At 46.1% G+C, this 115,343-nt stretch carries 92 protein-coding genes, 1 tRNA gene and 1 riboswitch (1 of these 94 only partly in view); of the genes, 73 read left to right on the forward strand and 20 right to left on the reverse strand.

Annotated elements, in window-relative coordinates; translation table 11 throughout:
- The 3 genes in view from NSQ20_RS10595 to NSQ20_RS10605 are tightly spaced (at most 38 nt apart) and all read left to right on the forward strand, a layout consistent with a single transcriptional unit that may run on beyond the window.
- On the forward strand, positions 1-513 hold the final stretch of the coding sequence (locus tag NSQ20_RS10595; protein WP_036609643.1) for an ammonium transporter. Its footprint begins 888 nt before the window's first position; the window shows 513 of its 1,401 coding nt (coding positions 889-1,401); its start codon lies beyond the left edge, outside the window; the stop codon is at positions 511-513.
- 38 nt (positions 514-551) lie between these two features.
- Positions 552-1,640, forward strand: a complete 1,089-nt coding sequence (locus tag NSQ20_RS10600; protein ID WP_340032408.1) for a DUF294 nucleotidyltransferase-like domain-containing protein — start codon at positions 552-554, stop codon at positions 1,638-1,640.
- Entirely contained in the window at positions 1,637-2,374 is a 738-nt protein-coding gene (locus NSQ20_RS10605) for an exonuclease domain-containing protein (RefSeq protein WP_017689374.1), read from the forward strand. The genes NSQ20_RS10600 and NSQ20_RS10605 overlap by 4 nt, the downstream gene beginning before the upstream one ends.
- Here the strand turns inward: NSQ20_RS10605 and NSQ20_RS10610 are convergent.
- Positions 2,360-2,851 (reverse strand): M67 family metallopeptidase, encoded by a 492-nt coding sequence (locus NSQ20_RS10610; protein ID WP_047842383.1) that lies wholly within the window; start codon positions 2,849-2,851, stop codon positions 2,360-2,362. The genes NSQ20_RS10605 and NSQ20_RS10610 overlap by 15 nt on opposite strands.
- Positions 2,852-3,077: 226 nt before the next feature.
- Between NSQ20_RS10610 and NSQ20_RS10615 the strand changes: the two genes are divergently transcribed.
- Entirely contained in the window at positions 3,078-3,629 is a 552-nt protein-coding gene (locus NSQ20_RS10615) for a TlpA disulfide reductase family protein (protein ID WP_100529308.1), read from the forward strand.
- Positions 3,630-3,749: 120 nt separating this feature from the next.
- Here the strand turns inward: NSQ20_RS10615 and cimA are convergent, their stop codons facing one another.
- On the reverse strand, positions 3,750-5,369 hold the full coding sequence (gene cimA / locus NSQ20_RS10620) for a citramalate synthase (RefSeq protein ID WP_047842385.1): 1,620 nt from the start codon (positions 5,367-5,369) through the stop codon (positions 3,750-3,752).
- 531 nt (positions 5,370-5,900) lie between these two features.
- On the opposite strand from cimA, the gene NSQ20_RS10625 reads away from it, so the two are divergent.
- The 3 genes from NSQ20_RS10625 (at position 5,901) to NSQ20_RS10635 (ending at position 9,222) form a co-directional block, all read left to right on the forward strand.
- On the forward strand, positions 5,901-7,202 hold the full coding sequence (locus NSQ20_RS10625) for a DNA polymerase IV (protein WP_100529310.1): 1,302 nt from the start codon (positions 5,901-5,903) through the stop codon (positions 7,200-7,202).
- Between the two features lie 116 nt (positions 7,203-7,318).
- The gene (locus tag NSQ20_RS10630) at positions 7,319-7,561 is read left to right on the forward strand and encodes a ferredoxin (RefSeq protein WP_017689369.1); all 243 of its coding nucleotides are present in this window, start codon (positions 7,319-7,321) and stop codon (positions 7,559-7,561) included.
- A 218-nt stretch (positions 7,562-7,779) separates the two neighbouring features.
- Positions 7,780-9,222: a L,D-transpeptidase family protein gene (locus NSQ20_RS10635; protein WP_340032409.1), complete on the forward strand. Its 1,443-nt coding sequence runs from the start codon at positions 7,780-7,782 to the stop codon at positions 9,220-9,222.
- Positions 9,223-9,264: 42 nt separating this feature from the next.
- Here NSQ20_RS10635 and NSQ20_RS10640 read toward each other — a convergent pair whose 3' ends face one another.
- On the reverse strand, positions 9,265-9,402 hold the full coding sequence (locus NSQ20_RS10640; protein ID WP_017689367.1) for a hypothetical protein: 138 nt from the start codon (positions 9,400-9,402) through the stop codon (positions 9,265-9,267).
- 255 nt (positions 9,403-9,657) lie between these two features.
- Here NSQ20_RS10640 and NSQ20_RS10645 point away from each other — a divergent pair, with 255 nt between their 5' ends.
- The 3 genes from NSQ20_RS10645 (at position 9,658) to NSQ20_RS10655 (ending at position 12,175) form a co-directional block, all read left to right on the forward strand.
- Positions 9,658-10,755 (forward strand): quinone-dependent dihydroorotate dehydrogenase, encoded by a 1,098-nt coding sequence (locus NSQ20_RS10645; RefSeq protein WP_017689366.1) that lies wholly within the window; start codon positions 9,658-9,660, stop codon positions 10,753-10,755.
- A 135-nt stretch (positions 10,756-10,890) separates the two neighbouring features.
- Entirely contained in the window at positions 10,891-11,706 is an 816-nt protein-coding gene (locus NSQ20_RS10650; RefSeq protein WP_036609636.1) for a GTP pyrophosphokinase family protein, read from the forward strand.
- On the forward strand, positions 11,693-12,175 hold the full coding sequence (locus tag NSQ20_RS10655; protein WP_036609634.1) for a DUF309 domain-containing protein: 483 nt from the start codon (positions 11,693-11,695) through the stop codon (positions 12,173-12,175). The genes NSQ20_RS10650 and NSQ20_RS10655 overlap by 14 nt, the downstream gene beginning before the upstream one ends.
- Before the next feature lie 218 nt (positions 12,176-12,393).
- Here the strand turns inward: NSQ20_RS10655 and NSQ20_RS10660 are convergent, their stop codons facing one another.
- Positions 12,394-12,942, reverse strand: a complete 549-nt coding sequence (locus tag NSQ20_RS10660; protein WP_074094461.1) for a thioredoxin family protein — start codon at positions 12,940-12,942, stop codon at positions 12,394-12,396.
- A 221-nt stretch (positions 12,943-13,163) separates the two neighbouring features.
- Here NSQ20_RS10660 and NSQ20_RS10665 point away from each other — a divergent pair, with 221 nt between their 5' ends.
- The 6 genes from NSQ20_RS10665 (at position 13,164) to NSQ20_RS10690 (ending at position 19,749) form a co-directional block, all read left to right on the forward strand.
- A complete protein-coding gene (locus tag NSQ20_RS10665; RefSeq protein WP_340032410.1) occupies positions 13,164-14,861 on the forward strand; it encodes an RsmB/NOP family class I SAM-dependent RNA methyltransferase in 1,698 nt (565 codons plus the stop codon).
- A complete protein-coding gene (locus tag NSQ20_RS10670) occupies positions 14,858-15,604 on the forward strand; it encodes a pseudouridine synthase (RefSeq protein ID WP_036609628.1) in 747 nt (248 codons plus the stop codon). Before NSQ20_RS10665 ends, NSQ20_RS10670 begins: the two co-directional genes overlap by 4 nt.
- A 224-nt stretch (positions 15,605-15,828) precedes the next feature.
- Positions 15,829-16,632, forward strand: a complete 804-nt coding sequence (locus NSQ20_RS10675) for a Cof-type HAD-IIB family hydrolase (RefSeq protein WP_340032411.1) — start codon at positions 15,829-15,831, stop codon at positions 16,630-16,632.
- 97 nt (positions 16,633-16,729) lie between these two features.
- Entirely contained in the window at positions 16,730-17,770 is a 1,041-nt protein-coding gene (locus NSQ20_RS10680; protein ID WP_340032412.1) for a hypothetical protein, read from the forward strand.
- 106 nt (positions 17,771-17,876) lie between these two features.
- On the forward strand, positions 17,877-18,425 hold the full coding sequence (locus NSQ20_RS10685) for a GNAT family N-acetyltransferase (protein WP_340033016.1): 549 nt from the start codon (positions 17,877-17,879) through the stop codon (positions 18,423-18,425).
- Between the two features lie 193 nt (positions 18,426-18,618).
- Positions 18,619-19,749 carry a glycosyltransferase family 4 protein gene (locus NSQ20_RS10690; protein WP_036609621.1) on the forward strand — a complete coding sequence of 377 codons (1,131 nt, stop codon included), beginning with the start codon at positions 18,619-18,621 and terminating at the stop codon, positions 19,747-19,749.
- Between the two features lie 135 nt (positions 19,750-19,884).
- Here NSQ20_RS10690 and NSQ20_RS10695 read toward each other — a convergent pair whose 3' ends face one another.
- A complete protein-coding gene (locus tag NSQ20_RS10695; protein WP_036609619.1) occupies positions 19,885-20,940 on the reverse strand; it encodes a membrane protein in 1,056 nt (351 codons plus the stop codon).
- A gap of 204 nt (positions 20,941-21,144) precedes the next feature.
- Between NSQ20_RS10695 and NSQ20_RS10700 the strand changes: the two genes are divergently transcribed.
- From NSQ20_RS10700 to NSQ20_RS10715, 4 genes are all read left to right on the forward strand, one after another.
- Positions 21,145-21,726, forward strand: coding sequence for a xanthine phosphoribosyltransferase (locus NSQ20_RS10700; protein ID WP_339286395.1), 582 nt, complete (start codon positions 21,145-21,147; stop codon positions 21,724-21,726).
- Between the two features lie 97 nt (positions 21,727-21,823).
- On the forward strand, positions 21,824-22,153 hold the full coding sequence (locus NSQ20_RS10705; protein ID WP_036609615.1) for a hypothetical protein: 330 nt from the start codon (positions 21,824-21,826) through the stop codon (positions 22,151-22,153).
- 119 nt (positions 22,154-22,272) lie between these two features.
- A complete protein-coding gene (locus NSQ20_RS10710; protein ID WP_036609613.1) occupies positions 22,273-22,491 on the forward strand; it encodes a hypothetical protein in 219 nt (72 codons plus the stop codon).
- A gap of 141 nt (positions 22,492-22,632) precedes the next feature.
- A complete protein-coding gene (locus NSQ20_RS10715; RefSeq protein WP_017689352.1) occupies positions 22,633-22,962 on the forward strand; it encodes a carboxymuconolactone decarboxylase family protein in 330 nt (109 codons plus the stop codon).
- A 73-nt stretch (positions 22,963-23,035) separates the two neighbouring features.
- Here the strand turns inward: NSQ20_RS10715 and NSQ20_RS10720 are convergent, their stop codons facing one another.
- Positions 23,036-23,500, reverse strand: a complete 465-nt coding sequence (locus NSQ20_RS10720; protein WP_036609611.1) for a C40 family peptidase — start codon at positions 23,498-23,500, stop codon at positions 23,036-23,038.
- Between the two features lie 5 nt (positions 23,501-23,505).
- Positions 23,506-23,637: riboswitch (cyclic di-AMP (ydaO/yuaA leader) on the reverse strand.
- A 418-nt stretch (positions 23,638-24,055) separates the two neighbouring features.
- Between NSQ20_RS10720 and pelA the strand changes: the two genes are divergently transcribed.
- Positions 24,056-25,018: a pectate lyase gene (gene pelA / locus NSQ20_RS10725; RefSeq protein ID WP_036670167.1), complete on the forward strand. Its 963-nt coding sequence runs from the start codon at positions 24,056-24,058 to the stop codon at positions 25,016-25,018.
- A 176-nt stretch (positions 25,019-25,194) separates the two neighbouring features.
- Positions 25,195-25,278, forward strand: a tRNA-Leu gene (locus tag NSQ20_RS10730).
- A 145-nt stretch (positions 25,279-25,423) separates the two neighbouring features.
- On the opposite strand, the gene NSQ20_RS10735 is transcribed toward NSQ20_RS10730, so the two are convergent.
- Entirely contained in the window at positions 25,424-27,109 is a 1,686-nt protein-coding gene (locus tag NSQ20_RS10735; RefSeq protein WP_155985056.1) for a carbohydrate-binding protein, read from the reverse strand.
- Positions 27,110-27,524: 415 nt separating this feature from the next.
- On the opposite strand from NSQ20_RS10735, the gene NSQ20_RS10740 reads away from it, so the two are divergent.
- A complete protein-coding gene (locus NSQ20_RS10740; protein ID WP_081745918.1) occupies positions 27,525-28,364 on the forward strand; it encodes a divergent polysaccharide deacetylase family protein in 840 nt (279 codons plus the stop codon).
- Here the strand turns inward: NSQ20_RS10740 and NSQ20_RS10745 are convergent.
- Complete coding sequence (locus NSQ20_RS10745) at positions 28,339-29,085, reverse strand: N-acetylmuramoyl-L-alanine amidase (RefSeq protein ID WP_036609607.1); 747 nt, start codon at positions 29,083-29,085, stop codon at positions 28,339-28,341. The two genes, NSQ20_RS10740 and NSQ20_RS10745, sit on opposite strands and share 26 nt — an antisense overlap.
- 195 nt (positions 29,086-29,280) lie before the next feature.
- On the opposite strand from NSQ20_RS10745, the gene NSQ20_RS10750 reads away from it, so the two are divergent.
- Complete coding sequence (locus NSQ20_RS10750) at positions 29,281-29,499, forward strand: YqzE family protein (RefSeq protein ID WP_036609606.1); 219 nt, start codon at positions 29,281-29,283, stop codon at positions 29,497-29,499.
- 120 nt (positions 29,500-29,619) lie between these two features.
- Here NSQ20_RS10750 and NSQ20_RS10755 read toward each other — a convergent pair whose 3' ends face one another.
- The 3 genes from NSQ20_RS10755 to NSQ20_RS10765 all read right to left on the reverse strand — a co-directional run bounded on the left by NSQ20_RS10755 (position 29,620) and on the right by NSQ20_RS10765 (position 33,748).
- Positions 29,620-30,504, reverse strand: a complete 885-nt coding sequence (locus NSQ20_RS10755; RefSeq protein ID WP_036609605.1) for a hypothetical protein — start codon at positions 30,502-30,504, stop codon at positions 29,620-29,622.
- Between the two features lie 277 nt (positions 30,505-30,781).
- Complete coding sequence (locus NSQ20_RS10760; protein ID WP_036609604.1) at positions 30,782-31,981, reverse strand: YqhG family protein; 1,200 nt, start codon at positions 31,979-31,981, stop codon at positions 30,782-30,784.
- Between the two features lie 3 nt (positions 31,982-31,984).
- A complete protein-coding gene (locus tag NSQ20_RS10765) occupies positions 31,985-33,748 on the reverse strand; it encodes an SNF2-related protein (RefSeq protein WP_340032413.1) in 1,764 nt (587 codons plus the stop codon).
- Between the two features lie 566 nt (positions 33,749-34,314).
- Here NSQ20_RS10765 and NSQ20_RS10770 point away from each other — a divergent pair.
- Positions 34,315-36,954: an adenosylcobalamin-dependent ribonucleoside-diphosphate reductase gene (locus NSQ20_RS10770; RefSeq protein ID WP_076318441.1), complete on the forward strand. Its 2,640-nt coding sequence runs from the start codon at positions 34,315-34,317 to the stop codon at positions 36,952-36,954.
- 82 nt (positions 36,955-37,036) lie between these two features.
- Here NSQ20_RS10770 and catA read toward each other — a convergent pair whose 3' ends face one another.
- On the reverse strand, positions 37,037-37,684 hold the full coding sequence (gene catA / locus NSQ20_RS10775) for a type A chloramphenicol O-acetyltransferase (RefSeq protein ID WP_036670176.1): 648 nt from the start codon (positions 37,682-37,684) through the stop codon (positions 37,037-37,039).
- A 233-nt stretch (positions 37,685-37,917) separates the two neighbouring features.
- Between catA and NSQ20_RS10780 the strand changes: the two genes are divergently transcribed.
- The 9 genes from NSQ20_RS10780 to NSQ20_RS10820 all read left to right on the forward strand — a co-directional run bounded on the left by NSQ20_RS10780 (position 37,918) and on the right by NSQ20_RS10820 (position 51,096).
- The gene (locus NSQ20_RS10780) at positions 37,918-38,478 is read left to right on the forward strand and encodes a flavin reductase family protein (RefSeq protein ID WP_076318443.1); all 561 of its coding nucleotides are present in this window, start codon (positions 37,918-37,920) and stop codon (positions 38,476-38,478) included.
- A 574-nt stretch (positions 38,479-39,052) separates the two neighbouring features.
- Entirely contained in the window at positions 39,053-41,146 is a 2,094-nt protein-coding gene (locus NSQ20_RS10785; RefSeq protein ID WP_340032414.1) for an acyltransferase family protein, read from the forward strand.
- Between the two features lie 257 nt (positions 41,147-41,403).
- Positions 41,404-42,717: an extracellular solute-binding protein gene (locus tag NSQ20_RS10790; RefSeq protein WP_340032415.1), complete on the forward strand. Its 1,314-nt coding sequence runs from the start codon at positions 41,404-41,406 to the stop codon at positions 42,715-42,717.
- 101 nt (positions 42,718-42,818) lie between these two features.
- Entirely contained in the window at positions 42,819-43,700 is an 882-nt protein-coding gene (locus tag NSQ20_RS10795; RefSeq protein WP_036609591.1) for a sugar ABC transporter permease, read from the forward strand.
- A 36-nt stretch (positions 43,701-43,736) separates the two neighbouring features.
- The gene (locus NSQ20_RS10800) at positions 43,737-44,591 is read left to right on the forward strand and encodes a carbohydrate ABC transporter permease (RefSeq protein ID WP_235193817.1); all 855 of its coding nucleotides are present in this window, start codon (positions 43,737-43,739) and stop codon (positions 44,589-44,591) included.
- Positions 44,592-44,621: 30 nt separating this feature from the next.
- On the forward strand, positions 44,622-46,403 hold the full coding sequence (locus NSQ20_RS10805) for a sensor histidine kinase (RefSeq protein ID WP_076318447.1): 1,782 nt from the start codon (positions 44,622-44,624) through the stop codon (positions 46,401-46,403).
- Positions 46,400-47,986 carry a helix-turn-helix domain-containing protein gene (locus tag NSQ20_RS10810; protein WP_076318448.1) on the forward strand — a complete coding sequence of 529 codons (1,587 nt, stop codon included), beginning with the start codon at positions 46,400-46,402 and terminating at the stop codon, positions 47,984-47,986. Before NSQ20_RS10805 ends, NSQ20_RS10810 begins: the two co-directional genes overlap by 4 nt.
- A 90-nt stretch (positions 47,987-48,076) precedes the next feature.
- Positions 48,077-50,653, forward strand: a complete 2,577-nt coding sequence (locus NSQ20_RS10815) for a glycoside hydrolase family 2 protein (RefSeq protein WP_340032416.1) — start codon at positions 48,077-48,079, stop codon at positions 50,651-50,653.
- 215 nt (positions 50,654-50,868) lie between these two features.
- Positions 50,869-51,096: a hypothetical protein gene (locus tag NSQ20_RS10820; protein ID WP_074094486.1), complete on the forward strand. Its 228-nt coding sequence runs from the start codon at positions 50,869-50,871 to the stop codon at positions 51,094-51,096.
- A gap of 117 nt (positions 51,097-51,213) precedes the next feature.
- Here NSQ20_RS10820 and NSQ20_RS10825 read toward each other — a convergent pair whose 3' ends face one another.
- Complete coding sequence (locus tag NSQ20_RS10825) at positions 51,214-52,329, reverse strand: FAD-dependent monooxygenase (RefSeq protein ID WP_076318450.1); 1,116 nt, start codon at positions 52,327-52,329, stop codon at positions 51,214-51,216.
- A 270-nt stretch (positions 52,330-52,599) separates the two neighbouring features.
- Between NSQ20_RS10825 and NSQ20_RS10830 the strand changes: the two genes are divergently transcribed.
- Positions 52,600-53,082, forward strand: coding sequence for a MarR family transcriptional regulator (locus NSQ20_RS10830; protein WP_036609579.1), 483 nt, complete (start codon positions 52,600-52,602; stop codon positions 53,080-53,082).
- Positions 53,083-53,180: 98 nt separating this feature from the next.
- On the opposite strand, the gene NSQ20_RS10835 is transcribed toward NSQ20_RS10830, so the two are convergent.
- Positions 53,181-53,480, reverse strand: a complete 300-nt coding sequence (locus NSQ20_RS10835; protein WP_076318451.1) for a hypothetical protein — start codon at positions 53,478-53,480, stop codon at positions 53,181-53,183.
- Positions 53,481-53,694: 214 nt separating this feature from the next.
- Between NSQ20_RS10835 and NSQ20_RS10840 the strand changes: the two genes are divergently transcribed.
- The 5 genes from NSQ20_RS10840 to NSQ20_RS10860 all read left to right on the forward strand — a co-directional run bounded on the left by NSQ20_RS10840 (position 53,695) and on the right by NSQ20_RS10860 (position 58,645).
- Positions 53,695-55,719 carry a Na+/H+ antiporter gene (locus NSQ20_RS10840; protein ID WP_036670202.1) on the forward strand — a complete coding sequence of 675 codons (2,025 nt, stop codon included), beginning with the start codon at positions 53,695-53,697 and terminating at the stop codon, positions 55,717-55,719.
- Positions 55,720-55,828: 109 nt separating this feature from the next.
- Entirely contained in the window at positions 55,829-56,767 is a 939-nt protein-coding gene (locus NSQ20_RS10845; RefSeq protein ID WP_340032417.1) for an aldo/keto reductase, read from the forward strand.
- 66 nt (positions 56,768-56,833) lie between these two features.
- Entirely contained in the window at positions 56,834-57,622 is a 789-nt protein-coding gene (locus tag NSQ20_RS10850; RefSeq protein WP_340032418.1) for a polysaccharide deacetylase family protein, read from the forward strand.
- Between the two features lie 214 nt (positions 57,623-57,836).
- Positions 57,837-58,043: a YwbE family protein gene (locus NSQ20_RS10855; protein WP_076249872.1), complete on the forward strand. Its 207-nt coding sequence runs from the start codon at positions 57,837-57,839 to the stop codon at positions 58,041-58,043.
- Positions 58,044-58,045: 2 nt separating this feature from the next.
- On the forward strand, positions 58,046-58,645 hold the full coding sequence (locus NSQ20_RS10860; RefSeq protein ID WP_083684245.1) for a DUF4269 domain-containing protein: 600 nt from the start codon (positions 58,046-58,048) through the stop codon (positions 58,643-58,645).
- A 222-nt stretch (positions 58,646-58,867) separates the two neighbouring features.
- Here NSQ20_RS10860 and NSQ20_RS10865 read toward each other — a convergent pair whose 3' ends face one another.
- Positions 58,868-60,310 (reverse strand): hypothetical protein, encoded by a 1,443-nt coding sequence (locus NSQ20_RS10865; protein ID WP_340032419.1) that lies wholly within the window; start codon positions 60,308-60,310, stop codon positions 58,868-58,870.
- Between the two features lie 397 nt (positions 60,311-60,707).
- On the opposite strand from NSQ20_RS10865, the gene NSQ20_RS10870 reads away from it, so the two are divergent.
- The 20 genes from NSQ20_RS10870 (at position 60,708) to NSQ20_RS10965 (ending at position 90,177) form a co-directional block, all read left to right on the forward strand.
- Positions 60,708-62,507: a sensor histidine kinase gene (locus NSQ20_RS10870; protein ID WP_340032420.1), complete on the forward strand. Its 1,800-nt coding sequence runs from the start codon at positions 60,708-60,710 to the stop codon at positions 62,505-62,507.
- On the forward strand, positions 62,482-64,095 hold the full coding sequence (locus NSQ20_RS10875) for a helix-turn-helix domain-containing protein (RefSeq protein WP_340032421.1): 1,614 nt from the start codon (positions 62,482-62,484) through the stop codon (positions 64,093-64,095). Before NSQ20_RS10870 ends, NSQ20_RS10875 begins: the two co-directional genes overlap by 26 nt.
- 180 nt (positions 64,096-64,275) lie before the next feature.
- Positions 64,276-65,262, forward strand: a complete 987-nt coding sequence (locus tag NSQ20_RS10880) for an ABC transporter permease subunit (protein WP_036670214.1) — start codon at positions 64,276-64,278, stop codon at positions 65,260-65,262.
- A gap of 17 nt (positions 65,263-65,279) precedes the next feature.
- Complete coding sequence (locus NSQ20_RS10885; RefSeq protein ID WP_017689303.1) at positions 65,280-66,188, forward strand: carbohydrate ABC transporter permease; 909 nt, start codon at positions 65,280-65,282, stop codon at positions 66,186-66,188.
- Positions 66,189-66,321: 133 nt separating this feature from the next.
- Positions 66,322-67,851, forward strand: a complete 1,530-nt coding sequence (locus tag NSQ20_RS10890; RefSeq protein WP_036670216.1) for an ABC transporter substrate-binding protein — start codon at positions 66,322-66,324, stop codon at positions 67,849-67,851.
- A 182-nt stretch (positions 67,852-68,033) separates the two neighbouring features.
- Complete coding sequence (locus NSQ20_RS10895; RefSeq protein WP_339198798.1) at positions 68,034-68,732, forward strand: hypothetical protein; 699 nt, start codon at positions 68,034-68,036, stop codon at positions 68,730-68,732.
- Between the two features lie 299 nt (positions 68,733-69,031).
- Positions 69,032-70,786 (forward strand): sensor histidine kinase, encoded by a 1,755-nt coding sequence (locus NSQ20_RS10900; protein ID WP_036609555.1) that lies wholly within the window; start codon positions 69,032-69,034, stop codon positions 70,784-70,786.
- A 73-nt stretch (positions 70,787-70,859) separates the two neighbouring features.
- Entirely contained in the window at positions 70,860-72,488 is a 1,629-nt protein-coding gene (locus NSQ20_RS10905; RefSeq protein WP_340032422.1) for a response regulator, read from the forward strand.
- A 123-nt stretch (positions 72,489-72,611) separates the two neighbouring features.
- The gene (locus NSQ20_RS10910) at positions 72,612-74,297 is read left to right on the forward strand and encodes an extracellular solute-binding protein (RefSeq protein ID WP_253507358.1); all 1,686 of its coding nucleotides are present in this window, start codon (positions 72,612-72,614) and stop codon (positions 74,295-74,297) included.
- A gap of 189 nt (positions 74,298-74,486) precedes the next feature.
- Positions 74,487-75,377: an ABC transporter permease subunit gene (locus tag NSQ20_RS10915; protein ID WP_017689297.1), complete on the forward strand. Its 891-nt coding sequence runs from the start codon at positions 74,487-74,489 to the stop codon at positions 75,375-75,377.
- A gap of 29 nt (positions 75,378-75,406) precedes the next feature.
- A complete protein-coding gene (locus NSQ20_RS10920; RefSeq protein ID WP_036670224.1) occupies positions 75,407-76,285 on the forward strand; it encodes a carbohydrate ABC transporter permease in 879 nt (292 codons plus the stop codon).
- A 32-nt stretch (positions 76,286-76,317) separates the two neighbouring features.
- A complete protein-coding gene (locus tag NSQ20_RS10925) occupies positions 76,318-77,403 on the forward strand; it encodes an arabinogalactan endo-1,4-beta-galactosidase (RefSeq protein ID WP_340032423.1) in 1,086 nt (361 codons plus the stop codon).
- Between the two features lie 84 nt (positions 77,404-77,487).
- Positions 77,488-79,560 (forward strand): beta-galactosidase, encoded by a 2,073-nt coding sequence (locus tag NSQ20_RS10930; protein ID WP_340032424.1) that lies wholly within the window; start codon positions 77,488-77,490, stop codon positions 79,558-79,560.
- 211 nt (positions 79,561-79,771) lie between these two features.
- Positions 79,772-81,211, forward strand: a complete 1,440-nt coding sequence (locus tag NSQ20_RS10935) for an NAD-dependent malic enzyme (RefSeq protein ID WP_340032425.1) — start codon at positions 79,772-79,774, stop codon at positions 81,209-81,211.
- Between the two features lies 1 nt (position 81,212).
- Positions 81,213-81,935 (forward strand): HD domain-containing protein, encoded by a 723-nt coding sequence (locus tag NSQ20_RS10940; RefSeq protein ID WP_340032426.1) that lies wholly within the window; start codon positions 81,213-81,215, stop codon positions 81,933-81,935.
- 300 nt (positions 81,936-82,235) lie between these two features.
- Positions 82,236-83,303 (forward strand): aromatic acid exporter family protein, encoded by a 1,068-nt coding sequence (locus tag NSQ20_RS10945; protein WP_017689291.1) that lies wholly within the window; start codon positions 82,236-82,238, stop codon positions 83,301-83,303.
- A gap of 316 nt (positions 83,304-83,619) precedes the next feature.
- Positions 83,620-84,081 carry a pyridoxamine 5'-phosphate oxidase family protein gene (locus NSQ20_RS10950; protein WP_340032427.1) on the forward strand — a complete coding sequence of 154 codons (462 nt, stop codon included), beginning with the start codon at positions 83,620-83,622 and terminating at the stop codon, positions 84,079-84,081.
- A 244-nt stretch (positions 84,082-84,325) separates the two neighbouring features.
- Positions 84,326-86,701 carry an RNA polymerase recycling motor HelD gene (gene helD / locus NSQ20_RS10955; RefSeq protein ID WP_340032428.1) on the forward strand — a complete coding sequence of 792 codons (2,376 nt, stop codon included), beginning with the start codon at positions 84,326-84,328 and terminating at the stop codon, positions 86,699-86,701.
- 310 nt (positions 86,702-87,011) lie between these two features.
- Positions 87,012-88,871: an adenine deaminase C-terminal domain-containing protein gene (locus NSQ20_RS10960; RefSeq protein ID WP_340032429.1), complete on the forward strand. Its 1,860-nt coding sequence runs from the start codon at positions 87,012-87,014 to the stop codon at positions 88,869-88,871.
- 385 nt (positions 88,872-89,256) lie between these two features.
- Positions 89,257-90,177: a hypothetical protein gene (locus NSQ20_RS10965; protein ID WP_340032430.1), complete on the forward strand. Its 921-nt coding sequence runs from the start codon at positions 89,257-89,259 to the stop codon at positions 90,175-90,177.
- Positions 90,178-90,353: 176 nt separating this feature from the next.
- On the opposite strand, the gene NSQ20_RS10970 is transcribed toward NSQ20_RS10965, so the two are convergent.
- Positions 90,354-91,274 carry an AraC family transcriptional regulator gene (locus NSQ20_RS10970; RefSeq protein ID WP_340032431.1) on the reverse strand — a complete coding sequence of 307 codons (921 nt, stop codon included), beginning with the start codon at positions 91,272-91,274 and terminating at the stop codon, positions 90,354-90,356.
- A gap of 172 nt (positions 91,275-91,446) precedes the next feature.
- Here NSQ20_RS10970 and yicI point away from each other — a divergent pair, with 172 nt between their 5' ends.
- The 4 genes from yicI to NSQ20_RS10990 all read left to right on the forward strand — a co-directional run bounded on the left by yicI (position 91,447) and on the right by NSQ20_RS10990 (position 99,206).
- A complete protein-coding gene (yicI, locus tag NSQ20_RS10975; RefSeq protein WP_340032432.1) occupies positions 91,447-93,765 on the forward strand; it encodes an alpha-xylosidase in 2,319 nt (772 codons plus the stop codon).
- Between the two features lie 75 nt (positions 93,766-93,840).
- Positions 93,841-94,851, forward strand: a complete 1,011-nt coding sequence (locus NSQ20_RS10980; protein ID WP_340032433.1) for an aminoglycoside phosphotransferase family protein — start codon at positions 93,841-93,843, stop codon at positions 94,849-94,851.
- Between the two features lie 19 nt (positions 94,852-94,870).
- Positions 94,871-97,822 carry a glycoside hydrolase family 3 C-terminal domain-containing protein gene (locus tag NSQ20_RS10985; protein WP_340032434.1) on the forward strand — a complete coding sequence of 984 codons (2,952 nt, stop codon included), beginning with the start codon at positions 94,871-94,873 and terminating at the stop codon, positions 97,820-97,822.
- Positions 97,823-97,904: 82 nt separating this feature from the next.
- Positions 97,905-99,206: an MFS transporter gene (locus tag NSQ20_RS10990; RefSeq protein WP_074094512.1), complete on the forward strand. Its 1,302-nt coding sequence runs from the start codon at positions 97,905-97,907 to the stop codon at positions 99,204-99,206.
- Between the two features lie 159 nt (positions 99,207-99,365).
- On the opposite strand, the gene NSQ20_RS10995 is transcribed toward NSQ20_RS10990, so the two are convergent.
- Together NSQ20_RS10995 and NSQ20_RS11000 are read right to left on the reverse strand one after the other, a co-directional pair.
- Positions 99,366-100,709, reverse strand: a complete 1,344-nt coding sequence (locus NSQ20_RS10995; protein WP_340032435.1) for an MFS transporter — start codon at positions 100,707-100,709, stop codon at positions 99,366-99,368.
- 30 nt (positions 100,710-100,739) lie between these two features.
- Positions 100,740-101,186: a MarR family transcriptional regulator gene (locus NSQ20_RS11000; RefSeq protein WP_340032436.1), complete on the reverse strand. Its 447-nt coding sequence runs from the start codon at positions 101,184-101,186 to the stop codon at positions 100,740-100,742.
- A gap of 231 nt (positions 101,187-101,417) precedes the next feature.
- Here NSQ20_RS11000 and NSQ20_RS11005 point away from each other — a divergent pair, with 231 nt between their 5' ends.
- The 3 genes from NSQ20_RS11005 to NSQ20_RS11015 all read left to right on the forward strand — a co-directional run bounded on the left by NSQ20_RS11005 (position 101,418) and on the right by NSQ20_RS11015 (position 103,316).
- A complete protein-coding gene (locus NSQ20_RS11005) occupies positions 101,418-101,891 on the forward strand; it encodes an RbsD/FucU domain-containing protein (protein ID WP_036609525.1) in 474 nt (157 codons plus the stop codon).
- 238 nt (positions 101,892-102,129) lie between these two features.
- Positions 102,130-102,618: a GNAT family N-acetyltransferase gene (locus NSQ20_RS11010; protein ID WP_340032437.1), complete on the forward strand. Its 489-nt coding sequence runs from the start codon at positions 102,130-102,132 to the stop codon at positions 102,616-102,618.
- Positions 102,619-102,695: 77 nt separating this feature from the next.
- A complete protein-coding gene (locus NSQ20_RS11015; protein ID WP_237176010.1) occupies positions 102,696-103,316 on the forward strand; it encodes a TraX family protein in 621 nt (206 codons plus the stop codon).
- Between the two features lie 113 nt (positions 103,317-103,429).
- Here the strand turns inward: NSQ20_RS11015 and NSQ20_RS11020 are convergent, their stop codons facing one another.
- Positions 103,430-107,137, reverse strand: coding sequence for an amino acid adenylation domain-containing protein (locus NSQ20_RS11020; RefSeq protein ID WP_340032438.1), 3,708 nt, complete (start codon positions 107,135-107,137; stop codon positions 103,430-103,432).
- Positions 107,138-107,183: 46 nt separating this feature from the next.
- Positions 107,184-108,926, reverse strand: a complete 1,743-nt coding sequence (locus tag NSQ20_RS11025) for a methyl-accepting chemotaxis protein (RefSeq protein WP_076249981.1) — start codon at positions 108,924-108,926, stop codon at positions 107,184-107,186.
- Positions 108,927-109,435: 509 nt separating this feature from the next.
- On the opposite strand from NSQ20_RS11025, the gene rpiA reads away from it, so the two are divergent.
- The 6 genes from rpiA to NSQ20_RS11055 all read left to right on the forward strand — a co-directional run bounded on the left by rpiA (position 109,436) and on the right by NSQ20_RS11055 (position 115,299).
- Positions 109,436-110,107 (forward strand): ribose-5-phosphate isomerase RpiA, encoded by a 672-nt coding sequence (rpiA, locus tag NSQ20_RS11030; protein ID WP_047842431.1) that lies wholly within the window; start codon positions 109,436-109,438, stop codon positions 110,105-110,107.
- A gap of 25 nt (positions 110,108-110,132) precedes the next feature.
- A complete protein-coding gene (locus NSQ20_RS11035) occupies positions 110,133-110,732 on the forward strand; it encodes a GNAT family protein (protein ID WP_340032439.1) in 600 nt (199 codons plus the stop codon).
- A 15-nt stretch (positions 110,733-110,747) separates the two neighbouring features.
- On the forward strand, positions 110,748-111,209 hold the full coding sequence (locus NSQ20_RS11040; RefSeq protein ID WP_036670259.1) for a MarR family transcriptional regulator: 462 nt from the start codon (positions 110,748-110,750) through the stop codon (positions 111,207-111,209).
- Between the two features lie 286 nt (positions 111,210-111,495).
- On the forward strand, positions 111,496-112,584 hold the full coding sequence (locus NSQ20_RS11045; RefSeq protein WP_340032440.1) for a cobalamin-dependent protein: 1,089 nt from the start codon (positions 111,496-111,498) through the stop codon (positions 112,582-112,584).
- Between the two features lie 15 nt (positions 112,585-112,599).
- The gene (locus NSQ20_RS11050; protein ID WP_340032441.1) at positions 112,600-114,309 is read left to right on the forward strand and encodes an ATP-binding protein; all 1,710 of its coding nucleotides are present in this window, start codon (positions 112,600-112,602) and stop codon (positions 114,307-114,309) included.
- 36 nt (positions 114,310-114,345) lie between these two features.
- The gene (locus tag NSQ20_RS11055; protein ID WP_340032442.1) at positions 114,346-115,299 is read left to right on the forward strand and encodes an alpha/beta hydrolase; all 954 of its coding nucleotides are present in this window, start codon (positions 114,346-114,348) and stop codon (positions 115,297-115,299) included.
- Positions 115,300-115,343 lie beyond the last annotated feature (44 nt).

Below are 115,343 nucleotides of genomic sequence, written 5' to 3' on the forward strand. Positions count from 1 at the left end.
GATATTCCTAGCATGTTAAACGGTGTGCTTGCGGCACTCGTTGCGATTACAGGAGCATGTGCATTCGTTGAACCTTGGGCAGCCCTGGTTATCGGTGCTCTGGCGGGTATCATCACATTCTTCACAGCACAGTACTTCGATCGTAAAGGAATTGACGATCCAATCTACGCTTTCTCCGTACATGGTATTGCTGGTATGTGGGGTGCGATCTCCACAGGTTTGTTCGCTACTCCTGAACTTGCTGAGAATGCTGGTGTAGGTCAAGCGGGTCTGTTCTATGGCGGTGGATTCCACCAATTGGGCGTACAGCTTCTCGGTCTGGCAGGTGCTTTTGCCTTCGTACTGGTAATGTCCTTCATTATTCTGGGCGGAATGAAAGCGATCATGGGCATCCGTGTTACTGAAGAAGAAGAAACAATGGGTCTGGATATCAGTGAGCACGGTACTTACGGATACCCTGAACAAATGAAAAATGTAGATTCTAAATCCAATGGTGGTACGTTCAGCTCCTGAGGTGAATGATGCTGAATCATGCTTCAAGGAGGCTGGACATGATGGAACCCATCTCGTATACAAACTATTCCTGGTCTTATCAGGGAATCGATGGTGCGGTGTCTTCTCAAGAACTGCGCCAGGCACGTGTAATATTACAGAACGAGCTCCAGGAATTGTTGTCCGCTTCCTTGTCGCCGATCGAGTGGTACCAAACGGTAAATGAACTGCATGACCGGATTGCACGGAAAGCAGTAGAGTTATGCATTCAGGGGATGGTTGAGGAAGGCTTCGGCCAACCTCCCGTCCCCTATGCCTTTATCGTATTTGGCAGTTCCGGCAGGGAAGAAGCAACGTTATGGAGTGATCAGGATAATGGCATGATCATTAGCGATACTCCACAAGAAGGTAAAGAGGAATATTTTGCTCAGCTCGGACAGCGAATGACGGATATGTTAGAAGAGCTTGGTTACGCCAAGTGCGAAGGCAAAGTCATGTGCTCTGAGCCACTCTGGAGAAAAACGCTGGCGTCATGGAAGCAACAATTAGCAGATTGGAGCTCGGATCTGAATTGGGAGCCCGTTCGTAATCTGATAATTGCTTCAGACATGCGTTTTGTTGCAGGTGAACAAAGTCTGGCGGAGGAATGGATCACGAGTTTTTATGAACAGTTCAGACTGGTTCCTGAACTTTCGGATGCAGTTCTTCGCAATACGGTTAAACATAAAGCTACATTAAATGTACTCGGACGTGTGGTCACAGAAAGATTTGGTGAACATGCAGGCGGATTTGATGTCAAGTATGGCTTGTACATTCCGCTGGTGAACAGTGCACGTTATTTGGCTTTGCAACATGGGATCAAGGAGTCATCTACGTTAAAAAGAATGGAGAGACTGACTTCACTTGAAGCTGTTCCATTTACATTACTGGATGCATGCCAGCGGGCCTTCTTTGCCGCTTTGAAATTTCGCAGAAGTACACCGATTGTCATCCAAGGGGATTTGCAACATAGCAGTGGGTTCCTGGATGAGAAACAGATGAAACAAAAACAGATTCATTATGAGCTCAGGGATACGCTCGGGTTGGTACGACGAGTGCATCGTGCTTTGCAAAGACAGTTGCGTTTTGCAGAAAGGAGACGTCCATGAGAGAGCCGGCAAGGGGCAATACAGGATTCTGGAATTCGCTGCGTCAGGGAGGGGTTCCTTCCGCCATCGCTTCCATTATGGGAGCCCCTACGGCGCAACACATGGCGTTTATCCGCTCTATGATGAGAGAACAGCGCAGACCTGAGGTTCTGCATACACCTCTAAATGAGCTGGACGCAGTTGTATTTGATCTGGAAACGACGGGATTTTCGCCCCAGCACGGGGATGAGATTATCTCATTTGGTGCGGTCCGTATACATGGAGGTGTGGTACTGGAAGGAGAACAGTTTTATACGGTGGTGCAGTCCAAGACCGCAGTTCCGGAACATATTACTGAACTTACAGGTATTACACAGGAGATGACGTTGGACGCACCAACTTTGCTGGAAGGGTTGCATGATTTCATGTCTTTTGTAGGTGGAAATGTTCTGATTGCACACGCAAGTGCGCATGACCGAGCTTTTCTGAATGCAGCTCTGTGGCGGACTTCAAAGGTAAGGCTGACACATCGTTTAATCGATACGATGATGTTGGCCCGCTGGCTTGAACCAAGCAGGCCGGGGTATGGTTTGGATGAATTGCTGGAATCCAGAGGGATTCCGATCTATGGACGTCACCATGCTCTGGAAGATTCAAAAATGACTGCACAGTTATGGTCCTGCTACTTGGAGGACATGACTCGTAAAAATGTGGAGACCTTGGGTGATCTGTATACCCAGCTAAGTCACGCATAACGGAACGGGAAGCAGATTGTATGAAGGCACAACGTGTTGTGCCGGATCCTGCGATTCCTTCGAAGATTCAATCAGATAACCGTTCAGATGCATATGAGATACTAATCCGGCTGTAAGGTCAGGTGAGCCGATGAGGTACATCTGAAGCAAACCGGCGAAGGCCGGAAGAGCTTGTAAGTCCTCTAAGGAAGGAACAGGCCTGGTCTGGGGATGAGAATGGAAGATACCGATGAGCTTGGGCTCGGAGAATACGCACCGAATCCATTCGGCATCGTCCAGAGTAAAATGGTGCAGCGGGTCAGGTGCTACGTTACGAATGGGCTGAAACCGACTGATTCGTATACCGCCCGCTGCGGTTTCACCCAGCATAACCCCGCAGGCTTCTTGTGGCAGCGAAAGGAACATGTGCTTTGACATCTCTTGTTCTACGGAAGAAGGGATGTAGAAGGCGTTTTGCTGCCCGTGAAGTGCTGCCATTTGTATTCACCCCTCTCTCTTTGGCTCCTGCTACGGCAGGAGTCCTTTTTCATTTTATTTTCTGTGATGCGGATTGTAAAATTTTAAAGGAAAAGGGTACAATAATAAAGAGAACATTTGGGAATCATGTTCTGGTGAACTATGATAGAGCGTGATAAACACTTAGCATGTGCAGAAATTACGGTTTCAGTTTCAATATGCTAATTATATAAAAGGGTGGCGGGTTATGAAACGAAACATATACATACTCCTTGGTGTTGTCTTGCTGGTTGGTATTGCACTGGCCCAGAATGCGGGTGACGGCATTGCAGCCGTCTTTAAGCAGGAAGAACCGATGCCTACAGAGACGGGACCACGTGCGGGTCTTCTGGCACCTGCTTTTTCTCTGACAGCAATGGATGGAAAGACGTACAGTGTGGGCGGTGCCAAAGATAAGGCCACGTTCGTCAGTTTCTGGGCATCCTGGTGTGAGCCGTGTAAGCAGGAAGCTCCAGAGCTGAACAGAATGGCTGCGAAATACAAGGATAAGCTTGACATGTATGGGGTTAATGTAACGTCATACGATAAACTCAAGGATGCCAAAGCTTTTGTGGATGAGTACCAACTGACATTCCCCATTCCTTTGGATGAGAAGGGGACTGTGTATGCTCAATACAATGGGGTGGCTTTTCCAACGAATGTTCTGATTGACTCCAGAGGAGTTATACAGGAGATTGTTCTGGGCATATTACCTGAGAAAGAGTTGGAACGTAAGATTAAAAAGTTAATTGCGAATTAATTTTCATGTAAACAAAGAAGCCTTTGCATCCATGAATCATGGGTACAGAGGCTTCTTTATATTTTCCGGGAAATAAGCGTTAAGAGGTTGTTCAAAAAAACGCTTTTTTGAACATGCACTTTAGTGGTTGCTTATCCCATGAGCAGGAATAGGGAGTGTGCCCGGCTCATCCTGCAATTTTTCTTGAAGCAAAGCATAGCGGAAACTGTGAACGAGTGCTTCCCAACTTGCTTCAATTACGTTCTCGGATACACCAACAGTGTTCCATGTGTTCTCCGTATTTTTGGATTCGATCAATACACGAACTTTAGCAGCTGTGGCATCCTTCTCATCCAGAACACGCACTTTGTAGTCCGACAGATGCATGTTGGCAAGTGAAGGGAAATATTGCACCAGCGCTTTCCGAAGGGCGTTATCGAGTGCGTTAACCGGACCATTGCCCTCAGCAGCGGTATAAGCGCTTGTTCCAGCGATATTCACTTTGACAAAAGCTTCAGAAACAACGGATTTACCCGCCGTTTTCTCCACAAGCATTTTGAATGATTCAAACGTGAACAATTCTTTCATGTCACCGTTCGCTTCACGAATTAACAATTCAAGCGAAGCATCTGCACCTTCGAACTGGTAACCCTGATGTTCCAGGTCTTTAATCTTCTCAATAATCTGACGTGAATTGGCACTGCTTGGATCGAACTCAAGCCCCAGTTCCTGTGCTTTGGATACAATGTTACTTTGTCCGGCAAGTTCAGAGACGAGCACACGTTGTTTGTTACCAACCAGTTCAGGCACGATGTGTTCATAGGTACGTGAATCCCGCAGGATGGCAGAGACGTGAATTCCACCTTTGTGAGCAAAAGCAGCATTGCCGACATAAGGCTGATTAATCGGCATATTCACATTGGCAATTTCGCTAACATAACGAGCCACGTTTGTAAGTTGTCTCATGGAATCATCAGTAACACATTCATAGCCAAGTTTCAGTTGCAGGTTCGGGATAATGGATGCGAGATTGGCGTTACCGCAACGCTCTCCATAACCGTTCATCGTTCCTTGCACCTGACGGGCTCCAGCTTGTACAGCGCTGAGTGTGTTGGCCACAGCCAGTTCACAATCATTATGTGTATGGATCCCGAGATGTGCATGAGGCAGGCTTCTATGCAATGTGGATACGATCTCGTGCACCTCGTTTGGCATCGTCCCGCCGTTGGTATCACACATAACGAGCCAGTCCGCTCCAGCTTCATGGGCCTTGGTCAAGACCGCTTGAGCATACTCCGGGTTATGTTTGAATCCGTCAAAGAAGTGTTCTGCATCAAAGATCACTTCCATTCCATTCTGTTTCAGATAGGCGATGGAATCATAGATCATGGACAAGTTTTCTTCCAATGTAGTCTGCAAAGCGGTATGCACATGGAAGTCCCATGATTTACCGACCAGGGTTGCAGCCTGAGCACCAGATTCGATCATGCGCTTCAGGTTGGCGTCTTCACTAGCAACACTGCCTTTTCGGCGGGTACTGCCAAAAGCAACAACCTTTGCGTTCAGGTTTAATTCCTTGACTCTTTTGAAAAACTCAATGTCCTTGGTATTGCTGCCGGGAATTCCGCCTTCAATATAATGGACACCCAGGTCATCAAGCTTCTTGGCAATTTTGAGTTTGTCGTCTGCCGATAAGCTGACACCCTCCCCTTGTGTGCCGTCACGTAAAGTCGTATCGAAGATGGAAATGGCCTTTGACATGAAGATCCTCCTTTGAGATAAAGCGCTCTTTTAAAAGTTTGGATTTTAAGTTAGGAAAAGCTGTTAAGTACGTTAGTGGACGAATCCTTCGATTCGGCAACGCTACACTGTGTTAAACTCAATGCGCTGATTTGTCCTAAAGTCGTCAATTTGTATAATTAATTATTATAGCACCATTATAGCCAAATGCTACATAGAAATCGCAGTTTCATGTAACAATTAACGTATTTTAGAGAAAAAAGAAGGATGTTAATCATAATCCGGATGTATGTTATAATCTATTATTGAGTTTTAATTGGAATATATGGAAGAAAAGGAGGGGTGATTTTGACTTTTTTATGGGGAAATACGATTATTGCTCTGATCACTTTGATACTTTTTGTGAGTGTAGGCTGGTTAATTATTCGGTCTCTGATCAGATATCGCAGAAAATAAATGCTCGTGACTGAATTAACATAACGGGTTTGATATACTATAGAAGAAAGAAATTCGTTTCATTAATTAGTGTGCAAGAAAGGGCGGGGGTTCATGATGTCTTCAGACGGCAATCCTCCAGCAAATGTGGATCAATATTACCCTGCAGCCGGACGGGTGATTTTGCATGTCGATATGAATGCTTTCTACTGCTCTGTACATGAAGCCGAGGAACCAGATTTATATAGAGGAAAAGCAACGGCCGTTGCGGGCAGCAGTGAACTGCGAAAGGGTGTAATTGTGACCTGCTCATATGCCGCTCGTAATCGAGGCATCTCAACAGGTATGGTTGTGCACCAAGCCATGAAAAAGTGCCCTGATCTCATTGTGATTCGTCCTGATTTCCATTTATATCGTCAATATTCAAGAGCCTTCATGCAGATTGCGTATAGTTATACGCCTCAACTTGAGGCGACATCCATTGATGAATGTTATCTTGATATTACAGGTTCAAGGCAATTCGGGAATCCAATGGAGATTGCGGAGAGCATTCAGCGTAGAATCAAGGATGAATTGGGGCTGCCATGTTCCATTGGCATTGCACCCAACAAATTACTGGCGAAAATGGCTTCGGATCTGAAAAAACCGAACGGTATCTCCATTTTACGCATGAGGGATGTACCCCGGATTCTTTGGCACAGACCATGCAACGAGATGTTTGGCATTGGCAAAAAAACGGCTGAAAAGTTGAAAAAATTGGGCATTGAAACGATTGGTCAATTGGCCAAGTCGGATGAGAACATGTTGACCGAACTATTTGGAGTTAATGGAGCATGGCTCAAAAATTCCGCGAATGGCATTAACCATTCCGCAGTTCACGCGGAACGTGAGGCCAATAAATCCATTGGGCATACAACCACTTTACCGGCGGATGTATCGGATATGAATGAGATTCATCGGGTGTTCCTCAATATAAGTGACCAGGTAGCCAGAAGGTTGCGCAAGCACGAAATGTTCAGCCAGGGTATTCAGATTACAATCCGGACACCGGATATGAAGACAATCACCCGATCACGTCTAATGGAAGTTCCTACGGAGGATGCAACGGTCATATACCGTGAGGCCTGTAAACTATTTGAGAAGCATTGGGGTAGTGGCAAGCCTGTACGCATGCTGGGTGTGACACTTCAGAACCTGATTCCAAGAGAAGAATCAGCTGTACAGATGGACTTGTTCGAATATGAGCAGAAGCCCAAGAAGGACAATCTGATTCGGATTATGGATCAGTTACGTGATAAATTTGGTGAGAATGCTGTTGTGACCGCAGGCATGCTTGGAGACGATCCTTCCGTGCTGCTTCGTAATCATAAAGTGCGCGGTACTTCCCTGCAAAAAGATAACTTGCAAAGTCTTGATTAAATAAGGGATAATAGAGACTTGTGGTTGCAAAATGTTTGTAATTATCCTTACTTTGTATTAATATGTTTCTAGATAAAAACACTGTACGTTTTGAATTTTAGGAGGAGAGAATGTAAATGAGTAAATATACTTGGGTTGAAAAAGACACATGTATCGCATGTGGCGCTTGTGGAGCAACAGCTCCAGACATCTACGATTATGATGATGAAGGTTTGGCTGAAGTTATCTTTGACGGCGATGCTAACCATGGTGTCAAAGCTATTCCAGACGACTTGTTTGACGATATGCAGGATGCATGCGATGGCTGCCCTACAGATTCAATCAAAGTAGCGGACGAGCCTTTCAATAAAGAAGGCTAAGTATTTCTCACATGAACATAGAGCACTTTCTTTTGTCTTAACGACAAAGGAAGGTGCTTTTTTTGCATTCATTTAACTGTGATTATCTGACTATGGATCAAGGACGAACATTGTCGAACCCTCTTTTTTCCACCGGGTACTCAAGTCCTATGGATTCAACGCCTGGTTATGCCGATATATAATGATATACGGAAAAAGGCGAAATAGTGGAGGATCGGATGCAAAATACTCATCTAAGAACATATGTCAAGAAACATCCCGACAATAAAATGGCTTGGTACTTGCTCGGAAAGGAGTATTTGGGCGAAGGACAGGAGGCCAAAGCCAATTATTGTTTTCAGCAAGCGGGCGAGGTTTATGAGGCATTTGAACGCAGTAAAGCTCCTGCTGACATCTGGGTAGACTATCAGGAGAAACTGGTGGAGATGTCTGAGCAAAAGGAGAAAAAACAACGTAGACGCAAAATGTGGCTCACGTTGCTCATGCTGCTTGTGCTGGCAGGTCTGCCACCTGCGGACGCTCCGGGTTTCAGTCGGGAAGCGGCCGACGCACTGTCAGCAGCACTGGAATCCACAGATGACATCGAAGCGCCTGTAGAAGCGGATAAACAGGTTGGAACTGCATCCATTGCGCCAAGCAATGTGTTCACTGCTGCGGCATTTGGTGGAGGTAATCATGGCGAGGCTGCGCTCGCAGCTGCCTGGTCCGGGTCTGGCCCAAAAGTAGAGACCTCTGCTGTACTGGGCATGCAAACCTCGGATGACTGGTCTTTATGGAAACGAAATATGCCTGTGAAATACATAGTACAAACCAATACAAGCGGGAAATTGACTGCACAGAGTTATGATGCCAAGCAATGTAACTGTGAACCTCCTGAAATTACACCGAAAATCAAAAAGATGGCCTTGGCGTGGACCGCCAAGCAGGAAGCAGCTGCATCATTATCAAGTGCAATCGTTGCCTATCGCAAAAAAAATGATGCTTGGCCCAAGAGTGTAACGCAAATGGCTCAGCCATTTCCGAACAATATTCTGGGAGAGACTGCGTCAGGGATGACCGAGATGTTTCCGAAGCTGTTAGCTTTGCATCAAGGAAAGGCACAGGAAGGAAAGAACGATTCGAGTGGTAAAGAGAATGGTTCAACAACTTTGAATTTGTCTCAAGGCAACAATGCCGCTTTTGCAGATACGCTGGGAGGTCAGCCTTTTTTGCAGGAACCGCTGGAGATTGTCATTGATAAGGATAAACATAAACTTGCATTAATCAGTGGGGATACCATTGTTCGTATGTATGATGTGGGACTTGGCGGTGATCGAACACCGGAGGGTTCATTTGTCATTACAGATAAAGTGGTCAATCCGAATGGACGCTCGAACGGGGAGTTCGGAAGCAGAGGTATGCAACTCTCGAATACGAATTATGCCATCCACGGGACCAACGAGCCAGACAGTATCGGACTGGATGAGTCCCTTGGATGTGTGAGAATGCGTACAGGAGATGTAGAAGAGTTATTCGCTCTTGCTCCGCAAGGCACTCCGGTACGCATTGGAGAAGATGTACTGCCAGATCTGACGCTTGTTCCAGAAGCAAAGCAGCGTTATCAGCATACGCTTGTTCCAAAGCAGAATAATCCGAACAAAACGTATCACTGGCTGAATTGATCTGTTTGATATGTAGAATCAGATGGATTCAGCCTGAATCATCTACATGTTGGCAATAATGATAAGAGCACCAATGATGATGATCAGGCCGCCTACACTGGCTGCTGTCCATGCAATGGCTTTGCGATTCACTTCTTCTTTCTTTTGCTGTAATGCAGGTGGTTTACGTTTGGGAGCCATGAGTTATTCCTCCTTATTTGGAATAGAACTGGTGTAGAGTAACCATGCTCTCATTGTAAAGAATTCAACTCGTCATTTCCAGTGGGCGGGTGGATTTCTTGTGAGCATTTTGTATTATTCGATTTGTGCTGTCTATGCGCAAACTACTTTCCTTTTTAATAAGAAACAGATAAACTTGTGAGTAGAGTGTTTTTTTACATATGAAAAGACGGACAACGGCTTTTTGGCGTACCGGACCAGAACGGAGTGAGTGATTTGTTATACAGAAGTCTTGCTAAACCTTTGTTGTTCAAAATGGACCCTGAACAGGCCCATCATCTGATTATTGGCGGCCTTAGTGGCGTGGGTAGCATCCGTCCGGTTCCTTCCGGACTGCGTGTGATGTACGGCGTTCGTGAAACGTCTGATCTGGCTGTTGACATGTTTGGGTGTCATTTCCCTACACCTGTTGGTCTGGCTGCGGGTCTGGACAAAAACGGGCAGGCCGTAACGGGCTTTTCTTCCATCGGATTTGGATTCATGGAAGTGGGAACCGTGACACCACTTGCACAACCTGGTAACGATCAACCACGGCTGTTCCGTTTGCCTCCAGATGAGGCGTTGGTGAACCGAATGGGCTTCAACAATCTTGGTGCGGAAGCCATGGCAGGTGAATTGGCACGTCTACAGGATCGGCGTATTCCAGTGGCTGTTAACATCGGCAAGAATAAGGCAACGTCTAATGAGGAAGCTCACCTGGACTATTCGAAGTGCATTCAGGCACTATACGATTATGCTGATCTATTCGTGGTTAATATCAGTTCACCAAATACACCGGATTTGCGTAATCTGCAACATGGGAATGAATTGAAGGAACTGCTCGCTGCGGTTATGAACGAGATGAACGTGCAGCATGCACGAGCGGGCGGAGCGACCAAATCCGTTCTGGTGAAGATTGCACCGGATGTGAATGATCAGGAACTTGAATATATGGTTCGCACAATTGCAGACAGCGGTGTTGCTGGCATTATTGCTACGAACACAACCATCAGTCGTACAGGACTTTCCCACCAACATGCAAAAGAGACTGGCGGTCTGAGCGGTAAACCTCTACGTGACCGTTCAACGGAGATTATTCGCCAGATCTATCGCCAGACCGAAGGCAAACTTCCGATTATCGGTTCAGGTGGCATTTTCACAAGTGAGGATGCATACGAGAAAATTAAAGCCGGAGCAAGCTTGGTCGAAATATATACAGCATTGATCTATGAAGGACCTGAGGTGAATCGGCGCATTCATGCCGGACTGCGTGAGTTGCTGCGCAAGGACGGTTATCGTCATATCTCTGAAGCGGTTGGTGCGGAGCATCGTTAAGAAGGAATGTGAATCCCCGGAATGAAAATATAGAAGCATGGGAAGAGCGTAAAATGGTTCGGGACTCTTCCCCCCACCAAACATCATGTATAATGGAATAGAACAGGGGACGCTATAGAGACAGGAGGCATAAGCATGGACGGTAGAGACTGGGGTACATTTTTACTTCCTTATGAACAAGCGGTAGAGGAATTGAAAGTCAAGTTTAAGACAATGCGAGCGGAACTGAAGAAACGGGAAGAGTATGCCCCGATTGAATTCGTTACCGGTCGTGTCAAAAAAATATCCAGTATTCTGGAGAAATCCAGACGACTGAATGTGTCGCTTGATGACGTGGAAACAGGCATTGAGGATATTGCAGGTATCCGCATTATGTGCCAGTTCGTGGATGATATCCGTCGGGTTGCCGAGTATATTCGAGGCCGTAAGGATCTCACGGTACTCATTGAGAAAGATTACATTACGAATTTCAAAGAGAGCGGCTACCGAAGCTTCCATATGATTATTGAGTATCCCGTTCAAACGGCTCTGGGACAAAAGAAAGTTTTGGCCGAGATACAGATCCGGACGCTTGCCATGAACTTCTGGGCTACCATTGAACATTCGCTGAGTTACAAGTTTCGGGAAGGGTTACCTGATGAGATGAGAACCAGGCTGAAAAAAACGGCTGAGGCCGCGTTTATACTGGACAACGAGATGTCTGCAATTCGTCTACAGATTTTGGAGGCGCAGAAGGCATTTGAGGATGATTCCAATATCGTGTCAAGAACATTGAATATCATTCATCAATTATACTTCTACCACCTTGTTAGTGAAGCAATTGAAGCACAGAAGCGATTTAACGATTACTGGGAACGGCATGATATGGAAGGGCTCAAAGACTTGCTGGATGACGTGAAGAAACTTCTGAACAACGCCAGAAAGGGCGAAAACCCGGATGAGCATCTATGAGCCACTGTACGTTGACTATTTAATCTACTTCAATCGGGATCAGGATTATTTCGAGTGTCATGAGGTGTTGGAAGAATTGTGGCTTGAACGGAACCGGGATTCTCTCTATAAAGGGTTGTTGCAAATTGCAGTTGGTTTATACCACTTCAGGAATGGCAATCTCCGCGGAGGAACGATGATGTTACAGAGCTCACTTGATCTTCTGGAACCTTATCCTGCTACGACTCTGGGCATTGAGCTTGGGATTTTGGTACAGGAAGTAAAGGCAATCGTGAAGCAACTGTCTGAGCCTGACGCTCAGTCTGTGACTTATAGGGATTTGTCCATACGAATTGTTGATGAGGTCTTAGAACAAGAGATATCTAGAAGATCGCTTGAGCTAAAACCTAATATTCCGCAGCGCCGGAGTCCTACCAGAGGGCGAATATACGAAGAGAAGATGAAGGCGATGGATCAGAGTAAAAGTTGAACCGTAATCAGCGTTAACATTCAAATGAGCATCCCATGGATATGAAGTTCCATGTATATGAAACACCCCGACGATTCCTGTAAAGGGAACGATCGGGGTGTTTTTGAATGTTGCGTCATATTCAGATGATTGCAGGTGGCACAGCCTGTCCTTCAACAGAACAGTGTCTGGTGATACAAGTGCCTGATTGTAGATACTTGTGGAAACGGATCTATCAGTTAGCTTGCCGAAGGAGTAGCGCTGCCTTTATATTTTTGGAAAAATTGTTTGTAATCATCCAGTGTGTAGCCTTGGTCACTGCCATTCTCTTTCAGTCCGCCAACCATACGGTCTTTCTCGACACCAGCCTCATAATAGACGAGTGTAGGCGTGAACTCGATATTGTAATCGGTCCATCCTGCTTCGAATTCACGCAGATTGAACTGCGGAAGCTCAATACCTTCACTGTCAACCAGTGGCATCAACTGAGGTGTTGTTGCACGGCAGTGCGAGCAATCGGAAGCAAAGAAATAAACGAAAAAGCTGTCTTTGTTATCAATTTTGGCTTTGAGATCAGTGGGTACAATAATTTGTTGATAGTTGGGATCACTAAGTAGCTCCCGTGTAGCTGGATTAAGCTTGGAAGCAGCGATGCCATAAGCATTTTCCACTGAATCCATCTGTTTCTTGGATTGCTGGTCTACGACAACCAGTGCTGCAATCATAATGATTAAAATACCCAGGAAAATAAGGATCGCAGCACTTTTCTTTTTCTTCTTGGATTTCATTGGACATCCCCCATCGATCATATCGAAATATAGTTTGGGCAAAAATAAAGGTTGGGATAATATGCATAAACACCCGAATTTTTGCTCAGGAATCAATCTACTTGCCATTATACTACATTACACGCTGTAGTGGAATAGATACGATATGATAGGAAAGCAAAGCTTGGATATGATAAAATAAAACGATATTGCAATCTTACCAAGACAGGATGAGTGGGAATATGGGTGTAAAGTTACCTTTGATATTTGCTGAGCGAATGAAAAGTTTGCTGGGTGATGAGTTTGAACAATTTATGAAATCTTATGAACAGTCTCCTCATGCGGGACTGAGAGTGAATACGCTAAAAATATCGATGGAACAATTCGATGAGATTGCTCCGTTTGATCTAAGACCTATTCCGTGGTGTGAGACCGGATTCTATGTACCTCATGGTGTTAAACCGGGGCTGCACCCTTATTATCATGCAGGCTTGTATTATATACAGGAACCAAGTGCAATGGCTCCAGTTGAATTATTGCAGGTGGAGCCTGGAGATCGCGTGCTTGATCTATGTGCTGCTCCGGGAGGGAAAACAACACAGATTGCTGCAAAGCTGCAGGGCAAGGGTGTACTTGTCACGAACGATATCCATGCTGAACGCACCAAAGCGCTGGCCAAGAACGTGGAATTGTACGGGGTGCGTAACGCGGTTGTTTTGAATGAGTCGCCAGAGCGGATCGCAAATGCATTTCCTCATTATTTTGACAAAGTATTAATTGATGCGCCTTGCTCAGGTGAAGGCATGTTCCGCAAGGATGAAGACATGGTGAAATCGTGGGAACATCATTCGGTGGAAAAATGTGTGCTCATGCAGCGGGATATCTTGGAGACTGCGGCACGGTTGCTGGCCCCGGGAGGAACCATCGTATATTCGACATGTACCTTTGCGCCGGAGGAAAATGAAGCGATGATTGCGGAGTTCCTGAATGTAAACCGTGATTTCGTAGTAATGGACATTCCTGAAGAGACAGGGTTCGCTCCAGGACGTCCGGAATGGGTACGTCAGATGATGCCAGAGAAGGCAGAAGAGACGGAAGCTGTACTGGATCAAACGCGTGGCACCGCAAGATTGTGGCCTCACCTTTTGGAAGGAGAGGGACATTATGTCGCTGTATTGCAGCATCGTGCAGGGCAAGAAGTAGAAACAGATCAACCTGGAGTAGTTAAAGAAGGAGCAATGGAGTATGGGCAGGTCGTGGATGTGTCCAGGATTGAAGTAGAGGGGAACAAGGATCACTCTATTGCTGCTTCTTCAATTGCTATAACCAAGGCTGATCGTAAAAAGGAACGTTTATTGCGAATCGAATCCCGAGAGTCCCATGACAGACAGGCTGGCGGCGGCAAGAATTCGGGTAAACAGGGCAAAAAAGGTAAAGATCACGGTGGTCGTAAATCGGAACGGGGTCATGGACGCGGAGCTGATTCGGCAAGTATTGATCCCGTTGCGATCTACAGTCAGTTTATGAAAGAACAATTGGAGATTGAGTTAACTGGAGAGACGGTATGTTATGGAGATCGGGTGTATCAATCATCGGTTGGTGCAGCTCGATTGGAGGGACTGAAAGTCATTCGTCCAGGCTGGTTTGTGGGAACGATCAAGAATGGACGATTTGTTCCGTCCCATCCGCTTGCGTGTGCTCTGAATGCATCTGAAGCACGGCGAAGCGTAAATCTGTCATCCGCTGATGGCGAAGCCGTGAGATACCTCAAGGGCGAAACGTTAAATATTGAAGAAGAACGAGTGGTACTCAAGGCGGATACGTTTGCCAGGGGGTACGTTCTTGTATGTGTAGATGGTTATGCCGCTGGCTGGGGAAAATGGCTTGATGGTGTACTGAAGAATGAATATCCGGCAGGCTGGAGGTGGACATCGGTATGAGTGGAAAAGGCAAACAAACGTTGCGTCTGGACAAAATATTAAGCCATATGGGTGTGGGAACACGAAGTGAACTCAAAAAGATGGTGAAACAAGGCAGAATCCATGTGGACGGCAAAGCGGTGAAAGACAGTGGTGTACAGGTGAATCCCGAGGTCAACGTCATTGAAGCTGATGGGGAGCGGATTGTGTATCGGGAGATGATCTATCTGATGTTGCATAAACCTCCGGGTGTTGTGTCTGCTACCGAGGACAACAGAGATAAGACGGTACTGGATCTACTGCGCAAAGAGGATCGGGTGTTCAATCCTTTTCCTGTGGGACGACTGGATAAGGATACGGAGGGACTGCTCATTCTTACGAATGACGGTCCACTTGCCCATGATCTGTTATCTCCACGCAAGCATGTGCCCAAAACCTATGAAGCCCGTGTGCTGGGAAACGTGGATGAAGCGGATGTGCAACGTTTCAAGGCCGGCATTCAATTGGATGACGGGTACGAGACATTACCTGCTCAGCTGACTATACTCGGTCAGGAAGAGACGGAAGAAGGTACGATCTCGTCGATCTCGCTTATTATTCACGAAGGGAAGTTTCACCAAGTGAAACGTATGTTTCAGGCGGTAGGCAAGCGTGTGGTCTATCTGAAACGCGTAGCCATGGGTGAGCTGGAACTAGCTTCCGATCTTGCGATCGGAAGCTATCGTGAACTAACCGCAGATGAGTTGAGCCTTCTGCGGAAGTAAAAGCTCCCGACCTTCGCGAAGCAGAGCAGGGAGTGGTGGAGGGAAGCGAAGCCCCGATACTAACCGCCGAAGGCGAAAAAGCTCCCGCTCTTCACGAAGTGAAGCAGGGAGTTGAGGAGGGAAGCGAAGCCCCGATACTAAACGCCGAAGGCGGAAAAAGCTGCCCTCCCTCGGAAGGGAGGGTTTGGGTGGGTGCGACTACTAACAGATGAGGATGAAGCCAGATGACTTATAAATTAATTGCACTTGATGTAGATGGAACATTGCTGAATGATCATCATGAACTTACCGAATGGACTCAGGAGACCTTGATCCAAGCTTCCCGTCAGGGAGCAGAGATTGTCCTGTGTTCAGGTAGAGGTCCTGCCAACACGATTCCTTTTATGGAGCAGATGGGACTGGATGGATATGTGATTACGCATAACGGCGCCGTTACCGCGCAAGTCGATACCCGTGAGGTAGTTCATCATTTTGCATTAGATGGACAAGGACTGGAGCCGATTATATCCTACTGTCGAGCCAATGGAGTACATTTTGACATCAATACGGCATTTGGTCTGTATGTGGATCAACCGGAAGGTTTGGGGTTGCAGGTACGTGAGATGTATTACAACTTTATGGCTGAGCCGCTGAAGTTACCCAAGTGGGTTGACATGACAGAACCGCTGGCGAAGTTCACTGCATTTGGTCCGATTAAACAGATGGATGCAGTACTTCAGGAATGGTCTACTTGGAATCTGCCTTATTATATGACACGGAGTGGTGACTTTTTTATTGATCTGATGCATCCCGAAGCGTCCAAAGGCGCTGCACTTAAAAGGCTTGCTGAATCGAAAGGAATCATGCCTTCGGAGATTATGGCGATTGGCAACTACTTCAATGATATTACGATGCTGACTTTTGCGGGAAAAGGCATTGCCATGGATAATTCACCGGACGAGGTGAAAGCTGCTGCGGACGAGGTTACACTCTCCAATAACGAGCAGGGTGTGGCACACGCAATCCAAAAATATGTGTTATCCGTCTAACCCTACATCTTATACTTAAAATGCACGCTTTCCTCATAATCTACCGTCCTCAGGGGCATCCTAAGAGAATAACGTTAGGAATGGAGGAGGACACGTGATGAATTATGATGTGGAATTGGTTGCAGACCTGCGGACATCAGGTGGAGAAGTACAGGACGTGATGGTCAATGGTCAATATGCAGGCTCACTGTTCCTTGTGTATAGAGAAGGAGATCGTTTATCAGGTAGTCTTCAGATCGAGCAGGAGTCTCTGCCAGATGATACAGAGCAACGTATCGTGGAAAAAGTACATGCCTATGTCCGATCTCTTGCAGATGCGTTGGAAGCTGCGTATTATGAAGTGCTGGTTAGTTGTGGCTCATTACATACGGTTCTGCATATGCCTGAGTCAGAGACAGTGTGGCCGTCTGAAGAGATGAATCATGACGAAGGCAGCTATGACGATATAGACAGCAGTGGAAGTAAGGTAATCCCTGTTTCACAAGCCGAATCGTTTACATATGAAGATCGGGATCAGGTTCTGGAGATGGAAATGGTAAGCGCAGGACGCAGCATATCGACGTATATATTCAATGATGTCGAAGGGCAGGAACTAGCAGAAGCTTCCTTAAAACAATATGGCGCTGATGTACAAGGTGAAATACACTGGTATGACGAGCCGGAAGAGAATCAATTGGAAGCTGCGGCAGAGTTACTTGTCAGAGAGCTGGATGAAGATATCATCGATACGATTACAATCCGCATGTGGCATCAGGGCAACGAACTCGAGACGCTAGAGTGGGTACATCGCGATTTCTCCGAGGAATTTGAGGATACCGATGAATCGGATCTGGATGAGTTGGAAGCTGCTGAAGAAACATGTTATGTCATGCTGAAGCGTAAGGATCGGGAGTTCCGGGTATATGAGCTGTTTCTTCAGGAACGAGGTGGATTGCCTGTGGGAACAGCAACAATAGACACTTCTCATTCCGATCTGACGGGATACATTGATTACGAGGTTCCTGGTACCAGCATTCAGCGAAAGAGCCTGGTCGAAGTGTTGATGCAGGAGTTGGACAAGGAAATGGAGTTTGACACCTTGCATCTGACGATGTTGTATCGAAATCAGATTATTGATGAAGCCAGAATAGATGGGTAAAGGGCAACCGCCTTTTACCTTTTTTTGTTCTCGTTTTGACGAAAAATCCATTTCCCGGTATAGTACCATTAGTTTAAAAGAGATCAGGAAGCGGAGGAGAACAATGATGCACTCATTCAGGATCAGTAGCGAATATATTAACTATGGTTTTCAAGCGGTTCAGGCGAAGCCGGAAGATATGGAGGATGTGATGTCGCTGCTGGTGGAGACAGCCGAATGGTTACAGAGCCAAGGTTCTTCCCAATGGAACGCTTTGCTTAAAGGTGAAGATTCACATGATACGGCAGGGGCGATTCGGCGTGGGGATGTGTTTGTATTTAAAAAAGGGGCGGACGTAGCGGGGATGGTCATCCTTTTGGTTCAGCCAAGTCCTTGGGATATTCATCTTTGGGGTTCAAAAGCTCATGCCGAGGATGGCGCAATTTATCTGCATCGGCTAGCGATTCGAAGAAAATATGCTCAGAGCGGTTTAGGACGGTCCATTTTGCAATGGTCCAGCAGCGGGATACATTTTAAAGGCAAACATACTGTTCGGTTAGATTGCGGAGCGAGCAATGCTACGTTGAACGCCTTTTACGCGCGGAACGGGTATACTTTTTTGGGAGTGACCGATGGTTACAGTACATATGAGAAGCCCGTGGAGCCACTGAGCTGAGAATTCTGACGATCCTATGAATATGTTGACGACAACCGCAAGCGATGGACTGCTGAATTAAAGCTTTTGCTTCTGATGGGGACGTTTCATGAATATGTTGTATATACGAGTTATCGTAATATAGATGTTCCGGCTTCCCTATGTCATAATGGATAGTAGAGCAGTACGTAAGTTAGAAAGGGGGAAACTAACGGTGAAATTGCTGCAGGCGCTTTTCTTTCCTCCGGAGCAGCCCGGAGGTGTATCCTCTATGATTCCGTATATGCAAGAGAGATTTACAACCCCGAGGTGGGAAATGGATCTGTTCTCGTTGCCAAAGCGAATTCGCAATAAGGGCAGAGAGGAAGTTCAGTTCGAAACGTTTGACTGGACTGAATATCAGGATAGTCCTGTTGTCCAAAAATATATTCAAACATATCGTGATTATCTTTGGTGGACCAAACTGCGAATTCAGAAGCCCTATGATCTGATCCATGCCCACCACCCAATTGCAGGACTTGCGATGAAAACAGTTTTCCCGGATACACCCCTCATTCAGACGATTCACTCCAGTTATGAACGAGAATTAATCCTTAATGGACGCATTGAAACGGATGGACCGGAGCATCGATTCCTGCTTGCGATATATGGTGAGCTGGAACACCAGGCAGAGCGCCTCTTGACGGTGTCGGATTCGTTCCGTCGTTATCTCGCTCCCTACGTGAAGGAACCTGATGTCATCGGTGTGATTCCCAATGGATTTGATGAGAAGCGCTTTAAGCCGATCCCTCATGATAATGCGATACCACAGCTGGTCACGGTATGTCGACTTGTTCCGGCAAAAGGGTTGGATATTCTTTTCAAAGCTTGTGCGGAACTGAAGGGCCGAGGTCATGATTATGTGTTACATATTATTGGAGATGGACCGATTCGTCCTGACCTGGAAGAATTGGCGCAGCGATTGGGGATCTATAATGAGACCATCTTCTATGGTTACACACTGCACCCTGAGGAATTCATGCCATTCTTTGATATTTTTGTACTTCCTTCACGGGCAGAAGCATTTGGTTCCGTCTTTGCTGAAGCGGCGCTGAGTTGTCTTGCCCTTGTGGGTACGGATGTAGGTGGTATACCGGAACAGATCGAGAACGGTAGTAATGGGTTGCTTGTACCGGCAGAAGATCCTTCTGCATTAGCTGAAGCGCTTGAAAAGGTGATGCTGGACCCCGCTTATCGTTATGAACTTGCCCGTTCAGCGTGTGAAAAAGCCAAGACACATTACTCGCTCGGTAGATCAGTCAATGAGTTGAAAAAGATGTATCTACAGTTTCCTAGCCAAGCCTAAAACGTAGTGCAAAAAGTGCGAGCCGCTGTGATAAACAGCGGCTTTTTATCATGTTTAAGGAAAGAGTACCCGCGGTGAATTGTGGTTAGAAGGCAAACGGATGCTCATATTCATGAAATACATGGACCGTGAGATTTATATATTGTTGCGTTTACGAAAGGTGCCCCAGCGGTTCAGTACCAATTTGGCAGCCCAGATTAATGCCATAGTTCCAAAGATGGGGTAAAGGATGGACAGCAGGGAACTGAATCCAAACTGGCTGAGTGAGTAACACAATAGCATAATGGTTAATGTAATGAAACGGGGATGGACACGTATATGTTGTCTCAGTTGCAAGGTCATTCCATAGATATCGGCTACAAAGGTAGTGAATATTTCCATGAAAATAAGGGATACATATACAGATTGCACTGCCCATCCAAGTTGAAAGGCAATGCTGCCCATCGGGATTTCGAATTGGATGATGCCGGGCATCTGAGCTGACATGGCAAAATGAGCTGCCATCAGCATGAAACCAACGCCAATTCCACCCAATACTCCACCCCACTTCAGCACATTCCGACTACGAATCTGGTTACCTACAGGCACAAGAACAGCTTGAGCCAACACCAGATTGAATGAAGTATACAATAGTGGAGACAGCCACACTTGAATAGGGTTTGAGTCTGTCGTCAGTGTGATGAATCGGGAAGCACCTGGATGATGGATCGTACTGGTGATCATGAGCAGAGATAACAGGAGCATCATGGGCACAACGATGCTATTCATTTGTAGGATGGCTTGAATGCCCCGACCGAGAAGCAGATATGTCCCTACAAGTGTGACGATCAGACCTGTCTGATAATGCAAACCCAGATGCTCGACAAAAACGGAGCCTGCTCCGGCAAGCATGACACTGTTCACGCCAATGAGAATGAGAAGGGTCACCCAGGTGATCCATTTGCCCGCCTTATGGCCGAATAAATGTTTGTTCAGATCCTCATAAGAGCGGGACCCGGTATCGTGAGCGATCAGCATCATTTTGGTACCTAACCAGACAAAGAGCATGGTGGATAAGCCTATGGTGATGGTGGCCCATTTGCCATACTGGGTAAAAAACTGCAAAATTTCCTGCCCTGTAGCGAAGCCGGCTCCAACAACCGTTCCAATGTATGTAAATGCGATCTGCAGCACCCGAAATGCCTGTTTCATGTGTTTCCCCTCTCAGGCCCCTGTATAGTTTGGACATGCGGGTACCATGGTACAAGGTATGCTTGACCCACGAAAGTCATGACAATCGATAATGAGCTTTGGTTTGAAATGCGTCCCAAGGACAGCGTCAAGGCAATTTCGCTTGAACTTATAGATAGATATATGATACTTTTACCTCATAGGATAGGCTTGGGAGGTCAAATCATGGAATTATTGAAACAACGAATTTTACAAGAAGGTGTGGTTATCTCGGATCAAGTATTAAAGCTGGATGGTCTGTTGAACCACCAGATTGATCCTGCATTAACGATGGAGATGGGACGTGAGTTCGCTGCCCGTTTTCGTGAAAGTGGAGTAACTCGGGTAATCACGGTAGAATCCTCAGGGATTCCGGTTGCGTTTGCCGTAGCCTATGAACTGGGGGTGCCCCTTGTATTCGCCCGTCGCAAAAAAACACTTCTGGCTGATCCTGATGCTTACTGTGAACGTGTACCGTCCTTTACCAAAGGAATTGTAACTGACATTATGGTATCCCGCGAGTTCATTCATGAGAATGACCGCATTTTGTTCATTGATGATATCATTGCCAATGGAGATGCCGCTCGTGGCGTCATCAAAATTATCGAGCGTTCTGGCGCGGAACTCGTCGGATTCGGCGTTGTGGTCGAGAAAAGTTTCCAGGCAGGGGCACGCACGATTCGTGAACAGGGTATTCCGGTGGAAGCCTTGGTACGCATTCGTTCCCTGAACGATGGAACAGTACAATTTGACGATAACGAAATGTGACATTTTAAAGGAATAGGGCCTATTTTTTGAACTATGCCTTTGCATGACCGCCGATTTCATTTATAATGGGGTTATGTTAGGGAGAGGAGGCAACACCATGGGGAACCAACCGGCAACAGAACAATTTTTTAATGATAAGCTGGCGGAATCGAAAGTTCATTTTGAACGTGCCCTGGATTGTAAACATACGGAATTCGATGACCTTTATCCCTATATGATTGAACATCCTCAATTTTTCTGGTACAAACGCTATGTTGCCTGGTCAGAATTACTGACGATTGTAGGCTTGTGCGAAGAGTTGTCCTTCTCTTGGAAAGAACAATTTACACCGCATCAAGTGGAGTACCTTGAAGAACGTGTGATGTCCGCCAAAGTGCTTGATTTTTGGTTCGAGAAGAACGACAGCAAAGAGCACGCGCAGCGGTAACTTTCAGTCGGGACATAATTTCGAATGACATGACAGTCCAATACAGTCACGTGAGACCTAAATGACTTTTCATTTAGGTCTCTTTTTGTAAATAAATTTGAAATATAGGAGCCATGAAGATGATTAGTGATACAGAATTGGACGCCCTGCGTCTGTCAGGTGAGAAAGTTAGAGTCGTACGGGACGAGCTGGAATCGAACGACGTGAAAGGGATTGTGGTTGCCTGGGATGGCGAGCAGGTACTTATCCGTCGTCAGAATCGACGTGTCGTTAAGCTGGACCGAGGTTACAGCTATCAGCTGTTCAGCGAGCCGCGCCAGAGTCCACTTAGTGAGTAACAGCTGATAATTATGGCAGGGCCATGAGCTTTAAATGTTTGGAATTACCATGATTTCTTGGCATAATTGGCTCACTCGGGAGAGAAGATAGGTACAGTGAGGAAGATCTGTAACTATAGCCGAGAGGGTGTGCTACAAGCCATGACATTGATGAATGATAAAGTTCATGCCTACAAGGATCAGATTGGAGCATTAAGCGATGTGCTGCCAGGTGTGGTGAAGTCGTATCATGAGTTTACCGGAGAATGTTTCCAACCTGGTGTGATTGATGCGAAGACAAAACAGCTAATTGCGCTTGGCATTGGATTATTCGCCAACAATGAGGTATGTACCTTCTACCATGTAGAAGAAGCCCGTGCTAAGGGCGCAACAGATCAGGAGATTATGGAGACCGTAGCCGTGGCTGGAGCTGTTGGTGGAGGACATGCCCTGTCTCAGGGTGCGATGCGAGTGCAGAAGGCGCTGCATTAGTAAGCAATGCAACATACATTTTTAAGTGCAAAAAAGGCATCCGGTTAATAACCGATGCCTTTTTGTATGTGAATCACATTTTACCTAACATTTTATCATACATAAACTGTCCAGTTACCCGACGTGCTGTTACATAACGATCATTGAAGTATGGATTCGATAACTTCGTGATGCTTACACCTTTACTGCTGGAGGCATGAGCGAATTGTCCGCCGCCGATATATACACCTGTATGTGAAATGCCTTTGCCTGTTGTATTAAAGAACACCAGATCACCTGTTCGAACATTGCTCTTGGATACGGGAGTACCTGCTTTGGCTTGCTGCTGCGAAGTACGTGGTAATTCAATGCTGTATTTGTTGAAAAGATATCTCATAAAACCAGAACAGTCGAAGCCGGCTACAGTAGTGCCACCCCATTTGTAAGGAATACCTGTCATGTTGTTCACTACGGAGTTGATACTGCTTGCCTCTGTGCTTGTTGCCCCGGATGTAAATAATACAGCTGCTCCAAAAATGGAGATAATCAGTTTTTTCAAAATCAATGTTCTCCCTTCGATGCCTACGGAGTTAGCTAAGGGTTCGGTAGAAGGTTCCCTATATTTCCTATGTATAAGAATAATTCACCCAAATTGGTTCCCCCGTTTTCAAACATGAAACTCGGCAATGAATAATTAAGTTTTTGTAACTATTTGAAACTATATTGCATAAATGCGTAATTGTCAAACCCATTTAAAACCCTTCGTAATACCTCAATGTTAGCGGAATTAAGGTTTTTATATGAAAGAAGGGATCAAGTTTGGGTATCATTCATGACAAAAACGTCATTATTGGTTCGTTTAAGACGAATTTGGATAAATAAATAGGTTTGTCATGAGTTAAAAGAACTATCCCGTTATGTAGAATTAGAGAGATTATATTCATTAAGTTGCATATATTGACAAAAATCGATTTTTTGCATATTATCTGATTATACAATCCACATATTGGATGAAAATTGATTTTATTATGCGATAAATACAAATAAAGGAGGTTTGGGGCGTATATCATACGTAAAGTAGAAGTGGAAGATTTATAAAAACGAACATAGGAGAGTGTTACATTTGAAAGCGAAGAAAATAATTACTTTTGTCCTGGCATGTACGATGGTGTTCTCAGTAGTTGGAATGGCAGTTCTCCCTGTAGGGACGGTATCTGCTGCAGATGCGTCGGGTACTACAGCGAGTATTTCTGATATTTTGAAGAACCAGCTACCGGATGGAGGTTGGAGAAAAGATTATAAACAGACAAGTGGAGAGTGGGCAAAGTCCACGATAGACAACAAGGCTACATACTCAGAAATTAGAAGATTGGCGAAGGAATTTAAAAAGACGAATGATCCGCGTTACTCCACAGCTGCAATCAAAGGAATTAACTTTTTGATCAACATGCAGTATTCAAACGGCGGGTGGCCACAAGTTTACCAAAGCTCCGGATACCACAAGCACATCACTTACAATGATGATGCCATGATTAATGTAATGATCATGCTGGATGAAGTAGCGGCACGCAAAGGTGATTTCTCATTTATCGACAGTACACTTGCTAACCGCAGTAAAAATTCAGTTGCCAAAGGTGTGGAGGCGATTCTGAATACACAGGTCGTTTCAGGTGGTAAGCTGACAGCATGGGGACAACAACATGATTCCAGCTCTCTTAAACCAGCGAGCGCAAGAATCTACGAAGTGCCATCGCTGACAGCTGGAGAGAGTGTAACGATTGTTAAATTTCTGAAAACCAGACCTGCTAACGCTAAAATTACCGCATCCATTAAAGGAGCGGAGGCTTGGTTTAACAAAGTGAAAATTACGGGTTACAAGTATGAAAGAGCTAATGGAGATAGTAAAATTATCGCTGATTCCAAAGCTGCACCAATTTGGGCACGCTTCTATGAGATCGGAACGGATAAACCAATCTTTATTGGTCGTGACGGGGTAGTTAAATACAAATTAAGTGATATTGATAAAGAAAGAAGAGGCGGTTATGCATGGTATGGCAACTGGCCTTCCAAGCTGTAATTTGTAGTATGCTTCCGTATTAATGAACCAAACTATTAGCAACAGTTAAAGGTAAGGCCCGAATCGACATGGACGTCTGATTCGGGCTTTATTGTTATTATTTTCAGTGTTGACATGATAGATTACGCATGATATATTATTTCTTGTCGCCGATATGGATGACGAAGATACAATATGCGGTCGTGGCGGAATTGGCAGACGCGCACGGTTCAGGTCCGTGTGGGCTAACCCCCGTGGAGGTTCGAGTCCTCTCGACCGCATCTAATAAAAAGACTCCTTAAGCTAACGCTTAAGGAGTCTTTTTTTGCATTTTTTGATATAACACTAACTTTAGTGATGAGTATTCAAGAGGTTAGTGCTTAGCTGCACGTACAGCAAATGTCTTCCATCAGCCATACGGAACGTTTATTGTGCTGCGGTAACATTAACGCTGTCAATATTCGGTCCTTCCGATCCGGTGGTAACCACTTTCAATGTATTGGTCCCCGTGTTCATGGGGACCTGTATTGTTTTTTCAACCCAAGTGGACCAGCTTCCCGTAGCGGGAAAGGGCTCGTTGCTGATGACTTTGGTTCCGTTCACAAAAATGTCGAGGTTCCGAGTGCCGCTTTCCAGCGCATAACGAAACTTTACGTTTTTGGTACCTGTTGTCGTGTTATTAATGCCGTTCCATTGAATGGCTGAACCAGTCATCGCATTGAAGTTAACATACCCGGAGCCAGTGTAACCGGGGTAGATTGTTTCAATGGCAGCTTCCGTAAGTGACGTTCCGGTCTCGGCTTCATACGTCGTGCCACTGCCTGTATTCCCGCCGCTATTTCCGCCAGTAACGTTGGCAACAAACGTTGTTACGCTCTGAGGCGGGAGCTGTGCCGTGAAGGCTCCATTGGATACGTTAAGCGAGGTTCCGCTTGCCAGGTTTCGACTGCTGTCCGTAATCCATGAGGACACAGTAGAGGCATTACCATTTTGCAGAACGAATTTTTGGCTTGTGGCTGAAGTTCCACGGTTAATTGCCACGACGACGACTTTGTTATCACCTTTATAGGCTGAGACAAATGTGTTCGTATCCGGATTTTTCGTTGCATCGACTCGCAGGTAGCCTGGACGCACGAATTTAGAGAAATGAGCCATATTATACCCGCGTTTGCTTATGGTACCGTCCTCTTTCATCGGACCATACTGTCTGCGGATGTACCACCACACGTAGGCCTGGAAATCACCTTCTACCATGGCATTGTGCATGTGATAGGAAACGTCTAATGCTTCAGGCCAGCGGTCTGCTGAGTTGTTGTCACTGTTTGGAACATACACTTCAGTCATCCACAGTTCTTTACCGGCTCCTTTTTGCTTAAAGAGAGGGTAGGCAAAATTCGAAATCTGGGTTCCATACGTATGTGCTCCCAGAATGTCCATGTTGGCAAGTGCCTGCGGATCATTCAGGATTGGGTCGGATATGTTCTTTAAGTACTGGAAGGATTCAGGCGCCATGACTTTGGTACCTTGGATGGACCCGGCATTTTCTTTCATGAATCGAAGGATCTCTTGTGGAGTCCACCAAGTCCAGTCATGAGCATAATCCGGTTCGTTTTGTACAGAAATGGCATACAGATCTACGCCGTTATTTTTCATGTAGGTTACAAAGTCGTTCAGATGTTGCGCATATGCGGTATATTTGTCGTATTTCAGACGTTTGGCATTTGTGTCCCCATTGCGGTTGAATGTTTCAACCATGCTGCTTGGAGGATTCCATGGGGATGCAAATACAATAGCACCCTTTTCGATAGCCCGTTTGGCTGTGGCAACTTCACGATACCAGTTATTGGAATCTGGATCAACGTAGATCCTGAGAATGGAGAAGCCTAATTGATTCTGGTCATTACCAAAAGCAGTTTCACGTTGAGCGGGAGTCAGATCACCAATCCAGGCAGGAAGGTTAATGCCCCCAAAGCCCTTGATCAGCTGTTTTTCCGAGGACAAATTAATGTTGGCATCGCTGGCTGCTGACACATTTGTCGGGGTTAACATCAAAGGCAGGGCTGTTAAACAGGCCAAAAGAACATTAATCGTCTTTTTTAGTTTGAATTTCACTACTTTCATCCTCCTCGATAATAGTAAGTTACATAGAGAAACCGCAACCAGGAATAACAAACAAGAATAGCGGATTGTCTGGCATTTATTTTATGTAAACCCTTTCAAAACCTCCTTCCATAAATCATAGGATAGAATTGAAGCATAGAACCTCTTTCATTTGTTGATTCTACTAAAAAATTCCTAAACTGAAAACCTGACAAATTACAGTATTTTTTCTAATTAATCTCTATTTTCTAACTATTCAATGACAGTTCTTGTCTGAATGCAAAAGGGAAAACTGGAATGATGGGGGATTCGCTTGAGATAGAGGTCTTCAATGGGCGGGGGTATGATCATTAAGGAAGGCTTTGGCTTACATATTCCTCCCTTCATTATCAAACAATGAGATCACAGAAGTTACGGGGAGGGAATCATGATGAAGGTACAGAGAAAGAATTATCGATTCATTGCAGGTATCATGGCATTATTGATTGTGTTTTACGCAGGCATATCGGCAGGAGGGCCTACAGCGGCAGCTTCAGAGTCCACATCGAATCACAAACGGTTAGCGATTATCATCGATGATGTTGGTAATGACATGAAGGGTACGGCAGAGATCCTGGCGATGCCAGTCAAACTGACGGTAGCGGTTATGCCTTTTTTACCAACAACGAAGAAAGATGCGATGGCTGCACATGAAAAGGGAATGGATGTGATTGTGCACATGCCCATGGAACCCAAGAAAGGACGACCTGAATGGCTGGGCCCGGGTGCAATCACATCCAATCTAACAGATGAAGAAGTCCGCTCACGCGTGGAGAAAGCGATTGATGATGTGCCCCACGCCATTGGCATGAACAATCATATGGGTTCCAAAATTACTTCGGACAAACGCATCATGTCCATTGTGCTCGATGTATGCAAGGAGCGGGGTCTCTTCTTTGTAGACAGTCGTACGAACTTTCGCTCCGTGGTGGGGGAACTGGCCATATCCAAAAACATGCCACCTGTAGGTAATGACATTTTCCTGGATGATCAAAACTCCAAGCAACACATTCGCAAGCAACTGGATCTGGCTGCTCAGCGTGCGATCGACAAGGATATCTGTGTTGTCATTGGTCATGTCGGTCATTCGGGGATGAACACATCCGCAGTAATTCGTGAATCCGTCTCCCGTCTGCAAAATCAGGTCCAATTTGTAGGGATTGGTGATCTGGTTCGAGATGTGTGGCAATGGCAGTCTGCTCCTACACTACCGACAGATAATAAATAATGCCATTGGCAATGGACTGGGCGATTCGTTTTTGCTCAGCGGGGTCATTCATTCTGGCTCGATCTGCCGCATTGCTCAAAAATCCGGTTTCGACGATGACGGCAGGTTGCTTCACGTAATTCAATATATAAAAGGGCTTGCCCCATACAACCCCGTGCTCCGTTTCGTACAACTTGTTCATGGCATCCTGAATGGATTGGGCCAGCAAATAACTCCTGCCTTCTTTCTGGTGCAGTACCACCGGGCCGTGTGCTGTCGATCGGGGACTCCAGTTCGCATGAATGCTGACCACGATATCTGTACTTACTTCTTCGCTAAGGCTTTTACGTTGAGCAAGATCTCTGGTATGACGGGAGCGGCTGTTCAGCCAGCGGTTCTCATCACTAAGTGCATAATCACCAAGTCGATTGATGATAACGGCATAACCTTTGCTGCGAAGCAGGAGATAGACCTTTTGGCTAATGGCCAGGTTGATATCTTTTTCCAGCACACCTTGGGCTGACGTACCACCGTCAATACCCCCATGGCCTACGTCGAGCAGGATAACGGGTGCTGCAAAGGCATGATGACTTGAGCGATAAGCATCTCCATCGGTCACTGGTAGCATGGATGGACTGTTCTGGGACGGGGCTGCTTTTCCATGCGCGACATGGTGGGGCAGGATGGGAAGACAATGGAAGCTAATGAGCAAGGCCACCGAAGCGGTCAGTAGCTTATACATGGGAATACACACTCCTTCATGAAATAGGTACCGGATGCAGATTAAAGACTGTATGGATACCTTTGGCATTAGACTGTGCATTTTGAGGGTTTTCATACTCCTTTCAATAAAAAAATGTTTAACCATTGCACATCCTGCACACAATAGAACTATCGTAAGCTCCGTGAAAGTGCAGGAGCGAAGGAGGCAGAGGTTATGGCCAAAAGTGATGAGTTGGTAAAATACATTACGCAACGTGTAGTACATTATATCGATACGCCGAAGGATGAGCGGAAAGGTCGCACCAAAAGGAAAGAGCCGTGGGCGATGAAGTGGTTTGGTATGATCCCTTTCGCTGTATCCCTGTGGGTGGGGAAAAAGGAAAAAGAATTCGATACACAGTCTCATAAACGAAGTTCTTCGGGAAAAGGGTGACTATCCCTTACCTATTTCACTAATGGTAAACCAAAAGACGCAATCCCTTAATAAAATGGGAAGGCGTCTTATTTGTTGTTTTACAAATTATCTGACTGTGTCTTAAGAATTTGCTGATGATCAAGGATTTACGAGGTAAAAATGGCCATCTTGCTGCAATGTGCTTAAAGGGACAAAGCGTTGAATGGATGATTTTCCACCTAGCGCTACATATAGAATGGACTCTGCTTCCTGATCTGCATGCCATAGCTGATAACCGCTAACGGGTAGAGGACCACCGTATACAACGTTACGATCACCCGCTGAGAAAACAATCTCTTGATTCTCCCCGTGTTGTATCACATCTTGTGCCCGGTCGGCAGCAACAGGTTTGGAGGTAATCCACAACAAATTGTCAGCCGGATTGAAGACGGGGCGAAGATGAAGTGGATCGACTGATAAAGATGGCGTTGTGGATAAATCAGTTATGCTGGCAGAGTTCTGTTTGGAATCAGCCTCCAGCAGGTTCAGTAACTCTGAAGGTAGTACATCTCCGTTCGTAGCCTCAATATAAAGTGCAGGATGATTAGGTTGTTCCACTTTCCAATAAGCCAGTAGGGGAAGAGCATAACCAAGATGAAGCTCTCCTCCGCCAGCGAGTAATACCTCAAGATTCACATGTTGTCGATCCAAGGCTTGTCCAAGAAGTTCATTGTCGTATGGTGACTGTTCTCCATGACCATATTCACTAAGCATCAACTGGCCCTGCTCTGTGGCCGTAATAATCATATATCCGATAGGTTTGCCTTCAAACTCAGCTTGTACAAGCCAGCTATGTAAACCCGGCCCCAGAGGGTAGAAGTCCAGGTCGGCGTTCTTCCAATGCACTTCGCCGTTAGCTGTACCAAGTGTAACAGCTTGTTGCTCTGCAAACTGTTGCACAGCAGCGGGAGCTAGCTTTTCATTCTGAATGGCATGATGTTTGGAGCTATACTCTGTTGATGATGCGGGGGATAGCGAAGACATTTTTTGTTCCTCTGCATTGGCTATCGACCAAAAAGAGAATAGGGCAAGACAACTGAGCAAGCCCAAGGTTATACAGGTTGTTTTCCAAGCGTTGTTCCAACACGTATGAAAGAATCGTCTCAAATTTACACCTACTTTTTCATTTATCCGTTACCTGAGCGGGTCCTAGTTTCATTCTAGGGGACAGGCTATGCAAAGGTTGCTGCAACCTGTCGGGTAGCTGATCATAAATAAACACTACTTTTGCCAGCATTTGCAGGAAAAGTAGTGTCTTCGTCTATCTTAAGTGAAACATGCCGCTGCTAATGGCAGTCACTTTCACTTTGGGTTCATATTGCCAGATCATCTCGGTCCGGCGTGTCTCATACTGCAGTTTCATAGCTTCGCGATCGATTACCGCCTGTTTTGCTTTCTCTTCTTCGGCATCTGTCTCGGAGTCGATCGGTACTGCGGCCTCTGCCGCCAGTTCTACATCTGCTCCAATGGGTTTAGCGTTAGTTATATCCACAACTTTTTTCAGTGGTGCAGGTGGCGTACGGTCAGAATGGACATTCTCATTCTCCGTGTCTGAGGTTATGTTACCTGGTGATTCTACCTCAGGGGTATCTTCCCGAAGTACCGCCTCATAGTAGGTGTCCAACACGTCCAGCTCCAGATCAAGCCGCTCTTGTGCTTTCTCTGCCCAGCTATAATCGAGTTCCAACAAGCGGTTCGTCAAATGAGATTCCAAAGCAGCTCCGGCATCAAATAACGAAACTTTAGCTGTCTGTACATGCATGTTCTCCGCAAGCCTCGGACTAAGATCACGTCGGTTCAGCTTGGTGCCGAATTTTTCTATAATTTCACCCGAGCGAAGGGAAATGCCGAGAAAATGCAATTCCTCCCGTTTCAAATCACAGGCGAATTCCACCTTGAAACAGACACCAAGCCAAGGCTCATATACGGCTGGCGCTGTAGCCCGCAATTGCCGTTTGGCAGCCTGTTCGAACAGGTTCACGAAGGCACCGCCTTCACGGGCAGCGCCGAAAATCTGCTGCAGTCTGCGACTGCCATACACCACTTCTTCACGCAATATTCGTCCTGGCCCCAGCTGTGGCAACGATGGCGTAATACCGAAGTAACGGCCTAAAATAGTTTCTTTTGGTGGCTCGCCTTGAGGACTGCCGTTGGTTACGCCATTCGTTCCATCGGGGTTAGGAACAGCAGGAGGTGATGCTTGCGCAGCTTTGGCTTCTGCTGCTTCAATGGCCTGCTGATAACTGTCAGGATCAAATATAAATGTAAAGGACATCGTCTCAGCGGGTGCTCCGGTTCGTTCCACGAACCCCCAATAATAGGGGCGATTGGTCAACGCTTTGTCCGCCTCAGGAGAGAGTTTGACTGTAACATGGGCAGGGGAACGCTCCATAATCTGACAATCCAGTGCTTCCAGATAGGTGAGAACATAAGCCTGCACTTCATGGGGAGACATGGTCATGAGTTAGCTACCTCCTTTACGAAGATCTAACAACCCGGATACGGCAGGCCCTTCATCTGAAACCTCACGTTGAATAGAGTTCAGCGATTGTCCAAGTGAATCCATTTTTCGGCGAATATCTTCATCAGTTTGTGATTCCAGCATGATCTTGTACAAACTTTTCTCAATAGACTCCTTCTTCTCCAGCCGTTCCAGAATGACATCCAGCCCGCCGATCACCATCTCAAACATATTGATCTTCTCATGCAGCAGATTCAGAATATGTTCCTCAATGGTTCCAGTCGTGGATAAATTGAAGATGTTCACGTCATTTTGCTGTCCCAGCCGGTGTACCCGACCGATCCGCTGCTCTACCCGCATAGGGTTCCAAGGCAGATCAAAGTTGATCATATGATGGCAAAATTGCAAATTGATGCCCTCACCACCTGCTTCGGTTGCAATCATGGCCTGCACACGCCCGCGGAAGAGATCCATCATCCAGTCTTTTTTGCCTCGATTCATGCCACCCCGATAGGGTACTGCCGTAAGCCCATTGTTGCGGAAATAGTTTAGCAGATACTCCTGCGTGGCCCGGTATTCAGTGAAGATAATTACTTTTTCATTCATGTTCCGAACCAGTTCCATCGTTTTCTCCGCTTTGGTATTCTCCTTGATCGCTTTAATATGGGCAACGAGTTCCCAAATCTTGTCCCGAAGGGGAGAGTCCAGCGGAAGTTTCTTCGACAGATTAACCAGCGTCACGAATACAGCATCCCGACTGCTGCACACTTCACGCTGCAATGTAACAAGGGAGAGCATGCTGCTCAGGTTGCCGCCAGCTTCCTGGTACTGGTCTTTAACAAAGGAAGTCACGCCATCATAAAGCGCTTGTTCTTCGGGCGATAGTTGCAGATTCACGTTGGAGACATTCCGTTTGGTAAATTGAACAGGGCCTTCGCCGCGGCGGTTACGAATCATGACTTTGGATAACTCGTTCTTAAGCTGTTCCTGATTTTTCGGAACCCGTTTGTCTACAACAAAGTTGGCCGCAAAGTCACCCTGACGACCCAGTTGACCGGGCTTCAGCAGGTTGATCAGATTGAACAATTCACTCATATCGTTCTGCACAGGTGTAGCTGTGAGCAGCAGACAATACTTTTTGCGCAATTTGAGCATGAATTGATAGTTGGTTGTTTTCTTGTTTTTGAGTTTATGAGCCTCGTCAATAATAATCATGTCGTAGTCGGTATTCAGCAGCATATCTTTATGCGGGTCACGTTTGGCTGTATCCATGGAAGCAACAACCACTTCATTCTGCCAGGAATAGGCCTTTTTCTGGGCAATAGCAGGGATGCCAAATTTTGAATTCAACTCCCGTACCCATTGCAGTACAAGAGAGGCTGGCACGAGAATGAGTACCTTGGATACGAGACCCCGAACCATATATTCTTTCAGAATGAGACCGGCTTCAATGGTTTTGCCAAGACCCACCTCATCGGCGAGAATGGCCCGGCCTGACATTTCAAATAATACTCTGCGTGCAGTGTCCATCTGGTGAGGGAGTGGAGTGAGACCTTGTAGATGCTTGAGACATTGGATCTCGTCAAAATTGGGAATCAGGTTGGTCTCTTCGGCTTGAATGCCGAGTTGGAAGAGTCGATAATCCCCCCAAGGACCTCCTTTATCCAGTCGTGATTCCAATTGATTAATCCAGTTCCGATCAAATTCCAACGGAACGGGTAGCTCGGCTACAGGTTGATTCATGTGGTGCGGGTTTTTCCGGTTCATGGTGTTTCCTCCCCTGCCATACGTGATGACGTTTTATTCGTAGGTAATAGTATGGACGAATGAGAGTCAGTTCATAACTATATAAGTTGAACTACATTTTATTTGCACGAACACTACGATGACAGAACAACCTTCCAATCGCTGTTATCCCCAGATTTCTTTGATTCCCTTTTCTGGAGGGGGAAATCCGGGGATAGCGTATGCTTTCGATGCAGCTTTCTTTCAGAAAGCTTTTAGGCGAACGCTTCGCTTTTTCAGGTTTTTTCTGTCCTCTCCGTTGACGTGCAAATGATTAGTTTAACTTATATTGAACCCAGAAATTTAGTAAAGGCACATGTTTTTTCTGTGCCAAAAAATTCACTGATGTCGTATTCATGCGTATGAGGGTGTGTGAAGAAGCTTGTCCGTGTATAGGGAGTCTATAAAATAAGGTCTGTGATAAAAGTCGCATGGAAAATCAATATATGGTGTAATATACTGTTTTTATATCACTATATGTGGTGTTTCGTCATAATTTACTTTTATAGTGAAAATGGAGCTTTATGCCGGGGAGGTTGAATGTAGCGATGAAATCGAACCAACGATCGTACCAATTAGAAGGACTTAGCGAAAAAATATTCCTGGACCGATACGCCTGGAAGGACGCTGATTCGAATCATGCCAAGGTCGGAGATGTGGTATTGATATTAACGAAGGATGATCCGAAGTTCCCAACCAAGGAAGTGGGCGAAATCATAGAACGTAAGGGTCAGCTTGTACAGGTAAGGACTCGAAGCGGAGAGATGATCGAGACAAGTGTGGAGAAATTGACACTCAACATAGAGAAAACACCGGAAGAGATGTGGGACCGTCTTGCCAAAGCGATGGCTTCTGTCGAATCCACAGCCGATAAGCGGGCAACGTGGGAGTCCAAGTTCCGCTCTGTGTTGGAAGATTGGAAGTTAGTACCCGGAGGCCGCATTGCTGCGGGCGCGGGGGCAAGCGATGAGCTGACACTTTTCAATTGTTATGTCATTCCGTCTCCGCAAGACAGTCGGGGTGGCATCATGAAGACTTTGACCGAGATGACGGAAATTATGGCACGTGGGGGAGGCGTAGGTATTAATTTGTCCTCTTTGCGTCCTCGCCGAGCGGTGGTGAAAGGTGTCAACGGATCATCCAGCGGTTCCGTATCGTGGGGCGGATTGTTCAGTTATACGACTGGACTGATTGAACAGGGCGGAAGCCGCCGGGGTGCGCTCATGCTGATGATGAATGACTGGCATCCGGATGTGCTTGATTTTATTACTGTGAAACAAGCGATGGGGCAGGTGACCAATGCCAATCTGTCTGTATGTGTGAGCAACGCATTTATGGAGGCTGTCAAGCAGGACGGAGATTGGGATTTGGTTTTCCCCGATACGAACGATCCGGACTACGACACCGAGTGGAACGGGGATATGCAGCAATGGAAAGCCGCGGGTCATTCGGTGGTGCACTATCGTACACTGAAGGCTCGCGAAATCTGGCATACCATTATTGAATCAGCCTGGAAATCGGCAGAGCCTGGTGTGGTATTCATGGAGTACTATAACCAGATGTCCAACAGCTGGTACTTCAATCCGATTATCTGTACTAATCCGTGCGGGGAACAAGGCCTGCCTGGCTGGGGTGTATGTAATCTGTCTGCCATTAATCTGTCCAAATTCTACGATGAAACAAATCATGATGTGGCATGGGATGAACTGGCGGAAACCACTCGTATCTCGGCTAGATTTTTGGACAATGTCATCGACGCAACACCATATCATTTTGAGGAAAATAGACTGAATCAGCAGCGTGAACGCCGGGTTGGGCTTGGCACGATGGGACTGGCAGAGCTGATGATTAAGCTGCGTATTCGATACGGCAGTCCTGAATCTCTTGCATTTCTGGATAAACTGTATGGATTCATGGCGAAGGAGGCCTATCTGGCATCGGCAGAGATTGCAGCAAAGAAGGGAGCTTTTCCAGCTTTCGAAGCTGAACCGTATTTACAGAGTGGATTCATGAAAAACATGGTTGCGACGTACCCTGAAGTGGGAGAGGCCATTCGTAAACAGGGCATTCGAAATGTCACACTGATCACACAAGCGCCAACGGGAAGTACAGGTACGATGGTGGGCACATCAACAGGTATTGAGCCGTATTTCGCCTTCAAGTATTTCCGTCAAAGCCGTCTAGGTTATGATGAACAGTTCGTACCGATTGCACAAGACTGGCTGGATGAACATCCGGGTGAAGCTTTACCAGACTATTATGTGACGGCAATGGATTTGTCGGCTGAGAATCACATACGGGTGCAGGCTGCGATCCAGCAATGGGTGGATAGTTCGATCTCGAAGACGGCCAACTGTCCGGCTGATTTTACAGTGGGGGATACGGCTGAGCTGTACGAACTGGCCTTCGACCTTGGCTGCAAGGGAGTAACGATATACCGCGACGGCAGCAGGGATGTGCAGGTGTTGTCCACGTCGAAGAAGGAAGAGACCCAAGGTGAAGATCAGAACACGGCGGAAGCTGTAGAGAAGACAGTCGTATCTGCTATAGAAAACCCGAATAATGCTGAAGTACAGGCAAGTGATGGAACTTCCAATAGCCAGGTTGGTGTTAGAACGCATTCTTCCGATCAAGCCCCGTCCTCTTCTACAGTACTGGATAAACAATACAGAAGCCGTCCTCAAGTACTGCGCGGTGCGACATACAAAATCAATACGCCATTTGGTATGGCTTACATTACGATCAATGATCTGGAGGGAACCCCGGGTGAGATCTTCCTGAACGTGGGCAAAGCGGGATCGGATGTGTTTGCCATGGCTGAGGCACTCGGTCGAGTATGCTCTCTGTTCCTTCGATACGGAGATCATGGGCAAAAGGTTGAACTGTTGATCAAACATCTCAAGGGAATCGGTGGTTCGGGAGCGATTGGCTTCGGAGCCAATAGGGTTGAATCGATTGCTGATGCAGTCGCCAAAGCATTGGAAAGTCATGTACAGAGCGATATGCAGGAGAACGAAACTGAAGCATTACAAGAACAGAATCAAGTGGAGAGCACGTATCCCAAAGTGGAGGATCAGAAAACCTTTATCGAATCGAGAGATTTATGTCCTTCATGCGGCTCGGCATCCCTGATGAATGTGGAAGGTTGCAAAACATGCAGCAACTGTGGGTACAGTAAATGCAATTAAATATCTTTTGAAAAAAAGAGAAAAAGAAAGGCACTCCTGACTCCATTACGAAGTCAGGAATACCTTTTTGTCATTTAGATAACTAACACCAATCTTGGCATCGATCTGCAAGTGATTGTAATTCATTAAATACAACACCAGCATGGTAGCCGTCGCACACGGCGTGATGTAACTGAACGGATAAGGGAAGATATACTTTATCGTTCTGTTGAACATATTTCCCCATCGTGAAAATAGGCAACAAGTAGGTTCCCTCATTGTAAATATTCAGATTAAATCCGGTAAAGTTCACCCAAGGAATACTGGAAACGGGAAAAGTATTTGGTGGTTCATTGGGTTTGGCAACAAATTGTTTGTGATCTTTGTAATTCTTCATATCTTCCAGATGTCGATTGTGGAACGTCTCGAAATCTTCATGGAATGCTGTCCAGATCGTTGAGAAACTTTTGTTGTCCTCATGAAAAATCGTATAACTCGGAGACATTTCGTCCCAGTAGCCCAATCTTCCCTCGGCATCAAAACAAGTTCGAAATTCCCTGTGTGCATTGACGACCGTAGAGATCATATGAATAAGAGCCGGATAGAACTTCAATCCTTTAAGCTTCAGTTCGTTGATCAATAGAGTGATATCCAGATTAGCAGTTATGCTGTAGGTACATCTGACCTGATTCAAGTAGTGGTCAAAGTATGGCTTTCGATCCCACTGATCTAACACGATTGAATTAAACATAAGTTATAACCTCCTAAATTTGAATAATGTCTTTTATTTAGGAGGTATATTTGACTGATTTGACCATATCCTATCACATTCCCAGTATTGTATTTTTAGAAATTGATCCATCTCAGTATAACATGATACTGAATGTGTCGCTTATAGCGAAATCCTCTGCAAAACGCTGTTTCAACCTGTTTCTTTCCTTTATAATTAAAGTTGTGTTTATAACGAAGAAGAGAGGGGATTAGATGCGTCAGCCGATAGAAGAACCCATATTTTATTCTTATCCTGGAATGGTAGCGGTGGTGACTTCACGTCATGAGGGAGTCCAGAATGTGATGGCGTCCGGATGGCATACATACATCGGGTCATCACCAGGCGTATACGGCATCTCCCTTCGTAAGGAAACATACTCCTATGAACTCATTGAGAAGAGTGGCGTATTCGGTGTTCATTTCCTGCCAGGTCATCGATCGGAGTGGATTCAAGCTGCAGGAACGTTCAGTGGGAGAGATACGGATAAATTCACAAGATTCGGCATTCCGTATGAGGAAGGAATCAAGGTAAGTGTACCCATTTTGACAGATGCTTATTTTGCTTATGAATGCAAGGTTATGGAGATTACGACATATGGTGACCATGAATGGATTGCAGGCGAAGTGTTACAGCGATATCAGGATCAGAAGTACTTTCTGGAGAATGGAATGGTTGATCTGGAGAAGTTGCAAATCCCAATGTACACAGGGCGTTCAGCATACCGGATCATGGATGCGAGGACAGAAGAAAAGATTCACCCGTTCCACCTCTAGGGTCCTAGGCAAGAAGAAGCAATTATGAGCAAAACTTTCAATCCGGTCTGACATAGGTTTATAATGGACATTGGCTGCTGAGCAAGTCGGCAGCCTTTTGTTATGAATTCAATTGTTTCAATCGATGTGTGCGTGGGTATGCTGGTTTGCGCAAGCGGGACAGGTAATTTTAGCCACTCGATGAAAAGTACTATATTTAACGACAAAATTAGAGTATGATTTTACAGCTATATGAGCTGGCAGGAAAGGTTACATCGGTTTAATCGTTTGTAACTATTCCTGTAAAGTATAAGGCTTAATACGGGCGTATAATGCTAAACGTGAACTCACGAATGAATATAAAGAATATTTTAATAATTAAACTTAATGGACAGGCAAATCGTCTTCTTTAAGATTATAGAATTCACACAGAATGTCGCATCATCGGATCGTGCTTCGAACAGAAGCTTTTCTTATGTTGTAAATGAAAGATGGAAGGTGCAATACGTATGTTAATGACAACCAGAACGATCAGGAGTTCCTTTATGCCCCCAACACCGATGTTGTTGACTCACAGTAACAAGGAGGGGCATGCATGTCACAATCGTTAAATCGTAAGAGACATATGAACGGACTTGACGGCTTGCGAGCCATCGCTGTACTTGCGGTAATCGCGTATCATCTGAATTTGGATTTTATTCCGGGTGGACTGCTCGGTGTAGGTATATTTTTTGTTCTCTCGGGATATTTAATTACAGATATTCTCGTGTCACAGTGGCAGGAACATGGACGTATTTCACTCGGTGATTTCTGGGTAAGACGGGTAAGGCGTTTGCTTCCAGGCATGCTGACCATGACAGCTGTGGTGATGATCTGGTTGGCCTGTACAGACCCATCCCGGCTTGCTGCACTTCGTGGTGATATCGTTTCGGGTGTATTATACATAAGCAATTGGTGGTATATCTTTCACAACGTTTCCTATTTCGAAAGTTTTGGCCCTCCATCACCGTTTGGACATTTCTGGTCGCTGGCTGTGGAAGAGCAATTTTATCTTATATGGCCTCTTCTGCTGATTGCAGCAATTGTAGTGTTCAAAAGAAAGGGATGGCTGGTCGTCTTCATTGTCGTCGCAGCTGAATTATCTGCTGGCGCAATGGCCATCATGTATAATCCGGATTTGGACCCGAGCCGTGTATATTATGGAACAGACACGCGGGCATTCGCACTGCTTGCTGGTGCTGCTCTTGCCGTGGTGTGGCCTAGTCGCAAGCTATCGAACTCTCTGTCTGGCATGAACCGGCTTGTACTCGATGTGTCGGGACTTGCTGCGCTCGCTTTGTTAATCTACATGATGCTGAACAGCAGTGAATATGATCCGTTTCTGTATCAAGGGGGCATGGTGCTTCAGGCTATCGCAACAACGTTGCTGGTAGCGGTGTTGGCTCACCCATCGTCTTTACTGGCACGTATCATTGGCGCGAAGCCATTACGCTGGATCGGAGAGCGATCCTACGGATTATATCTGTGGCATTATCCTGTCATTATTTTAACCAATCCCGCGGTGGATACGGGAGGAGCACATCCTGTACGCATCATTTTACAGGTTGCTGCAACGGTTGTACTGGCCTCATTGTCCCTTAAATATATTGAAAATCCGATTCGGTACAATGGATTCCGTGATTCTTGGTCCCGATTATGGGGAAGAGAGCGGTCATCAATCGGTATACGTAACGTATGGTGGAAGCGGGCAGGTCTGTTGATGACGATTCTGCTGTTGTCCTATACAGTATCTCAGATGATGGTCTCCCATGCAGCGAACTCCGATTCCCATTCGGTATCGATGTCCAACACATTAAATGGAGAGAATTCCGTAGCGGAGGAACAGGGACAGGATGTGTTGCCGGCTATTACAGGAACGTCAGGCTCTGGCCAAAAGAACGATGCTCATACCCATAAACCGGAAGCAGGAACGAAAGATGATTCGGGGAAAAATGAGAAGCCAACAGGAGAGTCTGCTCCAGATTCAAAACCTGACGAACAAGACAATTCAGTGAATGCTGGCAAGGACGGTCAGTCTGAAGATAAGCCGACTGATGACTCCGTGACTAACGAGAATGATACACCAGATGACGCTGGAGCGAATCAATCCGATAATACGGATCATGCGGATGATGCACCTGATTCATCTCAGGACAATGAAGAAACGGCTCCTCCTGCCGAGGATGGAAAGGTTCATTATACCGTTATTGGAGATTCGGTGATTTTGGATGCAAAACCGTATCTTGAGCAAAGTATATCAGGAGTGTATGTGGACGGACATGTTGGTCGTCAGATGTGGCAGGCAGGCGATGTATTGGAAGGTCTGAAGCAAAACAACCAAATGGGCAGCAAAGTGGTGCTGGAGCTCGGGACGAATGGTTCCTTTAACTCCAAAAACTTGAATGCTGTGCTTGATTATCTGAAGGATGAGGATCGGGTATATCTGGTTACTGTGCGCGTACCTCGTCCATGGGAACGAACGGTGAACAGGGCGTTGAATGAAGCAGCATCCAAATACAGCAATGTCTCGTTAATTGACTGGAACAGTGCAAGTGAGGGACATGACGAATATTTTGAAAAAGATGGCGTACATCTCACTACGCAAGGGTCCGAAGCTTTTGCAGAACTGGTGAAAAACAGTATCCAATAATACGCAATCCATATTTAATACGATTTAGCACTTATTCATTATATATAGCCTGGGGTGAAGCAGCCAACGGCTGCAACAAGAAAGAGCTCTCATTGTGAGGGCTCTTTTTAGTTGTTATGAACAATAAGCCAGCAAAGTAAATTCCAAACAGGGGAACCGATATTTTTCACCCCTGCATCCGTGGATCGTCACCTTACGGTATGATAGCGTTAACATTTACAATAAGTGTATTCAAATCGCCGAGGGGGATTATAGAGATGTTGAAAAAATGGCTTTCAGGTTTCCTGGCAATAACATTGTTCTCCATTATGCTGGCTGGCTGTGCTGGCGGGGACACTTCAGAAGGAGGCAGTGGGAATGACAAAGTAACCGTCACACTCTGGCACAACTGGACCGGACAGGACGCAAAGGCGGTTGCGATGCGCAAAATTATTGAAGATTTTCGCGCGGCGCATCCAGATATTGAAGTTGTGGATGAAGGCTTGCCAACAGATGGTCTCAAAACCCGGCTTCGTACGGTGGCCGCTGCCAACGAGATGCCAGACCTGTTCGTGATGTGGCCGGATGCCATGACGAAGGAATTTGTAAAAGGGGATCTGTTACAGCCCATTAATGCAGAGCTGGACGCAAAGCCAGAGTGGAAAGATAACTTTATCCCGAATGCATTGGACGGATACACCGTAGACGGGAATATCTACTCCGTGCCGATGAATCTGGCGCCAAGTTCCTTCATTTATTACAATGAAGCTCTTTTCAAACAGTACAACGTAAAAGTACCTGAGACATGGGCGGAACTGGAACAAGCGATTGCTACTTTTAATCAAAATAAAGTCATTCCCATGGCACTTGGCAACAAGGCCAACTGGGTAGCTCAATCAACGATATTCAGTACACTGGCTGATCGGATTACCGGTACGGACTGGTTCCTGAAAGCGGCAGCACAAGATGGTGCAAGCTTTACCGATCCACAATTTATTGAAGCCTTGAACAAGATGCAGGAGCTTGGCAACACCAAAGCATTCCAAGATGGATTCAACAGTATCGATGAGACACAGATGATGCAGCTTTATTTCCAAGGTAAGGCAGCGATGGTCATGAACGGCGGATGGGCCTTGGCAAATCTGGTGAACAATGCACCTGAAGAGGTGTTGAACAACACACATATTACGATTCTTCCTCCAGTGGACGGAGGTCAGGGTGAACCAAGAACAACATCCGGTGTAGTAGGAACCGGGTTGGGTGTAAGTAAAAAGCTGAGCGGTGCACAAAAAGAGGCAGCGATGGAGCTGTTCTATGCGCTGGCAGGACCTGATGGTCAGAAGGCCACATTGGATAGCAGCACATTGGTGAGTTACAAGATTGATCTGGACAAAACCAAAGCACATCCATTGTTCGTAGAATTATATGATCTGATGCAAGAAGTGAAGATCACGCCAGTATACGATTCCAAGCTGGGATCGGCAACGGTTGAGGTTATTAATAATGCATTGCAAGAGTTGCTAATGGGCGGCAAGGCTGAAGACATTGCAGCCAAAATTCAGGCAGCTCAAGCCAATGCAGTTAATCAGTAACCATTCGTTAAAACCCCTTCCCGGCAGGGGAGGGGTTTTAAGTATGAATGGGATAGTCAGTTGCAAGTTGGTAAAGGCATTTATCGAAGGGAAGTGAACAGATGAACGCACTGCGCAGTCGGCGTTTTATTATGCTGGGGTTGGCCCCGGCAGTCATCATTTATGCATTGTTTGTATTTGTACCGGTCGTGTGGTCGGCATACTACGGTTTCTTCAACTGGTCCGGCATCGGCGCATCCAAATATATTGGTATGGATAATTACGTGGAGATCTGGCATGATCCTGTATTCTGGCGGGCACTGAAAAATAACGTTATTTTTGTGTTGGCATCGGTGTTTGGACAAATTCCGTTAGCGTTGATGTTGGCGGTCATATTACACAAAAGCAATCCATTACAGCGGTTTCTGCGCTCAGCCGTATTTCTGCCGATGGTGTTATCCACTGTCGTTATCGGTATGATCTGGCAGTATATCTATCATCCGCAGATCGGGATATTGAACTTTCTGCTGGACGCTCTGGGGCTGGAAAGTTGGAAGCTGCAATGGCTTTCCGATGACAAGATTGCCATTTTCTCATTGGTACCGCCGCTGCTCTGGAGCTTTGTCGGGTTGTATCTGATTATCTTTATCTCGGCACTACAGAATATTCCAGGCGAGATTCATGATGCTGCCAAAATAGACGGTGCTTCAGGAATCCGGAAACTGGTATCGGTCTCTTTGCCCATAATCTGGGGTACGGTTCAGGTAGCGATCATTCTATGTATTTCGGGTAGTCTGAAATCATTCGATCTGGTCTACATCATGACCAAGGGTGGTCCGGCACATGCGACGGAACTGCTTGCAACGTATATGTACAATTCAACCTTTACAACATACCGATATGGTTTTGGTAGTGCGATCTCCACAACCATCGTACTGATCTCCCTGCTGCTGATCGGAACAAGCCAGTGGCTAACTAGTCGCAAACGAAAAGAGAATCAATAGAGAGGAGGAGTTATCATGCGCGTGACACCTGTATCCATGCCATCACCACAAAGCAGCTCGGGCCATCCGATTCGCCGTCTACGTAGCGGAATTGTTTGGACGCTGCTAACGGTCTATGGTATTTTAACATTGTATCCGTTCTACTGGCTCGTGATTAGTGCATTCAAAACAAATGAAGATTTCTATAGCAGGCCCTTTGGTCTGCCGGAAAACTGGAATGTTGCCAATTTCAGCAATGCATGGGAAAGCTCCAGGCTGGGAACCGCTTTTGGCAATTCACTAATTGTATCGGTGGGATCACTTATTCTGACGCTGTTTATTGCAGCGCTGGCTTCATTCATCCTGGCTCGTTTCCAGTTTCGCTGGAAAGGGTTGATCATGACCTTCTTTGTTGTTGGTATGCTCATTCCGATCCATAGTACACTTGTCCCCTTATTTATTTTAATGAAACAGATGTCCTTGCTAAATACGTACTGGGCCTTAATATTACCTTATACGGCTTTTGCATTGCCTACGGCTATTTTTGTGCTTACTGCTTATCTGACAAGTGTTCCACGTGATATTGAAGAGGCAGCTTTCATTGATGGAACAGGACTTTGGGGGCTGTTTACCCGAATCATGCTACCCATGTCTGTGCCTGCGTTGTCAACGGTTACGATCCTGAGTTTCCTGCATGCGTGGAATGACTTTTCATTTGCGCTTGTATTCATCAACAAAACCGGATTGAAAACGTTACCGCTGGCCATTGCGAACTTTGCGGATGGGTATCAAACCGATTACGGATTAACGCTTGCTGCCATGACCCTATCGGTCATTCCAACCATTATCTTGTATCTCATATTCCAGGAACAAGTTATGAAAGGCATGACAGCAGGAGCTGTCAAAGGATAAGCGAAAGCGCATCCAGAGGAGGAGAAACGTTTGGCACGCTGGCTCACATCTTCGTTACAAAGGAAGCTATCGGTCGTCGTGACGGCTTCAATGATTGTGCCATTGCTGGCGTTGGGTCTGTTCGCCTTTCTGATCTCTTCCCGCATTACAGAGCAAAAAACAAAGCTGTCCGGCATGGATACGCTGAAACAGGTGGAAGCGAATCTTCGTTATATGTTACAAGATGCCGAGAACCTATCGATTTTTCTGATTGGAGAACGGGACATCCAGCAGTATCTTAGCCACAATGAAGATCATGAGCTGGACCGGGTGGATATCCTGGGCAGGATGACCAATCTGGCGGCTTCCAAGAAATATATCGCCAACATCGCCATATATCCGGGACGTTTTGATGCCACATTGTCAACCGCTACCTGGTATGTATCCAATGAATCCAACCTTTCGTATCCCTCTGTTCCAAGCGGTGAAGCAGTCAAACAATGGACAGGGGTATACCCGGTGCAGAATTACGCGGGTATTCAAAATGTGATCACATTGGTTCGGCCAATCCGTAGTATCCATGATTATCGACCCATCGGCTGGTTAGCCATTAGTCTGGATGAGAAGGCCATATCCAAGGGATGGGCGGCTCTGGGATTAGGCAGAGGGCAAGGCAGACTGGAGCTCATCGGCAGTTCTGGAGAAATTCTGTCTTCGATGGACAAATCCCGGCTTGGACTTAAGCTGGAAGGTGTCGAACCAGGGATTTCGACGTTAATTCAGGATGGCGGTAGCGGAACAACCACTTACGGCAGTGGCGACGATAAACGGACATTGCTCTATTATCCGGAAGAATTGACGGGGTGGACGTTGGTTGGAACAGTCCCTTACGACCAGTACAAGTCCGAGAATCGGTACATTCTTATTCTGACCGGTTGCGCCGTTGCCATGTCTGCTGCGATCAGTGCTGCCTTGGTCTGGTTTACGGTGCGGCGTGTGACGAGGCCGCTTCGTGTGCTTACCAGACATCTGTCCCGAATTGATCCGGAACGTCCTCTTCCGCTGTTTCGGTCTGAAAGTGATGACGAGATTGGTAGGCTTGGGGAGAGTTACAATCTACTCGGTGCACATATTCAGTTATTGAAGGAAGAGATTATTCGAGGTGAAGCTCGCAAAAAAGAGGCGGATCTTCGGGTGCTTCAGGCGCAAATTAACCCGCACTTTCTGTATAACACACTCTCTTCGATTCACTGGATTGCTTTAATGTCTGAAGAGAAGAGAATTGCGGATATGGTAGAGGGCCTGAGTGATTTTCTGCGTATCAGCTTAAACAATGGTCAGGATTACTGCCCTGTGGAACAGGAGATCGCTCATATTCGCCATTATGTGCGTGTGCAGTCGATTCGTTTCCCTGATCAATTTGTATTGCATTATATCGTAGATCCAGCGCTTGAGAAGCGAATGATGCTGAAGTTATTGCTGCAACCGCTTGTTGAGAACGCCATGATTCATGGCATTCAGCCCAAAGCAGGCGTGGGTACCATCACCATAATGATTCGTAAGGACCCGGATAATGAACAGATGAATGTGCTGGTGCTGGATGATGGTGTTGGCATGGAGCCGGACAGACTGGAACAATTAAGGATAAGTATTAGGGAATGGAAGGGAAAACAGCCGGAAAAACAGCTAAACCAAGGCGGTTATGGGCTCTGCAATGTAAATGAGAGACTGCTGCTCCATTATGGAGCGGATGCACAGCTTGAAGTAGACAGCAGGGTTGGGGGAGGTACCCGGATTTCGTTTTCCATTCCAATCTTGGAGGGTTCGCCATGAGACTATTAATTGTTGATGACGAAGTCATTATCCGTACAGGGCTTGCCAGCGTTATCGCGTGGCATGAACTCGGAATTGAGCTTCTTCAACCTGCTGCCTCGGCAGAGCAGGCGTTAACACGTTTGGCTGAGGAACGTCCGAATATCCTGATGACGGATATTCGGATGACAGGCAGATCGGGGCTGGAACTGGCAGAAGAGGGACTACGATTGTTACCTGAGCTGGAGGTCATTATTTTGTCCGGATACGATGACTTTTCTTATGCGCAACAGGCGATTCGCCAAGGCGTTACAGATTATCTGCTCAAAACAAGCAAACCGGAAGAGATCATCAAGACCGTATTACAGGCCAAACAGCGAATCACGGAACGTTGGGCAGAGAAGTCCAGAGAGGGACAGCTTATGCGGGAGAATCGGGAGCGGTTATTTGCCGGGTGGATCATTGATGGTGATACCGCTTCGGGCCATTTTCCTTCATTTTTGCGATCTGATGCTGGAAAAGAGGCAGGGGTTGTTGGCCTTGATGATGAACAGATTCTCAGACAAGTCATTATTCTTCGAGCAGAGGGTTGGGATCAATCCTCGGATGCGCTATTACGATTTGCGGTGCAGAATACCCTGGAGGATATGTTACCTGGTGCCATTGCTCATGTAGAGAAACAGCAAATTATCTGTGTAGTTGCATGGCCGCCTGTGGAACATGAAACTACGTTCAGGTTGGAGAGTGCATTACGTCGGGTGGAGCAATTACTGAAGTGCACCCTGCGCGTAGCGGTAGGTCTGCCTATGCGTGGATATGCAGATCTGCACGAAAGCTACAGAACTGCTTCAGCTGCCTTCCGATATCGGGGTTTGATGGATGATAAAGTATGGCATTATGAGCACGTTCAGGATCGCCAAGGTGGTAAAACTGTACTTACGCACGAAGAGGAGACCAGACTTGGTACAATATTGCTGGATAATGATTCAGTCACGTTAACGACATGGACGCGGGAACTTGTGGCTAATCTGATTACAGAACCGGAGGTCACACCAGAATCGTTCAATGCTTGTCTACACTCGGCCGTTATTGCAGGTCATCGCTGGCTGACTCGCACAATGCGAGCCACAGGGCGTGAAGAACCCGCAAGGCTCGAGCCCTGGTTGCCGGAACCGGATGCCGAAGCTGGTGACCTCGGGGATATGCTGTTCCATCATCTGTATGGTCTGATGCATGTATATCATAGCCGAATGGGCCAGGGACAGGCTGCCCATGTGCAGAAGGCTATCGGTTATATTGAATCATCATTGGCGCAGGATATTAATCTGCAGCAGGTAGCTGGACATGTTCATTTGCATCCGGGTCACCTCAGTGAGCTGTTTAAAAAAGAAATGGGTGTGACCTTCGGAGATTTTGTCACCGATATGCGTATACGAAGAGCGATGGATATGCTGGCGGTGTCTCCAGCGAAGGTCAGTGAAGTCGCTGCAATCAGCGGCTACGAGGACGTGAAATATTTTAGCAGACTGTTCAAAAAACATACGGGCAAGACCCCAAGTGAGTATCGCGAAGAGGCAATGTCGTTCAAGCCTTCGGGAAGTTAGAAATGAGCAGATTAGGAAACATGTCTTGCCTTATTGCAAACGTTTTCGATATGGTATTACTCAGGGTTATTGGAGAGTGAGGGCATACGGATGAAGACCTATAGTTCAAGTCAGGATTTATCGGGACAATGGAAGATACAACATTTTGAAGTTGGAGAGAAGCGGGCAATGGATGTGGCAGCAGCTGCGCTGGATGACCGTTTCTGGATTGGGGCTGAAGTGCCTGGCGATGTACATGCTGCACTGGTTGAGCGCAGTATCATTGATCCGCCCTATTACGGACATAATGATGCCAAAAGTCGCTGGATTGAACAAAAGGAATGGTGGTACCGCACAACCTTCAATCTGGTGAGCGATGCAGAGACAGAGGAGCACTTTGAATTAGTGTTCGAAGGATTGGATACGTTTGCAACGGTATATGTCAACGGCCATGAGGTCGGGAAAACGGCCAATATGCTTATGTCACATACGTTTAATGTAACGTCTCTGGTACGCAGCGGCTGGAATGCGATTGCTGTCAAGTTTGATCCGCTTCACCTGCATCACCGGGACAAAGAAACCTTTGACTGGTCCTCGTATACGAAGGAACGGCCATGGTTGCGAAAAGCAGCGATGAATTTTGGCTGGGACTGGGGTCCACGCATGGTTACGGTGGGGATCTGGGGTGCGGTAAGGCTGGAAAAACGAACAATCGCCAAGCTGGAAAATGTGTATGCTCGTACGGAATCAGTCAGTTCAGAGTTGGCAGTCTTACATGTCACAGCGGATGTGAAGTCGGTCTTGTCTTACCGTAGCAGACAGAAACGTGAGCAGGCTGTGGTTGCGACCTGTAATGTTCGTCTGTTGGATCGCAGTGGACACGAGGTGGCAAGTGTCACTGAACTACCCGTAGAGGGTGGTATAGCAGATGCCACATTAAACGTTACGTCACCTCAGTTATGGTGGACTCATGATCTGGGTGAACCTTATCTGTATACGCTGGAGGTTACATTATTCGCAAATGGCGTTGAAGTGGATCGTTATAACGAGCCTTATGGGTTACGAACGATTGAGCTGGCTCTTCACAATGAACGGGGTGAAGATGCGTTTGCTTTTATCCTGAACGGAGTCAAGATCTACGCCAAGGGAGCCAACTGGATTCCGGCTGATCATCTGATTGGCGCCATCCCGAACTCTCGATATCGAGAGCTTGTCGAGCTGTCGGTGGAAGGGCATATGAACATGTTGCGTGTCTGGGCTGGTGGTATATATGAGAAGGATGTCTTCTACGATGAGTGTGATCGGCAAGGGGTGTTGGTGTGGCAGGATTTTGCATTCGCGAATGCACTGTTCCCGGATTTCAATCGTGATTTCATGGATAATGTAAGGCAAGAGGTAGAAAACAATGTCTTACGTCTTCGTAACCGTGCCTCGCTTGCCCTCTGGTGTGGGAATAATGAAATAGATTGGCTCTATGATATGAAGTCTGCAAGTGGAGATATTACCAGCCCGTTCTACGGTGAACAGATCTATCATGAGCTAATCCCTGAAGTGCTAGAGCGATTGGATCTGTCTCATCCGTACTGGCCTTCTTCGCCGTTCGGCGACAGCAACGGTCAGGATGCGAATGACCCGGATGTGGGGGATCGCCACAACTGGCAGGTATGGCATGGTTCGGTCTATCCAAGGAAGCATGGAGAGCCACCGCTGCTGGACTACAGCATTGAAGGTGTAACGTTCAAAAATTATAAAAAGGATCATGCGTTGTTTAGCAGTGAATTTGGTATGCATGCCTCGGCCAATCGTTACACACTGGAGAAAAATATGCCCGCAGGTCAGTTTTACTGGGGCAGTCCGGAGATGGCCTATCGTAACAAAGATACCAATCATCAAAAAGGTATTTTGCTGATGGAGGGTTATACAGGGATTCCGCAAGATATAGAAGAGTATATGAACTACTCCATGCTTACTCAAGCAGAAGGGCTACGATATGGAATTGAACATTTCCGGCGCATCAATCACCGCAACAGCGGAGCGCTTGTATGGCAATTGAACGATAGTTGGCCAGGAACAAGCTGGTCCATGATTGATTATGAACTACTGCCGAAGGCATCCTTTTATTATGGGAAAATATTCTTTCATCCTGTCCTGTTGTCACTGGAGCATGAGCCGGGTGAGCCGCTTGCGTTGTGGGTTGTGAACGATACACGTGACGTCTTGAAAGGGGAGCTTCAACTCAATGTCTATGCATTTGATGGAGAGAAGATCTACTCCAGCTCACATGCTGTTGAAGTAACATCCCAATCCTCACGGTGTATTGTTGTATTAACTGAAGTAGAGGTGTTACAGGGTAGACGCGCGGAGGAAGTAATGGTTGAGTTGGTATCCGAAGGATTTGCGGCACCGAGTAATCGTTACTTCTTGCGCGATCCTAAGGATGTGACGTTGCCAGAGTCGCAATTGAGCGTACATGTGAACGAGGAGGAGAAGTCTGTTACGGTTACGGCCAGTGGTGGGATTGCACGATTGGTGAAGCTGGAGCTTCCCCTTGGGCGTGTCCGATTCAGTGACAATTATTTCGATCTGCTCCCGGGTGAGAGCCGAACAGTGAGACTACGTCATCCAGAGCAAACGTCTCTGCCTCTGACGGAACTTCGAGTTAGTGCCATGAACGGCAGAGAAGGATAAAATAATAATAATAGACTTCGAATCTTATTCGAGGATCAAGGTGGTAATCCTGATCAGGGATGCCACCTTTTTTACTTTTGCAGCAGGGTGAGTTCCTGTCGTTGTGTCAGGTGGTTTAGTCCTTATTCCACAAGCGAAACTTCCAATCGGGTTCACATCTTGAATCATTAAGGTTAGAATGATATAGAGAAATCGTTTTCAAAGGAGGTGGATTCATGTCATTTGTCTTTTACCCGGGGATGGTTATATTCATTCTGATGTTGATCCTGCTGATTATTGGTATCGTATATATCGTTCGTAAAAGCAAACAAGTATTGCGCCGCTTAAGCAATCTGGAGAAAGCAGTATATGAAAAAGATAACATCTCATCCTATCCGAAGGACGTTGATACTGTACAAGAAGCACCCAGAGAAGACACGTTTGCTCCACGCAAACGAAAATGAAGAAGGATACGGAATTACATAAAAAAGATAAACCAACAAACCAAACAGCCGATTCTTCTCTATGAGGAAGTGATCGGCTGTTTGGGCATATAGGCATTTTATCTGTATTAACTGGGTTTAGAGAAAGGATTCATACCGCTGTTGGAAAGAGGATTCCATCTCCACTTGTCGTGCAAGTTGCTGCTGTACCTTTGCACCGCGAATCGTCTGAAGTTCCTGAAGTTGTGCAGTGGAACTGAATTGATCTGCAGCCATTTGGACAAGTAATTCGGAGAGCACATCCGCATCTTCGAGCGCCGCATTTAGTCCAAACGCACCGGTTGGTGTCATGGTATGAGCGGCATCACCGATGAGTACAACATTGTCCTGTGCCCACGACGGGCAATAGCTGCTTTCGACAGATAACAGAACAAAATCACTCCAGCTCTGAATGTTGGCAGCTACAGAATCAGATAGGCAAGGAAAAGCAGATACAAGTTTATCTACAAAAGGAGCAATCGGCTGCTCTCGCAGCTTGGAGTAAGCTCCTTCGGGAATGTTCCATCCAATCTGAACATAACCGCCGAACTGTGAGAACAGTGCGAGCTGTTGACCATCCATGCTGGCCATTCGAACAGCGGGTTCCCAACCTACGGGTGCCGGAATGCGTGCCCAGAGCAGATCATACCCATGCTTACGAATCTCCGGGGTCATACCGGAATGTTTGCGTACAGCAGAGTATCTGCCATCAGCACCCACAATTACAGATGCTTCAATGGAGGCAGGAACACCCTTCTGCCGAATGTTAATACCCACGACCTGGCCGTTCTTGTCTCGTAACAAACCGGTCATAATCGTATTGAATAGTACTTGTTCGTTTGAATTGTGCTGCTGAGCATGCGACACGATGGCTTCCAGGAGATGATCTTGGGGTACATGAATACCAACATGAGATTCTCCATTGCCTGGTGATACCGTATGAATAATCTGCCCATTTTCCCAATACTGAATCTGTTCCAAGAGCAGCGCTCCGCGTTGCTGAATGAGGGAATAGAGGCCGTGTTTATTTAAAATGGCTTCGCCGTCCACATTAAGCAACTCCCCGCGAAACGACTTGTGCAGGTGGGGCTGCCGCTCAATGAGCATCGTGGAGATTCCTTTTTGATTCAGTAAATAAGAAAGCAAAGCACCGCCAGGTCCAGCGCCCACGATGCAAACATCCGTTTTGAGTTGTGATTGTGTATTCTGATTCATGTGCATAAGTCCCTTGCATTATAATGGTGACGCTTTATTTACTTTATAACAACAGATTTATTAAAATCATTAAGTAACTAAAAGTAACTTTAAAGATATAGGCTATTATAAACAAACCCGTTGCCATAATGCAATAGGCGAAACCCAAAATAAAACAAGAGTCTTGCAGTCAACGATAAGGTGTCGGATACAAGCGCATTTTTCACAAACATCATAGTGTAAATATGTTACAATATAAGGTAGGTTATGATGAAAGGCGGAGGAACGTTTATGAGCCCGGATACGGAGCGAAACTCTCAATTGGCAAACGTAGATCAATTGTTGGAGGCCTTCTTCAGATATAAAAATAAAGTATTGGATCAGCAACAGAAGACCGAAACCAACTGTAAACTGAATCCGACAAAAAGTCATATATTGGGCATGATTTTACGTGAAAAACGCTGCATGGCGGTTGATGTGGCTAGACAACTCAGTTTGTCTTCCGGCGCAACCACCATTGTACTGAATCAACTGGAGACGGAAGGGTTGATCCAGCGGGTGCGCAGTGAAGAAGACCGGAGAATTGTGTGGCTGTCCTTAACGGATGAAGGCGCGCAGCTTGCCAAGACACTTAATGCGAATCGCGGCCGAATGACGTGGGAATTGTTGCAAGCACTTTCCGAAGAGGAGCAACAGCAGATGTTTGGCATGCTGAAGAAAATTGAACTGAAACTGCTGGAGAACATGAAGTCGTTTGAGCAGATCCACCGGTAGTCCATAATATGACTTGATTCCTTGAAGACGTCAGTCCTCATGAGTTCGTCCCTAATTGCGGGGGGATGAACCTTGAAGACTGGCGTTTTTGAGTTGGTTTACAAATGAAAGCGAACCACATGATCTGTCATGCCTTCTTGGATCAAAATTTCTTTTTGCTTGCTGCCCATCAGGTCAAAGTGGGGAAAGGGCTGCCGCCGATGAATATATCGCGGGTCCAGCCCATGATCGTTGCACCAACGTTCGAGACGTTCCAGATCTGCACAGCCAACTTTGGTGACACTGGTGACACCGGGGAATCGGTTGTCAATCCAGAAATGAGTGAGGTACGCAATCTCACCCCGAGCCACTTGTTCTTTCCACGCAGCAAGCTCTTGTCGTTTAATTCCAAATGCCATAGATGCAAGTTCCTTTCCAAACGGGTATTGTCCTGAGCATATTGTAACATCTTATATACAGAATCCATCAGAATTCTTTCATTCAGACTAGTCTGAGGCGAGTTGATTGGGTATATGAATATGACAACATTTTTATAATAAAGGTTGGATTATGTTAAAATAAACCTATACAACAAAGGTTTCACCACTTCTATAGCGGAAAGGGATTGTCATCATGGAAATATTTATTGCCGTACTTGTGTTACTGGTACTGATTGGTTTATCCAATATTTTAAACCGGTTTGTACCCTTTATTCCCATTCCGCTCATTCAAATCGTGCTTGGTGTAGCTATAGCTTTGCTTCCCGCAGGTGTTCACCTGCCGTTGAATCCGGAATTGTTCTTTGTACTGTTCATCGCTCCTTTGTTATACAACGATGGTAAGCGAACGCCAAGGAATGAATTATGGAATCTGCGTGCACCGATACTTCTGCTTGCACTAGGGCTTGTATTCGTGACGGTGGTCGTGGCGGGATATGCCATTCACTGGCTGATTCCTTCGATTCCGTTACCTGCTGCTTTTGCTCTTGCAGCCATACTGTCCCCGACAGATGCTGTGGCCGTTGGCGCCATGGCGGGCCGGGTACATTTGCCCAAAGGCATACATAGGCTTCTTGAAGGTGAAGCATTAATGAATGATGCATCTGGCCTCGTGGCCTTCAAATTCGCAATTGCAGCCACAGTTACAGGTGTATTTTCCCTGGCGAATGCAACCTTCAGTTTTATTCTGATTGCGATTGGCGGACTTCTTGTCGGGGCCTTGTTATCTTTTCTGTTAATCAGGCTAGGGGTATGGATCCGTAGATTGGGCATGGAAGATGTGACCATTCACATGCTTCTGCAAATCCTGACGCCATTTATCATCTATCTGGTGAGTGAAGAAATTGGGGTATCAGGTATTCTTGCGGTAGTGGCAGGCGGTATTATCCACGCCATTGAGCGTGACCGCGCTGAATCGGTTCAGTTGAAAATGCAGGTGGTATCTGCGAGCACATGGTCAGTCATTTTATTTATACTAAATGGTCTGGTGTTTGTTATTCTGGGTGTACAGGTACCGGATGTGTTGAGTACCATTTTTGAAAATGTTTCGTTTAATAATCTGCAGGTGTTGGGATACGTGGGCTTGATCTCGGTGCTACTGCTGGTTCTGCGTTTTCTCTGGATCTATCTGTTCTGGCAAGGGAATGAATTGCTGCGTGCCAAATCCTCTATTGGCAGGCCCAGATTCAAGGATATTACGATCATTTCCCTCTCTGGGGTGCGGGGAGCTGTTACATTGGCGGGTGCGTTCTCCATTCCTTATGTGCTTCAGGATGGATCACCTTTCCCTGAACGGGATCTGATTATTTTCCTGGCGGCAGGGGTTATCCTCTTCTCCCTGATTGCGGCGAGCGTGTTTCTTCCAGTTCTGGCCAAGGACGATGGGAAATCTACAGAAGAAACACCGCAGAAGTCAGAACGAAAAGCACATGACATTATGCTGAATGCGGCAATACGAGCTGTCAAATCCGAAATGAACGATGAGAACAAAGCTGCGGCACTCGCGGTTGTCTCCGACTTGTCCAAGTACATCAGACAGGCCGCAGGTCAGCTTACCGCCGATAAACGCAAAGATATTCAGAAACAAGAAACGGCTATTAACCTGATTGCCACCCGGGCGGAGCGTAAAGAAGTGGAAGTAATGTTAGACGAAAATGCAATTGCTTCTGATGCGGCCTTCAAATGTGACAGCTGGCTAGATCGCAAGGAAATGATGCTGGCGAATCGTGCAAACACTCAGTTCATGACCTCGATCAGCGAGATCGGGCGTGTGTTAGGACATCTATTCACCAACCGGTCCCAGAAGCCGAATCAACCATTTATGCTTGAAAATGCAGAACTGTTCCGTCAGGTGAAGCTGCGCACCTCTGAAGCGGCAATTAAGGCTATTCGTGCTCATATGAATGATGGGAATCGAGTCGTCGCACTGTCGGTCATTGCCAAGTATGAGCGTGTAATTGCCAAATTGCGCACTTGGAACCAAGGTAAAACGGAAGATCCGTTTAATCAGGAGAAATTGGAGTTGCAGATGGTGGCCATTCAGGAACAGCGCAATACAGTGCAACAACTGTATGAAAACGGCGAAATCACCCGTGATGTGGCTGCAAAACTGCGCCGGTTTATTAACGACGTGGAAGCAACTGCGCTGAAAAACACCTAATCCGATAAATCCGATATTTTAAATATGCTAAATGGTTTGATATAATATGGGACAAGAAAGACGTTACAACTAAATTGTACTTATTCGATCAGTGAAGGAGAGATGAGACATGGCAGAACAACAAATTCGGTTGGGCAAGACGGATCTGATCGTGAATCCCATTGGACTGGGTGCGAATGCAGTAGGCGGACATAATATCTATCCGGACATGCTGAATGATGAGACGGGTAAGGAAGTGGTTCGTACAGCTTTGAAACAAGGTATTAACTTTTTGGATACGGCATACATCTATGGACCGGAGCATTCCGAACGACTGATTGGTGAAGTACTGAAGGAAACTGGTCAGCGGCAGAATACCATCATTGCAACCAAGGCAGCTCATAAATTAGTGGATGGCAAGATTGTCATAGATAACTCACCTGCTTTTCTGAAAACAGCCGTGGATGAGGCGTTGAAACGTCTGCAAACCGATTACATTGATCTGTTCTACATCCACTTTCCGGATGAACATACGCCTAAGGATGAAGCGGTAGATACGTTAAAACAATTAAAAGACGCTGGCAAAATTCGTGCCATTGGCGTATCTAATTTCTCCATTGATCAGTTGCGTGAAGCCAACAAGGACGGGCATGTAGACGTACTGCAATCTGAATATAATCTGTTCAAAAGAGATGCGGAGAAAGAGCTGTTGCCGTATACGGCTGAGCATAACATTTCTTTTGTTCCTTACTTCCCTCTGGCAGCGGGACTGCTGGGCGGGAAATATAATCGTGATACAACCTTTCAGGATGGACGTTCAAAGAACCCGCTGTTTACAGGTGAAGCTTTCATTGAAAATCTCGATAAAGTTGAGCAACTGCGCAGCATAGCACAATCCAAGGATGTTGAGGTCGCGCATCTGGTTCTGGCCTGGTACCTAACTCAGCCTTCTATTGATGCATTGATTCCGGGTGCCAAGCGACCGGAGCAGGTCATTAATAATCTGCAAACATTAAATGTGGAATTAACTGCTGAGGAAATTGCAGTCGTGGATCAGATCTTTCGTTAATGAGTTCGGGTGAATCGGGAAATGCTAACAGGGAGTTTACGTATGAAGACAAAGTGAGGACACCACATGAACCTGAAGGCAGCCCGAGTCATCGGAATGTTCACGCTAATTATTTTGCTGGGTAGCAGTTCTGCCTATGCAAAGCCTGTACAGAAGAACCGTCAGTATTATGAGGAACGAGGAGAGATTGTGTGGGAAGTTCCCACACAGGATAAACTCATCGCCCTTACCTTTGATGATGGACCAGATCCGATTCAGACTCCGCAGATCCTGGCTTTGTTACAGCAGTATCATGCTAAAGGAACTTTTTTTGTACTTGGCAAATGGGCAGATAAATTTCCTAAACTGATTAAGCAGGAACAGCTCGAAGGGCATGAAATCGCCAACCATACGTATGCGCACACGTATGCAGTTCGATCAACTGGTGCGGACAAGTACATGAAGGATATGAACGAAGCAGAAAGTTCCATTATTAAAGCTGGCGCGGAGCGTCCCCTGTTATTCAGACCACCGGGCGGCTACTACAATGACATGGTCATCCAGGCTGCCAAACAAAAAGGGTATACCATTGTACTCTGGTCTTGGCATCAGGATACACGGGACTGGGCTTCTCCAGGTGTATCGGCTATCGTTAACAAAGTGTTGAAGAACGCACGTAATGGGGATATTGTACTTTTTCACGATAAGGTGGAAGGCAAGTCGCATACGGTAGCAGCACTCAAAACGATCCTGCCGAAGTTACAGCAGCAGGGGTACCAATTCGTTACGGTGTCTGAGCTACTTGCTGTAAAGGCACGCGAAGCCGCGAAGGATGGGACTTCACCTTCTTCTTCGTTGAAGAACGTAAAGCCCTGAACATGGTAATCCAATTAGAAACCGCAGGTCTCAGATGAAGAGACCTGCGGTTTCTTTATCTTGGTCTTCATATCAACCATGGAACCAGCCTTAGGAGGTTATTGCCGTGTCCCTTTTGTTTTGAAACCAAAACGTCTACAATAGATGGAGCTTTGTGTTTAAGGGTTAGCTAGTATACAAGATATGAATTACGACATAGAGGAGAGTGAACATAATGAATGGACAACAACGCGTAAATATTAAGCCAGGTCTGGAAGTGGACATTGTGCTGAAGCAGGATCAAGCTACAGGTAAGCTGACACGTGGCATTGTGAAGGATCTGTTAACCAAGTCACCTACGCATCCACACGGAATCAAAGTACGACTGACGAGTGGTCATGTGGGACGTGTGAAACAGGTCATTACAGGAGGCTCGAACTAACTGTGGCCCAAGACGGGGAGATGAGTAATACGGCAGAAGTAATGGCACATCTGGCTTCGGGTAATACACGTCAGCAGGACGCCTATCATGTGTTACAGAGCAGTGGATTGCTCGATATATTAGCTGACTATCACCCATATCCAGCAGGAACGGTGCCAATTGATATTGATATTCCGGGCAGTGATCTGGATCTGCTGTGTTATGCAGAGGATCTGGATGTGTTTGAAGCCGAGGTATACAATCGAATCGGAGCCGTTACTGAATTTCAATGTGTACGTGGTGGGGATCTTCCAGACCAACGTCCTTATATGACTTGTAATTTGCAAGTGGGACATTGGCCTGTGGAGATTTTTGCCCAATCCGTTCCAGTTTACAGGCAGAATGCATACCTACATATGATCGTAGAGTGGAGATTGTTGCAACTGTGGGGAGACGCGGGACACCGTGAGATCCGCAGACTAAAACAGGCAGGGTGGAAGACGGAGCCTGCTTTTGCTTCTGTACTTGGACTACAGGGGGATCCATATGTGGACATGCTGCATCTGGCAGAGATGAAACGTGAAGATCTCTGGAACTGGGCGCGTTCACGCACGTCTTTTTAAAATGTCTATTTGAGATGAACTAATCATTTACACGATAACGGAGAGGACAGAAAAAACCTGAAAAAGCGAAGCGGTCGTTTAAAAGCTTTCTGAAAGAAAGCTGCATCGGAAGCATACGCTATTACCGGATTTTCCCTTGAGAAAGGGGATCAAAAAAATCTGGGAATAACAGCGATTGGAAGGTGCTTATGTCATCGTAGTGTCAGTGTAAATAACCTTTGGTCAGATTAGAAAGATGGCTACAATTGTTGTTACCGTGAGTCCCAGCAGTACAGGCTTCAGATTGCGTCTTGCAAGTTCAAAAGGATTGACTCCGCAGATTGCAGCAGCAGGAATCAATGCCCATGGAATCAAGGTTCCGCCACCTACCCATATGGCTGCAACCTGACCTAATGCTGTCAGTACAGGTGCGGAATCTGCTGAACCTGCAAACATGGACGCAATCGAGCCAACTAGGGATATCCCCGAGAACCCCGAACCATCCATTCCGGTCACTGCTCCGGTCACCGTCATTGTAACGGCGCCCACCGTATCATTTAATGGCACCAGTCCAGCAAGTGCGACCCCGAGGTCATTCACAATCCCGTGTGAACCTTCAGGAAGAGGGTTGATGAACAACTCCGTAATCGCAGCATCACCCAGATAAAAAAATGCGGCTATAGGAATAACCGGTCCAAACACCTTGAAACCAAACTGAAATCCTTCTATTAAATAATTGGTCGTTTCCTCTGGTCCCGCATGTCGATGTGCGGCAAGGGTAACGGCGATCAGTATAACCACAGCGGTTCCGCCAATCAGAGCTGTTGCATCGCCGCCTTGCAATTTCAATACAAACATCAGAATCACATCAACTGCGAATAACAGAGGGATAAGCAGAGCGAACACCTTTTTCAGACGGGGCGACATGACTTGACGTTCAATAGGCAGATTGCCAGGTTGAGAAGTGGACACAGCCTCTGATGAAGAAGAAGGTTCCGTGCTCACGGTACCTGATGTAACGTTTGGGGAATGAACAGGTGAACCTGATTTCATTTCTTTGCGCAGCATCCAGAAGGCTGTAAGTGTAGATACGGTGCCCATGACAATGACCAAAGGAATGCTGGCCGTCATGACGGAAGTAACGGGTAGACCCGCTGCATCGGCCGTAAGTTTGGGAGCCCCCTGAATAATGTAATCTCCCGAAAGTGCTATCCCATGTCCAAACAGGTTCATGGCAATAGCAGCTCCAATCGGAGGAAGACCTACACGCACGGCTACAGGAAGCAGTACTGCACCAACGAGTGCTACGGCCGGGGATGGCCAGAAAAATAGCGATACTACCATCATGATCAATCCGATACCCCAATAAGCGACCTGAGGAGAACGGATAAACCTTGTGACGGGTGTTACCATGACCTCATTAATGCCTGTTCTGATCAGAACACGGCTCATTGCCACAATAATCGAGATGATAAAGATCGTACTCAGCAATTCTTTTGTTGCATAGATAAAACTGCTGAAGATCCCAGCAACTGACCCGCTTAAGGTTTCGGTTGCCAGAAGTCCAATGGTCATAATACCTGCGACACAGATGATGGTGGTGTCCCTGCGCCGGATCATAACTGCGATGATCAAGACGATAAATGCCAGATAGACATAGTGTAACGCAGTGAGTTGAATATTCATCGAACAGGCCTCCCTACATCCTGGTGACTAACCCGAGGAGTGATATATCGTATGCATGTCAAGATCGGGCGTTCGTGGAGTCCGGGGCTTGCGCAGCATTTATTTTAGGGAGAAGCTTCTGAGTAATAATGAAGGATTTTTTTTACAACTGGAGAATTTATTACTACATGAAGCTTGTTACTCTTGAAATTGGAGCGGATGGAAGTCACCAGAATTGATATGTGAAGGTCACGGGACCCCATAGACAATGGCAAGCAGGGGTGATTACAATAAACATGCCATCATAAGGAAGAAAATAGAAAAAAACTATGTTGAAATAAAGTGTGTGTTCAATAAGTCTGGTTTCAGTACAGTGGACTTTTTGAACTACCTCTAAAAGGGCGGGAATCAATAATCCATGAGCTTTATCCGTTCACTTCGTTTTAAATTTATAGTGGGTCTTACATTGATCATGCTGCCATTATTCATGCTGCTTTATTACAACAACGTCTACGCCATGAAAGTTGTACGTGACAAAGTATCCCTCACCAATATGAATCATCTCGCCAAGAGTGTGGAGCAGAATGAACGTGTTTTACAGGAGACGAATCGGTATTTATATAGTCTGGGCGAGCGGGACCCGGATATTATCTCTCTGTTTTTTCTGAAATACGGCAGCGGCGATTATATCATTGCAAAGCAACGGATTATGAACAAATTCATGACAGATATCGGTTTTTATAATCTAATCGATTCTTTTTTTCTATATGATGCCGTGAATGATGATCTGCTGCTCGCGACTTCAGGCAATTATGATGTCAAAAAGTCGGTTGTGCAGGAGAGTATGCCAGTCCAGATGCAGCAATTGGAAGGGGATATCCAGAAGCCGGAATGGAGCATCGTGCGTGGCGGGACGTGGAATGCGCTGGTGAAAACGGTGAGAATCAACCAGCAGTTCTATGCAGGTGCACTTGTTGATATGAATGCACTGAATCATACACAACAATTCACTGAATCCGGAGATCGGGGAGGTGCAGTCATTGTTGGAACAGACGGTGGGGCACTATCGGATTCCACATTAAATACTGCACAGATTCAGCTGGCTGCAGCGCATCTTCCCGGCCTGAAGAATCCGTATCAGGTGATCTCTGAAGTTGTGAATAAGGGAGAAGCACGTCAATATTTGATGTTGGGTACTGCCTCGGCCATGTCCCAGATGAATTATATCGTGCTGCTGCCTGAGGAAGACATGATGCGTAACCTCCCGTTTTTCCAGCAGATCATTCGTCTGCTTCCCATTGGTGCGGCAGTAATTCTGGTTACTGCACTGATCTTTTTGCGGCATCTGTTATTCCGCCCGATGAATGCGTTAATCCGAGGCATGAGAAGGGTCAGCCGTGGAGATCTCGATGTGAAGCTGGACCCGCCATCTTCGTCGGAGCTTGAATTTATGACACGAAGTTTCAATCAAATGACCAGTGAGATCAGGCATCTGAAGATTGATGTGTATGAGGAACAGTTGCGGACGCGGGAGGCAGAGTTCAAACAACTGCAGATGCAGATCAATCCTCACTTTTACCTGAATTCACTCAATATTATTCATAGTCTGGCTTCCTTGCAAAAACATGAGTTGGTGCAGCAGATGGCTGGTCATCTGGCCGATTATTTTCGATTCAGTCTGCGTGCAGGCAAACGTGTTATTCGTTTGGATGAAGAGCTCGAGCACATTCGTCATTACTTAGAAATTCAAAAGCTGAGGTTTCCAAGCAGATTCGATTTTGAACTGGATGTCGAGCCGAATCTGGGACATTATGTGATTCCGCCATTAACCATTCAGCCTTTTGTGGAGAATGCCATTATTCATGGATTTCAGCGCCGGACACAAGCCTTTGTCATTCGGATCGTGGCGCGCCTCGGTGAGAAGTCATCCGGTCAGGTCGATGGGACGGTGCTTCAACTGATCATTGTGGACAATGGTGTTGGATTTGAAGAGGAATTGTTGGGGCGTCTGCAACATGGACAATACGCTGAAGATCCGAGCGGACAGCATATCGGTATATGGAACGTGGCTCATCGGCTTTTAGTGAAGTATGGTGATCAAGCCAGTTTGCAGTTTGGCAATGAGGTGGATCATGGCGCCAAAGTCATCATTGATTTACCCGCTCAGACCGAAGAGGAAGAAGGGGGAGCCTATGCGGAACCTGTTGATCGTGGATGATGAAGTGTATGCATTACAAGCGATGGTGGAAGGAGTCGATTGGCAAGCAGCAGGCATTGACCAGGTATACAGTGCTGGTGATGCCGAAGAGGCAAGAAAGATTTTAAAGGCTAATGCTATTGATATCATGATCTGTGATATCGAGATGCCTGGTGAAACAGGGCTTGACCTGCAAAGTTGGGTGTTAAAACATGATCCAGGTATAATGACCATTTTCCTGACAGGGCATGCTTTATTCGATTATGCTCAGACAGCCATTAAGCTAAACAGCTTTGATTATGTGTTGAAGCCGGCTCCAGCGGATCAATTGATTAAGGTAGTAACCCAGGCGGTGGAGAAGATCAAGGATGGAGAGCAGCGTACCCGTACCAACGAAGTTTATGAGACCGTATACAAACGCTGGAAAACCCATAAACCGCTGCTGACGGAACGCTTCTGGAAAGATGCCATCTCTCAGCGTATCACGTTAACCGAACAACGGTTGCAAGAGCTCGCAGAACTGTATGGTGCCGAGATAGATCCGCAGGCTCGTGTGTTACCCATTGTGATATCGGTAGAGGAATGGGTGCGTGATTTTGATTTGCGTGACGAAGAGGTATTGGAATATGCCCTTCGTAATGCAGCCAAAGAGATGTTGCTTAGCGACAAGCCCGGTGAGGTGTTTCAGGATCAAAGTGGATTAAATATTGTGCTTGCTTATGAGCAAGATGGCATCATTCCAAGTGCGAGCGAAGTGGCACAACGTTGTCAGGGATATATTCAGGAATGTGGTACGTATTTCTACTGTCGGTTGTCCTGTTATGTTGGTGCCCCGGTTGCTGTGACTGAGCTGCAAGGCATGTTAAATGAACTGATGGATATGGAGCGGCGCAATATTAAGGAGCTTGAAGAAGTTTTTGTCTATGATGAGCGGGGAAGAGATCAGGAAGATCGCTTTTTGCCTATTCCATGGTTTTCGGAATTATCTATTCTTTTTGAGACAGGTAAAGTAGGGGATTTGCGAGAACGTGTGGATGAGATTTTTGAGTTGCTTGCTGCCCAAGAGGGTTTATCTCCTGAAATGCTGCATCTCTACTATCATGCCATGCTGCATGTGGTCTATCCGCTGCTTCATCAGAAAAACGTGTCAATACGCAGTCTGTATCCGGGTGAACGGGAGCCGGAGGAGAGTATGGTGACAAGGTCGTTGCCGCAGTTGAAGCAGTGGACGGCTGATCTGATTGATCGTGTTATCCCGGTGTTGTACCCGGACGATCATAGCCCTATGACCATTGTGGATCAGTTGTGCGTTTATATTGAAACTCATATTGGTGAAGAACTTATGCGAGAGGAACTTGCAGCTTTTGCCGGATTCAATCCCGCTTATCTATCACGTCTGTTTCGGAAAGAGAAGGGGATGTCCCTATCTGAGTTTATTCTGCAGGGCAGAGTAGCCAAAGCGAAGACATTGTTGTCCCAGTCCACCGTCAAAGTGACGGATATCGCTGGCAAGGTGGGGTACTACAATTACTCGCATTTCACCAAAATGTTCAAAAAGTGCACGGGTATAACGCCACAGGAGTTTCGAAAACAGTCACGTACCGTATAGTTCAGGGCGCAGCATGCTGCGTCTTTTGTTTTTTTTGGTACTAAAGTCATAATTTGATAAGTCAACAGGTCACCACAGCAGATAGAGGTCTTACTCGCCCCGCCGTATACTTGAACCACAGGAGCCGCAACGGAGCTTCATCCTGAGGAAGAATTCAAGAGGAGTGAGGGAGAACAAGTTATGAAGACACAACCCCAGGCGGGTAAGGGAGTACGGATATCGGAAATACCGGGAGAAACAGTCCGAAAGCGCAAGTCTGTGTGGCACAATCTTGGCAAATTCAAGGTGCTGTATCTCATGTTCTTGCCAGGTGTCCTGTTTCTGCTGGTGAACAACTATATGCCGATGTTCGGCGTTCTGATCGCATTCAAAAATGTAAACTATGCTGATGGTATTTGGGGTAGCCCATGGAGTGGATGGGACAATTTTAAATATTTGTTCTCAACCAGTGATGCATGGGAAATTACCCGAAATACACTCGCGTATAACACGGTGTTTATTGCACTAAATCTCTTAGTAGGTGTCGGGCTTGCTATTCTGCTCAATGAAGTGAAGAACAAGGCAATGTCCAAGTTATATCAATCACTTATGTTATTACCGTATTTCCTGTCCATGATTGTGGTCAGTTATCTGGTACTGGCTTTCCTGGGCAAGGATTCAGGCTTCATGAACTCAACGGTTCTGCAGATGTTCGGCGGTCAGCCGATCGACTGGTATTCAGAGCCGAAGTATTGGCCGTATATTTTGCCACTGGTGAACACATGGAAGAATATTGGATATTATGCGGTCATTTATCTGGCAGCTGTCGTGGGTATCGATGAAGAATATTATGAAGCAGCTGTGCTCGATGGCGCAACCAAATGGCATCAGATACGCTTCATCACCATTCCGTTTCTCGTCCCATTAATCGTCATTATGACATTATTGCAAATTGGCCGTATATTCTATGCAGACTTCAGTCTGTTCTACCAGGTTCCATTGGAATCGGGGGCGCTGTTCCCTGTAACGAATGTACTGGATACCTACGTATATCGTACGTTCCTTATCGGTGGAGATATCGGGATGTCATCAGCAGCCGGTCTATACCAAGCAATCGTTGGATTTGTGCTGGTTCTTGTATCCAATACCATCGTAAGGCGAATAGATAAAGATAATGCATTATTTTGAGAGGAGGCAAGTCAGCTGTGAAATCACGTGATCCACTAGCCGTATCGAAGCGTTCCGCATCCGTTATTCATGCGATGTTTCTATTCTATGCCATTGCCTGTATCGTGCCGATCCTGCTTGTCTTCGCCATCTCATTTTCGGACGAGACAACAGTAATTGCCAATGGATATAAGCTTATTCCAGAGAAATTCAGCCTGACGGCTTATGAGTTTCTGTTCAGAGATATGGATCAGATCATTCACTCGTATGGTATATCCTTTATCGTTACCGTTGTAGGTACCATTACAAGTGTTGCGCTGACCGCATTGTATGCGTATCCGCTCTCACGGAGAGATCTGCCTTACCGGGGCTGGTTCGCCTTTTTCATCTTCTTCACAATGTTGTTCAATGGGGGGCTGGTACCTTGGTACCTGGTCTATGTCAACGTATTGGATCTGAAAAACTCCCTACTGGCACTCATTATGCCGCTACTGCTATCCCCATTCTTTGTACTGGTCATGCGTACATTCTTCGCGAACTCCATTCCGGTGTCTATTCTGGAATCGGCTCGGATTGATGGTGCGGGAGAATTGAGAACGTTTGCACGTATCGTGCTTCCGCTCTCTCTTCCCGTAATGGCAACCGTTGCGTTGTTCAGTACATTGAATTACTGGAATGACTGGTACCTTAGCATGATTTTTATATCAGATAACCGGACGATCAGCCTTCAGTACCTTATGTACCGGACGCTGCTCGATATTCAATATTTAACAACCAACTCCAACGTCTCTTCACAGATTTCGTCGCAGGGTGGATTGCTGAATCTGCCTAACAAAACTCTGCAAATGGCGATGGCTGTAGTCGGTATTGGTCCAATTGTACTGGCATATCCGTTCTTCCAGCGTTATTTCATCAAAGGTCTTACGGTTGGCGCTGTGAAGGGATAACTCTGAACCGGTTAGCGGGGTGGGCAAGGTAAATGAAGATGGACTGAAAGGGCATATACAGAAGTAGTTATCGGTTTATTTGTGAATTGGGGAATTCGGTTGTATGGTTCAACACATGACAGGAGGGGTTCAATTGGTTAGATCATTAAAGGTATGGTCACGCATGATGGCAACGGTTATGGCGCTGAGCCTGGTGCTGGCTGCTTGCTCATCAGACAAGGGTGGAACAACAACACCTGGCGCAGAAGGCGGAGGAGCAAGTGAAGGTGGGGGCAAACCCTATGAAGTGACACTGTTCTACCCAGGGACACCACAGAAGGATGTCGCTCTGGTGGAAGCCGAGATTAACAAAAAGATGGAACCAAAGATCGGAGCCACGCTTAAGATCAATGCAATTGACTGGGGACAGTGGGATAACAAGCTGAATCTCATGATTTCCTCAGGTGAAAAATCAGATATTATCTTCACAGCGGCTTGGCAGAACTACACGGTGAATGTAGCTAAAGGCGCATTCTTGCCCTTGAATGATCTGCTTGATGCACATGGTCAGGATATTAAGAAAAACCTGGACCCTGCCTTCCTGGAAGGTTCCCAGGTGGACGGTGTGAATTACGGCGTTCCTACGAATAAGGAACTCGCTGCCACACGTGGTGTGTTGGTACGTAAAGATCTGGCTGACAAGTATAAGCTGGACCTGACAGCTGTAAAAACTTGGGCTGATCTGGAGCCACTTCTCAAAACAATCAAGGAAAACGAGCCAGCCATTACACCATTCTATATGTCCAATACCAACGGTAACGGGCTGTTAGAGAATCTGGATTGGGATTATCTCGGTGATGCTTCCGTACCTGGAGTCATCTCCAAAACAGCAGGCGGAACAACGGTGCTGAATGAAGTGGAGACCCCAGAATTCAAAGAAGCAGCTGAACTCGCTCGCAAGTGGTATCAAGCGGGATATATCAACAGTGATGCTGCTACTTCTAATGTGTTCCCGAAAGACCAGGCGAAGGCTGGAAAAGCGTTTCTCTGGACAGATGGCATGAAGCCAGGCAAGGATAAAGAAGAAGAAGGGTATGTGGGTTTCCCACTCACTCAGATTGAGATGACACAGCCAACAATCACGACGGGTGATGCGTCTGGAGCGATGCTTGCAATCTCCCGTTCTTCCGAGCAACCGGAGAAAGCGATGCAGGTCATTAACCTGCTGCATTCCGACAAGGAAATTAACAACTTGTTAAACTTCGGAATTGAAGGTACACATTATGTGAAAAAAGACGGACAGGATAATATCATTGCTCTCCCTGATGGCGTAGATGCCAACAGTCGTACCTACAATCCAGGTGCACAATGGCAACTGGGTAACCAATTCCTGAACTTCCTCTGGGATAATGAAGATCCACAGAAATGGGAGAAGTTCAAAGAGTTTAACGCCAAAGGTGTGAAGTCGCCAGCACTGGGCTTTACGTTCAACAGCCAATCTGTCAAAAATGAAATTGCTGCGGTCAACAACGTGAACAAACAGTTCAAGCCGGGTATGACATCGGGCGCAGTTGATCCAAATGAGATGATTCCGAAATATCTGGAGAAATTGAAAGCAGCGGGAATCGATAAAATTATTGCAGCCAAACAGGAACAACTCGATGCATTCTTGGCTAAGCAATAAATGATCGTCAGCCATGACAGAGAGACCTGTGTTATTACAAGCTCTTGTCAGCGGTGAAAATGGAGGACGTTTTCGGTGAACAACCGAAGACGTTCTTTTTATTGTTGTTTTTTTGATTTGGATTGTTAATCATAAATAGGAAAAATATGATATAATAAGGTGGTTGATTAGGGGGTGTTCGTGTGTCGAGAACCAGACTTGTGTTCTCAGGGGCTTTATTGCTATTTGCTATTATCTTTACATGTAACCATCATCTTGGTTTTTCTGTTGGAGATACCATGCTGTCAGCAATAGGTATATCACCGTATACTACATCTTACTTGAGTGGAGTTCATATCACACTTTTCCTCGGATTGGGGATATTCGCGTGTGGATTCTACCTTACTCGCAAAGAGATTGGAAAATCATTCCCCGGTCTTGCAAAGGGGTTATGGATCGTAGTTATCGCTATCGTTCTCAGTTATTCGTACATGACAGATAAATTCATGTATGTAGCCAAGTGGGGAGCTTCAGGCATTAATGCGGTATCCTATGTACAGAATGCAAGCTCTTGTACCTTTAACGTGCTGAAAACGGGTGAGACCCGAGCAACCTGTGACCTGACACTCAAAAATTACGGCAGAGATTCCGTATCCGCCGTGTTATTGCCTGATCTCGCACGCAGTTATAAGTTTAAGGACGATCCACTATTGGAAGCTTTGCAGTCTGTCCAATTAAGGCCCGTACATGTTGAGATTGAACGCCGAGGAACTTTTACAGGTAAGTTGGAGTTTTACGGGAAAGCGGAATCCCCTCTGTTCGTCAATGGGAAACTTATGGATATTGTGCTGGATGTAGGCGTGGATGGAGCGAATACGGTATTTGATTATGATATTCCATAGTTGATATTTTCATAGAAAAAAAGAATAATTACATAAACAGAAGTGGAATAAGGTTTGAGTTGAATAGAACGATTAAAGATATATACTGAAATTAGATAGAGAGCTGGCTAATCGCTGGCTCTTTTTGTGCGTGGAAGTTGCATTTAGTGCAGAAATATTGGTTTTATCTCCTTTCCCCTTGAATTGGTAACGCTTACGCTAGATAATGAATCGGTTTGTCTCAAAAAAATTGTTTGTCTTTAGCGCTTACATCATTACAATTAATGTCACGACAAATTAAGACAAGGTGAGATGAAAAGATGTCATATCGGACAAACCTGTTTTCCAAAATGGTCATTCTTATTCTGATTATGCTGATTCCTGTAGTGCTTTTGTACTGGTACTCCAATCACAAAACAACAGCTGTTCTCAGAGATGAGTTGAATCGATCGAATAGTAACCAGCTTGAATTTTTCCAAAATCAAGTGAACACACACATCGAACTGTTATCCTCATGGCCGAATCTGCTCATACATGATCCTGATATTGGCAGCTTCCGGCGAATCTATGCGGACAGTAACTACTTTGATCTGGATGCGATCAACCTGGTCAAACGTATTCAGAATAAGCTGAGTATTCAGGAAAGCTCATCCAATTGGGCCACGAAATTATATCTGTATTCTCCTTCGCTGGGCAGGGTGGTTTCCGAAAGGGACGCACGTTCTTACGATAAAGAAGCGCTAAGGGAAAATATCATTTCCGGCTGGGATGTACGCAAAATTCAGGATGGGGAAGATGATCGGTTCATGTTTAGCTGGATTACGGTATCTCCGTATGGTATTAAAGACCCGGCTAATAATGCAGAAACGATTATTAAACTGGAGTTTGATAGTGACAACATTCGGGATATGCTCGACAAATTCAAAGACGATGGCAGGCATGACCCCTTCTATTTCCGTGAAGAATCGGGTGTTATCTATAACCGGACTTCAGATCGTTCATTAACGAATCAGTTGATGGAAGAACTGTCCATCCATAAACTTCAGGACGTTGATAATCGTACAGTAGTGATCGGGAACGAGCCTTACATGGTTAACACGGTGAAATCAAGTACAACAGGCTGGTATTTGGTGGATTATATGCCGCTATCAGATATTCTGAAGCCCATACATCAATCCAATATGCTGTTCTATTCTTCCATGATTTGTTTGTTGTTAATGAGTTTTGGTGTGGCGTATTTGTTCTATGTACAGGTGCAGGTACCAGTGAAACAACTCATTCGTGGGTTCCAGCGGTTGAAGCAGGAGGATTATTCCGTGAGGATTAAGCCAAAGGGCCGCAATGAATTCAGTTTCCTGTCCGAACGTTTCAACTTGATGGTGGAGCAGATCCAGCAGTTATTTGAACACGTTTACCTGGAACAGATTCATGTACGTGAAGCTCGGTTGAAGCAGCTGCAATCGCAGATTAACCCGCACTTTTTCTATAATTGTTTCTCCTTCATTACGAGTATGGCGAAACTCAAGCGTATGGACGCTGTTGTAGCGATGTCACATAATCTATCGCGATATTATCGGTATACGACAAGACAGGAGCGGGACGTGGTACCGTTGACAGAAGAAATTGAATTTGTCAGCTGTTATCTGGAGATCCAACGGATGCGTATGGACCGCATTCATTACAAGATTGATCTGTCTGATGAGATGTTAAGACAGGAGGTACCGCCACTCATCGTGCAACCACTAGTGGAGAATGCGGTGATTCACGGTATCGAAGCGGACGCGGAGGCCGGAGAAATAAGAGTATCCGGGGAAAAACAGGGTGGTGTCATGGTTCTTGTCGTTGAAGATGATGGGCAAGGCATGACGCAGGAGGCACGTGAGGCGCTTCTGAATAAGCTCAGGGGAACGATGGATCAGGAGATGGGCTGTGGCCTGTGGAATGTGAATCAGAGACTCCAGCTTCGATATGGGGAGCAGGCAGGGCTGGATGTAACGGAATCGGAACTTGGTGGATTACGCGTTACGCTGTCATGGCCTGCCGAACAGGAGTTTCTTCTGGAGAATGAAGGATAAGCACTTGGGATGTGTAGCGCAAGATGAACGATGGAATCCATTGGCAGAATGAACGAAATAGGGAGTGAATCACTTGATTGATATATTACTGGTAGATGATGAGACATACGTAACAGAAAGTCTGGAACTTACGATCCCCTGGGGAGAGCTTGGAGTAACGACCGTGCTGCGTGCCGCATCCGGTAAAGAAGCGTTGGAGATTTTGGAGGAAAATGCAGTAGACATCGTAGTTACCGATATTCGCATGCCTGGCATGTCAGGACTGGATCTCATTGCAGAGGTAAGCAAGCGCTGGTCTCATATCCGCTGTATTTTACTAACGGGTCACAGTGATTTTGATTATGCTAAAAAAGCCATTCAATTGCAGGCAGCGGATTATATCCTGAAACCCGTAAACGATGATGAGTTTATGGGATCGGTGTCGGCAGCTATCACGTCTCTTCGCGATGAGTGGGATGAATTCGATAAATATCACCGGCTGTTATACAGTCGGAAGTCTGACTATAAAATTTTGCGGGAAAATCTCATGCATGATCTGCTGCTGGGGCGTGAGATCACGGCGCGGGCACTTCGGGAACAACTGCAACAATATGAGATTCATATCGATCCAGAACAATCGGCTGTGATGATGCTGATTCGCCTTACAGGACGTTTCTCATCAATGGACCAGCAGTCTCTGGATCTGATGGATTTTGCGGTAGGTAATATTGCAGAGGAAGTACTTGGAGAGCAATTTAACGTGTGGTTTGGTCGTGGACCCCATGAGTGTCTGGTTATGTTCTTGCAGAATCAAGATCAGATCGAAGCTCCGCAGATGGACTTGGAGACGTTGAGAATCTCAGCTGAAACTTTTCGTGAGCATGTCATTCGATATTTACAGGGAGATCTGTCCATGGTAGTTACACCGTCATTTCCCTTTAATGAGTTGACAGCAGCTTATCGGAAAAGTCTGGGTTCGCTTGTCCTTTCAGGACCGGAAGAACACAAGATTATATATATGGACATGGATCAGGCACTCAGCAAAAGACCGGAGAATGATGCAACGCAGGCGCTCGAAGAGCTGTACAAACCGCCTGTACTTCCGCAATTGCTCGAGACCAAGCAATGGGAAGCGGCAGCGCGTAAGCTGAACACAGTCTTTGACGCGGCCGAACAGGTACGATTGTCGAGAGAACATGTGTATGAGATGTATCTGTCCGTAACCAATGCATTTATGTATATCGCTCATAAACAGGGGCATCTGGTCCATGAGATTGATCATGCGGGATTCGATCTGCTCCTTGCTCATCAGTTGATTCAATCCCCCGAGAAGCTGCGGCGTTGGGCTACCGAGATGCTGGCGAAGCTTCAGGAAGAGTTGTCCGATCAGGAAGGTGTGCAGAGCCGCAGACATGTGATCAAGCAGGTTCAGGAGCTGGTGACAAGAGATACAGGACAGGATCTGTCAGTGAAGATGATTGCGGACAAGGTATATTTACACCCCGTATATCTATCGAAAATTTACAAGGCAGAGACTGGGGAAGGTCTTGGGGACTACATGATTCGTATGCGCATGGAACGTGCTCTATATCTGCTTAAGAATAGCAACAAAAAAATATACGAGATTACGAGTGAACTTGGCTATCAAAATCCGCAATATTTCAGCAAAATGTTCAAAAAACATTATGGTATGACACCAAATGAATTTCGGGATCAGGCATAATTTCAACAACATTCCAGAATATAGGTTGGCAAAGGTGCAGAAATCTTGATTTCGTATCATAGGCTCAAAGGCCTGGTCAGCCTATAATGAAAGGGTAACCAAAACGATTTAAGGGGGAACAACATGAGAGCGCAATCAACAAAAAAGAGATTCTTGACGCTTCTCGCTACAACGCTGAGTCTAACTGTCGTTCTTGCAGGATGTTCAGGAGGCAGTGGGGGCGGAGATAGTGCAACACCAAGTACATCTGGAACCCAAAACGAATACAAAGAGAAATATGATCCGGCAGTTACTATTACTACAGCATGGGGAATCGATCCAGAGCTGAAATTTAAAAATGGCGAATCCATGGAAAATAACGTGGCAACCAAGTGGGCCAAAGATCAATTCGGGATTGAAATCAAATCGTTGTGGTCAGTAACAGACACAAATGGAGCATTTGCAACCAAGCTTCGTCTTGCGATGTCATCAGGACAGGAAATGCCTGATATTGTAAACGTAGGTGATAATCTGCTTGCTCAGGATCTGATTGATTCTGGAATGTATCAAGAAGTAGGTCCACTGTTCGATAAATATGCTTCGGACACATGGAAAAAAGCAATTGAACAAGATCCAAACGTATGGAACCAGTATAGTCGTGATGGAAAAAGAATGGGTATCCCTGTTCTGGACTACGCCTACAACAATGATTACTTGCTCTGGATTCGTCAGGATTGGCTGGATAAGCTGAACATGAAGGCGCCAAAAACCATCGACGAACTAGAAGCTGTTATGGAAGCATTCAAAAACAATAACCCTGACGGCTTGGCTCCTGATAAAGTCACTCCGCTCAGCATTGGTTTCAAAACTTCCATGAATACATGGATGGGAGACCCATCTTGGATCTTCGGAGCATATGGAACATTGCCGTTCCAATGGAATCTGGGGGAAGACGGCAAGCTGGAGTATGGCTCCATCAATCCGGGTATGAAGCAAGGTCTGACCAAATTGAGCGAATGGCTCAAAAAAGGATATATCCCGCAGGAAGCAGCTCTATGGGATGAGAACAAAACAGCAGAGCCAGCAGTTGCAGGAACTGCAGGTATTATTCCAGGACCTTACTGGATGAGTGGATGGCCACTTCTCGATACAGTGAAAAATGTACCGAGTGCCGTGTGGAAACCAATTGAAATTCCGTCTGGTCCTGAAGGCAAAGCGATGCGTCACGGGACACAGTTCGTTAATGGTGTTACGTTGATCAAAAAAGATATGGCGCACCCAGAAGCATTCTTTACGTATCAGAACTACCTGTTCGACAATTATGCTGACCCGGCTCCGGGTAGCCAGTATGACAACGGTCTGTTTGCAGGATATGACTATCAATTGGATGCAGATGGGAAACAAATGCCGATTGACGAGATCGAAGGCGGATACGTGAACGTTGTACGTTATTTGCTTGTTCGTGACGGTGCTCGTATTCCAGATGCACAGATGAAAGCTCTGATGAATTTGGCCAATGGCAAAGAGCCGGAAACCAAGCTTGAAAAAGATGTTGCTGTCAACTACGGTAAAGAGACTCCAGCAGCAGCGAAAGTGTTGCTGAGCCAAGAAGAAATTTCCTTCAAGAACATGTTCACAGGTCCGACAACAAAGACCATGAAATCCAAGCTTGACTATTTGAACAAAATCGAGAATCAAGCATTTAACGAAATTATCTATGGCAAAAATCCGGTTGATGCGTTTGATACCTTTGTACAAACGTGGAAATCCGGTGGCGGTGACCAAATTACGCAAGAGGTTAACGAATGGTATGACAGTGTGAAAAAATAATTACAAGGAGCGCCCAGACGACTAACGTCTGGGCGCTTTTTTTGTTTATTAAAGCTGAGGCAAAGTGGTTGAATTTGTGCCATTTATATTGCTTTTATGTGCTGTTTGGACCCCGTAAAAGGTTGATATAATCGCATTATAAGCCACTCAGGGAGTACTTGAGTAGGAAGAAATACAGGGGGAGCAATCATGAGAACTTTGAAACGCACTTGGCCATTCCACGTTATGCTGTTGCCAGCCATTATCTTTCTGATTATCTTCAGTTATGTGCCTATGGGCGGAATCATTATGGCGTTCCAGAACTACAAGCCATGGCTTGGGATTAGCGGTTCTGAATGGGTTGGGCTGGACAACTTTAGATATTTGTTTGAACGTGAAGACAGCTTACAGGTCATCTGGAACACATTAATTATTGCTGTACTTAAACTGATTTTCAATTTATTTGTTCCATTTGTTTTTGCCATTCTTTTGAATGAGGTTCGCAAGATGGCTGTACAGCGAACGATTCAAACACTCGTATATTTACCTCACTTCTTGTCCTGGGTCATTCTGGGCGGGATTTTGATAGATCTGTTGTCAACAGGCGGCTTGGTTAACCGGGTTCTGGGAACCTTTGGACTTGGGCCATATTTCTTCCTGGGAGACAACAGTTGGTTCCGATCTACGGTCATTCTGACAGATGTGTGGAAAGAATTTGGCTATAACATGATTGTCTTTCTGGCTGCCCTTGCCGGAATTAATCCAGCGTTGTACGAAGCAGCGGAGATTGACGGAGCAGGACGCTGGAAACAGACACTGCACATTACAATCCCTTCGCTTGTGCCGATGCTGATGGTTGTAGGAACACTGGCGCTTGGTAACGTACTGAATGCCGGATTTGACCAGATATTCAACTTGTATAACCCGCTCGTATATCAAACGGGTGACATCATTGATACATTTGTATATCGTTCCGCAATGCAGAATGGTGAGATGGGCTTTGCAACCGCGATTGGATTGTTCAAATCGGTTATTAGTATGATCTTGATCCTTGTATCGTACAGCTTAGCCAAAAAATACGCTGGATATCGCATATTCTAAACGAATGAACATAGAAAGAAGGGACCACGATGTATCATAAATCATTGCCTTATCGCGTGTTTAATATAGTCAATACCTGCTTTCTGATTTTGGTGGCCATTATGTGTATCGTACCAATGATTCATGTACTGGCAGTATCCTTTAGTACAAAGGCTGCTGCCGACGCCAATCTGGTCAATCTCTGGCCCGTAGGTTTTTCACTTGAGGCTTACAAAAAGACGATGAACAATCCAATTTTCTTGAACTCGCTCTGGATTTCACTTCTACGTACAGTAATTGGTACAGCTATTACCTTGCTGATTACGTTCCTGGCAGCGTATCCGTTGTCCAAAGAGAATAGTGAATTCAAAGGCAGAACGATCTACTCCTGGATTTTTGTATTCAGTATGATTTTCAACGGGGGACTGGTGCCATTCTACATGGTTATCCAGAAGATCGGGTTGATGGATTCCTTCTGGGTACTGGTACTCCCAGGAGCAGTTAACACATTCCTTGTCATTCTGATGCTGAACTTCTTCCGCGGTATTCCAAAAGAGCTGGAGGAAGCGGCGCTCATGGATGGAGCTAACCATTTCAGAACATTGTTCAGGATCTTCCTTCCCATTTCGATGCCGTCCATTGCAACAATTGCATTGTTCAGTATGGTGTTCCACTGGAATTCCTGGTTTGATGGATTGCTCTACATGAATAACGCCAAGGATTACCCACTTGCTACATTTATGCAAACGGTCATTATTGGACGTGATATGAGTAGCATGAGCATGAATCCAAAAGAAATGGAAGCTCTCTCTCAAACTACGGTAAGGGCAGCTCAGATCTTCATCGGAAGTGCACCGATCTTGATTGTGTATCCTTTCCTGCAACGTTTCTTTGTCAAAGGTATGACGTTGGGCTCAGTTAAAGGCTGAGCCTGTACCCCAAATTAATGGAGGTTGATACAGTGAGCAACTTGACGGAAAAGACATTCATTCTGGGAATGGATGTGTCCTTTATGGATGAAATCGAACAGCATGGCGGGAGTTATAGTGATGTGGATGGCAAGGAACAAGACTTGCTGTCCATCCTGAAGATTAATGACGCTAACGCGATACGACTTCGAATCTGGAATGATCCTGTTGGTGGATTCTGCAATCTGGAGCGGACGGTGGAGGTAGCCAAACGGATCAAGGAACAGGGCTTGAAATTTTTGCTTGATTTCCATTATTCTGATCGCTGGGCTGATCCAGCCAATCAATGGAAGCCGAAAGCATGGGAGCACCTGTCCTATGAAGAGCTTCAACGTGCGGTATGCATGTATACGGCAGACGTTCTGAGAACGTTGAAGGAACACGATGCGCTTCCGGACATGGTGCAGGTGGGCAACGAGATTACACCAGGCATGTTATGGAATGAGGGACGTGTCGGTGGAGAAGAGCATGATACGGATGAACAGTGGGAGCGTTTTGCAGGCCTTGTGAAGTACGGAATTGCTGCGGTCAAATCCGTTGACGCGGATATTCAGATTATGATACATATTGATCGTGGTGGAGATAACGCCGAGAGCCGCAAGTTTTACGATCGCTTTGAAGCACTGGGTGTGGAGTTTGATATCATTGGTCTCTCGTATTACCCTTGGTGGCATGGCACACTCGACGCATTACGTGACAATCTGCATGATCTGGCTGAGCGTTATGGCAAACCGATCAATGTAGTTGAAACCGCTTATCCATGGACGCTGGAGCAGCTGGAAGGCATTGAATGGATATTGAATCAGGAAGATATGTTGTTACCAGGATACCCTGCAAGTGTCGAGGGACAGACCAAATACCTGAAGGATCTATTGCAGATTATTCGCGAAGTTCCTGGTGGTTTGGGGCACGGATTCTATTATTGGGAACCTGCCTGGATACCAAGTAAAGAAGAATGGTCCGTCGGTCATCCGAATAACTGGGGCAACCTCACTATGTTTGATTTTAAAGGTCGCAAGTTGGAATCGTTTACAGCACTTGCTGCTGTTGAAGAATCAGATGTCGTGACATACGTGTAATCTAGCGTAATAGGTATCGTTCTGTGAAGTCGTTGTTATCGTATATAAACTAAAAACAGTAATTAATGCAAGGGAGTTGTCCTTATGACATACAAATTTCCACCTGTAAGTTCCAAAGCCCCGCACATGTTGCATGGCGCAGACTATAACCCGGAGCAATGGCTCCGCTATCCTGAAGTTCTGGAAGAAGATATTCGCTTGATGAAGCTTGCCAAGTGTAACGTGATGTCCATTGGTATCTTCTCATGGGTATCCCTTGAGCCGGAAGAGGGCATATACACGTTTGAATGGCTGGATCAGGTTTTGGATCGTTTTGCAGCAAACGGCATCTATGCATTCCTCGCTACACCAAGTGGTGCTAGACCTGCTTGGATGTCCGCGAAGTACCCGGAAGTGCTCCGTGTATCCGAGAAGCGTGTCCGCAATCTGCATGGTTTCCGTCACAACCATTGTTATACTTCCCCGGTATACCGTGAGAAAGTTACTGCGATCAACACAAAACTGGCAGAACGTTATTCGGATCATCCGGCTGTAATTGGCTGGCATATCTCGAACGAGTTCGGCGGAGACTGTCATTGTGATTATTGTCAGGAAGCATTCCGTGGTTGGGTTCAGAAGAAGTATAAAACACTCGATGAACTGAATCATTCGTGGTGGACCACATTCTGGAGCCATACGGTTACAGACTGGAGTCAAGTGGAATCTCCGGCTCCACACGGTGAGACACAGGTACACGCAATGAATCTGGACTGGCGCCGTTTCGTTACGGATCAGACAGCTGATTTTATCGTGCATGAAACGAAACCATTAAAAGCTCAGAATCCTGATCTGCCAGTCACAACCAACCTGATGGAATTCTATGGCGGTCTGAACTATTGGAAGTTCGCTGATATTCTGGATTTCCTCTCTTGGGACAGTTATCCGACTTGGCATGATGCAGATGACGACGCGAAACAGGCATCACGTATCGCAATGATGCATGACATCGTTCGTTCAATCAAAGGCGGTCAGCCGTTCTTGCTGATGGAGAGTACTCCAAGTTCGACGAATTGGCAAGATGTCAGCAAGCTGAAAAAACCTGGCATGCATCTGCTCTCTTCTCTCCAGGCTGTGGCACACGGCTCCGATAGTGTTCAGTACTTCCAGTGGAGAAAAAGCCGGGGGTCCAGTGAGAAACTTCATGGTGCGGTGGTAGACCACGTAGGAACGGAACACACTCGAGTGTTCCAAGATGTCACCGACGTAGGAACGGCTCTTGAAGGCATGGAAGCTATTGTAGGAACAGCGGTTCCGGCAGAAGTTGCAATCATATTTGATTGGGAAAACCGCTGGGCCGTTAATGATTCCCAGGGTCCGCGTAATATCGGTGTGAAGTATGAGCAGACGGTGGAAGAGCATTACGAAGCGTTTTGGAAAAAGGGAGTCGCTGTAGACGTTATTGATATGGATGCAGATCTGTCCAAGTATAAGTTGCTGATTGCGCCAATGCTCTATCTGGTACGTGAAGGTGTCGGGGAACGTATTGAGAAGTTTGTAGAACAAGGTGGTACGTTTGTAGCAACTTACTGGTCTGGTATTGTTAACGAAAACGATCTGTGTTTCCTGGGTGGATTCCCAGGCCCGCTGCGTAAGACACTTGGCATCTGGTCCGAGGAAATTGACGGACTGCATGATCGTGATCTGAACGGAATTATCCCTGAGAAGGGCAATGAGCTTCAGCTCAATACAGCGTATGATGCAATTGAACTGTGTGATCTGATTCATCTGGAAGGCGCGAAGTCCCTGGCTACGTACCGTTCTGACTTTTATGCTGGACGCCCTGCATTGACGGTTAACCAGTTGGGTTCAGGAAAAGCATATTACGTAGCGACACGTCTGAAAGCACCATTCTATGATGATTTCTATGCGAAGCTAATCGCTGACCTGAACATTGAGCGTGGACTTGAAACTGAGCTGCCTGCCGGAACAACGGCACATACGCGTACAGATGGTACAGCAGATTATGTGTTTGTACAGAATTACACGCCAGATGAGAAGCTGATTGAACTAGATGGACAGTCCTATACCGATCTGCTCAGTGGTGATGCTGTGGAAGCAAGTCTCAGCTTGAAGCCATATGACATTTGTGTTCTGCGCAGACCGGCTGCCCGGAAATAATGTAGATTCTATATGTTACTAAATAAATGAAGTTAGTAATTAGAAAAAGAGTGCCCTGAACGCCTGCATTGGTGTTCAGGGCATCTTTTTTATTTTATGCATTTGGCTGTTGAACGACTTTTTCTGGACAAGATAAAGGATAAACGTGTCCGCGCAGCGAAGACAAACACGTAACATGTAACTCAAGACTTTCAGTCTGGGAGGAATGGAAATGAATCAAAGAAATCTGGATGGTAACAGCATTATTATTCGACTGGAAATGACAACTAAGGATATCAAGTTTGGCGAAGTGGCTTCGGCCATCTCGGAAGCTGGGGGAGACATCATTGCCATCGACGTGATTTCCACCAATCAGGATGTAAGCGTGCGCGACTTGACGGTCGCAGTTACAGATGCACAAGATAACAGTAAAATTATAGAAGGGGTGCGCCAGCTCAAAGGTGTATCCATCATTAACGTATCAGATCGAACGTTCTTGCTGCATTTGGGCGGCAAGATCGAAGTTACACCGAAGACCCCGATTCAGAATCGGGAAGACCTGTCGCGTGTGTATACCCCGGATGTGGCTCGAGTATGTTCGGCCATTGCAGAAGAACCCGGCAAAGCCTTCTCATTGACAATTAAACGGAATACAGTGGCCGTCGTATCTGATGGCAGTGCAGTGCTTGGGCTTGGTAATATTGGGCCTCGTGCAGCGATGCCTGTCATGGAAGGTAAAGCGATGTTATTCAAACAGTTTGCTGGTGTGGATGCTTTCCCAATCTGCCTGGACACACAGGATACCGAGGAAATCATACGTACTGTGAAAGCGATCTCACCTGGTTTTGGCGGTATTAATCTGGAGGATATCTCGTCACCGCGTTGTTTCGAAATTGAACGTCGTCTGAATGAGGAATTGGACATTCCTGTATTTCATGATGACCAGCATGGCACAGCGGTTGTGTTATATGCCGGTCTGATCAATGCACTCAAACTGGTGGGCAAGTCCATTGAAGATGTGAAGATTGTGGTCTGTGGTATCGGTGCAGCAGGTGTGGCATGCAGCAATATATTATTGTCCGCGGGAGCCAGCCGGCTTATAGGTGTCGATCGTGAAGGTGCAATTGTACGGACACAAACCTATGAGAATGAAGTCTGGAGTGATTATGCAGCTCGTACTAATCCCGAACTGGAGACTGGTTCGCTGCGTGATGTCATTCGTGGAGCCGATGTGTTCATTGGCCTATCCCGCGGGAATCTGTTAACTCGCGAAGATGTACAGACCATGGCAGAAGATCCAATCGTGTTTGCAATGGCAAACCCGGTGCCTGAGATTATGCCTGCCTTGGTGGAAGACATTGTGGCTGTAATGGCAACAGGACGATCCGATTATCCGAATCAGATTAACAATGTGTTATGTTTCCCGGGCATCTTCAGGGCAGTTTTGGATTGCCGAGCCACCGAAATTAATGAAGAAATGAAGCTGGCAGCCGCGCAAGCGATTGCTTCGGCCATTACGGACGAAGAGCGTACACGTTATTACATTATTCCGAGTGTGTTCAATGATAAAGTAGTCAAATCGATGCGCAGTCGCGTAATTGAAGCAGCTGTTAAGACGGGTGTAGCTCGACGTATTCCTCGTGAACAGGCCCGTGAAGGCGGGGAATCGTAAGATGTCAGAGAACCCTCTTCAACCTGGCGGGAATCTGCAAGAATTAGGGCACATGCATAATATAGATGGAATAACGGCAGGAGAGGCCGTTCTGCGCGCCGCCCGATCCTTTGTTCAAGGGGACTCATCCAGGCATAGTGATGGTCATGACTGGCCGCACATTGAACGGGTAACCGCACTTGCGGTTGAACTCGCTCACCGCATGGGTGCAGATCCATTTGTCTGCGAGCTCGCTGCATTATTACATGATGTACCGGATGAGAAGCTGAATGAGAGCTTGGAAGCCGGGATGGCAAAACTGAATGACTGGCTGGATACCCAGCCTCTTGACTGGGATATACGTAATAAGGTTGTGGGTATTATTAGTACCATCTCATATGCGGGAGGCCAGCGTCCTGCGGTCAGTTCGCTTGAAGCACAGGTTGTTCAGGATGCGGATCGACTAGATGCATTGGGTGCGATTGGGATCGCGCGAACCTTTGCCTTTTCAGGTGCCAGAGGGCGCGAGATGTACGATCCTTCCCTTCCCCCACGGGAGCAGATGACCCGTGAGGAATATCGCAATGGGCGCAGCACAACGATAAATCACTTTTACGAGAAGTTGTTCAAGCTCAAGGATCTGATGAATACCTCCTATGGCAAGGAGCTGGCGGAACAGCGTCATGATTATATGGTGCAGTTTGTGGACCAGTTCAAAAGGGAATGGGAGGGCACGGACCGTTAGGCAGGCATAATAAGCATGAGTATTCCACAGAGGTATAATTAGTAACAGAGGCGAATCTTTGAAGTGGCGAAAATCCATTTTGAAGATTTGCTTCTTTTTGGGTTAATAATGTGTATTAACATACATAAAGGAATCAATTTCACAATACCTCTGACTTATGACATGGCAACGGAAGACCTTACATGGTACAATAAATCGTTCTCCTGAATGAATTCAGGCAAAAAAAGAAATATGGGGTAATAATGAACATGATTATCAAATGTAAAATTTCAGGTTCGGTAAAGAGGAGGGGTCATCACCATGTCGTTTGGTGCGCGTGTACTTAAGACGGGGATCGCGGTCACGCTTGCCTTGTACCTAAGCAGCCTGTTCTTGAACCCGCAATCTCCCGTGCCTGCCGCAATCGCGGCTATATTCGCCATGCAGCCTTCCATCTATCGTTCCTGGAAATACTTCCTAGATCAATTGCAAACGACCACGCTGGGAGCTATTGTCGCCCTGGTGGGGGGCATGGTGTTGTCCAATGAGCCAATCGCCGTTGGATTAATTATTGTACTTGTCATCATGATCTGTCTTAAATTGAATATGGGTGAGACGGTTGGCCTGACACTGGTCACGGTTGTATCCATTATGGAAGCCTCGGGTGATTGGCATTTTGCACTCAATCGTTTTCTGTTGACATTGGTTGGTATTGTATCGGCGTTTCTCATCAACATTACGGTATTTCCTCCGAAACCGAAGGTTCAGTTCGTGAAGCAGATCCATAGTGTATTCAGCGGTATGTCGTTGCTTCTGCGAACTTCGATCTCGGATGAGATCAAGGAAGTTGTATTCCGGGAGGAGAAAAGTAACCTGGGCGGTTCCATTAAGTCTTTGTCCGACAAGTATAACTTGTTCGAAGAGGAACAGAAAAAGATGAAACGTTCGAAATTCAGCGAAACTCGTCAGATGGTGGTCTACAAACAAATGCTGCTGAGTTTGCAAAAAGGGTACGAGGTGCTGGATTCGGTGGAACGCCACTATTTCCAGGCACCGCGGACAACGGCCATGGATCAGTTTTTTGACTCACATCTTGAACTGGTTATCAAATTCCATGAGCATGCACTGCTCAAGTTCGAGGATAAGCTGAAACCTAATGGGGAAGAGGCCGCACAGTTTGTATTGGATAATGACCGTTTCATGGAGCAGGCGATCACCCAGTTTGATATCGACAAGGAAGGGATGTTACGATTGTCTATCGTGGCTGCTGCCATTTATGATTATGGATATCAGTTGGAACGTTTGAATCGACTAGCCGAACATGTGCATAGCGCCAGTGAAGACAAAGAATCACAGGACAAAATTTTGAATTGGCTTAAGTGGCCTTAAATTTAAGTTCAAAAAGTCTGGTTTTCAGTACCAAGAAGATGGAATGAAGATAGAAATGGAGTAGCGGAGCGTAGGAAAACTACGTGAGCAACGGACATTTCGGCTGAATTTCATATTCGATGCTGATGATGCCGTTAGGCATGATTCGTAATCAAAATTAGACTTTTTGAACAACCTCTAAGTGCGAATTGCACACCTGCTTGGCGATCATATACAATGTAGTTACAACATAGCCCGGACAATCGTGTCCGGGTTGTTTTGTCATACATAGGGCTGAAGCGCATGAATGAATATTAACGAACTGAGGGATAGAGACATGATTATAGAGGAATTGGACGCTGAACTAATGGAATGGTTGAGTGGGACAAATCTGGAGCATAAACAGCATGAAGCCATGCAACTGCTGACCGTATCTGAGGATCAATGGCCGCATCAGGCGATGATTAGTATGGGGGAAGTGATTGCGATAAATCCGCATCAGCTTAGACTGGCTCTATGGCCAGGTACACAGACCAGTATGAACATGAGCAAAACAGGCAAGGCTACCTTGATTGCGGTTCAAGGACATCGATTGTTGCATATCCGTATAGAAGTAGAACGGCTGCCTGAGATGAAGGGGGCTGTCCATCCGAGAGATCGTTTTGAAGCACAAGTGCTCCAGGTACGTGTGGATCACGCGCCATATGCGGAGATCACTTCAGGAATAACCTTTCAATTAAAAGATGAACTTGGAGCAATTACACGCTGGAAAGAGACGATTGAAGAATTACGAAAGTAGGCAGGAGTAGCTAAGTCAGTTGAGGACCTGGTGATTGGGTAATAATGAAGAAGAAAACAACAAAAAACGCCTCCGCTTGCATCGGGACGTTGTCACTGGTACAATAAAAAATGGTTTTCAGAAAATTAGAACTAATTAACATATAATTAAAATGTTTACTTTCTAATAATTATACCATTGCCTTTTCGGGCTTGTCAAATGGGATTTTGAGGACACAATCCGGGGAAAGAGGGGCTATTAACATATGAGTACAGATCAGCAATGGAATGTGGAACAACAACGGGTCAACACCGTGACCGATCAGATTGAACGCAAGATCTCAACGCTGGAAGATGAAGTTGGTTCCTTCCGTGACGAAGTGGTTGGCATGAGAAAAGACTTCTGGGACGAAGTCACGATGAACTTTAGCGAAGCAGATGATGTCGGGGAGACTTCAACCAGCATGCGGCAGCAGTCACAGGTATTGTCCGATCGGGAGCGCAGTCATCTCAATACAGCGGCTGCGTTGGATAAAATGAAACGACTGCATCATTCACCATATTTTGGCCGCATTGATTTTAAGGAAGATGGATATCCAAATGCAGAACGCATTTATCTGGGCATTGCATCGTTACTGGATGAAAAAGAGGAATCTTTTCTGGTCTATGACTGGCGTGCGCCAATCTCCAACCTGTATTATGACGGAGCACCGGGTCCAATCACGTATCATACACCCAGTGGGGAGATCAGCGGTGATATAGAGATGAAGCGACAGTTTGTCATTCGGGATGGTCGTATCCGGTTTATGTTTGACACAGGGGTCACGATTGGTGATGAGTTGTTGCAGGCCGTGCTCAGTCGAACTTCGGATGCACAGATGAAGAGTATTGTAGCGACCATTCAGAAGGAGCAAAACCGGATTATCCGTAATGACCGGATACGTATGCTCATTGTGCAAGGCGCAGCCGGCAGTGGCAAAACATCCGCGGCGCTCCAGCGTGTGGCATATCTTCTCTATAAATACCGCGAGCATCTGCAAGCGGATCAGATGGTTCTTTTTTCACCAAATCCAATGTTCAACAGTTATGTCTCCACGGTACTGCCTGAGCTTGGGGAGGAAAACATGTTGCAAACGACCTTCCAGGAGTATCTGGAGCGCCGTTTGGGTCGTGAATATCAACTGGAAGATCCGTTTATTCAACTCGAATATGTACTTACGGGGACGGAAGATCCCGATTACGATGTTCGCATGTCCAGCATTCGCTTCAAGTCGTCCGAAACGTTCCTCAAGGTGATTACACGTTATAAGGAAAGTATGTTGTCAGGTGGCATGAAATTCAAGCCGGTTCGCTTCCAAGGCCGAGCGATTGTCACGTCAGAGGCTATGGCTGAGAAATTCTACAGTTTTGAGTCATCCGTTAAGCTGGTGAGTCGACTGGAGCTGTTACGGGACTGGATGCTGAAAGAACTGTCTGCCTTTGGTAAAGGTGAACTGGATGCGCCTTGGGTTGATCAGCAGCTTGATCTGATGGAGCCGGAGGATCTGCAACGCGCGTATCAACGGTTGAAGCGCAAGCAAAAAGGAAAGACCCATACGTTTAATGACTTCGAGCAGGAAAGAGGGATTCTGGCACGTATGGTGGTCAGTGACCGACTCAAACCGTTGCGAAAATGGATTAAGTCCTTACGATTCGTTGATATAAGACAATTATATGCACATCTATTCAACGATCAGGCTCAGATGGAGCGATTGCTGGGTGACGAAGCGCTGCCTGCTCAATGGGATGAAATCTGTAAGATGACTTTACGCAGATTGAAGCTTCAGGAGTTGGCATATGAAGATATTACGCCATACTTGTACTTGCGTGAGCTTATGCTTGGATTCCATATTAACTCGAATATTCGTCATGTCATTATTGATGAAGCCCAGGATTATTCTGCGTTTCAGTTGGCATTTATGAAGAGATTGTTCCCACGGGCGAAAATAACAGCACTTGGTGACTTTAATCAGGCAATCTATGCCCACTCTTCAGTACTTAGTGGAACAGGACCCTTGACTAACCTGTACGGACCAGACAACACGGAAGTCATTGAGCTGACCAGAAGTTATCGATCTACCCGGGAGATCGTGGAGTTTACACGTGGCATGGTGCCTGGTGGGGAAGAGATTATTCCATTTAACCGCAGCGGTGAGAAACCTAAAGTGATCGTTTCTTCTGATTCAGAGCGTCATATGAATGTCATCACGACAGACCTCAAGCACTTGATTAAGGAAGGGTACGAATCGGTTGCAGTTATCTGCAAAACCGCCGAAGAGAGCAGAGACGTACATGCTGCATTGAGTAAGGCGCTGCCCACAGCACCGAAGTTAATCAAAAAAACGACGCTGGCTTTTGAGCAGGGTGTTCATGTCATCCCAGCGTATCTGGCCAAAGGTGTGGAATTCGATGCAGTCCTGATCTATGACGGCTCTGCGGAGCAGTATGCTCAGGAGCATGAACGCAAGTTGTTCTATACGGCTTGCACACGAGCGATGCATCTGCTGCACGTTTACTGCGTGGGCACACCAAGTCCGTTCATTACCGCCCAGTCGGAAGAACAGTATGATCTTGGCAAGGTGTCTGCTGCGCAAGTGGACTGACATAACACTTCATATGCATGAAGAAGGCTTCCGTTCAATGGAACGGGAGTTTTTCTGTATATGATACATATATCGGGAAGAAGCTAGCTTAGCGAGGGAATTATACGTGATGAGGTTACAGCCATATAGGTGATCGTATTGATAAAAATACCTAACGTGAATTCGTAAGGATTGGGTCCCGTGGATAAATACGTCTGCATAATTTGTATTTAAGCACAATGGATGTGATTTTTCTTTACACATGAGGTCCGGACTCATATAATCGTAACAATATATTTTTTTTGGATCGTTTATTAAAGGAGGCAACAAAATGAACAAACCATCTTTTGAACGGCCACTTATGGCCGATTGTGTACCGGATCTGGTCGCTACAGCACGGGGAGATTTGCCAGCGACTTTGGTCATTCGGGGAGGTACGCTGGTAAACGTGATATCGGGTGAGATTTTGCCTGAGATGTCCATAGCTGTACAGGGAGCTCGAATCGCTTATGTCGGTAAAGATGTAAGCCACACTATCGGAGAACATACGCGGATTATTGAAGCAAACGGTAAGTATATCGCTCCTGGTCTGTTGGATGGACACTGCCATATCGAAAGTACACAGATGAAAGTAACCGAGTTTGCGAGAGCGGTATTGCCTTCAGGCACGACCGGAGGTTTCTTTGACCCTCATGAGATCTCTAACGTGCTTGGCCTCAAAGGTCTGAGAATGATGCTGGATGAAGCGCGGACCACACCGATGGCTGCTTATATGCAGGTGGCTTCCTGTGTCCCTTCCACGCATCCAGGATTGGAGACAACAGGTGCTTATATCGGACCTGAAGAGGTAGCTGAGGCTCTTTCCTGGGGTCCGGACATGATTGGTCTTGGTGAAGTGATGAACTTCCCTGGAGTGGTCTATGGGGATGAGACGATGATCGGTGAGATACAGGCAACGCTCCGGGCAGGTAAAGTGGCAGACGGTCATTTCACCTGGGCTGCAGATGACTGGCGTCTGCCAGCCTACGCAGCGAGTGGTGTTACAGGGGATCATGAATGTGTGACCAAGGAAGATGTGGTTGAACGTCTGCGACTCGGGATGTACGCGAAGATGCGCCAAGGTTCAGCATGGCATGATGTGGCTGAGACGATCAAAGCCTGCACTGAGCTTGGTCTGGATACACGCCGGATGATGCTGGTGACCGATGACCGAAGCTCTGAATCGTTGCTCAAAGAAGGACATATGGATTTTGTTGTTCGTCTCGCAATCTCCCAAGGGGTGAAGCCGGTTACGGCTTTTCAGATGGCAACCATTAACACGGCTGAGCGCTTTGGTGTTGCGCGCGACATTGGTGCGATTATTCCGGGCAATATAGCCGATATTATTCTACTGGACGGCCGGTTGGCGGATGTACGTGTGGGCATGACGATTGCTGCCGGGCAAGTTGTAGCTGAGAATGGGAAAATGACGGAGGTCTGGGACAGCTTCACGTACCCTGAGGAAGCGCTGAACACGGTGAAGTTAGAAGCTAATATTCAGCCGGAAGATCTGGAGTTGGCTGCACCGATTGTAGAGGGGATCATTGGTGCCAAAATCATTCATGTGACAGAGAACCATGTGGATACGAAGGAAAAACACCTGCCTGTTACCGTAGAGAACGGCAAGGTTGTGGTTTCAACTTCAGGGGAAGTATGCAAAATTGCGGTATTGGAGCGTCACAAACAAACCGGGAATCGAGCGGTAGCGCTTGTTGGAGGCATCGGCTTCACATCACCTGCAGCGATTGCGATGACAGTTGCTCATGATAGTCACAACCTGTTGATTATCGGTAATGATGATGCATTAATGGCTGAAGCTGGCAATCGCGTCATTCGTATGCAGGGCGGGGTGGCCGTGGTAACGGCAGCAGGGGTAACCGAATTCCCGCTACGGATTGCAGGTTTGATGTCAACCGAATCTTTTGAAGTCGTTGCAGCCCAATCGGCAGCAGTCAGTGAAGCTTTACAGTCCGCAGGATGTACGTTGAATAATGCGTTCATGACGCTTTCGTTGCTCGCGCTGGTTGTGATTCCAGAATTACGTTTGTCCGACAAGGGGCTTGTGCGGATCTCGGCAGAAGGTATTGAACTGGTGTCTCTTTTCGATGAAGTGGTTGACAATACACCGGTAGCTCCATCGGGTAATGAATGAACGGAAATGTCGACTAGGCATCATTAAATAGGGTTCCATATAAAGCCGCCTTAGGGCGGTTTTTTGGTGTGTTTTGAGAGAAAACGCTTTCTAGGTCTTCTGGAGCTTGGTGTACATATGGCAATAATGACTGAAGTCATGCTGGAATAAGGATTGAATTTGAAAATAATAAATAATTGTGACTTTTGAACTATACATACAGAACTACGAATTCCCGAAATATAGTTATATGATTCTTTCGTCGTAAGTCTTAAAGATGATATTGCATATAAAAGCAATCCGAATTCGTCGTACCTAATAAGTATCCATTAAATGAATATGAAACGACACAATTTCATCCAGATTTGCACGTCAGAGCTGATAACTTCAGAGGGAGTGTACAAATATGAAAAGCAAAAGGGGTTACCGTTTTATCTTATTACTGAGTTGTTTGATCTTGTGTGCGAGCACAGCCTGTTCTTCGAAAGCCGTTGCCATTGGTTCTGTGGATAGTTATGAAACGATTCATGGTAACCTTGATGTGCCGGTAAGAGCGACGTGGGTGTGGGACACAACCCAGATTCGAAGCAATCCTCAAGAGTTGTTAAATTACGCTACAGCGAATAAGATCAATACGATCTATCTGCAGATGAACCGGGATGTAAAAATTCCTGATTATAAAAGTTTTATCCGTCAGGCCAGAGCCAAGAACATTGCGGTTGACGTCATGGATGGAAGATCAGCGTGGGGATTGACGGAAAGCCGGGAGCAGATTGCATCTTTCCTGGACTGGATCGAGGCATATCAGGCGCAGGCGTTGTCCAATGAAAAGTTTGCTGGTATTCATCTGGATATTGAGCCACATGTGCACCCGCAATGGAAAATCAATCAAGCCAGTGTGATTACGCAGTGGCAAGGCAATGTGGAGTACATTGTTGAGCGAGCATCACGGATGAAGATGCCAGTAGCGGCTGATCTGCCTTTCTGGCTTGATAACTACAAGATTCCGGGTTCCACGATGGCCGTAAGCAGTTGGATGATTCGCAAGTTTGATTCCATCACCATTATGGCTTACCGCGATACAGCTGCTGCAATCTATAGTGTAGCGAAGGATGAACTTGCAGAAGCAGCTCTGCTCGGCAAGACGATCTCGATCGCCGTGGAAACAAAGCAAAGCAAGGAAGGTGACTTCATTACTTTTTATGAAGAGGGATCTGCTTATATGGAAACACAATTAAAATTGGTCGAAAAAATGGCTTCAGTACATGCGTCCTTTAACGGTTTCTCCGTACATGAGTACACTTCATGGAAGACACTGAAAAAGTGAGAAACTGTTAAGCTTCAAAGCGTAAGGCTGATAGCAGCGAATGAGATGAGTTCTAACTGAGCCAGTGTGGCTCAGATCAGATCGTTACCTCACTCGTTCCCAGGAAAGTTGATAAAGTAGATAAAGAAGGTGTTTGCAGCTGAATAGCTGTGAGCACCTTCTTCTTTTACACCCTTTTACACCTGTACCAGGGCAGACTCCACTCCTACGTTCTCATAGAACATTTTGCGATACTGTGAAGGTGTAGTGGCTTTATGCTTTTTAAATGTAGTGATGAAGTAGCTTAGATGCTCAAAACCCACATCCATGGCGATATCAACAATTTTGTGATCCGTATTCTCAAGCTGAACGCAGGCCTGTTGAACGCGGTAATAGTTAATGTAATCAACTGGGGTTTTCTGCACCATCTGTTTGAAGAAACGACAGAAGTGCCCTTCACTCATATTGGCCTCATCAGCAAGTTCTTTCAGCTTTAATGGTTCAGGATAACGTTTGTGAATATAACTGAGCACGGATTTCAGGCGCTCTACCTTGTCATGACTCCCTGTAGCTACAGTGCCTTTGAGCGGAGCAGGTCTCATATGTTCGAACATTCGGGCAAATATGAGGTACAGGTACGCTTTTGTTGACATTTCACACGTTTCGGTTCGGGTGGCATGGTCCGCAAATATGCGTTTCAGGTGATCCAGAATTTCTTGTCCCCAATCCTCATCTGCCTTGATATGGCTTGGGGGAATCACCGTTTTGCGTACCAGTGGACCGATGAATTTCTCTTGGACCGTATCGAAGGCACGGCTGCCAAGCAGTTCGGGATTAAATACAATGGAAGAGAATACGCAGGGCACATCGCCCTTCAGATACCCCGCATGAATCTCACCTCGATTGATGAAAATGGCTTCTCCAGCTTGAACCTCAATGGTGTTCATATCAATTTGAAAGACGGCGCAGCCCTGGGTCACCATGGTGAACTCCATCTCATCATGCCAATGGCAATCCAGAATGCTATCCCCGTTCAGTTGTTGAATATCCGGGTACACACTGACGGGATACATGGCATTGCCGTGAATCCGGTCTTCCCGTAATCGCTCACGTTCCATATCAGATTCTCCTTTTGTATCATTATTAATGTAATCGTTTCCATAGATTGGTGATGATGTTCAAGAATCGGGTAGTTATTATCAAAATCGTGATATATTTGGTCAAAATAAGAGAAGAAATTCGTTATTAATATCAATATTATTATAATATAACCAAAGGGGGAAAGAAAACATGAAATTTACTGATGGATTCTGGATGACTCGTGAAGGGTACCAGATTCAAAACCCGACTGACATTCGTGATATTGTGCAAAAAGATAATTCTGTGACCGTATATGCGGCAACTAAATATATTCGCAGCAAAGGCGACACGTTGAACGGTACATTGCTGAAAGCAACGTACAGCTCACCAATGCCTAACGTTATTCGTGTAACCTTGAATCACCATAAGGGCGGCGTGAAAAAAGGGCCTGTATTTGAGCTTAACACACAAGAAGCCAACGTTGAGATCTCAAAAAATGAACAAGGTGCTGTTTTGAAAAGTGGCAACCTGGAAGTTCAAATCGACAAAACAAATGGTTGGGACGTTAGCTTCCTGTATGGAGGAAAACGGATTACAGGTAGCGGTCAAAGAGCTGCTGGTTATATTACAGGTCCAAGCAAGGAAGCGTACTTCCGGGAGCAGCTTGATCTCGGTATTGGTGAATACGTTTACGGACTTGGTGAGCGCTTCACACCGTTTGTTAAGAATGGTCAAATCGTCGATACCTGGAATGAGGACGGCGGTACAAGCAGTGAGCAGTCCTATAAAAACATTCCGTTCTACCTGTCCAATAAAGGATATGGCGTATTTGTAAACCATCCTGAACGCGTATCATACGAGATTGCATCCGAGAATGTATCTAAAGTTCAGTTCAGCGTAGAAGGCGAGACGTTGGAATACTTCATTATCGGCGGTGACAATCCAAAGGATGTACTTGATAATTATACGAAATTAACAGGTAAACCAGCGCTTCCACCGGCATGGACTTTTGGTCTGTGGCTGACAACATCATTCACAACGGATTATGATGAAGCAACGGTTAATCATTTCGTAGATGGTATGGCTGAACGTGATCTTCCACTTTCTGTATTCCATTTTGACTGCTTCTGGATGAAGGAATACCAATGGTCTGATTTTGTATGGGATGAAGCGATGTTCCCGGATCCGGAAGGCATGCTTGCACGTCTGAAAGAGAAGGGCCTTAAAATCTGTGCTTGGATCAATCCATATATTGCAGAAAAATCCTACTTGTTCGATGAAGGTATGGAGAACGGTTATCTGGTGAAAACAGCGGATGGCAGCGTATGGCAATGGGATATGTGGCAAGCAGGTATGGCTCTGGTTGACTTCACGAATCCGGATGCTGTGAACTGGTATAAGAGTAAGCTGGAAGTCCTGCTGGATCAAGGTGTAGATTCCTTCAAGACTGACTTTGGTGAAAGAATTCCGACAGATGTTGTGTACTTCGATGGTTCTGATCCGGTTAAAATGCACAACTATTATACACAGCTCTATAACAAAGCTGTATTTGAATTGCTCGAAGAGAAGATTGGCAAAAACGAAGCTGCCCTGTTTGCACGCTCTGCAACAGCAGGTGGGCAACAGTTCCCGGTTCACTGGGGTGGTGACTGCTCTTCCACGTATGAATCTATGGCTGAATCGCTTCGCGGTGGCCTCTCACTCGGGCTTTCCGGTTTCGGATTCTGGAGCCATGATATCAGTGGTTTTGAAAGCACAGCGAGCCCTGACGTATACAAACGCTGGGTACAATTCGGACTGTTATCTTCACACAGTCGCCTGCACGGAAGCACTTCCTATCGTGTGCCTTGGCTGTTTGACGAGGAATCCGTGGACGTTGTTCGTGACTTTACCAAACTCAAAATCAGCCTGATGCCGTACCTGTACAATTCTGCGGTTGAGTCAACGGTAAAAGGTATTCCGATGATGCGCGCTATGCTGCTGGACTTCCCAGAGGACCCAACAACATACAGCCTGGATACGCAATATATGTTTGGTGACTCGATTCTGGTGGCTCCAATCTTCAACAAGGAAGGTGATGTGCGTTATTACCTGCCTGAAGGAACTTGGACGAACTATCTGACAGGAGCGAAAGTACAAGGTGGACGCTGGATCAGTGAAAACCATGACTTTAAAACACTACCAATGATGATTAAGCCAAACAGTCTGATCGCTGTGGGTGCGGTGGATAGCAAACCGGATTATGACTTTGCAAATGATGTGTCCTTGCACTTGTTCGAACTGGCTGATGGTCAAACGGCTCAAGCTGTTGTTGTGAACCAAGCGGCTGAACAGGAGCTGACAGTTAACGTTACACGTAAGGGATCAGTGCTGGATGTTCATGCTGAAGGTGCAGGTAAACCTTGGAACATCGTACTTCGCGGTATTGAAAGTGTATCCAGCGTTGAAGGTGGTTCCCAAGTGTCTGGTGCAAATGGTGTTGTTGTTACGGCAGCAACAGGCGCAAGCGCGCTTACAATCCAACTGTAAAATGATATAGTAAAAGAAAAGGACGGTGCCGAAAGGTGCCGTCTGTTTGTCTACGATGATAGGAGATTGAATGAAATGAGTACAATGAATTCGGGTTTGCACTGCACGATATCAGCAGAGATGCTACATCAACTGGTAGAAATTCATTTTGGAAGCGATACCAAAGTGAAGGAGTTTGGTCTCCTGCAAGGTGGACTTTTTAATACAACCTATCGGATTCACCTTGAACATACATCCTATACGGATGTGATTTTACGTTTGGCTCCAGAGCGGGGAGAGATGGCGGCTGGTTCTGCGAGTGATCCCCTATTTTCGTTTGAACGTACGATGATGGCGGCTGAACCGATTGTGTATGAATATTACCGTAAGGCAGGCATTCCTGCTCCCAACATTATCGCTTGTGATGACAGCGGATCGATCATTCCAAGAACGTACATGTTTATGGAGTTTATCCCGAGTAAGCAGCTGGATCACGCATCGATTTCAGATATAAACAAAGAGCGATTGTACCATCAGCTTGGCGCCTATACCGCCATCATGCATCAGATCGAGGGTGCTTCGTTTGGCTGGCCGCAGGGTGATGGGACGATTAGAGGCTCGGATCAATGGTCCGAGGTGCTGCACTCTTTTGCAGAAGAAACAGCACTTAAAGCGGCACGAGCCGATTATATGCCAGGTGTCGGAGAAGAGATCGTAGCTATATTCATGAAAAATAAAGACTTATTTGATCAAGTGATCCGTCCGGTACTCGTTCATAATGACCTGTGGGAAGCCAACGTGCTTGTTCATCAGGAAAACGGTGAGCTGAACATTGCGGCCATCATTGACGGAGATCGTTCCATGTTTGCAGACAGGGAGTTTGAAGCCATATTGTCGTCAGAATCAGCGGCTTTTCATGAAGGATATGATCGTCCACTGGACTCATCCGCTGAAGGACAGGCACGCAGGCTTGCCTATCGAATACTGTCTTCGTATTTTAATGCCTACGTTCATGAACATCAGGTCAATCAACCTGAAGATGGTCAGAAGTATCACCAGCGCACGCTGGATTTACTGGAGCAATGGAAGCAACTTGGACTTAACTAATTCGCAGGGGGAATGAAGGATGAAGGAGTATCATCAATACCCGATGTGGGATGCGTCACTTTCACTTGAGGAAAGGTTGGATGACCTGATTGCACGGTTGACAACGGAGGAGAAGATCAGACTAATTCCTACACGCGAAGCAGCTGTACCAAGACTGGGCATTCCAGCCTACAACGTTGGGGGCGAAGCTGCCCACGGGGTTGCATGGAAAGGGGAGGCGACGGTATTTCCGCAACCTCTCGGTCTATCGAGTACCTGGAATACGAGACTTATGCGGGAGATTGGTTCAGTCATTGGCGATGAAGCTAGGGCATATCATCACCGTGATCCTGAAGTTCACGGGCTAACTTTGTGGGCACCAACGGTTGATCTGGAACGTGACCCACGCTGGGGTAGAACAGAAGAGGGATATGGCGAGGATCCGGTCCTCACGGGAGAAATGTCGGCGGCTCTCGTCAAAGGTATGCAGGGGAATGATCCTTTTTATCTGAAAATGGTTGCGACATTGAAACACTTTTTTGCCAATAATAATGAGAAAGATCGGCTGAATTGTTCATCCAGCATTGATCCGCGCAATCTGCATGAATATTATTTAAAAGCATTTGAGACACCATTTGTGGAAGGTGGAGCCTTGTCCATGATGACAGCTTACAATTCCATCAATGGTACACCTGCCATTGAAAGTCCATATGTGAATGATGTGGTTAAGGGTGAGTGGGCGATGCCCGGTTTTATTGTATGTGATGGTGGGGATTTGTCCCAGACGGTCGATTATCACCGTTACCATACCAGCCATGCCGAGTCAGCAGCAGGTGCATTGAAGGCAGGAGTGGATTGTCTTACAGATGAAGTTGATCTTGTTGTATCTGCTCTGGAGGAGGCTCTTGACCGGAATCTGTTGGAAATAGCTGATTTGGACAGAGCGATCCGCAACATCTTTGGTGTGCGAATGCGACTTGGACAACTCGATCAGTCCGGGCTCAATCCATATTCGTCTATTCCCGAGTCGGTATTATGTGCACCGGAACATGCCAAACTTAGTTATCGTGCCGCTGCCGAATCGATTGTTTTGCTCCAAAATGATGGATTACTTCCCTTGCAGGCAGAAGCGTTGCAGAAAATCAGTGTGATTGGGCCACTTGCGGATGTTGTCTATACCGATTGGTACAGTGGCACACTGCCTTATCGTGTATCCGTCCTCGATGGATTGCGCAATCGGCTACCTGAAGCAGACGTGACCTATGTGGATGGGAATGACCGTATTCAGCTGAAGACAACAAACGGTCAGGTTATAACCTTGGGTGTGGAAGGTACACTCGTCGCTATACCGGAAGTCAGTGCACCTACTGCCGCCGAATTTGAACATCAGGATTGGGGTTGGGGAAGTCATACGCTGAGAAGTGTAAACAATAATCGATACGTTAGTTTAACCGAGCAAGGCATATATCAGGCAAACGCACCGGAGATTGGTGGCTGGTTTGTGAAGGAAGTTGTTCGTATAGATCCTCTAACGGATGGAAGTAACACCTTGCGGACGTGGAACGGTATCCCTGTTGGACTGAGCGAATATCAGGGACAATCTGCTGTATCACCACTCCGGCCACAAGGAGAAAAAACTACAGCTACAGGTACAACTCAGGGTAATGTGAGTGCCTCTGGACACGCAATTCAATCACCAGGTAATACACAGAGACCTTCTGCATTCAATATTGATATTGTGAAACGCGGAATACAACAAGCCGTAGAAGCTGCACGTGGCAGTCAGGCATCTGTCGTTGTTGTTGGCAACAGCCCATATATCAACGGCAAAGAAGAAATTGACCGCCCAAGTCTGCTGCTTCCGCCGAGTCAGGTCGAGCTTGTCAAAGCCGTGTGTGAAGCCAATCCCAATACAGTGGTTGTCATTATGGGCAGTTATCCATTTGCCTTGCAGGAGTTGAAAGGTATTGCCCGCGCAATCGTTTATATGACACATGCAGGTCAGGAATTGGGGAACGCGCTTGCAGATGTACTGTTAGGTCATTATGCCCCTGCAGGTAGATTAAATATGACATGGTATGAAGACGAATCACAGCTTCCTGACATGATGGATTATGACATCATTCAGAATGGCATGACTTATATGTATCATGAAGGACCGGTTCAATATGCATTTGGTCATGGCCTGACGTATTCCGAATTCGAATACGAAGCGATTCGTGTAAGTCGCAGTGCTTCGGGGGAATCCACCACCACAGATCAATTGAAGATTGAGGTGGAGGTACACAATAAGGGTGAACGTGACAGTGATGAAGTTGTTCAGATCTATGGATCTTCACATACCTCGCGTGTGAAACGTGCTCAGAAGCAACTGCTTGCTTTCCGTCGTGTTCATGTCAAAGCAGGGATGCGTGTTACGATAAGTTTCGAAGTTCCTGTTCAGAAGCTGGCGTTATGGGATGTTACCCGAGATCGATACTGTGTGGAGACAGCGACCTGGGCCATCCTGGCAGGGCGTTCTTCCACAGATATACGTCAGTCGGCTGATATTAAAATTGAAGGTGAGACGATTCCGGATCGTCCGTTACACTTGCTTACCTTTGCCGAGAATTACGATGCTTGTGCAGGTGTTCTTCTGGATGAATGTCTGGAAGGGCGTTCGGCAGTTCGGGCAATCACTCCGGAAGAACCTTTATATCGAGAGGAGCAGTCGTCTTGGATCGCTTTCAACCATAATGCTGTTCAAGAAGTACAAGGATTTGAAGCCAGAGTGGCAGCTTTTGGGGAAGAGGGAAGACTGGAGATTCGTTCCGAAGGACTGGAGGGCGAACTGCTCGGTGTGTGTGAAGTTTCTGGACCTGGAGGCAGTGTGAATGGGAAAGATATCAAGTGGACAACAGTTCAGTGTTTGCTTGAGGCGCCACATAAGGTGAATGCGCTATATATTGTCTTCAAAGGTGGAGCAGCGTTACGGCACTTTAGATTGTTGTAGTTGTAGCATGTCCTGAATAATCAACCTCCGAAACAAGCACAATAATGCTGTTGTGTGTAGAATCTGTAAAGGTGGTTGTGGTATGAACGATAAAAAGTGGGACCTCGTCGCACTTGCTTCCATCCCTTTAATTATGACCTTGGGTAATTCCATGCTAATACCGATCCTGCCACAGATTGAACGTGAGTTGAAGGTATCTGCATTTAAGGTCAGTATGCTCATTACAGTCTACGCTGTAGTTGCCATCCTGCTTATTCCTCTTGCAGGGTACTTGTCGGATCGTTTTGGCAGAAAAGCAGTTATCATTCCCAGCCTCGTTATTGCAGCCGTCGGAGGTGCTGTCGCTGGTGTGGCAGCATGGATGCTGAACGGAAACATAGCCTACTGGACCATTCTGGGTGGCAGGTTATTGCAGGGAATAGGTGCTGCTGGCGCATTTCCTATTGTTATCCCGTTGGTTGGGGACATGTTCAATGATGAGAACGAAGTAAGCAAAAGCCTAGGTATCATTGAGACCTCGAATACGTTTGGTAAAGTCATAAGTCCGATTCTGGGTGCAGCGCTGGCGGTCTGGTTGTGGTATGCGCCATTCATGGCTATTCCTATCCTTTGTGTACTTTCTCTGGTTCTTGTTATTTTCCTGGTGAAGACTCCCCGGAAAAAAGAAAAGCCTCCCACCTTTCCTGAATTTGTAGCATCCATTCGTGACGTATTAAAAGAAAAGGGACGCTGGTTGTATGCGTTGTTTGCAATCGGCGGTATTTGCATGTTTGTCATCTTTGGTGTGTTATATTATCTATCCGAGACGCTGGAGAGCGAATTTGCCCTGAAAGGTGTACTTAAAGGACTTGTCCTTGCGATTCCGCTGGCAGCGTTATGTCTTTCTTCTTTCCTGGCAGGGAAGTGGATTGGGAAGAACAAAACACGAATGAAATGGCTTGGCTTTGCAGGACTTGCGCTTCTGACGGTATCCCTTGGCGTTATAGGTTTATTCGATAATATTTATGTTGTAGTAGGTCTTTTCACATTGGGGAGTGCCGGAATAGGTGCAACGTTACCATGTCTGGATGCCTTGATTACAGAAGGCGTAGACAAAAAACAGCGGGGCACAATCACGGCTCTGTTCAGCAGCATGCGATTCATTGGGGTATCTCTCGGTCCACCTGTCGTTTCTTTGTTGATCGGTTCTCATCATTTCCTGCTTTTTGGTGTGCTCGCCGCGTCTGGCGCCGTGGGCGGATTGCTCACCTTATTTGCAGTTAAGCCGGATAAGGGAGATCAACCTACTTCAGGAAGCAAGCAGAAACAGGATGAAACATCTATGGATGTGATCGAGACGAGTAGAAGGTATGCTCCCATAGGTCGCAAGAAAAGTCCATTTTAGATAGACGGTGCTGTACGCTGCGTTCATTTCGATGCTGTCTTAAGTGTAACATTCAGATTTGTTCCAAAAAAAACGCGTTTACGCCTAAGAAAGCGGATGAATTTGCTTTCTCGGTGTAAACGCGTTTCTCGTTTCTATGAGCAGAATGACTTTAACCAATCATTCGTGTTTGCTCTTATTCGACTGGCTTGTTTCGGTGTTGCCGGCTCCAGATTCTGAATTCTTGGATTGATCTTGAGGTGGTTCCGTTGCGGTAATATGCGTATGAGCGAGCAGAGCATGAGGTTCAATGGAGAAGCTGCCGCTTCGTTTTCCCTGAATCAGATATATAAGCAAGAACAGAATCATAAACATCACGGAATATCGATACATATCGGTATAACTGGTTATGGCCGCAATGGCACCAAGAAGAAGGGCACCGGTCGCGATACCCAGATCCAGCGAGTTTAAAAACATACCATTAGCCATACCCCGTTGAGTAGGAGATACAACTTGAATCATCCAGGTCTGCAGAGACGACTGCATGGAACCATAACCGACTCCGTAGATAAAGGCAGCAATGAACAGGAGGGACATGGAGGTTGCATACGAGAGCAGAATGAGGCCGACAGCAACGAATATTGCCCCTGGAATGAGCAGTGCTTTTGGCCCTTTATTGTCATAGATCCGTCCTGCAAATGGTCTAACCAATAACACGGCGAGTGCATTGAACAAAAAGAACAGCGCAGGATTGGCCAGATTGGCTTCCTTACCATACAAAACGATGAATCCGACAAGCCCGCCATAGGTGATGGATAATAGGCAATTCAGCACACTGGGCAGAATCAGCTTGCGGTTGAAAGGTGTCTTCTGTTTTGGGTTGGACCCTGAAGCACTTGTTGTGGCTTGTGGCATGATGGTTGTACTGTTATCGGTTCTGACTGCTTTTTTGCGTGTCAGCGAATAACTCAGTGGATAGATCACAGCGAGCACACCCGCAGTACATAACATCAGGGTTACAAAACCTGCTCCCTGGAGCAGAGTGACCCCAATGATTGGCCCCATAGACATAGCCAGGCTAGTTGATAGACCAAAGTAACCCATACCTTCACCCATTCGTTTCACGGGCACAATGTCCGAGGCCATCGTTGGAAAAGCGGTACTGCTCATACCAAACCCGATACCAAACAACATTCTGAGCAACAAGAGCACAGCTATGCCGGCAGCAAAATAATAGCCGAGCGTTGCCAGCAGGGCTACGGACAGGCCTATATAGATCATGGCGTTACGAAGACCCTTCTCCAGTGCTTTCGCGGAATAGAGACGGGCTGCTATGGCACTTAGTGCAAACAGACAGGTGAATAAACTTACTTCAAATGCATTGGCGTGAAATCGCTCCTGAACGTAGGACGGAAGCGGAGAGACAATCATGTGCAGTTGCAAGAACAACAAGAAGTTGCACAGCATCAGCAGTATAAAATCGGTAGTCCATAGTCTAACTTGTTGTGTAGATTGTTCTTTCATGATGATGTATTCCCCCTGAGTTGTGATTCATTACAAGTTGCGGTTAATGAGGGAAAGAGTATGTTTAAATGCTCCCATCTGGTCTTCGGATATACCTTCAGCAAGTTCTTTATTCATTTCTCTTTCAATCGGAACGAGGATATCAATTAACGCTTTGCCTTCCGTGGTGAGATATAACAGATAGGCTCTGCGATCCTGTTCGCTGGTCCGGCGTTCTACCCAGCCTTTTTTCTCAAGCAGATCAATAATCCGCGCAGTGGTGGGTTGGTCTTTGAAGACACGTGCAGCGAGCTCCTTCTGATTCACACCTTCACCGCGGTCAACATTAAAGAGAACAGAAAATTGCTCTGTCGTAATATCATAAGGTTTGAATCGCGTCGCAAGTAAAGCTACAGCTTTACGATGTGTGAAACCCAGCATGAATCCAACAGATTGTTCCAGTGTATAGTCCATGTGATTGCTAGACCTCGCTTCCATAATAAAATGTCCCAATTAATTAGTTGTTACAACAACTATATGTCAAACAAGTATTTTTGTCAAAATGAAATATTCTCATATCGAACTTACGTGTGCGCTGTGCAATGATCCGAAAATACTGTTAGAATAGGGATGAAACCGCTTTTATAGAATCGATGTCTAGCGTGCTTGAAGAATGGAGAAAACCAATCTGCTCTAACTGATGTTGGAGTTGAACAAGGAGAGCTGTGTATGCTAAAGAATATACCCGCAATAATACCTCCAGAGTTACTCAAAATCATGTCCGAAATGGGTCATGGAGACGAGTTGGTTCTGGCGGATGGCAATTTCCCCGCAGCCAGTCATGCCAAGCGACTAGTACGTTGTGATGCACTGGGAGTTGTTGAACTGTTGGATGCCATCCTGCAATTATATCCACTGGATACCTATGCTGAGCGTCCCGCTGCTGTCATGCAGGTTGTGAAAGGGGATCAGGTGATCCCGATCATATGGGAAGACTACCGCCGGTTGATTGAAGAATATGAAGGCATCACGGATGCTTTTGATCATGAAGAACGATTTGATTTTTATAAACGGGCTTCGAATGCCTATGTGATTGTTGCAACTGGTGAGCGAGCGCAATACGCCAACCTGATTTTGAAGAAAGGCGTCATTTTCCCCGATGCTGATCCTGGTCAGGAACAGCAGAATGCTGAATCGAACTGAATAATTACGGCGACGGAGCAGTGGATGCTTTGGTCGCCTTTTTTATTTTTGCCAATACGAAGTAAATATAACAAAACGTACAGAATTGGCATGGACTAGATAAGCAGGATGCAATCTGGAAACGCGCATGAACGAATGTCAGCTCACTGCTCAAGATACTACAAACTTTGATGCAGATGATGAATGGGGAAAAGGGAAGGACTGTTTTACAATTGAAAGAAATACAAAGGGGGAGACGATGCTCTCCATCCCAGAGGAGTTGAGTGAAATGCAGCACCGAATCAGACAAGCGGGTCTTCTTGATAGTAACGAAGTGGGACGTTTGTTCAATGAGTACAGGATGTTCTACAACCAAAATGCTGATATTGAGGCAGCACGTCAGTATATTAGAGAACGAATGGAAGGCCATGAATCGGTGATTTTGGTAGCAGAAAAGCCACTCTCGAAAGGCTTAATTTGTACTGGATTCGTTCAGCTATATCCCAGTTTTAGTTCGGTATCGATGGGGCCTGTCTGGGTGCTTAATGATCTATATGTGCATCCGGATTATCGTCAGCAAGGCATTGCCAGGAAGCTCTTGCAAGCAGCCAAGCAATTGGCATCTGAGCGAGGAGTTCTTCGTATATCACTCTCAACTGAGTTAAGTAACAAACAAGCGCAAGCTTTATATGAATCCGAAGGATATGCACAGGATACCAAATTCATGTATTATGAACTTAACGTATAAGAGGTTGCTCCAAAAGATGGACTATATGAATGAATGGCACACTTGTGTCGTCGGCAACAAGGGAGGGGAGTCGCAACATGATGCAGTGGATTGCCATGATCACGATGTTAATTGATCATATAGGGGCTGTCTTTTTTCCACATATTATAGAGTTGAGGATCATAGGTCGTATCGCTTTTCCAATCTATGCTTTTGCAGTGTATATCGGTTATAAACATACACGAGACGTACAAAAATACATATGGCGGCTGTTCTGGATTGCGATCATATCACAGGTGCCGTTCATGGCTGCGTTTAATCATTATTCTCTGAACGTGGTGTGGACATTGTGGTCAGCCCTGTTGGTATTATTCGTTATCGATAAATTGCCATCCAAACTACTAGGGATTCCGATTGTAATTGGAGCAGGGTGGTTCATGGAAATTAGCCAAATGGATTACGGGATGTACGGGTTGTTATTGGTTCTGTTATTCCGTTATTTCCAGGGTCCTGTACTTGTCGTGGCACATGTCTTGTTAAATGCACTATATCTTCTGCTGCATAACAGCTCTGTGCAAATGTATAGTGTGCTCGCAACAGCCGGCATTGCTATTGCTCAGTATTACCAAGCGGGATTCCGTATGAAGGGGCCACGTTGGGTCTGGCGTTATTTCTATCCAGCTCATCTTGCCATCATTGCAATTATCCGATGGGTCTAAAAATGATCCGAAAATGCGAAGAAAAGAAGCCATCTTATCGTCAGTGAATGATGATAGATGGCTCCTTTTCTTGTGACCTTATTTATTAATTAAATGCTAATGATAAAGTGAACTTACTCCATTGCTGTAGAAGTGCCGTTATGGCGCCGGATTGCAGACGGGAAATATCCAATCTGAACGGCGTAGTCTAACATGGCGGAGATGAAGCGATCATCTGTTTTTGCACATGAGATGCCAGCAGGTTCCACATAAGCCGTTGTCACAGGGCAAGCATAGACATATGCTGAATCCTTCGCACCGTCGCCTTCAAGCTGTGCAATAGCCAACTGAAGAGCTTCCGGCTCTTTGCTGATGCTCGCATCGAACAACCAACGTGTGTAATCGGCGAAAGGTAGCGTTTCGACTTCGTAACCAGCCCGATTCACAGAACGGATCAGCTCATCATAACGGATGGGCTCCGGATTACAGATGTGGAATACACGACCGGCGGTATCCTGACGTAAGGCCAGATGAACGATAGCTTCACTTGCATAGTTGATCGGTGTAAAATCAACCATCCAGTCAGCCGCAGGAGCCTTGCCGAGCAATAACATCGCTTTGATCATACGATAAAAGGCGTTGCTATCAATATTGGACTGGAAGCGTCCAGTTTCGGAGTGGCAAGTGAGATTACCTGCACGATAGATGCTGACAGGTACACCTTCCTCTGCCGCAATCATAAGCACTTTCTCGGCTTCAAGCTTGCTGTCCGAATACAGGTTGTCCACATGCAAATCAGCCGGGAACCGATCATATTGCAGGGAAGATTCCCATTGTCCGCTGAGTGCGAGATCTTCCGGAATACCCATCGTGGATACATGGTGGAAGGAAGCACCTGGTTTGCTGCGAATCAAGTCCAGCAATGCGACCGTTCCTTCCACGTTTGTTTTGGCGAACTGACCGGCATCGCCGAAATGACGTACGTCTGCAGCGCAGTGGATGACACGGTCAATTCGATCCTGAACATAAGCCCTTTGTTCAGCGGACAGACCGAGATTAGGTTGTTCGAGATCCCCTTCAATAATCTCCACGCGAGTGGAGAGTTGGTCAGTCAGTTGTTTGCCGAAATAACCTTCCAGCACGTTAGTCAAACGTTCCATTGCAGTTATTTCATTGGATGGTCGACGAACAAGGGTGTAGATCCGTGTACTGGAATTCAGAATTAACTGTTGCAGCACATGAGAGCCCAGATAACCAGTTGCTCCAGTCAGCAACACATGCTCAGGTTCACGAATGAGCGGATACCCCAACTGGGGCGTTAGCTCCACAGGGTGTTCGGATAATTGTGTAATCATACCATCGGTCACCACTGAATCCGTAACTACTGCTGCACTGAGAGACAATACTTCCACACGACGAGCGAGAGCACGGACTGTTTTCTCGGCAAAGAAGTCGGCAATGTTCAGTTGCGGATAATGTGGCTTCAGAATAACCAGTACATGAATAACCCGGAGTGAATCCCCACCGATATTGAAGAAGCTGTCTTCGACACCGAAGTCATCGTGCTGAAGGATTTCTTTCCATGCGTCCAAGATAATGGATTCCGTCTCCGTCTCAGGCATGACCCGGTCAGGGCGATCTTCATGTCGTTCCACATGAGGCAGGGATACCATCGCTTTGCGATTGATTTTTCCAGTCGGTGCAATCGGCATTTCATCCAGCTGACAGATCCACTTTGGTACAAAATAAGATGGAAGTTTTTCCGTCAGTTCTGCCTTGATGTCCGAAACAGAAAGGGTACTGCCATCTTTCGATGTAAAGTAACCAACCAGCATATTTTGTCCATCGGATTCTTTCTTCGGAATGACCGCAACGTTCTGGATCTGATCAAGCCGTGCAAAGTGATCTTCAATCTCCCCGATCTCAATCCGGTGACCACGAATTTTTAGCTGAGAGTCACTGCGACCAACATATTCCAGCATCCCGGTATCCAGCAATTTGGCAATATCGCCAGACTTGTAGATTTTCTCACCTATCGCAAACGGGTTTTCAATGAATGCTTGCGCTGTACGTTCTGGCTGATTCAGATAACCTTTGGCCAATGCAGGGGTAGCAATATATACCTCACCAGGTACACCTGCCGGACAGAGCTGTTGTTCTTCATTTACAATGTATACTTTGTAGTTATGAATCGGTTTACCGATAGGGATGTTCACCACATGTTCAGGAACCTGCTCACTGATGCGGTGAGTAGTTGTGGCTACTGTACATTCGGTAGGTCCGTACACATTAACAATATCAATCTGGTTTCCGAATTTGCGCTGGAAGGCACGAACCTGTTCACCATATAACGCTTCTCCGGCTACAGTAATGATTCTGACTTTGGCCAGCTTGTGGAAACCTTCATGGGATAAGTAGGAAGCAAGCTGATTGAAGAAAATCGTAGGCAGTATCGTAATGATGGTTGTTCCTGTCCGTTCAATTGCACTTGCGAATTCTTCAACGGATACACGTTCTTCCGCAGACAACAGATATAATTCTGCTCCATAGAACAAGGCGCCAATGGTATCCCACACGGATGCATCAAAGCTGTATGTAGCAAACTGGGTTAATACATCACCTGGTTGAATGTCACAATCACGCTGAACCACACTGCCAAGATTGGTTACACCCCGGTGGGCAATCAGTGCACCTTTGGGTTTACCGGTCGACCCTGACGTGTAGATAATATACGCAAGATCATCGGGCTGAATATCCAGATTTGGGTTACTTGCTGCAAATCCGGCTAAACGACCATCCACAGCGAGAATCTGACGGACCGTAGCTATACTGGAGAACAAGCTGGAAGCTTGGGCATAAGAAGCCTCCGTTGTCAGCACGAAGGAGGATGCCGTATCTTCCACGATATAACTGTTACGTTCTTGTGGATGCTCAGGGTCGATAGGAACATACGCACCACCTGCCTTCAGAATACCAAGCAGGGAGATGATCGTCTCCAGACTTCGATCCATAAAGATACTGACGAATTCACCTTTCTGCAATCCATTGGATAACAGAACACGTGCAACCTGATTAGCTCGTTCATTCAATTCCCTGTACGTATAACTTTTGGATGGCGATGTTATCGCCGGTGAATCTGGATATGCCGCTGCCGTTGCTTCGAACCAGCCATGAACCGTTTGATTCTCTGGTTCGAGAACAGAAGTATCATTCATTTCACGGTAAAGCAATCGATCTGAGGCGGAAAGAATATCTACCGTACCGATTGCTTTCTCACCGTCACGCACGAGGGCGAGTAGAAGAGTCTGATAATATTCTGCATATCTCAGCACGGTAGACTCTTTTAACAGTGAACTATCATAGAACAGATCGAGGATGAGCATGTTCTGATCATCTCGAACGTTCCAGTTTAATATTTGAGGAGCTTGAGGCAACTGTACACTATTCAGCATAAAAAACGATTCAGGGTATCCACCGTTTTGCAACGTGTATTCAATCTTGAGCTGCTCTGAAACTTGATGACATAGTTGGCTGAAGGTCAATTTCCCCTGAATCTGTAATGAAAGATAGGAAGCTGCCTGATCGGGGGAAAGTATACCTATGGCAAGTTCCTGTTCAGCTGACAATCGGAATAACAAGGCTGCATAAGCTGAGAGTAGTACCGGGTACACCATCTGTTCTCCATACTTCTGTTTAAGTTCACGGCTCAGAGAAGCATGTAATGTGATTTGAGCAGACTGATAAGAGAATGATTGTTGACGTCGCCCAAAATCCAGTGGAATCTGCAGAACTGGCAAGCTAGATTCCATGGAATGGGAAGAAGATGGTTGGTTTTCAATCACTTCAGTTATTCCTCCTTGGTTCAAACCGAATGTTTGTGGATTTGAATTATTGTTTGCTTACATTGAAATGAGAGATCAATTCTTGGAGTTCCTCAGACATGCTGTTAAGGCGTGTGGAGGAGTCTACCAGTGTAATCAAAGATGCTTTTTGCTCATCAACAGATGAGGAAATTTGTTCACTGCTGTTTGCTGTCTTGCTTACGCTTGAAGACAAGTCGTCCGCTGTAGCGGTCATTTCCTCCGTACCCGCAGAGATTTCTTCTGTCGCGCTTGATACTTCCTGAATCTGATTAGATACTTTTTTCGCTGCTTCTAAAATATCTTCGAACAGTTGTCCTGTTTGATCGGCTACGCTGAGTCCTGTATCTACTTCTGACGTACCTTGTTCCATTGCACGTACAGCTTGTTTAATTCCAGCTTGAATCTCTTGGATCAATACGCCAACCTGGCTGGTTGCTTGTTCAGACTGCTCGGCAAGTTTGCGTACTTCACCTGCAACAACTGCAAATCCTCTTCCTTCTTCACCAACACGAGCTGCTTCAATGGAAGCATTAAGAGCAAGCAAGTTGGTCTGGCTGGAGATACCCGAGATGATATTGAGAATATCGCCGATTTCCTGTGAACGACTCTCCAGAACCTCAATGGCAGAAGCGGTATTCTTAACCGATTCCGTAATCAGATTCATCTGTTCAGACACCTGACGGACAACACTGTTACCTTGTTGCGAACGACGTTCCATCTCATAGGCTTCATCCGCTACACTTGCCGAGCTGCTGGCAATCGTCTGGATCACGGTAGCCATCTCTGACATGGCACGTGCACTATCCCGGGTTGCCTGTTCCTGTGAACGAATGTTGGAAGTGATTTGAGTTACATTATTATTGATAGAATCTGCATTCTCACTGTTGCGCTCGGAAACTTCATATAGCTCTTTGGCAGACTGATTTACTTCTTGTGACGTGATTTGCACTTTAACGATAGTATCGTTGATTTTGCGAACCATGGTGTTGAACTTCTCGTTAACGAGTCCCAGATCGTCTTTGCCTGTCGGAATGTTGACATTCAAATTACCCCGACTTACGTCATCAATTCCTTTGATCAAGTGACGGATAGGGGAAAGTGTGTTTTTAACTACAAGGTATTGGATAATCAGGAATAACAGCAAGAAGGCTACAAGGATGATAATTCCGTTTTTGAGCAAGGAGTTTAGTCCCGCAGGTACGGCTGATGCATCTGCATCAACGGCAAAATATGAGAAAATCTTTCCGTTGCTGTCTTTGATTGGATATGCAATGGTTGTCCATGTTCCGAAATCATCGGAATAAAATGTTGTGAATGTTGGGCGATCCGTATTAAGCATTTCTTTCAGTGCATTGGCTACAACGACCGGCTGCTCATACATGTCACCAATATTTACGTTCTCACTTTGAAAAGCCTCTCTTAGATTGGTGGGCATCGCTACAAGGGAAGTTAATCTCTTGTTATCGCCACCGAGCTCAACACCGAAGATGTAGGCCTGTGCAATGTTAGGATAATATTCTTGCATCTCATCGAAATACGCTCGTAATTTCGTTTGTGTTGCTCCATCATAGCTACCTTCCGCAATAGCAGCTTGTACCTCGGTAGGATTGATATCTTCAGCCCACTTTTTGGTAATTTGTTCCACCTGTCCATGCAGCTGTTCAACAAGAACTGTTTTTTGAAAATAGTAACTGCTTGCGATAAGTGCTACCCCGATGATAACGATATTGGTAAATGAGAGTAACAAATTTTTGGAGAAAAACGACATGCTTTTCCAACTTAATGATTTCACTAAATTCCACTCCTGATCTTCTTTAAATTAAGAAACTTTAGGGTTGCATTGGTACAGTGAACTAGATCATTCCGTGATCCCCTCCAAAGGAAATTTATGCGACCATGGTCTTGGTTTATCAGTCGCTTTCGTAGAGACTTATGTACCGTATGAACCATAGGTGTCTAATTATTAAAACACATCTATAATTAATATGTCGTATAAAATGTCGTTAAATTGAATAGTATCGTTAAATTTTTTTTAATATTTTACGTATTTATGGACATATCAGATGGTTTATAGGTATTTAGAACTGTTTATTTTAAAATTTCCCATTTTTTAGCTTCATTCTGTATTCTATAACATGGTGGGTAAAAATACATCCTTCAACAAACAAAAATATGATGGCAGAGATGCAACAGAAGGCACGGATATACATCGGAAGCGGTTTTATCTATAATAACTACATATGCATTTCTCAAATTATGAGCAGCGGGGGTTTATAGATGAATCTTAAACAGATAGCAGCAGAGCGTGCGGCAGAATATGTTGAAGATGGAATGAAGGTTGGATTGGGTACAGGTTCAACAGCTTATTATGCCATCTGCCGGATCGGTGAGCGGGTACGTGATGGATTGAACATTCAAGCGGTAGCCACTTCAGAGGCTTCGGACAAGCTTGCCCGTGAATGGGGGATTCCCATCGTCCCATTTGACCAGATTGGACGTCTGGATCTGACCATTGATGGCGCTGATGAAGTAGATCCCGAATTTAACCTGATTAAAGGGGGGGGCGGGGCTCTTTTGCGTGAGAAAATCGTGGCGGCCAATAGTGACAAATTGATTATTGTAGCGGATGGCAGCAAAGCCGTGCAAAAGTTGGGGAAATTCCCGCTTCCAGTTGAGGTGGTTCCATTTGCTTCTGAGTGGACCTTCCAGGCGCTAGAAAAATTGGGGTGTCAACCACAGTGGCGGATGGATGGACAGCAACGTTATCTGACAGACAACGGAAACCTGATAGCAGATTGCCACTTGGAGGCGATTGATCACGCTGCGGACCTTAATGTTCAATTGAACATGTTACCAGGTGTTGTTGATAACGGACTATTTGTGGATATGGCTAGTACAGTCATTCTTGCCAATGCGGACGGAAGTATCGAAGAGCTTCATCGTTCTTAATATGGAAGAGGGTGCTTTTCATCGTATGAAAGAACTGCCAATCGTTGATGGGGAACTTGTACTCAGGTGTGTGGAGAAACAGGATCTGAAAGAACTCTACGAATTGATCTACAGTGATGACGTACCTGAATGGAAGCAATGGGATGCACCCTATTACCCACTTAAACACGAAAGTTATGAAAGTTTTGAACAAGGTATGCTCAAACGTATGGAAGTAGGTCCAGGCGATTCCAAACCCGTATCAATCCGTATTATTGAATCCGACAGACAAATTGTGGGTACAATCAGCTATTACATAGAAGATGAGTTATCCATGTGGCTGGAAATGGGGATTGTAATATACAGATCTGTCCAGTGGGGACGCGGGGTTGGCACACGCTCACTTACCATGTGGTCAAGTCATTTGTTCGAACAGATGCCTTTGGTTCGGGTTGGATTGACTACTTGGTCTGGTAATGAACGTATGATGCGTGCGGCTGTGAAAGCCGGATTACAGGTGGAGGGGCGAATGAGGCAGTGTCGTATCGTTCGCGGGCAGTACTATGATTCAATTCGTATGGGGATGCTCCGTGAGGAGTGGGAGCAGAAGCTGGCCCCTCATACGAGCCGAAATGTAAACAACTGATGGAGGATTATTGAAATGCTGAACACGGAGGACAATCGGGAACTGTCTTTACAATTATTCGTGGTTCTTGTTCGGGCCTACAATTCTGTGACCTCACGTTCCAATCGGGACATCCAGAGTCACGGACTGAATACGACAGAATTTGGTGTGCTTGATTTGTTATATCATAAGGGACCACAGGCATTGCAAAAGATTGGTGAAAAGGTGTTAATGTCCAGTGGTAATATTACGTATGTTGTAGATAAGTTGCAAAATAAAAATCTGCTGTTTCGTCGACCTTCCAAGGAAGATCGGCGTGTCATTTACGCTGAGTTAACCGAGGAAGGAAGAGAATTGTTCACACAGATATTTCCTCAACACCATCAGGTCATCATTGATGCTTTGGAAGGACTTGACCCTTCCGAGAAAGTAGCTGCGATTAAGATGTTGAAGAAGCTGGGACTGGCGGCAGAAGGGAAAACTGACTTGCGTTCATAACGCAGGTCAGTTTTTTTTGTGGATCTCGAAAAGTATAGGTATATACTGGCTGACTGACTTGCAAGGCCCTCCATAATATAGGAAGATTGTTCTATACATTCATCGTGTGTAAAACATGATTATCGAAAGTTCATGTATAATGGAACATAACGATTAAGAGCGGAATGGATGGATTGGATCAAGTAGAAGAACCTATCCCGATTGCAAGTTAGCTAACATCAATCTCATTCTGGATTAGTCACGAATGAAGATTGAGTGTGATGCGGGTATGAGGAGGGGTGCATCTATGAGTCATCAAGAAGCAGGAGAACGTTTGCTCCAAGAATCTGCGAACTTAGCTGATAAAATAACGGAGAAACAGTATCTCAGACAGCCCGATTTACTTGAGCGATTTGGCGAGAATGGAAAAATGCGAACCAAACAGGATTCGGAGTATAGCTTGAACTATTTGGCAGAAAGTGCGCTCGTACAGAGTCCAGGTCTGTTTACTCAGTATATTGCCTGGCTGAAAGTTCTACTTGAGGGTTATAAGGTATCACCAGAAGACCTGGCGATTAATCTCAATCTGATCAAAGAGACATTGGAAGAAGAATTTGACCATCCGTCAAAGGCACTTCTGCTCGAGTATCTGGAGATGGGAATATATAGAACAACACATATGGAGTCACAGGCGGGTTACATCAACGAATCCATGCCATATGGAGATGCCGCGCAATCGTACTTGCAGTGTTTGCTTGAGAATAAACGGAAAGAAGCCTTTGAGATCATTGAAGCCCAGTTAGAAGCCGGGGTGACGATTCGTGATATTTATCGATATATCTTTCAGACTACCCAATATGAAATTGGACGATTGTGGCAATGCCATCGTATTAGTGTGGGGCAGGAACACTTTTGTACGGCAGCGACCCAGTCATTCATATCACGTCTCTATTCTCGCTGGCTGATTCATACGGGTCAGGATAAAAAACTAGTGGCTACCTGTGTAGGCAGTGAACAACATGAGATCGGACTGCGTATGCTCACAGATGTGTTCGAGATGGAAGGTTGGGATACGCACTATCTGGGGGCCAATGTTCCCAATGGAAGTGTAATAGAGGCTATAGAGCGGCATCAGGGCGATGTTGTTGCGATTTCAGTTACGATGACGTATCACCTTCATCTGGCCAAAGAGTTGATTCATCTGATCCGTCATCATCCGGCAACGGCACATGTGAAGATTATGGTGGGGGGATATCCCTTTAATATTGATCAGGAGTTGTGGAAAACGATAGGAGCTGATGGTTATGCTCCAGGAGCCGATGAAGCGGTAGCGGTTGCAGAACAATTGCTGGCTCAGCCAGCTACATGTAATCAGCTTGATATGGTTAGGGATTAAGAGAGGGATGATGTGATGTCTAATGAGAGCGGAGAGATACAGAGGCTACGCAGAACGATTGAGCAGTTATCAGATCAGATGATCCGGAGTAAAGAGCAAGAGGAACGGACACTTACGGAATTCTCGGAAATGAATAATGAACTGGTGACACTCCAGCGTCTGCTTGCAAAGAACAATAACAGTCTTGAAGCTGCACGTCAGCAAGCAGTAGATGCAGGTGATTCAAAAATCGCATTTATTGCAGGCATCAGTCATGATTTTCGTACGCCATTGAATGGCATATTGGGGATGGCTGAGATGCTGAAGCTGTCTCCATTGTCTGAAGAACAGGAGAATTCCGTTTCCGTTATACAGGATGCTGCCAAACTGCTGCTTAAGCTGATTCAGGATCTTCTGGATCTGTCCAAACTTGAGGCGGGTCAGATGCGACTTGAACTGGGAGAAGTGGATCTGCAAGAGACGATAAACTATATTGTTCGTTTGCTCGAACCCCAAGTCAGAAAGAACGGAAATCAGTTATCGATAGACTGTGACCCCAGAATCTCTACTCTTCTTGAAGGGGATCCAACGAGGATTACACAGATACTGATCAATCTAATTCAGAATGCGAACAAATTCACATCAGAAGGTACGGTGCGGATACGAGTCACCCTTGTGGAAGATGATGAAGTTACACAAATGATCCGATTTGAAGTCGAAGACACGGGGATTGGTATCTCGGAAGAAGATCAGAACCAGTTATTTCAACCCTACATGCAGACTGAACGAGGACGCTCAAGTGAGTATGGAGGAACGGGCCTTGGATTATCGATCTGCAGGTCGCTCGTTACACTGATGGAAGGTCGGATTGGAGTAGACAGTCAGGAGGGTGAAGGATCAACATTCTGGTTCGAACTTACACTTGGTAAGAAAGACGGTAACCAGTCCGCTAACCAGTCTGTTGCTTCCGCTCAAGAGCAACAGGGGCAGGATATGGATGATGAAGCTCCTTCTGTATCTGTATTGCTGGCCGATGATAATGTCATCAACCGGCAGCTTGTTATGTTGCAGCTCAAAAAACTGGGAATAACCCAAGTGGACGCTGTAGTGAATGGGGAAGAGGCAATAGCTGCTTTTCTCAGCAAAAAATACAGTTTGATTCTCATGGATTATATGATGCCAGTGATGGACGGTTTGGAGGCAACACGCAAAATCCGCTCGATAGAAATGGATGAAATGCGCCATACCACACCAATCATTGCAATGACAGGTAATGTCATGCAGGGAGAGAAAGACAAGTGTATGGAAGCCGGGATGAATGACTTTATTGGCAAACCCTTCACGCTGGAAATTCTGAGTAAGATGATCGAGAAGTGGCAGCAATCCTCCGAACCGACCGAGGTACTAAATATGAGCATCGTACATGAGATCGCGGAATTAAACACCGATGGCGATCGTACACTCCTTGGTATGTTGTTGGACATGTATCGTACCGATACACCTGGCAAGATTGAGGTGCTGCGCAGGCATATTGTGTCCGGTGACCATGTTGCTGCAACCGAGGTAGCCCATGATCTGAAATCAGGGAGTTTGAGCCTAGGGATTCGTTATTTATCAACTTTGTTTGCTCAGATAGAGCAGTTCGCGAAGGAAGGTCAATCACGGAAAGCAGAACCTTTGCTGGATGCTTTGTTACCCGCCTATCAAGCAGCATGTGCAGCACTGCAACGAGTAAGTAAAGATTGAACATATCTTAATGAGGAAAGAGGGTAGGGCTCGTTCATGTTATTCTACGTACTTGCGGCACTGGTACTGATCTTTCTTGCTCTTCTGTGGGCAGGAGGGCTTTATTTTTTCAAAACGGCCATTCGCCGTACAGCAAAAACGTTTTTGGTAGATAATCCAAATCTGATGCCTGAACCGGACAATGAAATCATTAGCAGTGCTTCTGACCTGAAGTGGCTGGATGCTCAGCCTACAGAAGAGATATCTCTTCAATCACATGATGGATTAAAACTGTATGGTACATGGCTCGGTTCCAATAAAGGGTCGGATCAGACGGTTATTCTGGCACATGGTTATTCGGGGAGAGGCAGAGAAATGGCTGGATTCGCCCGGTTTTATGCGGAAAAGCACGGTTATAACGTACTCATGCCAGATGATCGAGGTCATGGACAGAGTGAAGGTGATATCATCGGTTTTGGCTGGTTAGATCGGAAGGATTATGTCCAGTGGACCAACTGGGTGCTTGAAAAAGTGGGTACACAAGGGGAAATCATATTGCACGGCATATCCATGGGAGGAGCAACCGTACTGATGACAGGTGGTGAAAACCTGCCGACTCAGGTTAAAGCGATTGTATCTGATTGTGCGTATACATCCGTGGAAGAAGAACTGACGTTCCAGTTGAAGCAATTATACAAGCTTCCTGCATTTCCGTTTATACCTGTCACAAGTCTGATCTCCCGGTGGAAAGCAGGGTATTCCTTTAGAGAGGCTTCGGCTCTCAAGCAGCTTGCCAAAGTTAACGTTCCCGTGTTATTCATCCACGGTGAGGCTGATATGTTTGTACCAACGGAAATGGTGTACAGGTTGTATGAAGCTTGCCCAACCAAAAAGGAATTGCTGACCGTCCCCCGTGCGGGTCATGGCACAGCGTTTCAAGTCGATCGCACTGGATATGAGGCGGCGCTGGAATCCTTTATGAAGAAAAATCTGTCGCCTGCTTTTAATTGATTTTTGTGTGACAATCTGGGTATTAAGTAGAAGATGCAAATCAT

It is taken from the genome of Paenibacillus sp. FSL K6-1122 (assembly GCF_037977015.1).
GTDB lineage: Bacteria > Bacillota > Bacilli > Paenibacillales > Paenibacillaceae > Paenibacillus > Paenibacillus amylolyticus.

Excerpts from the sequence above, each read along its gene's own strand:
- NSQ20_RS10865 (WP_340032419.1), bottom strand. The coding sequence starts at position 60,310 with ATGAATATTCAACTCACTGCGTTACACTATGTCTATCTGGCATTTATC.
- rpiA (WP_047842431.1), top strand. The coding sequence starts at position 109,436 with ATGAATCTTAAACAGATAGCAGCAGAGCGTGCGGCAGAATATGTTGAA.
- NSQ20_RS10660 (WP_074094461.1), bottom strand. The coding sequence starts at position 12,942 with ATGAAATCCAAGAAGAAAAAGAAAAGTGCTGCGATCCTTATTTTCCTG.
- NSQ20_RS10845 (WP_340032417.1), top strand. The coding sequence starts at position 55,829 with ATGGCAGAACAACAAATTCGGTTGGGCAAGACGGATCTGATCGTGAAT.
- NSQ20_RS10880 (WP_036670214.1), top strand. The coding sequence starts at position 64,276 with ATGAAGACACAACCCCAGGCGGGTAAGGGAGTACGGATATCGGAAATA.
- NSQ20_RS10760 (WP_036609604.1), bottom strand. The coding sequence starts at position 31,981 with ATGACCATGTCTCCCCATGAAGTGCAGGCTTATGTTCTCACCTATCTG.
- NSQ20_RS10785 (WP_340032414.1), top strand. The coding sequence starts at position 39,053 with ATGTCACAATCGTTAAATCGTAAGAGACATATGAACGGACTTGACGGC.
- NSQ20_RS10830 (WP_036609579.1), top strand. The coding sequence starts at position 52,600 with ATGAGCCCGGATACGGAGCGAAACTCTCAATTGGCAAACGTAGATCAA.
- NSQ20_RS10605 (WP_017689374.1), top strand. The coding sequence starts at position 1,637 with ATGAGAGAGCCGGCAAGGGGCAATACAGGATTCTGGAATTCGCTGCGT.
- NSQ20_RS10715 (WP_017689352.1), top strand. The coding sequence starts at position 22,633 with ATGACATTGATGAATGATAAAGTTCATGCCTACAAGGATCAGATTGGA.
- NSQ20_RS10855 (WP_076249872.1), top strand. The coding sequence starts at position 57,837 with ATGAATGGACAACAACGCGTAAATATTAAGCCAGGTCTGGAAGTGGAC.
- NSQ20_RS10825 (WP_076318450.1), bottom strand. The coding sequence starts at position 52,329 with ATGAATCAGAATACACAATCACAACTCAAAACGGATGTTTGCATCGTG.
- NSQ20_RS10795 (WP_036609591.1), top strand. The coding sequence starts at position 42,819 with ATGAACGCACTGCGCAGTCGGCGTTTTATTATGCTGGGGTTGGCCCCG.
- NSQ20_RS11015 (WP_237176010.1), top strand. The coding sequence starts at position 102,696 with ATGATGCAGTGGATTGCCATGATCACGATGTTAATTGATCATATAGGG.
- NSQ20_RS10820 (WP_074094486.1), top strand. The coding sequence starts at position 50,869 with ATGTCATTTGTCTTTTACCCGGGGATGGTTATATTCATTCTGATGTTG.
- NSQ20_RS10870 (WP_340032420.1), top strand. The coding sequence starts at position 60,708 with ATGAGCTTTATCCGTTCACTTCGTTTTAAATTTATAGTGGGTCTTACA.
- helD (WP_340032428.1), top strand. The coding sequence starts at position 84,326 with ATGAGTACAGATCAGCAATGGAATGTGGAACAACAACGGGTCAACACC.
- NSQ20_RS10790 (WP_340032415.1), top strand. The coding sequence starts at position 41,404 with ATGTTGAAAAAATGGCTTTCAGGTTTCCTGGCAATAACATTGTTCTCC.
- NSQ20_RS10915 (WP_017689297.1), top strand. The coding sequence starts at position 74,487 with ATGAGAACTTTGAAACGCACTTGGCCATTCCACGTTATGCTGTTGCCA.
- NSQ20_RS11005 (WP_036609525.1), top strand. The coding sequence starts at position 101,418 with ATGCTAAAGAATATACCCGCAATAATACCTCCAGAGTTACTCAAAATC.
- NSQ20_RS10850 (WP_340032418.1), top strand. The coding sequence starts at position 56,834 with ATGAACCTGAAGGCAGCCCGAGTCATCGGAATGTTCACGCTAATTATT.
- NSQ20_RS10615 (WP_100529308.1), top strand. The coding sequence starts at position 3,078 with ATGAAACGAAACATATACATACTCCTTGGTGTTGTCTTGCTGGTTGGT.
- NSQ20_RS10960 (WP_340032429.1), top strand. The coding sequence starts at position 87,012 with ATGAACAAACCATCTTTTGAACGGCCACTTATGGCCGATTGTGTACCG.
- NSQ20_RS10930 (WP_340032424.1), top strand. The coding sequence starts at position 77,488 with ATGACATACAAATTTCCACCTGTAAGTTCCAAAGCCCCGCACATGTTG.
- NSQ20_RS10670 (WP_036609628.1), top strand. The coding sequence starts at position 14,858 with ATGAGTGGAAAAGGCAAACAAACGTTGCGTCTGGACAAAATATTAAGC.
- NSQ20_RS11050 (WP_340032441.1), top strand. The coding sequence starts at position 112,600 with ATGTCTAATGAGAGCGGAGAGATACAGAGGCTACGCAGAACGATTGAG.
- NSQ20_RS11045 (WP_340032440.1), top strand. The coding sequence starts at position 111,496 with ATGAGTCATCAAGAAGCAGGAGAACGTTTGCTCCAAGAATCTGCGAAC.
- NSQ20_RS10600 (WP_340032408.1), top strand. The coding sequence starts at position 552 with ATGATGGAACCCATCTCGTATACAAACTATTCCTGGTCTTATCAGGGA.
- NSQ20_RS10945 (WP_017689291.1), top strand. The coding sequence starts at position 82,236 with ATGTCGTTTGGTGCGCGTGTACTTAAGACGGGGATCGCGGTCACGCTT.
- NSQ20_RS10835 (WP_076318451.1), bottom strand. The coding sequence starts at position 53,480 with ATGGCATTTGGAATTAAACGACAAGAGCTTGCTGCGTGGAAAGAACAA.
- NSQ20_RS10800 (WP_235193817.1), top strand. The coding sequence starts at position 43,737 with ATGCCATCACCACAAAGCAGCTCGGGCCATCCGATTCGCCGTCTACGT.
- catA (WP_036670176.1), bottom strand. The coding sequence starts at position 37,684 with ATGTTTAATTCAATCGTGTTAGATCAGTGGGATCGAAAGCCATACTTT.
- NSQ20_RS10675 (WP_340032411.1), top strand. The coding sequence starts at position 15,829 with ATGACTTATAAATTAATTGCACTTGATGTAGATGGAACATTGCTGAAT.
- NSQ20_RS10655 (WP_036609634.1), top strand. The coding sequence starts at position 11,693 with ATGAGCATCTATGAGCCACTGTACGTTGACTATTTAATCTACTTCAAT.
- NSQ20_RS10990 (WP_074094512.1), top strand. The coding sequence starts at position 97,905 with ATGAACGATAAAAAGTGGGACCTCGTCGCACTTGCTTCCATCCCTTTA.
- NSQ20_RS10750 (WP_036609606.1), top strand. The coding sequence starts at position 29,281 with ATGGCCAAAAGTGATGAGTTGGTAAAATACATTACGCAACGTGTAGTA.
- NSQ20_RS10980 (WP_340032433.1), top strand. The coding sequence starts at position 93,841 with ATGAGTACAATGAATTCGGGTTTGCACTGCACGATATCAGCAGAGATG.
- NSQ20_RS10995 (WP_340032435.1), bottom strand. The coding sequence starts at position 100,709 with ATGAAAGAACAATCTACACAACAAGTTAGACTATGGACTACCGATTTT.
- NSQ20_RS10875 (WP_340032421.1), top strand. The coding sequence starts at position 62,482 with ATGCGGAACCTGTTGATCGTGGATGATGAAGTGTATGCATTACAAGCG.
- NSQ20_RS10610 (WP_047842383.1), bottom strand. The coding sequence starts at position 2,851 with ATGGCAGCACTTCACGGGCAGCAAAACGCCTTCTACATCCCTTCTTCC.
- NSQ20_RS10625 (WP_100529310.1), top strand. The coding sequence starts at position 5,901 with ATGTCTTCAGACGGCAATCCTCCAGCAAATGTGGATCAATATTACCCT.
- NSQ20_RS10840 (WP_036670202.1), top strand. The coding sequence starts at position 53,695 with ATGGAAATATTTATTGCCGTACTTGTGTTACTGGTACTGATTGGTTTA.
- NSQ20_RS10810 (WP_076318448.1), top strand. The coding sequence starts at position 46,400 with ATGAGACTATTAATTGTTGATGACGAAGTCATTATCCGTACAGGGCTT.
- NSQ20_RS10685 (WP_340033016.1), top strand. The coding sequence starts at position 17,877 with ATGCACTCATTCAGGATCAGTAGCGAATATATTAACTATGGTTTTCAA.
- NSQ20_RS10700 (WP_339286395.1), top strand. The coding sequence starts at position 21,145 with ATGGAATTATTGAAACAACGAATTTTACAAGAAGGTGTGGTTATCTCG.
- NSQ20_RS10650 (WP_036609636.1), top strand. The coding sequence starts at position 10,891 with ATGGACGGTAGAGACTGGGGTACATTTTTACTTCCTTATGAACAAGCG.
- NSQ20_RS10755 (WP_036609605.1), bottom strand. The coding sequence starts at position 30,504 with ATGTCTTCGCTATCCCCCGCATCATCAACAGAGTATAGCTCCAAACAT.
- NSQ20_RS10695 (WP_036609619.1), bottom strand. The coding sequence starts at position 20,940 with ATGAAACAGGCATTTCGGGTGCTGCAGATCGCATTTACATACATTGGA.
- NSQ20_RS10710 (WP_036609613.1), top strand. The coding sequence starts at position 22,273 with ATGATTAGTGATACAGAATTGGACGCCCTGCGTCTGTCAGGTGAGAAA.
- NSQ20_RS10815 (WP_340032416.1), top strand. The coding sequence starts at position 48,077 with ATGAAGACCTATAGTTCAAGTCAGGATTTATCGGGACAATGGAAGATA.
- NSQ20_RS10900 (WP_036609555.1), top strand. The coding sequence starts at position 69,032 with ATGTCATATCGGACAAACCTGTTTTCCAAAATGGTCATTCTTATTCTG.
- NSQ20_RS10630 (WP_017689369.1), top strand. The coding sequence starts at position 7,319 with ATGAGTAAATATACTTGGGTTGAAAAAGACACATGTATCGCATGTGGC.
- NSQ20_RS10640 (WP_017689367.1), bottom strand. The coding sequence starts at position 9,402 with ATGGCTCCCAAACGTAAACCACCTGCATTACAGCAAAAGAAAGAAGAA.
- NSQ20_RS10970 (WP_340032431.1), bottom strand. The coding sequence starts at position 91,274 with ATGGAACGTGAGCGATTACGGGAAGACCGGATTCACGGCAATGCCATG.
- NSQ20_RS10770 (WP_076318441.1), top strand. The coding sequence starts at position 34,315 with ATGAAATCGAACCAACGATCGTACCAATTAGAAGGACTTAGCGAAAAA.
- NSQ20_RS10965 (WP_340032430.1), top strand. The coding sequence starts at position 89,257 with ATGAAAAGCAAAAGGGGTTACCGTTTTATCTTATTACTGAGTTGTTTG.
- NSQ20_RS10765 (WP_340032413.1), bottom strand. The coding sequence starts at position 33,748 with ATGAACCGGAAAAACCCGCACCACATGAATCAACCTGTAGCCGAGCTA.
- NSQ20_RS10950 (WP_340032427.1), top strand. The coding sequence starts at position 83,620 with ATGATTATAGAGGAATTGGACGCTGAACTAATGGAATGGTTGAGTGGG.
- NSQ20_RS10740 (WP_081745918.1), top strand. The coding sequence starts at position 27,525 with ATGATGAAGGTACAGAGAAAGAATTATCGATTCATTGCAGGTATCATG.
- NSQ20_RS11040 (WP_036670259.1), top strand. The coding sequence starts at position 110,748 with ATGCTGAACACGGAGGACAATCGGGAACTGTCTTTACAATTATTCGTG.
- NSQ20_RS10985 (WP_340032434.1), top strand. The coding sequence starts at position 94,871 with ATGAAGGAGTATCATCAATACCCGATGTGGGATGCGTCACTTTCACTT.
- NSQ20_RS10910 (WP_253507358.1), top strand. The coding sequence starts at position 72,612 with ATGAGAGCGCAATCAACAAAAAAGAGATTCTTGACGCTTCTCGCTACA.
- NSQ20_RS10940 (WP_340032426.1), top strand. The coding sequence starts at position 81,213 with ATGTCAGAGAACCCTCTTCAACCTGGCGGGAATCTGCAAGAATTAGGG.
- NSQ20_RS10920 (WP_036670224.1), top strand. The coding sequence starts at position 75,407 with ATGTATCATAAATCATTGCCTTATCGCGTGTTTAATATAGTCAATACC.
- NSQ20_RS10705 (WP_036609615.1), top strand. The coding sequence starts at position 21,824 with ATGGGGAACCAACCGGCAACAGAACAATTTTTTAATGATAAGCTGGCG.
- NSQ20_RS11010 (WP_340032437.1), top strand. The coding sequence starts at position 102,130 with ATGCTCTCCATCCCAGAGGAGTTGAGTGAAATGCAGCACCGAATCAGA.
- NSQ20_RS11000 (WP_340032436.1), bottom strand. The coding sequence starts at position 101,186 with ATGGAAGCGAGGTCTAGCAATCACATGGACTATACACTGGAACAATCT.
- yicI (WP_340032432.1), top strand. The coding sequence starts at position 91,447 with ATGAAATTTACTGATGGATTCTGGATGACTCGTGAAGGGTACCAGATT.
- cimA (WP_047842385.1), bottom strand. The coding sequence starts at position 5,369 with ATGTCAAAGGCCATTTCCATCTTCGATACGACTTTACGTGACGGCACA.
- NSQ20_RS10680 (WP_340032412.1), top strand. The coding sequence starts at position 16,730 with ATGAATTATGATGTGGAATTGGTTGCAGACCTGCGGACATCAGGTGGA.
- NSQ20_RS10935 (WP_340032425.1), top strand. The coding sequence starts at position 79,772 with ATGAATCAAAGAAATCTGGATGGTAACAGCATTATTATTCGACTGGAA.
- NSQ20_RS11035 (WP_340032439.1), top strand. The coding sequence starts at position 110,133 with ATGAAAGAACTGCCAATCGTTGATGGGGAACTTGTACTCAGGTGTGTG.
- NSQ20_RS11055 (WP_340032442.1), top strand. The coding sequence starts at position 114,346 with ATGTTATTCTACGTACTTGCGGCACTGGTACTGATCTTTCTTGCTCTT.
- NSQ20_RS10780 (WP_076318443.1), top strand. The coding sequence starts at position 37,918 with ATGCGTCAGCCGATAGAAGAACCCATATTTTATTCTTATCCTGGAATG.
- NSQ20_RS10745 (WP_036609607.1), bottom strand. The coding sequence starts at position 29,085 with ATGTATAAGCTACTGACCGCTTCGGTGGCCTTGCTCATTAGCTTCCAT.
- NSQ20_RS10665 (WP_340032410.1), top strand. The coding sequence starts at position 13,164 with ATGGGTGTAAAGTTACCTTTGATATTTGCTGAGCGAATGAAAAGTTTG.
- NSQ20_RS11025 (WP_076249981.1), bottom strand. The coding sequence starts at position 108,926 with ATGTCGTTTTTCTCCAAAAATTTGTTACTCTCATTTACCAATATCGTT.
- NSQ20_RS10635 (WP_340032409.1), top strand. The coding sequence starts at position 7,780 with ATGCAAAATACTCATCTAAGAACATATGTCAAGAAACATCCCGACAAT.